Consider the following 115343-nt stretch of genomic DNA (forward strand, 5'->3'; position numbering starts at 1 on the left):
AGAAGCTAGAAGCTAGAAGCATGGTGTCAGAATGACATAACAAACAAAGAAAAATCCGGGAGCATATCCCGGATTTTTTGGTTTCGCTGTTTGTATATCAAGAACTCAAAGCCGCAGCTTATGACCCTGTAACTGGTGCTAGGCTGCTGACGTTTTAAAGTACTTCACCAGATCCAACAAGTTTTCCGCTTCAACCAGCAGGTTCTCGCTCGCGGCGGTTGTTTCTTCCACTAGACCTGCATTTTGCTGCGTCATGTTGTCCATTTCGGTCACAGCGCGGTTTATTTCTTCAATGCCGAGTGATTGTTCTCGTGTCGCTGTGCTCATGTTAGAGAGCATCCCAGAGACTTCTTTGATGGCTTCAACAATGTTCACTAAATTATCGCCAGACTCGCGCACCAGATGTGTGCCGTCTTTAATTTTGCTGACACTCGCATTGATCAGTTCTTTTATTTCTACCGACGCCTTAGCACTGCGTTGAGCGAGGTTTCTCACCTCCCCTGCAACCACTGCGAATCCGCGGCCTTGCTCGCCAGCACGCGCAGCTTCTACCGCCGCATTCAGAGCCAACAAGTTCGTCTGAAAGGCAATTTCGTTGATCACGCCGATGATGTCAGAGATCTGTTTGCTCGAATTCTCGATTTCTGCCATCGCATCCACCGCTTCTAACACCACTTTTCCACCGCGCTCCGCTTTGGTGGTTGCGTCTGCAGACAAGGTATTCGCCGTCACTGCGGTATCGGCATTGAGCCTGACGGTCGATGTCATTTCCTGCATGCTGGCAGAGGTTTCTTCAAGACTGGTCGCTTGCGATTCGGTGCGGTCACTCAAATCTGTTGTGCCCGTTTTAATCTCTCTTGCTGCCGCACTTACCGAAACAGACAGACGGGTAATATCACTCACCAACTCGTTTAAACGGTGCATGGTTGAATTGAGCGCATTGCGGACAGGCTCGAACTCTTCATCAAGGGTTTCTTCGATCGAATGCCTCAAATCCCCCTTCGAGAGTTTTAATAAACACTCACTGATCAGGGCAACCGCGCGTTTTTTCGCGGTAATGTCCGTGGCATATTTGACGACTTTAAATGGGTTGCCGTTGATATCAGCGATCGGGTTATACGAGGCTTGTATCCACACTTCGCGGCCTCCTTTCCCGAAACGCTTAAACTCCGCACTTTCAAATTCACCGCGATTGAGTTTCTCCCAAAACGCTTTGTATTCCGCACTGCCACTGTATTCAGGATCGACAAACATGGAATGGTGTCGCCCTTGCACTTCTCTGCTCGTGTATCCCATCGCATTCAGGAAATTGTCATTAGCGGTTCTGATCGTGCCATCCATATTGAATTCAATCACGGCCTGAGACTTACCAATGGCGTCAATTTGTCCTTCAAAGTTCGCATTGCGGTTTTTTTCTTCCGTTATATCCGTGGCAAACTTCACCACTTTGAACGGATTACCCGACGCATTAAATATTGGGTTATAAGAGGCTTGAATCCACACATCACGCCCTGCTTTCCCCACGCGCAAAAACTCGCCAGATTGATATTTCCCTTCCGCGAGGTGTCGCCAAAAACGTTTATATTCCGGACTTGAGCAATGGTTGTCTGATACGAATATGCTGTGATGCTTGCCCTCAATGTCTTCCAGTTCATACCCCATCGTATCGAGGAAGTTTTCGTTCGCCGTTAAGATATTGCCTTCAAGGTCAAATTCAATCACCGCCTGTGATTTATGGATCGCATCAATTTGACCTTCAAAATTGGCCGTAAGCATTTTTTGTTCAGATATATCAGACGCGAATTTGACGACTTTAAAAGGCTTACCTGAATCATCAAAAATCGGATTGTAGGAGGCTTGGATCCAGACTTCTTTCCCGCCTTTGCCTAAGCGTTTGTATTGCGCGCTCTGGTGTTTCCCTTTCGCAAGGTTCTCCCAAAACACCTTATATTCCCGACTTTTGGCAAAGAGTGAGTCAACGAAAATTGAATGGTGTTTCCCTTCTATTTCGTCAAGTGAGTACCCCATGACGGACAGGAAGTTGTCATTCGCAAAGAGGATATGACCGGAAGTATCGAACTCAATGACGGCTTGACTGCGGTTTATGGCATCAAGTTGTCCCTGTACATTCAGTGCACGTATCTTATGCTTCGTGATGTCTGAGGCAAATTTCACCACTTTCACCACATTGCCTTCAGCATTATAAACAGGGTTGTAAGATGCTTGGATCCACACAAGCTTTCCGTCATTCCCCACACGCTTAAACTCCGCCGTTTGCGATTTTCCACGCCCCAGTTGTGCCCAGAATGTTTTGTATTCTTGGGTACTGGCATACTCAGGCTCCACAAACATAGCGTGACTTTTCCCTTGGATATCAGACAGGTTGTACCCCATTACCCCTAAGAAATTGTCGTTTGCAGTGAGTATTTTACCTGTGGGATCAAACTCAATAACTGCGAGAGATTTGTCCAATGCTGCCATCTTCGCATTCGCATCTTCGCTGGCCTCATCGCGAGTACCTATCATGTTGCTCAATGCGCGCCATAAAGCGGTCAGTGTGGATGTTCGCATTTTCTAGACTCCTGTTCCGAATACATGAATATTAGTAGAGTTCTTGCGGATAACAGGGGCGATTTGGCGATAAGTTCCGCCATTTGAGAGGTCAAAACAGTACATGGATTTGTCATGTGAAACACGACAATGAAAAAAGCCAGTATCACCGTCTGGCAACACTGGCTTCAATAGAGAAAGTGCGGGAATTAAATCAAACCAAGCTCGCGTAAACGCTCCATCAGATAGCTGTCTGCGGTATGACGCTCTGACAACACCACTTCAGGTTTTGGGTGTAAAAACAATGGCAGAGAAATGCGGGATTTTGACATGTCAGCCCCTTCAGGGTTCACCACGCGATGTGTCGTTGAAGGGAAGTAGCCACCAGAGGCTTCTTGCAGCATGTCGCCAATATTGATGATCAAGTTACCAAAATCACAAGGCACATCCAGCCAATCACCTTCTTTTGATAACACTTGCAGCCCCGGCTCGTTTGCCGACGGCAAAATGGTCAACAAATTGATGTCTTCATGTGCCGCAGCACGGATAGCATCGACGTCTTCTTCGCCGCTCATTGGTGGGTAGTGAAGAACGCGAAGCAGGGTTTTATCACTGCCATCGACCATGCTCGACAATGACTGTGAATAGTTTGCGGCGACATTCTCAGGGGAATGTTGCTCAACCCAGCCCAGTAACTGCAAAGCCACTTTGTTCGCTTCCGCGTAGTAGTTATCCAGTTCAGCTTTTAGCGCGTCAGGGCATTGGCCCCAAGGGTAATAGTGGAAGAATTCTTTGATGTCTCTCTTCTTGTGGCCTTTCGCGACCTCTGACACCTTGGCAGAGAAAAATCCATCTTGGGTCTTTGGGTTAAAGGTAAAATCGCCCTTGTCATCGCTATCAAAAAAGCCTTGCCAGTTTGCATAGACAGATGACACCAAGTCTTGGCTGATTGGGTGGTTTTTCAGAACGCCAAAGCCGGTGTTTCGAAGTGATTCTACAAATCGTTCTGCCGCGTCTGCCGCGTTAAAATCTACTGCTTCCAGTTTCATGGTGACTCACTTTCTCTTGGTTTCGTTATTGTTATGTCTTCCCAGTGGTGCCTATTAAGCCTCAGCTGCTTAGGATCGGTTGACCTATGTGGTCAACACATGTTGAGCAGCACCAACGAGGGAATTGCTGTGAATTCTAGCAATGGATCGGAAGACAACAAACCTTATAAAGAGGAAACGTGCTCTGTATTAAGTAACCACAGGGAAAGGCGCTGATTGAATTGTTCAGGAGCTTCGAGCGGTGCGAGGTGATGCGCCCCGGTAAGACAATCCATTTCACCCTCAGGGTAAATGTAGGCGAGTACCTTCTTCGCACCGACGGGCGTGTAATCATGTTCTGCAGAGAGAATAAAAATCGGACACCGTACAGCGGCTAACTTGCCCGTCACACTCCAATTGACGACGGCATTGAACGCCGCAATATAGCTTTCCCTGTCGTTACGCGACCAACGGGCTACTGCCTTTTCTCGTGCCTCTTCCAGCCCTTTACCTGGCAACAATTGCTTGGCCATTAGCTTGGCAATGTTTTCTACAGAGACGTAGGCCAATAGAAATCGTCGAGATAACAACATCCACCATTCATTCCATCGACGGGGTTTGCACTCAGCAAGGGCATTCACCACAGCTAAACGCGCCACTTTTTGCGGGTGATGAATAGCAAGCTCAAGACCAACCATTCCCCCCATAGAAATACCAATGACGATCGCTTGATCTACCTCAAGTTCATCAAGCAAGGCATGAATGATCCTTGCGCAATACGGCAAACTAAAGGTATGAATATCGCCATTTGATTCACCGTGTAACGGAAAATCAGGGGCGATCACGTCGAAATTAGATTTGAACGCATCGATCTGCGCTTGCCAATCACGATGGCTTGACCCTAGTCCATGAAGAAGTAGAAGCGTAGGGCCATTTCCCTCGCGTTGATAATGGATGGTCGTGTTTGCACACTGACAAGTTGGCATTGAAAGTTATCCCTTTACCGTCGCGTTGATATTATCGATACGGCGCGATAAATCCGAACAGTCTCAACAAGCTCTGGTCTACCCCGCTACAACAGTAAAAGAGACCGAGCTTTACAGTGTAAAAGCTCATCAACCTGCTTTTTTCAACGACAACTGTTCAGCGTGGAGCGCGTCCCACTCTTCCCTCAGTACGCCATATCGCAACGAATCATAGTATTCGCCCTGATAGAAGCGCACTTTCCGCATCCGCCCTTCTTCACTCATTCCAAGCGCCTTGGCACATTTCATCATGCGTGGATTGCCCGACCATGTTGTTAAACCGATTCTGGCAACGTCATGGTGTTCAAACAGGTAAGATATCCATAAAGTGAGTGCTTTGCGCCCAAGTTGTTTCCCCCAGTGCTGGGAAGTAAACAAGGTGATCCCCACTTCTAGCCAGCGGGTTGATTGATCTTCCCAGTAACAGGAAAGGTAACCAATGGCTTCGCCGTGGTAATCAACCACCATGGCAGTTTCGCCTTCCTTTAACCGCCTAAAAAGACGACGGCCAAATTGGAATCGCGATTGGTATTCGAGAGGGATATACGGGGCGTCGTGCGCTTTCCATTCGTTATGGATATAGATGTATTGCCACAGAAGATCTTTTTCATTTCTCCGCGCCGGTCGCAAGCAAATATCGTCTAGCGTCAACATAACAATCCTTTGTCATCGCCGCTGTATCGCGGTCTGTTTTCTTTACGTTATAGCAGGTGTTCGCTCTTCGCCAACAGGATTCATGACAATAGCATCAAGAGTTTCGCCTTCGTCAAACTCCCGTGAAAATGCGTGCTGATAAGGCGTCAAGATGCGCCGAAAAAACCGGGGGCACGCGCCTTTCTCTCAACATCTCCACTAAGACGTTCTAGACACAATAAAAAGTGGACTTTAGCGGGGTCTTTCCTAACCTTGAGGCAAGGCGCTCAAAAGATTGCGCTTACGACATGCTCTAGGGGAATTGACGCTATGTCTCTGACATCACAGCAAATTGCACTCATCACAAACAGTTTTAACCAAGTCGAACCCATCGCGTTGAAAGCGGCGGACATTTTCTATGACACCTTGTTTTCCTACGATCCAAGCTTGAAACGCTTGTTCAGAGGCGACATGAAACAACAAGGTCGAAAGTTAATGGCAATGTTGCATGCCGCGGTTAACAGTTTGGACACACCTGACAAGCTTGTGCCTGTTTTGCAAGAATTGGCCAAACGGCATGTGGCGTATGGGGCGAAGAAATCCCATTTCACGCCAGTGTGTAATGCGTTGCTGAATACGTTGAAACTCGGACTGGGCGATGCATTTACGCCAGAGGTACGTGCAGCTTGGGTTGCGTTGCTTCATTTCGTGGCTGATACCATGAAAGAAGAAATGCCAGCTTAGGCTTATACCTCGACCTCGACCGAATTAAGCGTCTGTCACCCAACCCCATCCATAAAAAAACGGACGCGAGAGAGGCGTCCGTTTTTTAGGTTTCATGACGTCAATAAAGCCTGAAGCTAGATCTTCACTTCTATCGGACCACTGAACGCATTCACCGCAGGCGCTTCGCCTTTGAATTTCTCGTATTCGACGAGACAGGTATAGGCACTGCACGCTTGCGCCAGTTCAGACGTACCGACATCCAGCGTCACCGTGTTGGGATCGCCGTACGTATCGATCGCGCCTATTTCCGATCCCGTCGGGCCATACCAAGCACCTTCTTGAATGCGGATCACACCCGGAGGGTAACTGTCTGACACCACAGCACCTGCGATCAACTGTCCACGATCGTTGTATACACGGATCAAGTCGCCATCTTTGATCCCTTTAGCTTTCGCATCCGCAGGGTTGATGTAAGCAGGCTCACGCCCCTGCACTGCGTATGTTTCACGCATCGCGGGAGATTCACACATCTGGGAGTGCAAACGCTTGTCTGGGTGACACGATTGCAGCCAGAACGGGAACTTGTCGGAACCCGGCCCACCGTGTGAGCGCTCGGCTTTTTCAAACCACATGGGGTGCTCTTGGCAGTATTCATACCCATAGCTACCGATTTTACGGCTGGTGATTTCAATAAAGCCCGAAGGCGTACCGAGCGGGTTCAATTCTGGATCTTCACGGAAAGCCGCATGACGAACAAATGTACTGCCCTCACCAAAGCTCACATAACCGTCTTTCCAGAAAGTCGCGAAATCTGGCATTGGGAACTTGCCTTTGTTCGCTTCGGCACAGTCATTGTAGAGTTTTTCCACCCACTGCATGTCGTTCATGTCTTGGGCGAACTCTTTGTCTTTACCCACACCAAAGCGCTGTGTCAGCCCTTTGAAGATGTCAAAGTCCGTGCGAGATTGATAGAGCGGATCCACCAGCTTGTGCATGGCGAGCACGCCCGTGGCGGAATACGCACCGTACAAATCGATATCATCACGCTCAAACTGGGTACAGGCTGGCAATACAATGTCTGAGAAACGGCATGTTGCGGTCCACGCAAAGTCGATCGTCACTGCCGTTTCAATATTGTGATACGCCTTTTTCATCCGGTTATGATCTTGGTGGTGATGCCACGGGTTGTTCCCGCTGACCACCACCATTTTGATCGGCGGCAGCTTCACCTTGTTGCCGTTGTAATTGATCTCTTTGCCCGGCTCTTCAATGGATTCAATCCAACGCGCCACAGGAATGGTGCTTGAGAAGCCTTTAAAATCATTGTTGTCATGAAGTGGTGTCATGCCAGGGTCGAGGTTACGCGGGAAGCCCCCCGGTCCAGCAGCGCCAGTTGCAGGCTCGCCAATACCGCTGTAGTGGTGCGCATAAGACACGCCACCGCCAGGTAAGCCGATGCCACCCAACATGCTTGCGATCACCGCGCCCATCCAATACGGCTGCTCACCATGCTGCTGACGTTGTACACACCAACCAAACATGATTTGGGTGCGATCGCTGGCAAGCATGCGCGCAAAATCGCGAATACCGTCGGCTGAAATGCCACAGATGTCTGCGGCCCACTCAGGTGTTTTCTCGACCTTATCTTTGGTTTGTCCCATGACATAACCAATGAAATCGTCGAAGCCTAAGCAGTACACATCAAGGAAATTCTTGTCATACAGCTTTTCTGTGTACAGCGTATGCGCAATCGCCAACATGAATGGCACGTCGGTTTGCGGGTTGATGTATTGGTGTTCACAACCCAAGTACTTCTGCGTTTTGCTCGCAACAGGATCTACGCAAATAACGCGCGTTTCCCCTTTCGCGACTTTGTCTTTGAGTTGCGCGAAGTAGTCATACACATCGTGGGTTGGGCACTGCCAGCCGACCTGCGCATTTTTCACCGGATCGTTTGCCCAAATAATGATTTGCTTGGCATTCTCCAGCACCAATGGCCATGAGGTTTGCTGCGCGTAAACCTCGGTAGAGCCAAGAACATACGGCAAGATAGTTTGGCCAGCACCGGTGGAGTAGTCCCCAATTTTCTTCACGAAGTAGCCGTGCATCGCCAATGCACGTTGCATGTGCGTGGTACAGCTTTGGAACTGTCCGGTTTGACGCCAGCCCGTTTGCCCCGCCAATAAACCCGATGGTCCATAGGTTTTCTGTACGCGTTCAAGCTCGGCATAGAAGAGATCGAGGGCTTGATCCCACGTAACACGAACAAAGCGGTTATCGCCACGTGTGGTATTCCAGCCTTCGCTGCGTTTTAGCCAGTCCAAGCGCACCATGGGATAACGCACACGGGAGGGGTTATATATCAGCCCTTTGATGCCATCGATCATTTGACTTGGATTTTTGTCATGGCTAAACGGCACGATTTCTGCCACTTCACCACCCACAACGCGGGCACGGAATGCGCCCCAATGTGAGCCTGTTGTGCGCCAGACACCGTCCAGCAATTCTGAACTGGCTTTGGCATCGGTAGAAACAAGTAAACTCGGACCAATCACTGCCGTCGCACTGACGGACAGCATGCCTTTGAGGAACTTGCGTCGGTTCATCTTCATTCGGCTATCCCTCTTAGTGCTCAACAAACGTGCTGGAGTGTTTTTGTAGGTACTTGAGTACCAACGATTGTGTGGCTTGGTCGAAATTCACAAAGCCCATCATGCCGTCAAACATACCCGGCCACGTATTGGCATCAAAGTGTGCTTCATCTGGCTGGGTGTGACACAAGCTACAGTTGGTTTGATACGCTTGTTTTGCTTCTGTCCATACAGGATCGATGTTGTCGAGGAAGTCAGCTTTCTTCGCCCAAAGATCGACTTCAACACGTTGCCACGTCAGGCCTGTCAGCTCGTCTTCTTTGGTTTCAAAGGTTCTGATATCGGTATCACTTTGCGCCACAACTTTCGACAAGGCTGCCGATGGAATATTGAGACCAAAGTCTTCATAAATCACGCGGCCAAAGCCTTTCAGTTTACGCCAGCCCGTCAAGGAAACCCTGACAGCCGCGTCAGTATCTTCAAGCACAGTGACCATGGAAGCAGGCTCTAGCACACCACCGTCATCTTTCAGTTCTTGATCAACATAAAGCTCTAGGAAGTTCACGCTGTAGATCGGCTTGTCTTTTTTGTAGCTGGTGCTGTGAGACATGGAAATGAGTTTGCCCAGCATGCCGCCCGTGGAATCCATTTCAGCAGGAAGTTCGTGTGCAATCCCTTTGTGACAGTCGATACAGCTTTGGTCGCGCTCTGCCGCTTGTGCCATTTGCAAACGGGCAGCAGGACGCATGTTTTCAATCTGCATGCTTTCATATTTATGGCAGGTTTTACATTCGGCAGAACCATTCGCGGTGAATCGCGCCCATTCGTGCTGTGCGAGCTCTAGACGTTTATCGAGGAATTTTTCACGCGTACCAATCATGCCGAAAATCTGCGCATACACTTCCTTACTCGCCTGCATTTTCCGCGCAATTTTATCTGTCCAGTTATGAGGAACGTGGCAATCGGGACAGGTTGCTCGCACACCCGAGGTGTTTGACCAATGCACAGTGTGCTGGAGTTCTGGATATACGTTGTCACGCATAGAGTGACAACTGATACAAAACTTCTCGGTGTTGGTGACTTCTAATGCGGTGTTAAAGCCGCCCCAAAAAATCACCCCGGCAATGAACCCACCAAGGGTTAGGGTGCCAAGACTGATTTTGGTTGCTGGGCGTTTTAACGTCGCCCAAAGTTTTAGTACAAATTCTTTCATGGTTGTCTGCTCTTCATCATTTCTCAGGAGGTGTCACTCGTGTTAGCCGTGCCCTGGGGGGCCGAAAAAGAACACCTGACTCATCCAAATGGCGAAGCCATAACCACCGATTAGCATCACGCTCAAAATAGGGAATAGGAAGACGGCAATAAAGAAAAATGCACGCCATTCATAACTCCGCTTTTCGGGTTCTTGAACGATATCTGATTCATGTTGATCCATGACGTTGTCCCTCTATCTCGGTATCAATGACCGAGTCGCTTCCAGAATTAAAATTATGTTCAACACTAGTCTAGAAGACGGTACGCAAAAACGTGTCTCTTTATTGATGCAGATAGGAATGTAAAGTCATTGATAACAGTACGGTACGTGTTGGGGCGGGATGCAGTGAATTAGCGGGAAATGTAAGAATGGGGACAAGGTGTCCCCATGTCTAATTTTACTGACCCGTTGATACTTTGAGGACTGCGGCTAACTCGTCCAGCAGCTTCTGTGTATCATCAGAGAGGCGGTTAATCTCGTTGGTGGATTCCGATGAACGAGACGCCAATTGCCTCACTTCATCTGCCACCACAGCGAACCCTCGCCCATGCTCACCTGCACGTGCTGCTTCTATCGCCGCATTCAATGCCAGTAAGTTGGTTTGCTCTGAAATACCGTCGATCACTTTTGCGATGTTGGAAATCTCTGAACTCGAGTTTGCTACGCCATCCATGATTTCACTCATGCCTTCGCGCTGCTGCACTTGTGCAGTGACATCTTTAACAAACGCCGTGTACAAGGTTTTGCCACCCACCTCGACTTTAGACAATGACAACAAGCCGTAAGCAAGCTTGCCATCTTTGCGGTGTACCGGTACTTCGCGGCTGGATCCGACAATCTTATCTTGCCCTGTCGTTCGGTTCGCATTCACATAGTTATCGTGATTGGATTGGATCTCTGGTGGTACCAGCATTTTGATGTTTTGACCCACCACTTCAGAAGGATCGTAACCCCACAGTTTCTCCGCGGCCGGATTGAAGAAGGTCACGATGTTGTTTTCATCAATGGTGACAACCGCATCAAGCGCTTGTGAAAGGGTTTGTGTGATCGCTTCTTGCGCCATGCGTTGCTCGGTAATATCACGCACGAACGCGGTGTAACCGATGTTGCCGCCAATATCCACTTTTGACAGTGAGAAATTGACCCAAATACGTGATTTGTCTTTACGTTGCATTTCCAACTCACGGGCAGAGCCCACGATCTTGTTGTTGCTTGTCCGGCGGTTCGCATTCACGAAATTATCGTGATTAGATTGAAACTCATCGGGCACCAGCATTCGAACGTTATTGCCAACCACTTCATCGCTGTTGAAACCCCAAAGCTCTTCGGCCGCAGGGTTGAAAAAAGTCACGTTGTTGTCAGGATCAATACTGACCACAGCATCGATCGCTTGTCGAAGCACTTGTTCATTCTCTTCTCGCGCCAAACGCTCTTGAGTAATGTCTCGTGCAAACGCCGTATAACCCACTTCATCACCCACCTCGATACGAGAAAGTGATAAATTCGCCCACAGCTTTTTGCCATCTTTTCGCTCAAGCTCTACATCACGACTGGTGCCAACAATTACATCAACGCGCGAGTCACGGTTGGTGTTTACGTAGCTGTCGTGAACAGAGCGAATTTCTTTGGGAACAAGCATTTTGACGTTTTGTCCAATCACCTCTTCCTTGCTGTAACCCCATAATTCAACTGCCGCATCGTTCATATATGTCACGCAGTTTTTACCATCAATGGACACAACGGCATTTACCGATTGGGACACCATTTGCTCAGAGCGCTCACGCGCGAGCACTTCTGCGGTTACGTCGCGAATGAAGGCAGACCAACCACTCCCACCAGCAACATCAACTTTGTCGAGGGTTAAATCGCACCAAATTTTTTTGTTCGCATGATTTTGAAGTTGTGTGCGCGTGGTGCCTTCCTGCAAAGAGCCAAGCTGCAATGTGCTGATATCTTGTCCAATTTTGTCCTTTGCAGAGCCGCCAAAAAAACGTTCCGCAGAGGCATTCATGTAGTAAATTCGATTTTTCTTGTCGGTATAAACAATCGCGTCGGATGCTTTATCCAGAATTTGCTTGCTCACGCCATTTTTTTTGCTTCCAAACAATCCCATATCTCTAGACCTGCAATGAGTAAAAGGAACACTTATGTCATCATCGTGACATTTGTATAAATAGTAGACAGGGATTTTAAGACCAACAAATATGATTTCTTAAAGAGATAGATAGGTAATAGATGAAGACATAACGTTCAAAATGGCGCATCAACGGAAGAAAGCGCGATCCAGCGTTAATTTCGTCTTTGATTGAGGTTTATGAACGCATTTTGAGTATGCAATGACATTTACACTGTAAACACTTGCCGACAATTTAGCACCCTGCGCAGCAAGCACAAGGTTGGGATTGAGCAAGAGTTCAAGACTCCTTTTTGGCAGTCATAATGTCTCCATAAGAGCCCATCAAGCACTTGGCCTTCTGTCGCTCTTACCCTCATAACAAATCCGAGTTAAAGGAAAAGTCGTCATCATGAAATCATTCATCCTTCGGGTTTCGCAAGGTCCGCGAGCAACCTACCCTCGCCGATAAGCCATCTACGGTAAAACTGCCTTGTAAGACTTCAACCTCGTGCAGAAACTCTCCGTGCATGTTAGAGAGTCATGGGCATTCACTGAGTCTTATCGTTGCCTCTCCGACCCGTTTGCTATCTAAGTCGAACACAGAATACCTCACTGATATATACTCACGAAAATGGGTTTTAAACTCCCTACAAACATCGTTCAATACACTATCTCTATCAAATTCATACTTCTCACCTTCCCTGAAAACATCATTGAACGTATAAAGGTATTCAAGCACCAAGTACTCACCGACAATATCAAACCAAGTAAGCTCTTCATCAAAGATAAACGGTAGCGTTTTTCTGGTTTCATCAGCGATATAAAATATTAACTTTTGTTGCTTGAGCTTCTCTATGAACTCTTCGAAGTGAACGTTAAATGACGCGTCATAAAGTTCCCCATTAATCGCTGCCAACTTGTTTAGCTTCTCTTCCGCATTATCGATATCCTGTAAGCCAGCAATACACCTATCAACAGATATTTTATCTTCTTTTGATATACTCTTATCTCCGCTAGCACGTTCAATGAAATCAGTGTTAAAAATTGGTGCACAGATTTGAGACATCAAGTTTTCAGCAAGTATTTGCATCTCTTCTTTGCTGAAAATTCTACGGTAAGTATTTGCTGTTCTCTCGCGAAAGGAGTCTGAAAAGGTACTGTTAACAAAGTCTTCAATCACTGGTAGAAACTTTTATCATCTTCTTCCTCAAAGATTTTATTTGCCCAGATTTCTATTGATAGCGGTATGTTTTGGTTAACACTTCTGTCCACAAACTGCCGATAAACATCCTTTTCTTCAGCGACTGCTGTCCATGACAGAAACACAATAGCAACACCAATCCAGGCTCTCATTTTCATCGGCACATCCTTGCGCGTGGGGTTATTGGGGAAAGTCTTGTGGACCCACGTTATCAGCGGCTCAGACATAAAGCTATGACAGTGACCATCTCGCCTTTTTTAATTGGTCACTGAAAACCAGCATCACATTCATGAAAAGGCTTTGCAGAGATGTTCATCTCATCCACACGCTAGCACTGTGGAGCTTTACAGTGAGGCCAGAAAAGCCATAAAGGAGTAACTGAACACTATCCGCCGAGGTCGGTTTGATGACGGTCGCGACCTGACTGTATTGCGGCATAGGTTTGGCTCAACGCGCCCGCGTGATACGAATATCACCAATGGTAAAGGTATGATGTTCTCTCTGTCGTGTGCATTGCACTGTTGGCCGCAAGCGAAAAGAGTTCAGTGGTGAGAGTCAGAGTTCAAGTGTTCATGCCCGCGCGGTAGCGCGGGCAATATTAGAGGAGGTTAGATGAAAAGGTTCAGTTTGATATACACATCTCAGGTACAGGCCATGACACCACTTTTCTGTCCACGCCAGCGGAGTAGCCAACGCCTTTTTGGTCTGAAGTAACGTGTGAAACCCAGCCATTATGGACTTCCTGAGTCACGTAAATCGTCGAGAGGTCTTTGGTAATGAAGGCAATATGCCCATCAACGGTACCAATAGCCAAACATTCATCCACTTGACCGAATGACTCCACGCTAACCTGAAGAGGCAATGCCTTGATGAAGTTTCCACGCTCATCCAGTTGCACTAACTTATTGCCTTTCATAAAAATAGCGATGTCATCATGAAACTTCATGGCTCCAACAACCTTCTCACTCCTGTCGGTCATTGCAACATATCCATCAGACAGGATAACGCCATCGTCTAAGTCGATGACCTTATGGTTATTGCCATCCTGTTGTAAGATGTGTAGAAACTCTTTGGATTCAGAGAGAGCATGGTGAACCCGAAAGCCTCGCAACAATATCGGTATTTCTTTTGTCAGCTTAAAGCTCGGTAATTTGTAAATACGTACCGGACTACCTCTGGAGAAATTAATCATCGTGTTATCAAAAAAATGCCACTCAGTGTAATAGGCTGATGTCCGGCCATCATCCTCTGTAAGAAACGTGTATTCTTCATTTTTCTTAATGAAGTTAAAAACAAATTTGTTTTTGTTGTCACCAAATATGCTAATTACTTCATCGTTCTTTTCGTCCTTGATAAAAATAGAAAAATCATCTAAATCTCTACTTTCTAAAAGCTCTAGAGCTGATGACAACACGAGGAGTTGGTCATAACCCTTGAAGTCATGAGCCGCATAGACACCATCGTCAGCCCCCAACAAGTAAGCGATGCCAGCGGCCAATTTCTTTTCCTCTTTGACATCGAGTGTCAAAGGCACCTGTTCGAACTTGTTGGACGAACAAGCAGACAGTAAAAAGACAGACATAACCAAAAAGACAAATCGGAAACTTTTCATTTCATATCCTTATCTAATGAAACTATCCATAGGTGAGGTAATACGACTTCAACGCTAAGAAGTCCTGTTGTCACTCTCATAGAACCTCACTATCAAATCGCAATGAAGCTCAGTAACCAACTCCTCCCTGACATTCAGCGACAGAGAGTTCATCGGTCAGAGTGATGGCTGAAAGGAGGCTTTTTTCTAGATTTAAGTGCTCTTGGAACACATATTAACTTGGCATATTTATGAACTCACAGGGTATGCAAAGTCTAAATGGGGTAATGTCGGTTAGAAAAATTTCATTCAATGAAATCAGCTAGTACAAGACACTTCAATTTCTTGGCAAACAGCCGAAAATACAAAATCAGCAGAGCCTGCATGGAACCTGTATATCGGAAAACTAAGGTCTTTTAACGCATTCGCCCCCTTTTCCCAAAGTACTTCACTTTGTTCGAGTTCATCCATCGAATGAATGAACTCGACACTAAAATCAAGGCACATCCATGGCGGTTCGTCGGTGAAGTCAGGTTTATAACTCATAGATAGAAGACCTATGAGTATCAGACTTTCAGTCTTATCAGGGTACCAACTGAACCCTATCTCGACGGTATTGGTTTCGATGTTAATCGCTACCTGATAAACACTAGAACGCTTGAATCGCTCTACATCAAAATTCATATGCTTTACCTAACTACCTAACATAGACATGATGGGTACTCCCCAGCCCCATAACTCCCCCTCAAGGGAGTTGTGCGCGCGTAATAGGCTAAACCGCACCTGGTACACTACGAACATCAAGATATCTCTTTCCTTGATAGTCCATTGTGTTAAATACACCTAACAACTCTAGACCTTTTGTCCCACCGAATCGCCTCATAAAGCCCTGCAACTCTTGTTGGTTATCATGCATGAACACGCCTATATTAGTGGGCTTATCACACAACGGGATATTTATGAGGGCGAACTTGTCATAACCATATTGAGCAGCAATCTTTGCCGCTCGATAGACATACTGAGAAACGGTGTGGGCTAACATTTCGTCGCTGTCGGGTTTCCCAATCATTTCCAGTTCTTTATTCAAAGACCCTGGTGTTTTATTGAAGCATTGGTCTATTGAGTCGCTCTCTGACGTGCTGGCACAACCAACAACAACTGATACCAATCCAACCAAAATCAAGCGATACACACCCATAGTTACTCCATTATGTCACGATAACAGGCATCTCCCAGCCCGAAGGTTCAGCTTAAGAGATTAACAGATGGTGTGCAAAGTAGGCGCCTCGTGGCGATTTAAATAAGTTTGGCTTGGCATACTTGAAGGAGGATATTCCCTTAAATATTAGACGATTAAGAATGTGTGACATTTACACTGTAAACCGAAAGTCCACATAATAAACCACCAACATGGTGCACTCTTGCGCTACGCTATGATAGTTAACTTGCTATGAAATAAAGAAAAACCATGAAACTAAGTGCATCGCCCATTCTCTACCACATTTACGTTAGGAGTTTTTTCGACAGCAATGGCGACGGCGTTGGCGATCTTGATGGTATTCGGGAAAAGCTGGACTATTTTGCGTGGCTCAATGTTGATGGAATCTTGTTATCACCCATTTTTGAATCGCCATTGAGCGATTTCGGGTATGACATTACCAACCTCAGTGCGATCAACCCTGAATACGGCGACATGTCGACATTCAAGGCGCTGGTGGAAGAAGCCGAGGCACGCGGCATTGCGGTCTTTATTGATTTCGTGGCGAATCACACTTCGAGTAAACATCCTTGGTTCTTAGACAGCGCGAGCAGCAAAACCAGCGAAAAAGCCGACTGGTACATTTGGTCGCCCGCACGGGCAGACGGTACACCGCCAAACAACTGGCTCACCATTTTCGGAGAATCAGCATGGCGTTGGCACCCAACACGTGGTGAATATTACTTGCACAACACCCTCAGTAATCAGCCCGACTTAAACTACCGCAACCCCCATGTTGTTCGCCAGTTGATGAAAGATGTGCGCTTTTGGCTCGATACTGGCGTTGCGGGGCTTCGCCTTGATTCCGTGAATCTGTTTTTGCACGACGATAAGCTGCGTAACAATCCGCCTCGCCACTTGGGTTGGCAAGATGAAGCCAGAAGCGATCCTTACCGCTATCAAAGTCAGCGGTACAACATCAGCCGCCCTGAAAACATTCATTTGCTTAAACAATTACGGGTGATTGCGGATGGGTATGATGAGAAAAAATGGCTGCTTGGATCGTTAAGTGACCCCTCTCCGTATGCAGTGATTGATCGGTACACCAGTGAAGGCGATGCCCTTGATGCTGCCAATATTTTTGAATCCCTCAGCCTTTGCCAAAATGTGCATCAAGTCGGTGAGCAATTCACTGCGTTTTTCAATGCTGTACACCCGGGGCTAGGTTGTTGGGGGTTGGGAAATCATGATATCGCACGTACAGTTTCGCGCTGGCAGCATGCGAACAATCAACCTGCCGCAGCGAAAATGCTGCTGACCTTACTTTGCTCACTGCAAGGTGTGATCAGCATTTATCAAGGCGAAGAGTTAGGCTTGCCCGAGGCACATGTTTCCCCGTCAGATCGTAAAGATTTATTCGGTCAGCAAGTCATTGCCAACTATGTGGGGCGAGATGGATGCCGCACACCCCTCCCTTGGAAAGAAAATGCCCCCTTCTTTGGGTTCAGCTCTCAGTCACCATGGCTGCCCATTGATGACGAACATAAAGCCTTTTCAATTGATGCGCAGCAGCAAGACCCGCAATCAACGCTTAACTTCACCCGCGACATGTTGGCATGGCGACAGCAGCAACCTGCATTGCGAGAAGGCAGTTGCCGCATGCTGGCATTCAACGAAGCACTCATGGTGTTTGAACGCCACCACGCATCACAAACCTTGGTGATTGCCATCAACGGCTCAAACCAAGAGGCCACGATCCGCCTTAATTTACCGAGTCCCGCGAAAACACTGCCACTTCCTCACATGCAGGTTTCCCCGCCAACACAAAATGAAGCATTACACCTCGCACCTTGGCAAGTCTGGGTAGGTGAGCTTTACAGCAACTAGTTGTTTATTCAAACACATTGTTCAATAGGAAACCCCATCCTAAGGGCCTACTAATTTAGCGAAAGCTCATTGTTGAACACACAAAAAGAAGAACAAACAACCATACTGTTATCACCAAGCACCCTATAAACCTTACAAGCTTGGACACTGGAAGTTATGTCATTCAAAGGAGCTAAAAATGACAGATCCCGTCGTGTTTGATAACAAACCCACAAAAGTCGACCTCGAAAAAGGCAAAGAGTATTACTACTGCCGCTGCGGTAAATCAGCCTCTCAACCCTACTGCGATGGTTCTCATGCAGGAACAGGAATCACCCCTCTTGCTTACAAAGCGGAGAAAGATGGTGAAGCGTATTTTTGTGCCTGTAAGCACTCTGCCAACATGCCGTTTTGCGATGGCACCCATACGCGCTATACCGCAGAAGACGTTGGTAAACCGGCGCCAGAAGTGATCGTTACCGACGCCGCAGCGCAACCTGCGGCGAAAGCGACCAAAGAAGAACCGAACGTCGAGCTTATCCACCAGCTTGCAAAAGATGGTCTTACCAAATTTGGTCATCACGGTCCTATGACGTCGATGGGTGTGCCGCGCTATCAATTGCCTGAATGGGATCAAATCCAGATCATGGTGGCGCAAATGGCCGCGAAGCCGCTGTTGGATGACGCGGTCGTCGGCACAGAATTGGTGATCGGCCCGAACGCGAAAAAGCCGCTGACCTTAAAAACGCCACTGTTTGTGTCTGACATGAGCTTTGGCGCGCTGTCTGAAGAAGCCAAAGTCGCGTTGGCGAAAGGCGCTGAATTGGCAGGCACAGGCATTTGTTCCGGTGAGGGCGGCATGCTGCCAGAAGAACAAGCTGCGAATAGCCGCTATTTCTATGAGCTTGCCAGTGCGGAGTTTGGCTACAACAAGGACTTGATGAAAAAAGTCCAAGCTTTCCACTTTAAAGGCGGCCAAGGCGCAAAAACCGGCACAGGCGGTCACCTCCCCGGCATCAAAAACAAAGGGAAAATCTCTCAAGTGCGCGGCATCGCCGAAGGCACCGACGCAATTTCACCTTCGACATTTACGGACATGAAAACCGCGGCGGATTTCGCGCGCTTTGCGGATGACGTAAGAAAAGAAAGTGGCGGCATTCCGATTGGGTTCAAACTCAGTGCTAACCATGTTGAGCGTGACATGGCGTTCGCTCTGGAAGCGGGTGCAGACTACATCATCCTTGATGGCCGTGGCGGCGGTACGGGCGCTGCGCCAGTGATGTTCCGCGATCACATCAGTGTCCCCACCATTCCTGCGTTAGCACGTGCTCGTCACTTCCTTGATTCGCAAGGTGTAAACGGCGTGACGCTAATCATCACGGGTGGTTTGCGTGTGCCGAGTGACTTTGTAAAAGCCTTGGCATTGGGTGCAGACGGTATTGCGTTGTCCAACAGTGCAATGCAAGCCATTGGTTGTGTGGGTGCGCGTATGTGTAATTCCAACATGTGTCCATCAGGCATTGCTACGCAAGACCCAGAGCTTCGCAAACGCATGAATGTTGATGTAGGCGCTGAGCGTTTACAGAACTTCTTCAACGCTTCTACGCATTTGATGCAAGTCATGGCAAGGGCGTGTGGGCACGATCATCTCGGTAAGTTCGTGATTGATGATCTGGCAACGTTCCATAAAGACATGGCAGAACTCACTGGGATCCCATATTCCGGTGTGGGCCCACGATCGTGGTAATGTGCAAACTTTAAGCAAAAAAGGCAGGGATCATCCCTGCCTTTTTCGTTTATGGATCATTGCGTTAGTCACCTAGCCACTTGATCCTGCGGCTTTGCTCACTAAACACGCAATGAACGTTTAATCTCCCCCCACCACCAATGACGGTTTGGTTTCACCGACCACTGAACGTGGGTAGGCTTGACCATCTTTATCGAACAGATGGCAGTAATCCGCAGGGAACTCAATACAGCGTTTATCACCCGCTTTGATGGTGGTTTGCCCTTCCACGCGAATAACCACTGGCTCGTTGCTCTGCGGCGTGCTGAAGTACATCAGGCATTCATTACCCAACTGCTCCACCACACTCAGTTCAACGCCGCCTTCTTTGATCGCATCCTTTTCGCCAAACTGAATGTGTTCAGGGCGAATACCGATCACTGCTGGGTCGCCAACCTTGGCATTGCGCGTATCTGCCGATACCACGATTTCTTGCCCACGGTGAATTTGCACCCGTGTCGTGATTTCGCCAGTTTCCACGATATCGGCCGTCAAAAAATTCATTTTTGGTGAACCGATAAAGCCCGCAACAAAGGTATTTGCAGGGTGGTTGTAGAGCTCAAGCGGCGAGCCCACTTGTTCTACGCGGCCCGCATCAAGCACCACGATCTTGGTTGCAAGAGTCATGGCTTCCACTTGATCGTGCGTCACGTAGATCATGGTTGCACCTAAGCGCTCGTGAAGACGCGCGATTTCCATCCGCATTTGCACACGCAAAGAAGCATCCAAATTCGACAATGGCTCATCAAACAAGAAGACTTTTGGCTCACGCACAATCGCACGGCCAATGGCTACACGTTGACGCTGACCGCCTGACAACTCTTTCGGTTTACGCTCAAGCAAAGGCTCTAGTTGCAGCGCTTTCGCCACGCCCATCACTTTGTCTTTCACCGCATTGGCGTCAGTTTTTGCCAATTGCAGGCCAAACGCCATGTTCTCGTAAACCGTCATGTGCGGGTACAGCGCGTAGGACTGGAACACCATGCCGATGCCGCGCTCAGGCGGTGGCAAGTCGTTACACACTTCACCATCAATGCTCAACACACCTTCAGTGATGTCTTCCAAGCCTGCAATCAAACGAAGAAGCGTTGATTTACCGCAACCAGATGGCCCAACAAACACCACGAAGTCGCCTTTGTTGATGTGCAAATCAACATCTTTGGTGACGTGGACTTTGCCGAACTTCTTATTCACTTTGTTTAAAACTACCTCAGCCATACTGCATCCTTACCCGGTTGAATCTGTTGCAAATGCCGCCTGATAGGGCGGAGCGCTAACCTTCTCGTTGCCAAGGTCGAAGGTAAAACCATGCCCATCCAAGGCGCGCCAAGTGCCTTTCGGGAGCGATACCGTCATCGGCGCATCAGACAAATTAAGCACCACCAGCACGCGCGCGTTGTTCGTCGATTGCGTATCGGTGCGGACAAATTGCAGCCCTTGATCATTGGCCTTCACATCACTGATGTCGCCGTGTACCAACGCAGGGTGCTGTTTCCGCCAACGCAGGAATGTGCGGTAGTGGGCCAGCATGCTGTCGCTCAATGTTTCTTGCGCGTCCACCGAGAGCGGCACATGGCGATCATCAACCGGCAACCAAGGCTGCACATGGCTAAAGCCTGCGTTTTCAGAGCCAGCCACCCAAGGAATCGGCGTGCGGCATCCATCACGGCCTTTGTATTCCGGCCAGAAAGGGATGCCATACGGGTCTTGGATCTTCTCAAACGGGATCTCTGCTTCCGGCAAACCAAGCTCTTCCCCTTGATACAAACACACACTGCCGCGCAATGAGGTCAGCAAGGCGAGCAGCACTTTGCCATAAGCATGCTGATCCGCTTCGTTTTCACCCCAACGGGTAATGGCGCGCACCACGTCGTGGTTAGACAGCGCCCAACACGGCCACCCATCACCAATCGCAGCCTCAATGTTCTCAATCACCGAGGCCAAGTAAGCCGGTGTGCGGTGAACATTAAGCAGGTCGAAGGTGTACGCCATGTGCAGTTTGTCGTTGCCGCTCGTGTATTCCGCCATCAATGCCAGAGGGTTGTCGTCACCGATCTCGCCGACGGTCGTGATGTCGTCATATTGGTCGAGCAATTGACGCAGCTTTTTCAGGAACGACAAGTTTTCAGGCTGTGAAATGTCGTATTGGTGACGCTGCATGGAGTAAGGGTTGGTACCCGGTACACCCAAAGATTTGGTGTCTCCTTCTGACAGCGGCGGGTTATCGCGTAACAAGCGATCGTGGGTGTAGAAATTCACCGTATCGAGTCGATAACCATCCACGCCCAAATCGAGCCAGAACTTCACCGTTTCCAGCAAGTGTTCAACCACTTCAGGGTTATGGAAATTCAGATCTGGCTGGCTGACCAAGAAGTTATGAAGGTAATATTGCTGGCGGCGGCTTTCCCACTGCCATGCACAACCGCCAAAGATAGATAACCAGTTGTTTGGCGGCGTGCCATCCGGCTTAGGATCTGCCCAGACGTACCAATCCGCTTTCGGGTTATCTTTGCTTTGGCTACTTTCTTGGAACCACGCGTGTTCGTCTGAGGTATGACTCAACACTTGGTCGATCATCACTTTCAAGCCAAGCTCGTGCGCCACCTTGATCAGCGTTCTGAAATCATCCAAAGATCCAAACAACGGATCCACGTCGCAGTAGTCAGAAACGTCATAACCAAAATCTTTCATGGGCGAACGGAAAAACGGCGATAGCCAGATCGCATCCGCCCCAAGTGCCGCGACATACGGAAGTTGCTGGGTTATCCCCGGCAAATCCCCGATGCCATCTTGGTTAGCATCGCTAAAGCTGCGTGGGTAAATTTGATAAATGACTGCCCCGCGCCACCAAGGCAATAGTTGATCTTTCATATTGTATTTATCCCTTAACTGCGCCTGCGGTGAGGCCAGATACAATGCGTCGTTGGAACACCAACACCATAACGATGAGTGGAACGGTCACGATAACGGACGCAGCCATGATGGTGCCCCACGGCAATTCGTACTGACCCGCTCCCGAAATAAGCGCGATAGCAACAGGCACGGTGCGCTGTTCGTTGGTGAGTGTGAAGGTGAGCGCGAACAAGAATTCGTTCCACGCTGCGATAAATGCCAACAGGCCCGTTGTGACCAATGCAGGCCACAACAGCGGCATCAAGACTTTGACGATGATTTGCCATGGCGTCGCACCATCAACAATGGCGGCCTCTTCAAGTTCAAGCGGCAATTGCTGCATGAAGGTTGTCAGCACCCACACAGTGAACGGCAAGGTGAATATCATGTAAGCCAGTGCCAACCCCGGCATGGAGTTATACAACCCCATCGCACGGATAAGCTCAAACAAGCCCGACAAAACCGCCACCTGCGGGAACATCGACACCCCAAGGATGGTCATCAACACGATGTTTCGACCACGGAAGCGAATGCGGCCCAGCGCGTAAGACGCCGTCACGCCCAGCAACAATGAAATTGCCACCACGACGGTAGACACCATGACGGAGTTCAGGAGGTTTCGCCCAAACGTGCCGCCAGAGAAGACGCTGGCGTAGTTCGCCCAGTCAAACACAGACGGAAAGTATTCCACTTCAAACAAGGCAGATCCTGACTTGAACGAGGTGACAATGGCGTAATAGAACGGGAAAACGGAGAACAGCACGATGGCTGCAACCAAGAGATAAAACCCGACTTGCCAATACCATTTCTTCGACATATTAGGATCCCTCATTCATGCTTTTGCGCCCAACGTATAAATACGCGATGGTGCACAGTGCAACGATTAGGAAGAGAAGTGTTGAGGCCGCGGAGCCGTAACCCACGTCTTGGAAATCCACCAAATTTTGCCGTGCATAAATCGACATCGACATGGTTTGTTCGTTGGACGGTGTGAGCACGTAAATCAAATCAAACACCCGCAACGCATCCAAGGCACGGAATACCACAGCTACCATCACGGCAGGCATGATGAGTGGCAACGTGACTTTGAAGAACACTTTGAGCGGATGAATGCCATCAATTTTCGCAGCTTCGTAGCAGTCAGACGGCAGCATTTGCAGGGCGGCGAGAATAAGCAACGCCATGAATGGCGTGGTTTTCCACACATCGACGGCAATCACCACGTTCAGTGAGAGATCACTGTCTGCTGTCCAAGCCAGCGGCGCGGCGATCAAGCCAAAGGTCATGAGAAAGTCGTTCACGATCCCGAATTGATCGTGAAGCATCCAGCCCCACATTTTGGCGGAGACGATGGTCGGGATCGCCCACGGCACCAAGACCGCCGCACGCACCAACCCTTGCCCTTTGAACTTGGTGTTCAGTACAAGCGCAACAATGATGCCCAACATGGTCTCTAAGCTGACGGAGACAATGGCAAAATAGAGCGTGTTCCAGACGGCTTGCCACCACGTCGGATCAACCAAGATGCCGTAAAATTCGCCGTCTTCGTAGATGAGGTAGTTATCAAAGCCAATAAACTCAGTAACGCCGCTGCCATCCAAGGTCGCATTGGTCAAACTGAACCAAAACGTCCTTAGCAATGGCCAACCTGCCACCATGGCAAGCGTAATGAGCATTGGCGTTAGAAACCACCAGGCGGCGCGTACGCGTTTTCGCGTGAGTGCGCTGGTCTGTTCCATAGAATGTCCTTTTGAATAGCGCCATCAAACGCTCAGCGCGTCTGATGGCTATAACAAAGAATTACCAACGACCGCCACGGCTAATGCGTTTCAGATCTTTTTGTAATTTGGTCAATGCCGCATCTGCATCAGTACGCCCTGACAACACGCCGTGTGTGGCGTTCCAGAATGCATTAGAGACTTGGTTGTACTTCGCGCCCGTTGCAGACGACGGACGTGGTGTGCCGTTTGCAAAGGTGGTGTACAAGCTGCCAAAGAAAGGCACAGCGGTAAGGACGTCTTCGTCTTGGTAAAGCGCTTCAATGGTTGGGTTATAAGAACCGACGATTGCACGGCGCTTTTGCTCTTCAAAAGAGGTGAGGTAATTAACGAGGCTTGCAGCCACGTCAGGGTTTTCAGAGTATTTGGATACCGCCAACTGCCAACCACCCAAGGTGCCCGCATGGCTGCCGTCTTCACCGCCTTTTGGCAGTGCAACAACGCCAATCTTGCCTTTCACAGGTGAATCTTCGCTGTTACCCAAAGACCATGCATACGGCCAGTTACGCATGAACACGGCATTCCCCGTTTGGAAAACCCCACGCGCTTCTTCTTCGCCGTAGTTCAGTACGCCTGGAGGGGAAATGGTATCGACCCAACCCGCCGCCGTGGTCAGCGCTTGTTTGGCGCTGTCGTTGTTAATGGTAATTTTGCCCTTTTCATCAACAATGGTGCCACCGTTGTAGGACGCAACCCACTCAAGGGCATCACAGGTTAAACCTTCATAGGCGCGGCCTTGCCAAACAAAGCCCCACATTTTGTCGTTGCCTGCTTCGCGTTCACCATTCATCACCTTTTCAGCGGTTGTCGTCAGTTGCTCCCACGTGACAGGTGGCGCTTCGTCGTATTTCTCAAGCAGGTCAGACCGGTAATACAGTACGCCAGCATCGGTAAACCAAGGCATTGCAACAAAGCGATCTCTCACTGTGTTGTTCGCCACAATGGCTGGGAAATGGGCATCTTGCGCACCGTTGGTGTATTCAGTCAGATCGATAAAATGATTACCGAGAATACCGGGCCAAATCACATCAATTTGGAAGACGTCGATGTCATTCGCACCCGCAGCAAGAAGCTGCTGATACAGTGCAAGACGTTCAGTTGTTGAATTGGGGGTGGTGACGATTTTGGCCGTGTGGCCTGTTTCCTTTTCCCATGCAGCAATGCCTTGTTGACACAGCTCAAGCTCTTGCCCAACTGCACCACATGAGATAGAAATCGTTTCCGCTTGCGCGCTAAAGCTCAAAAGAGTTGAAGCAACAACAGCTCCGAAGATCGAACGTTTCATGGATAACTCCCTGTCGCGTCATCCCGGCGTTACCCTTTCTTTTCCGCTTGCCAACGAGAAGATGGTACTTCCAGCTCTGTCATTTTGTCTGGTAAAGCACAGTCGTCTTGGCGGAGAGCAAAGTCTGGGTAGGGTTTTCGACCGATCAACCACCCGACCGGAACGGACGAGTATAAGGGGTTATCTAGCAGAACACGTTGCGCATTCGTGGTGTCATCTGGGATCTGAAACAAAATGCCCTGATCGGCAATTTTGAGCACTTGATGCCAGCTGTCGTACCCGTGCTGACGCGCAACAAACTCCAACGCCTGCATGTGAGAACACTGCAAGATACGTTTTTGTTGTTTAGCTAACCGCTTGAAGTTTTTTATGTCAGCGGCTGACGGGATCATGGATGCCACAGTGTTCCTTAAGGATCATTGACCGGTGAAAATACGCACGCAGCGGCCCACTCACAGCACACATCCCTTCCGGGGTGACAACCAAATTCTTGAATTTTTAGGGGTGGTAGATATTGCGTGCGCTTTGCCACGTGGGCGGCAAGTCGATATCTGCGACTCAAGCTAAAACGCTATCACCGCGTTAACATATTTGCAATATACCGATGAGAGCTGGATCACTCGCTTAAAAATTAATTTATCAGTAGTGATTTCGAATCAAATTTGAACAGCTATTTAGGCAGGATTCCTAAACGACAGGCAAAAAAAACGAGCCGGAGTAGGCTCGTGAAAGGGTTAGCAAAATTTGCATCGGGTGGGAGCCCGGATGCCAATAGGACAAAGGTATCTATTCGCTAATAATCCTAGTTGGCAGGCCCCGCGCCGATGTCAGCGTTTTGTCAACGCTTGGTCATTTTATCTCACCCTTTTGTCTTAGCCTCCGGCAGCCACTTCATCCAAAACGGCTAACACGGTGCCATCTAAATGGCCATCAAATACCTGACGACATACCTTACGGCGTACCGCCAAGCCTGAGATTAAGCGCTCAATCGACAAATGCCCCGCTTCGTTCTGGCTGTTGTAAAACTCGATCGTACGACTCAGCGTTTCGTATGACATGATTTCACCATCCACACGTAACCAATCCAATTTGTCCATGTAGCTTTGACATTCTTCGGTGATTGTCGCCGCAGGGTGCCCTGTCATGGCCGACAACGCGGTAATACTGCGTTGCATCGCCTCTGGCGAGGTGTATTTTGACAAGGTGATTGTCAGTTCATCTGCATTGATTTCAACCAAATGCTTACGCAGCTTAACGCGGCGTCCCAAGCGCCCTCCCCGCTTCTCTTTACGCTGAATCGGTTCGAATTCACCGTCAATGATCTCGGAAAGCTGATCAAGGTCTTGCTTTGGCATGATCTCATTGCGAAGAGGGTTTGGCATGGTGGGTGCCAAGGATCGTTTCCCTTCGTTATACGTTTTGGCACGAGAAAAACGGATCACCTCATCGACATTACATTTGATGTCCAAACGGTAATCTGGGTGCTTCTTGTCGTTGTCGAGTTGGTACACCGTTAAGTGGTAACCCCACAAGTTAACTGCAAACACATCTTCGGTTTGGGTTTCCTTTTTGGCCAGTTTTCGCAGCTCTCTGATCAAATCACTCGAAAAACGTCGCCATTCGATGTTTCTAGCCATTTTCTGGTTTAGGTCGCTCAATGTCATGGAATCTTCCAATCGACGCGACAGGCGGCTTCTGAAGAGGCTGTAGAGCTGGAATACCAAGGTATGCTGGCGCAAGATCTCTGGTGGGAACAAGAAAAAGTAATCTCGCGTCATCAATTCTTCGAAAAATGACGGCTCCCAGACCAGGATGTACAAATTAGGCTTAATGCGAATTTCGCCATCTTCACCTTCACGCGGCGCTTCTTCAGACGCAGTGATGGTGCGGGCAATAAAGCGAAAACGATCACTTTTAAAGCCTTCAGGCATATTTTCACTCAACCAGCGTCCGGTCAGTTCATGAAGCTGGAAGTCAGTAAATTCGATGCGATCGATGCTCTCACGGATTGAATCACGTGCAGGCCCGCTGTCCTTCTTGCCGCGTAGTGACAGAATGTCCGTGATATAGACTGGCGTCTTATTCCCAACTTTCTGTGTTTGTAGCTCGTAGTTTGGCAAATGATGATCATGGTACTGCACGGTCAACGTAAACAACGCAAATAAGGTCATCAGATCATCAACCGTCATGATCGATTTTGACGATCGCGTTTCAATGATCGCTTTGGTGCCACTGATCGCCACCATCGACTTTTGGTAACTCTTTTTCGTTCTTGGCGGTGCCAGTGCTTGGTCGATGATCCCAGCCCAGCTGGTTGGCGCGATCACAATGTGATCTTTCTCATCTTGCATCGATGGCGGTATACCTAAACCATGCTCGCTAAGCAGTTGCTTGTTGACGTGATTCTGCGCCAGCGCTTTCGAACGCTTTTGCTTTTCCATCACTTTGGTTCTTTCAGATTGCAGGCCTGCTGAGCCTAGCACTGAGATCAACTGGCTTGGGTTCACAAAACGGTGCAACATGGTTTTGCCCGCCAATCCCTCTTCGAATCTCACACCTTGCTGTGTAAACAAACCAATTTGTACCGCGGCTCTCAAGCGTTGTTGAATGGCAGCGCGTGTTAATTGGCCTTCTGTTGCCTCAACAAGCTCAGTGGTAGAAACCACGCCGTCTTTTGAAGCAAAGCCTCTCAGTGAGATAAGATTAAGCAGTTCAAGAATACTTTTGGTTACACCACGGAAATGCTCGTATTGGGGTAACCAATCGATCAATTGCGCGTGTACTTCGAAAAGGTGACCATCCTTGTGTGATCGTGGTGCGGGGATCAGTATTTTTTCCGAGGGACTTGAGGCCATCGTGCCACAGCTCCTTGTTAAGCCTGTAGAGTTATCAGAATACATGTGGCCGTAATTGAGCCATCTTTCCGAGAAGATTAATAGAAAAAAAATAAGAAAGAAAGATCTTTTTTATTGTTCCCTTTTAACTGATCTTTTTGATTAAGTATGATCTTACTGATTATATGATCTTATGATCTGGCCGTTCATAAGTCTGTAAGTGACTGATAGTAAAAAGGTAAAAATAGAGCACGATCGAAAGCATGATCATGGTGTGCTTGGAAAGATGATCATTAAACACTTGAAAGCATGATCATTAGAAGCGTGAAACGATGATCATCAGGATATCGAAAACGTGATCATCGAACCTCCTAAAGCATGATCATGGCAATTACACATGTTATCCACAAGCCAAAATAATAACTTTGCGCTCCCCTGCCCTTCATGATGTATTTATCCGTTATTTGGCCTTGGAAAAATGATCAAGAGAACGTCTTTTTGACCATGTTTCCGCCTTTACGGCTCAATATTCCAGCGACACTGATGGCGGCTGGTGGATGATGAGAATCCATTTACACAAATTGAAACGACAACTAACGTATTTTAGACGGGAGACAATATGTGTCCGATGCCCGAAACAATGATCAAGTGAGTGTCTTTGTATTTCAATATTGTCATATGAATACGAGTTCGTGCTTCATGTTTGCCTTCTTTTCATTGAGTTAAGCCCATAGATCCAGTATTGAAAAGGCATGCACCGTAATTTGGTCGGTACTTCATATCGTTCCGGTGTGTTTTATCCTTTCTATTTCACTGCCATTCCCCTTGATCATTCATTCGGAGGAATACGATCTTTATGTGTTCGTTCACGTTGAAATTTTGGGCACATCAACGCCTTGATCATTTATCCATAACTCACATTTAGGCTAGGAAAGATGATCAAGGAACAGTGAGGAGCGATTCGCAATGTAAATACTCGAAACCGCCTCTCTCTTGATCATCGTTGCGGAAACATGATCAAGTAAAGCGTCAAAATAGGCCTGTTCGCCCTCTTTCAGTATGACTTTTTCATGTTATCCGATTTTTACTGACGATTTTCAGCATGATCGATAGTTGAATCGACAACGTCCGTAATTTAGCGCATTGTTATCACTGTTCCGTAGAAAGATCGGCATTTGACCTGTAATATTGGTTTACATTGTAAAAAGGTGACGCTGTAACACTTTAAATCTATGATTTTTCGCCATGACAAAGTCACATTATTTTGTCGAATTTTTTCAAGGTTTTGTCATAAAGTGAGCGCCTTCTTACTTTTTATGCAGCACGTTCAGCTTTTTATTGTGCGTTACGTAAAGTGCTGTACAATTCAGTTAATTCTCTTTTATGGCGAAAAGAAAAATGAATAGGGAAAAGACGATACAAAATCTGCAGTCCATTGCAGAGCAAACCAAGCAGGTTCAAGCCGACCGCATTGAGATCGTGATGGAAGAACGTCATGATCAACTGTTCCCACCAATGTCAAAAGCACTGATGGAAACACGTTCAGGGTTAACTCGTCGTAAGTTGGATGAAGCAATTAGCCGCATGGAAGAAGCGGGTCATCAGTTTACGAAAAACAATGCAAACCATTACTCTATTACCTTAGATGAAGCACACCAAATTATGGAAGCGGCGAAAATGCCCGCTTTTCATCAGGGTAAAGGTGCAGGCCATAAGCCTTGGGTTATCAATATCCAGAACCAAAAAGGCGGCACGGGTAAATCCATGAGCGCGGTTCATTTGGCTGCTTGCATGGCATTGAACCTTGAAAAACGCTACCGAATTTGCCTGATTGACCTTGATCCACAGGGTTCTTTACGTCTTTTCCTTAACCCTATGATCAGTGTTAACGAGCAAGAGGGCATTTACTCGGCGGTGGATGTGATGTTGGAAAATACACCACAAGACGCCGATAGAGAGTTCATGATGAAGAATGTTCTCTTGCCGACCCAATACCCTAATTTGAAAACGATTGCTGCCTTCCCTGAAGACGCAATGTTTAACGCTGAAGCATGGCAAAACTTGGCGACTAATGGTTCGCTGGATGTGGTTCAGTTGTTGAAAGAGAAAGTGATCGACACGATTGCTGACGAATTCGACATCATCATGATCGATACGGGCCCACACATCGATCCATTGGTTTGGAATGCGATGTATGCGTCGAATGCCTTAATTATTCCTTGTGCAGCTAAGCGTTTGGACTGGGCATCTACCGTGAATTTCTTCCAGCATTTGCCGACGGTTTATGAAATGTTCCCCGAAGATTGGCCGGGTCTCGAGTTTGTTCGCTTGATGCCGACCATGTTTGAGGACGACAATAAGAAGCAAGTATCTGTACTCACAGAGATGAACTATCTGTTGAGTGACCAAGTGATGATGGCCACCATTCCTCGTAGCCGTGCATTTGAAACGTGTGCTGACACCTACAGCACAGTGTTTGATTTGACCGCGCAAGACTTTGAGGGCGGCAAAAAAACCTTATCTACCGCACAAGAAGCGGTTCACCGTGCAGGGCTGGAGCTAGAACGCGTGCTTCACAGCCATTGGTCGCAGCGAAATCAGGAGTGATAAATGGCGATTAAAACTTCAGAACTGAACGCGCGTTTGTTTGGCAAAGCGGACAAGCGACGTGCAACCACCGTGCAAGAAGCGCAAAAAGCGGCTTCTGAAAAAGCTGCGGTGATTGAGCTTTCTGTTGCTGGTGAAGCGACGGTTGAATTTGAACTCGTGCGTGTGGCAGCAGGGGAGGTGGTTTCTCGCACCTCTGTGTTTGCAGAGAATGCCCGTGAACAATCGTTTCTAAACGAACTCGCGTTATCCGATATTTTGGTGACGTTGAAGGACCGCGGTCAGCAATACCCTGCGGTTGGTCGTTGGTTAGACGGTAACAAGATTGAAGTGCTCGACGGTAGTCGCCGTCGCATGTCGTGTATTTTGGCGAAACAAGATTTTCTTGTTTACGTCGCCAGGGACATTAATAGCAAGCACGCAAAATTCTTGTCCGATGTCGCGAACGCACATAAGCCTTTATCACTGTTTGAACGTGGTAAAGAGATGCAAGCCATGCTTGACCGCGGCGATGTGCTCGATCAAAAAGAGCTGGCGAAAGTATGCCAATGCAGCGAAGCATTGGTAAGTGGCGCGCTAAAGGCGGCGTCTTTACCACTGCCGGTACTTCAAGCTTACCCAAGTGTTGCTGAACTTGGCCGACCAACGATCGTGAAACTTCACCGTTTGTTCTTCTCGCTAAGTCATGATGAGCAATCACAGCTTCTTGCAAAACTTGGCGAAGCGCCACTTTGGCAAACTGTTGATGCTCACGGCGTTAGCCGCATTACGCGTGAAGTGACCATTATTATTGAAGATTGGCGTGAGTCACTGAAACCGTCAGTGAAGAAAGAATCGCCTGCGACTGACCTGATTAAAGGCCGTGTTAGCTATCGCCGTAAAGGTGATGCCTTGTCTATCAATCTTAAAAAGATGAGCGATGATGACGCACAAGCCATTCTTGATTTTATTGAATCTCGACTTGGCTAAACGCAAAATCTGAATCAAACAAAACGTGCCTGATGGCACGTTTTTTTTTGCTTGTCTCTTGGATACGGTATGATGAAAAGGTAGATGACAACCTTGGCCATAACCGTGACTCCAAACGATTTTATCCAATTGCTTCAAGATGCCGCCGTAAAACGCGTGGTTCGATTTCCTGTTTTTGTTGCTGGCGATGAGGTAACAGTTTCTGGCTTTTTGGCGTTGGCGCCACCGTCATTGATTGTCAGTGATGTATTGCCTGGCGCCACACCTTGGCGTCAAGTCAAACGCCTATTGGGACAGGAAACTCACTCCCTTGCGCTCGATATCCGCCAAGGTTTCGATGTCGAAAAGCTCTGTGCCATTGCTGGATGTGTCAAAGGCGGTGAGTTGGTTTACTTCCTCGTTGGTGGGGAGGTGAGCGAGCGTCGTTTTTACCAACGCTTTAGCACTTTTTATCACCATGCCGATGCGGCCTACTTTAGCCAACATGGCGGCATGAACCTACCTCAGTCGATATCCTCCTCTCAACATGTTCCTGAATACAGCTCATCGTTCACGTCATCTGGCATGACGCAAGATCAGCAATGTGCTGTCGATGCCATCAAACAGGTTCTTAAAGGACACCGTCGCCGTCCTGCGCTCATCGTTGCAGACCGTGGTCGTGGCAAGTCTTCTGCAATGGGCATTGCGGCAGGACAAATTTTGTCGTCCGACATTAAAACGGTATTGGTGACGTCGCCTTCTATTGCTAATGCAGAAACCCTGTTTCAACACGCGCTTGTTGACGGTGATTGTGAGAGGACCAATAAATATCTGGTGACTTACAGTAATGGCAGCCAACTGAAGTTTGTCGCACCCGATGTTTTGCTTCAAGACAAACCAATGTGCGATTTGCTGTTGGTTGATGAAGCTGCAGCGATACCGGTTCCTATGCTCAACCAAATGTTGACGAGCTACAGTCGCATCGCTTTTTCCACGACTGAACATGGTTATGAGGGCACGGGCAGAGCATTTAGCCTCCGTTTTAGAAGCCTTCTAAACGATAAAGCGAAAGGGTGGAAGGAAGTATCTTTGCACCAACCTGTTAGGTGGGCGCAAGACGACCCGTTAGAGCGTTGGTTGTTCGATGCTTTCTTGTTTGATGCGGAGCCTCTTTATCCCGATAACATCGATGAGATAACGGTGCGCATTGTAGACAGAGATGCGTTGCTTAAAGACGAATCGACGCTGAGGCAATTGTTTAGCATTTTGGTGACGGCACACTATCAAACATCGCCGAACGATTTACTGCAGTTGCTTGATGATGAATCCCTCACTGTGTTTGGCGCGTTTGCACATGGCATGTTAGTCGGTGCTTTGCTTGCACAGAAAGAAGGAGGGTTTGATGGAGCGCTGGCGTCGGATGTTGTTGCTGGCAAACGCAGACTTCGTGGTCATTTGTTAGCGCAAAGTTTGGCGTCTCATACCGGTACGGTGGATGCGTTAACGTCAGTACTCATTCGCGTTTCTCGCATTGCCGTATTACCGTTATTTCAGCGAAATGGCATTGGTACCTTGTTGTTGAAATCCGCAGAGACCTATGCAGCTCGCGATGGTGTTGGTGTCATGGGAACCAGCTTTGGTGTGACACCTTCTCTTTGGCAGTTTTGGTCATCACAAGGCTATATACCTGCACGTTTAGGTATTCAGCGCGATGCGGCAAGCGGCACGCATTCGCTTCAATTGATTAAGACGCTTTCTTCTGCGCCAACGTGGTTTGACGATATTCAGGCACTGTGCTCTTCTAACTTCTATGCTCAACTATCAGAACAATTCAGCCAGCTTGACCCATATCTTTCTGCTTTGTTGCTCAATGCTATGACCGAACCTGCAACATTGTCCGAGGCGCAAAATAGACAGGTTGCATTGTTTGCGTCTGGCGCGCTCGGCTATGATTTGGTTACGGGCAGTTTGTCGCAATGGCTTGTTTCTTGGCTATCTCGCCAAACAAAGACTATTTCGCTCGAAGACAAAGGCTGCCAGTTGATGGTTGCGCGAGTCCTGCATCGACAGTCTTGGGATGTCATTGCAAATGAATTTGGGTATCAAGGACGTAAAGACACGGAACTGGCGATGCGACAGTGGGTCGCAATACACCATTAGACAAATAGGGATGAACAATGAAACTCGTTGCGGACACGCATACACATACGTTAGCAAGTGGGCACGCGTACAGTACAGTCATCGAAAATGCCAAGGCAGCGAAAGATGCTGGACTTACGTATTTATGTGTCACTGACCATGCTTCGACAATGCCTGGCGCTCCTCACTTTTGGCACTTTGTGAATCAACGCGTGATCCCAGACGTTTTAAGCGACGTGCGAATCATCAGAGGTACAGAAGCAAACATACTCAATGAGCACGGTGAGCTTGATATGCCGACGTATGTTTACGGGAACTTGGAATGGGTGAACGCCAGCTTGCACGAGCCTGTCTTCCGTCCATCCTCTAAAGCCGCGCATACCTCAGCGATGATCGGCGCAATCAAAACCGGTCTGATAGACGCGATTGCTCATCCTGGTAATCCTTCTTTCCCCATCGATATGGAAGCGGTTATCAAAACTGCTGCTGCGCATGGCGTGGCGCTCGAACTTAATAATTCTTCACTGAATGGGTCGCGAAAGGGGAGTGAGCCCAACTGTTTGGAAATCGCCGAAATTGCCAGAGATTGTGGCGCATTCATCTCAACTGGATCGGATGCACATTTTGCTTCCGATATTGGACGACTTGATGATGTTGCTAACATCATCAAAACAGTCGGCTTGCGAGAGTCCCAAGTTGTTACCAGTCAGTCGTCGATATTTGAAGAGTATCTGGAAAAGCGTCAGTCCATTCGCAAACGCAGGGTGTCGGAGCTTCTCGCGGGCTAATCGATTTACACTGTAAAGTAGGCAATCGGCACTGAAATTTAAAACGCACATATTTGATAAATCTGAATGTTATGCCATCTTGTGGAGGGGGCGTAAGCATCTAACATTCAATACAATATTGGAAATAGTATAAGCATATACTTAAATTTTGCTGCTTAGTGGGCTGTCTTGGCAGTAGTCGTTGGGAGGCAGTATGGCGGAAGAATTCGAAAAGCTTTGTGATGCCCTGATCAGTGAATCGGGCGGGGAAGAAAACTGTAAACGTTTTCAAGAAAGGATTGAGTTAGGCAACGGTGGAATACTTGCTCGTTTACATGTTCATCCGTATCTAGATGTTGATCATGAAGATGATGACTTTGGGCATAAGGTCATTATTCGAGATGTAAGCAGAAGTGGTATTGGGCTGTTGTGCCATGATGAGTTAACGTTGGATTCTCTATGCATGTTGCATGTCGTTAATCTGACACCAGTGCAAGGCACGCTTATTTATCGTAAAGAAGAAGCTGACGGCCAGCATCGATATGGCTTTAGCCTTGATGAATGGCTGTCTGAAGAGAATCACCAACGTTTGTCTGTATAACCTTTCTCATTCTTCTCTTCTTTAAGACACTGATTTTAATAGCGCAGTATTTTTACTGCGTTACTTTTCTCTAAACGAAGTTCAATTAATCCGAGGGTGAGTGCGGCATATTAAGTAAAACTCTCTATAATTCATTTATATGACGTAGTGTCTTTATTGAGATTTTAGTCAGTAATTTAATGCGATCTGTATCCAACTTGAGCCGACTACTAGGCATGAGACGGCATTTATATATGTAGAATGTAAGTGTGATATTGGTTCGTATTTTTAATGATCTATTTTAGGGGATTACATGCTGCAACAGCTTTTGCGGCTGTCCAATGATGGTCGCAGGGTTTATATGACCGTCATTCCAAAGGCAGACGAAAATACACCCCGGATTGAAAAGAAGCACATTGTTGAATGGTTGATCGACCAAAAGGTCGCGAGCTTTTTTCGTTTTGAAGAAACCATTGTGAAGGTGCTAGACAAAATCAATGCGTCTAATGACGAATGGAAAGGTGAGCCTGATGACGTTGTTATTGCCGAGAGACGCGATGCGTCGGTAACCGCACGTTTTGACGAGCAGAAAATGACGGCCTTCCTCCGTGTGAATGGCGCGTGTGGTGGTAACCCTATTAAAGGAAGTGATTTGCTTGCCTCGTTAAAGGAAGCACAAATTGTTCGCGGTGTGAAAAAGCAAACACTTCAAAAACTTCTCACAGCCTCGGCGCGCCTTAAGCCTGGCGAATATCTTGAAGCGCCTATCGCGGCAGGTAAATGGCCGATTCCCGGCGAAGATTCAAAATTAGCTTTCCTTGTACAAGACAGTAAAGCGCGTATTTTGCGTCCGCAAGAGCGTGAAGATGGCACGGTAGATATGCGTGACCTTGGTAAGATGGTCACGGTTCAAGAAGGGCAACCTCTTGCTAAACGCATTCCGCCGACAAAGGGCATCGAAGGCTTCCGTGTAGACGGGAAAGTCCTACCGACAACGCCGGGTAAAGATATTCCATTGCGCCTTTTCCCTGGCAGTGATTTCAGCAGTAACGACGAGAACATCGTTGTGGCGACAACGTCTGGGATGCCCATTTTGCATCCCGAAGGTGTTGAGGTGGATAACGCGTTGTGTATGAAATCGGTCACTGTGGCTACTGGCCACGTCGATTTCGAAGGCAGCGTGGTGATCAATGGTGACGTGAATGCCGGTATGCGGGTGAGCGCCACAGGTTCGATTACCGTAGGTGGTGTTGTGGAAACTGCGTTTCTAGAGGCCGGCGGTGACATTATTATTCACAACGGTATCTTGGGTAAGCAGCTTCAGGGTGATCAAGAAATCACAACGAGAATGCGGGCCAAAGGGTCTGTCATCGTTAAGTTTGCCCAGTATGCACACATTGAAGCTGAGGGTGACATCATCATCAGCCAACATGCGATGCACTGTACAACACGCACCAACAGTAACCTCCTTATCTGCGACCAAACGAAAAGAACGGGCACGTTAACGGGGGGCAATCACGTTGCGCGCTGTGGTGTGAAAGTCGTTACTTTGGGGGCGACGTCTGGCGTGGTAACACGTGTTCATGCATTCACTGGTTTAGAAGCCATGATGATAGACACTATTCAACTGGGTAAAGAGTTGGAGAGCGAGCATGAGCAACTGATGAAGGTGAAGGACGCTGAGATGAAGTTGCTTCAGCAGCCTGCAAATAAACGCCCTGAGGCGTTGATAGAGCGCCTTGCATGGACTAAAACGCATCACTTTGAACGTATCGCTGAGATCAAAGCCAAGATGGACTCCTCGTCATCAGAATTAAACACCTTGTACCGCAGCCACACGATTGATGTATTGAAGCACTGTTTCCCTGGTGTTTATTGCCAGATTGGTGAATCGACTTTACCTGTTACCTCTGAACTCGGTGCTTGTCGTCTTGTGACGAACGGGAAGGAAGTTTACCCAGAACCGTTGTAACGCTTTCCTTTGCATTTCTTCTTTATGGCATGGCTTTCTCCTTAACTCAGGCCTTTACAGTGTAAATAGGGTGGCGCTTGTATTCTTAGTTATGCGCCTGACAGAAACAAAAAAAAGCACCCTCGGGTGCTTTTTTTGTTTCTGTAGGTTTTTGCTACTTTTTCAATTGGCTATTAGCTCGCTTTTTGCACCTTGCCTTCTTTCAGCGCTTGAAGCACAGCGAGCTTAGGACCGTCTGCGACAATACTGCCTTGTTCAACCACAATAATGCGGTCAACGATATCAAGCATGCCCGTCTTGTGCGTATTCAGAATCAGTGTTTCATCGCGACGCATTGAAGCAAGTTGCTGCTTAATGTACTGCTCAGAACGGTTATCCATCGCACTGGTGGGTTCATCCATCAATAGCACGGGTGGACGGCCTAACATGGCACGCGCGATGGCAATGGCTTGTCGTTGACCGCCGGACAACTGATTGCCCCCCTCACCGACTTGACGTTCCAACCCTGCGGGATCGCGTTGTGTAAATGTGGTGACACCAGAACGGTTTGCCGCATCCAAAATATCTCGGTCATCAGCCAGAGGACGGCCTAGGGTGATGTTATCCCTGATAGAACCAAAGAACAGTGTTGGATCCTGCGGGACACAGCCTATATTACGTCGTATATCGATATTGTGGATTTGGGTGATGTCGGTCTCATCGATGCGTACAGAACCCGCTGTAGGCCGATACAGGCCCATTAACAGACGACTTAATGTGGTTTTGCCCGAGCCGATGCGGCCAATGATTGCGACCTTTTCTCCCGGAAGAATGGTCAGCGAGATATCGCGTAGCGCAGAAACGTCTGTATTCGGATAACTGAAGTTAACACGATCAAATTCAATTTTACCGCGCATCACAGGACGGTGAATATAACGACGACCATCTTCTTGTTCTGATGGCATGTTCATCAGTTGGTCAATGATGGCCATGGCTGATTTGGCTTGGTTGTAACGTGTCGACAGCAAGGAAAGTTGAACAAGAGGGCCGACAGCACGGGAGCTCAACATTGATGCTGCAATCAAACCACCCATGGTGAGATCACCATTGGCAATCAAGTACACACCAAACACGATCATCGCGACAGAAACAAACTGTTGAATGAAGCCGGCGGCGTTTTGCACCGAATCCGTAAGGCGACGTGTTTTAATGCCCCAGTTTGACATGTGGGCGACCGCTTCTTCCCAACGGTATTGGAACTGGCTTTCTGCACCAAACAATTTGATGGTTTCAAGACCCGCCAAGCTCTCAATTAAGTTAGCGTTCTTTTGAGAAGACAAACGAGAGCCTTCTTCGATGGTATGGCGCAGTGGTTTTTGAATTATCATCGCGTGAATGACCAAGCAAGCCACGGCGACAATAGGAACAATGACCAACGGCCCAGCAACGATCCAGATGATAAACAGAAAGAAGAAAGCAAACGGCAAATCAATCAGAGCTGATACGGATGCGGACGTGAAAAAATCCCGTATCGATTCGAATTCTTGCATATGCCGTGCAAAGGCACCAACAGATGGCGGCCTCGCTTCCATGCGTATCCCCATGACTTTCTGGAAGATGCGCGAGGAGATCAGTAAGTCTGATTTCTTACCTGAGATATCAATAAAGTAACTTCGGAGCAGTTTGAGTATTAAGTCAAAGATGAAAATGACGAAAATACCGCTCGCGAGCACCCAAAGGGAATCGAAGGCGAGGTTGGGTACCACCTTGTCATACACGATCCGCGAGAACAGTGGCGTCGCGATGGCAAAGGCATTAATGAACACCGAGGCGAGCATGACATCACGGTAAATTGAACGTGATTCCCACAAGGTGCTCCAGAACCAGTGACCGCTGCGCTCTTTCAGCATCTCCGGCGAACGCTCGTCGTAACGGAATTGCTTCTTCAACAAGAAAACCCGTCCGAGGTAATCCTCTTTCAGGTCTTCGATTTTCACCACGTTGGTGATTGTGTCGGTATGCGGTGTGACGACTTCAGCTTCGCCTGTTTCATGACTAATGCTGAGAAGTACACAGGCTTCATTGCCTTTGAGTAGCATGATGCAAGGGCAAAGAAGCAGAGAGAGTTCACTGATATCCATTCTTGCTTCTTTGGCGATAATACCTGCCCTTTCCGCTGCACGAGGGAAGAGGAAAGGGGAGAGGTAGCCGTCAGAAATCGGCAACCCGGATACCAAGGCATCCGGCGAGTTTGATTGACCGAAATAACGGCTTACGTAGACCAGAGATTGCAATAGTGGATCTTTAACCATGATGCTCTACTTTTTTCTCGAAGATGAACCCTTGGAAACCGTTAACAAAGAGTTCTGACAGTTTATTTAGCTGTGCTTCGGTTTCGACACGTGTGGCGATTGTCGTGATATTCAAATTGTGTGCCGTACGGCATATTGAGGCTAGCACATGGGTTTGTGCTTCGTCGTCTAAGTTGCTTGTATATGCGAAATCGATCTTCACGTATGAAGGCTTGAATTTGTTCAAGTAATCCAGCGATTGGAAGTTTCTACCGTAGTTATCGACGCCGAAACCGAAGTTAAATCGGTGCGCTTGTTCTGTCAGTAGACCTACATGATCTGGGTAACGTACAAACACACTTTCTGGGATTTCAAAGAACAAGCGCCCGGCGAGTCCACGGTTTTTCTGCATCACTGAGGTTAACCAGCGAATGAAAGACGCATCCGTGACACTGTTCTGGGTCAGGTTGATGGCAATAGGGCCCATTTCTGGGTCATCCGTGAGCTTGCCAATCATGTGGGAAACCACATATCGGTCAAACGATTCGCCGAGTTCCAGTTGTTCAACAGCCCCGAGGAAGTGCGCCGCACCAAAATATTCATCACCACGTTCAATGGCAGAGAACACCTCTTGGTGGAGAACGGACTTATCGCTACTAGATGCGGGCTGAAGCTTAAACACAAACCAGTCGTGTGCAATGGCATCCAAAATAAGCGATTTCCATTGTTGTCTGCCCATGGATGAGTCATTGGCGGCTTGGTCTAGCATCGAAATAGGATGATTAGGGTCGTTGCGCGCTTGCGTTAACGCGTTGTCAGCTTGCGCAAGCAGCACGCTGGCATCGCGGTTACCTGCGCCATTCACGACTAAACCAATGGCGACTTTTGGCGGGCTAATGCCCATTGGGTCTTGTTGCATGTCAGTCACGATGGCCAACAAGCTCTCACCTATCATGCGCATGTCTTCGTTCGTACCGTTAGGCGCGAGGATGACAAACTCATCTTTGGAGATACGAGAGGCTGTGTAATCTGCATCGGTGATCGTGGTGTTAAGCTTCTTCGCGAACTGACTGACCAAACTGTCACCTTGTTCAAAACCTTGGTTTTGATAGGTATCTGTGATCAAATCGACTTTCGCCATGACCAAACCACCCACTGCCGATTCTGCCAACCATGATTTCAATTGGCCGACGAAGAAACTGCGGTTACCCAAACCGGATACGGCATCACGATAGGCGTGTTCGCGAAGGCGATCAGCTTCTTTGGCTTGTTGCTCAAAGTAGTCTTCAAGCTGCTTGCTCATCTGGTTGATGGCCTTAACAACGGTTTTCAACTCAGACGTTGGAGGCAAAGGAATGGGCTCGCCGAACTTGTTCCGCGCGATGTCTTTCGCTCTGCTGGTGATCAACGCAAGCGGGCGTAAAGAGCGGCTAAGTTGCAAGCCAATGATGAACATGGCGATCGCAAATAAAATACCGATCCACACGCCCAATTGAATCGTGGCGCTCCACATTTCCTTGTATGCAAAGCCAGGGTGAGACACCACCACCACTTCTGCTAGTTGCAGCCACCCGCTGGTGAATGTGCGTTCTTCAGTGATCACAGGGAAGAGGTCGAGACCAATATACCAATCGGGAACACCTTCAACCGTTACTGGGTATTGGCGAATAATTTCACTGCCATCAGACAGCATTCTTAAGCGAACTTCTTGGTAGAAGCCGCCATCAAAAAGGGCATTAATGACGGATTCCGTCGCAACCTTATCGTCTGATTCAAGATAGGGCGCTAACGCAAGACCCATTGAGTTGATCGTATTGTTTACCTCAGCAGTTTGCTGAGTCAGCAGGAAGTTACGTGTCGTGTTCAATTCAATCCCTGTGACCGCGATGATCAACAGAAAGAAAATTGCCAACATCCATGTAAACAGTTGCCGGTAGAGAGTCATAGAGATTTACCCATCATAGTTTTTGATCGGCCTTTTAAGCTTCACTGTGCCCATTCGCGCTCTGAGATCGTTCCACAACCCTAAGCGTGAAGACTTCCCAGCCAGTTCACCTTTACCGCGTTCTTTCATAAGCCAAAGCCTGCTACCGTTGAAGCTGTAGACAGGCAGGAGGTCACGTCGTTTTGATGCCAGTTTGATTTCAGGATCGATATTGTCGAGAAGCACTGGCTCTGAAGATGCGGTTGGGTAGTAGGCAACAACCATGTGAAATTGATTAAGTTTGATGGCTTTAACATAAACCAATCGCAATTTCTTATCGTCGATGCCTAGCTCGCGTAATGTGAAGTACTTCGCGATGCTGAAGTCTTCACAATCACCCGCCGCACTGCCTAAAAACTCAAGCGGCGTAGCCCAGTAGTCCTTCTTGCCCCATAGATCGATATCGTTAACAAAGTAGAGCTGATTAAAAAAGCTGTTTACAGCAGCGAGTTTTTGCCGCTCGGAGAGGTTGCTAGACTCCTCAACCACATTTCTCCAAGCGGTAACACGCTTCCCAGCTCTTTCTCCGTAAAATGCTGATACTTTATTCACCCACTGAGCATCAGTGCCAGTGAGTGCAAATGTAACGATCGATGGCAACAAGAACAGTAGAAACAGTGTTGCCCTTTTTTGCATTAGGCGACCTCAATAACTATTGTTCCCGTCGGGTAAAGATGGTCCATGCTTCTTCAATGTCTCCTTTGAATCCTTTGACACGACCAACAACACGACGATTCACCAATTGAGGTGTTTCCGTTTTATCGGTCAGTATCAAATCCTCTTCACCCAATCCAACGAGAGTGAGACGATCGGCATCAATGCCTCTTTGTTCCAATTGCGCTTTGACTGCTTTAGCACGTTGGACAGACAAGTTTTGGTTGTAGTCGTTGGCGCCAGGAGAACTTGTATGTCCTTGAAGTTCAAGAGAGGTTTCAGGATAGAGCTTAAGGAATTCAGCCATTTTGTCCAGTTCTTCGCTATAAGCAGGTGCTACATTTGACGAGTCGTTTGCAAACTGAATCCTGAGAGAATTATCACTTTCAATTAAAAGGTATGTTGGGCACCCATCATTATCGATAACAGCACTGGCTTCTGTTCCATCGCACAAATCACGTGCGTTGATTACACCATCACTATCATCATCCAGTAAATCTGAGCGCTGCTCGGCTAAGGCAGGAGGCTCGGCAGACAGCGAACAGCCACCCACCGATACGAGAAGACCGAGTAACAAGAGATGTTTCATTTTTAACCCTCACCATTTATTACAGGTTCGAGCCATTCTTGAGGTACGTCCACGCGAAGTGCATCTAATAGCGAGCCTGTACTGTTCAGTACTCGGTACTTTGCGGTGATATTCGCGTAATGAGCATCTAGATACGAACGACGTGCCTCGAACAGCTCATTTTCAGTGTTTAGCAAGTCGAGCAGTGTGCGGCGGCCGATACGAAATTGCTTTTCATAAGCAATAACCGTTTCAGATGCAGCATCAACGTGCTCTGCTAAGTAGATTTTTTGCTGTTCCGTCAGCTGATATGCACTCCAGGATAAGCGAGTGCTCTCTTCCAATAATCGATAGGCATTATCAAAAATGTCTTTCGATTTATTGAGTTGGTATGCGCTCCTGCGAACATCGGCAGTGTCAGAACCACCGCTGTAGAGGTTGACGCGTAATCGAAGCATGGCGCTAAATTCGTCGACTTGTTCTTCTACACCACCTGCATCGTCGCTCCAGTTTTGGCTGGCTTCAAACGATAGGGTTGGGTAGAAGTTACCTTTGTTTAGTCGGTACTGTGCACGGGCGGCATCAATGTCATAGGTTGCGAGCTTTATCACAGGGTTGAGTTCGATGGCGCGTTCTAAGGCTGCGTCACGTGTTGTCGGCAGTGAAAGCTCATCAACCTCTGGGTCCGTTGGATTAACTGGCTCTGCACCTACCACACGATAAAATTCAGATTCTGCATCTTCTAGGTTGCTGCGGGCTGCCAACATATTAGTAAAGGCGCGTGCAACACGCGCTTCCACTTGTGACAAATCCGCGGTCGAACCAATGCCGGATTCAGCGCGACGTTTGATATCGCCTAAAATCTTTTCGTGCACTTCGACGTTTGCTTCTGACAAGGATAGCAATTGTGCGGCCTTTAGCACGGCAACATAGACTTCAGTAACACGTAATGTCTTGTCTTGCGCGTCTGACAGCAATTGGAATCGCTGTGCTTCGGCTTCGAATTCAGAGCGCTCAATGTTGTTGCTGGTTGTGCCATCCCAAATAAGCTGAGTAAGGCTCAATGTGGCATCTTTGCGGTTAAAGCTCTTCTCACCGCTGGCTTCGGTTGTGCTGTTATTGACGTATTCGTATCCAAAACCTGCACTCAGGTCTACTGCTGGAAGGTAGCCGCCTTGTGCGGATTCAATGTCTTCACGAGAGCTCATAAAATCATTGAATGCACTTTTCAATTCGGGGTCTGTCGCTATGGTCGTCGCGACAGCTTGCTCGACAGAAAAAGCCCACGTCGGCGCAGCGATGGCGCTGACTGTTGTTACAACAATCCATTTTTTCCAGTTCAAAATACGTCTCCCATCAATGGGTTGGCAATACATTCCCAAAAAGTGTTCTATTCGCGCAATGCAGATTTCTGCGCTTGTAATATTGGTTTTAATAGGTAGTCCAACACGCTGCGCTTCCCTGTAATGATGTCGGCAGAAGCCGTCATACCTGGAATTATAGGAAGCTCTGATCCATCCCCGAGGTTGTTAGATTCGGTTCTGATTTTTACGAGGTAAAAGCTGTTTCCTTCTTCATCTTGAATGGTGTCGGCGCTGATGGTTTCTAAAATGCCATTTAGGCCGCCGTACACTGTGAAGTCGTACGCACTGAATTTTATGATGGCGTCGAGCCCTGGGCGAAGAAAGGCAATGTCTTGCGGGGCGATCTTCGCCTCAATCAATAAGTTGTCTTCGCTAGGAACGATTTCGACGAGATCCATACCGGGTTGGATAACACCCCCCACAGTATTTACGTGCAGTTTTTTGATGGTGCCATCGACAGGGCTAAGTACCACGGTACGTTCAACCCGGTCTTCCAAAGTGACACGAGTTTCCGTCATGGCGAGCAGTTTATCTTCGATATCGTTTAGGCGTTCTTGCTGTTCGGCGCGGAACTTCAACGCTACATCGATGTGTTTGAAGACAAATTCCTGCAAAGAGGAGGTCAGTGAAGGCAGAGACAGCTCTGCTGAAGAAAGCTCACGTTTGGTGTCGTTCACTTGTCGTTGCAGTTTGAGCAAATCGATTTGCGGTACAACGCCTTCATCGGCGAGAGGTTTGGTGATGTTGTATTCTTCTCGCGCGTAGTTGTAACTCAGTTTTAGGTTCTGCACGCGCGCTTTCACCTCGATCACTTCTTGTTCTTTCTGACGGATCTGTTGAGATGTTACTGATAATTGGTTTTCCAGGTTGTTGAGTTTTTCTTTGTAAGCGGCACGTTGACGAGACACAACGGTGCGGTGCTCTTTAATGAAATCAGCTTCAAAGATGAGTTCGCTTCGAAAGAGTGTGACGCTTTGCTTCCAGTCGCGTGTTTGTACTTCTGGATTCACAACCACGGAGTCGGTCAGCGCCTTCAGCGTGACTGCATCGCCTTGCAAACTTGTTAGCTCTTGCACACGTTCGCGAAAGTCAGATCGGAACATGGTGTCATCGATCAACAGAAGCTGTTGATCCTTTGTGACAATGTCGCCTTCGCGGATCAACAGTTCTTTTACCAATCCGCCTTCAAGATTCTGCACTACTTGCAGTTGTGAAGAAGGAATAACCTTGCCCTGACCCACGGTCACTTTGTCTAATTCTGCATAGGATGCCCACACTGCGGTCACGACGAGAAACGCAATAATGACCCAAAGCAAAACGCGTGCACTTTTGGGTGTTGAAAGTAAAAGCGCGGCGGTTTTGTCGTCTATATAATCCAAATGTTCACTGGCCGGCAGTGTTAATGCAGATTTATCTTTTTTTCTCATTGTTTTGCCAACTATAAAATCTTCGAAACACTTTTACTAAGCGTAGTTTAAGTAGCGGATATTCTCTAATCGCGGACAGTGTACAGATGATGACCCAAGTCCATGATCTCAGTGGTAAGAATGTTGAGAATCAGTAAGATGCGAGAGCTGACGGGGGGTTAGACGAAGGGGGGCCTAGAGACTAGGCCTTAAAATTCTCTTTATCGAGACCATATTTCTTCAGTTTTTCGTATAGCGTTTTGCGTGCAAGCCCCAGTTCTGACTGAATTTCCTTCAATCTTCCGCTGTGTCGATTGAGTGCATCGCTTAGGATTGCGCGCTCTACTTTTTGTATTCTTTCTACCAATGTGTCGTGTTCTTTTTCCTGCAAACTGACATCAGACAGCATGGCTTGCTGTTCCCCCATCAAGACCCAACGCTCTGCAAAATTTCGTAGTTCTGTGATATTGCCTTGCCATTGGTGCTGCGTCAGTGAGGCTTTGTGTTCGTCTTTAAGACTTGGCGGCGCGATGCCAAAGCGAGACGCTGTGGTTCGAAAAAAGTTCTGGCATAAGGTAATCACATCCTCTCCGCGTTCGCGCAGAGGTGAAAAGGGCACGGAGACCGCTGAGAGAATGGTATACAGGCTGAGATCGAACATGCCCTGTTGGACACTATTGGTCAGATCGACGCGGGTAGATGCCATGATCCTCGGCCGCGGTGACGTGTTATCGCTTGTCATGATGTTCGCCAACCGAGCTTGAACATGGCGAGGAAGGGCTTCAATGCCATCCAAAAACAGGGTGCCTGTCCCCGCAGCAGCGAGTTTGCTGTTTTTATAGAAAGGATGCGTTGAAAAGCCAGTTTGCTCAGGACCAAACAATTCAAGTTCCAACAGGGCCTCGGGAACCTGTCGGCATTTCACTGCGACAAAGGGTTCGTCCTGTCGGGTGCCTTGGTCGTGCATAAAACGTGCAGCCAGTTCTTTGCCTGTACCTCGTTCGCCTTGCATCAAGAGATCGCAATCCAGATCTTTCAGATGGAATAGCGAGCGGCGCAGTTGCTTAATTTGTTCCGAGTTACCCAAAATACGCGGACCAGGTGCACTGTGTGTTTCCAATTCTCGTTTGAGCTCTCGGTTCTCCAGCACGAGTTGGCGTTTATCAATGCCACGACGAATAACGTCTAGGAGATGGTCGGTTGAGAAGGGCTTTTCGAGAAAATCATACGCGCCATCGCGCATGGCAGAGACGGCCGTAGAGATATCCCCGTGTCCGGTTAGCATGACGACAGAGAGCTCAGCATCAATCTGTAAGGCATGCTTTAGAAACGTCAACCCACTCATTTTCGGCATGTTGATATCGGAAATGATGACGCCTTCAAACGTGTTGGTTAGGGCATCGAGTGCTTCAGGGGCTGAGGCAAATGCACGCGCTAAATAGCCTTCGATGTCGAGCGTCTGTTGAAGCGAGTCACGGATCGAACGTTCGTCATCAATGATCCAAACTTCATGCGTCATGGGATGTTTCTCCGTCTTGAAGGCGTTTTAAGCTGACGATCAATTCTGCACCGCCGTCTGTGTGGTCTTCCGCTCGCAATCGACCATCAAATGCTTCAATGATACGGCGGCAAATGGTTAGGCCCAATCCCAGCCCGTCTTTCTTCGTGGTATAGAAAGGCGAGAAAATGTGTTTCTTGGTGTCGTTATCCATACCGGGGCCGTTATCCCAGACATGCACATCCACCCAATCCAAATGCGTAGAGACTGTGATGCCTATCGCGGGGCTGTCTGAGTGGCGGACGGCATGCGTGGCGTTACTGAGCAGATTCAGGATGACTTGTTCAAGTTGAACGGGGTCAGCATTCACCATGATCCCACTTTCAGGAATGGCACAATCGATGTGGATCCCCTTCTTGTTGAAACTGGCTTCGGAAAGCATCAACGAAGCATTAATCACATCGTCCAGTGCGGCAAGGCGTCGGCTTTCTTCTCCTTGCTTGCGAGCAAACACTTTAAAGCGCGCGATAATGTCAGCCACCAAGCCGATCAATTCGTGAATTGAGGTCAGGTTCTTTTGCACATCTTGATAACGTTCGCGATCCATCAATTTGATGCTGTTTTCGGTATACGTGCGCATCGCCGCGAGTGGTTGGTTTATTTCGTGGTTAATGCTGGCAGAAAGCTCGCCGAGCATCGCCAGTTTGGCTGCTTGAATTAACTCAGATTCGGTTTGCCTTAACGCACGTTGGGTGTCTTCGTATTGCGTAATACTGTCGCGCAACGCAGTGTTGGTTTCTTCAAGGCTTGATGTACGTGCTGCCACTTTTTGTTCGAGATCGTCGTTGAGTTGGGCAAGTTTGCGTTGGGTTTTGACAGTTTGTAACCACGCCGTCATGACCAGCACCAGCAAACCATAGAAAGTGGCAAAAAGCAGTGCCGATTGCACCACCATTGGCCAAAGTTTGCTGATAGGAACAAAACCATAGATACGCCAGCCCGCGCTGCCAAGTTCGGTATTGGCCACCAATACACGCTCTCGGCCTGTTGCCGACAAGCCTAAGGATAAACTGCTCAAGGGTTTCAGTGTCTCGAGTTCTTGGTATTCCGTCAGGCTATTCAATGCGCTGTCGCCGTAACGGCGTGAATCGCGAATCGCGTTTTTTTGGTTGTCGGTGAGTTTGGCGAGAGATTGGTAGAGCCAATCATTACGCGAACTGTAGAACACGACGCCAAGCGGATCGGCAATCAAATAGTCGAATTGCTGCTGATCCCAGATTCTATCGATGATGGAGAGATCGACTTTCAGCACTAACACGCCGACGATCTGGTCGTGATCCCAAATAGGGTAAGAGAAGTAATACCCTCGTTTATCGGATACCACACCCAGCGCGTAATATTGGCCTTTTTCCCCTTCCATGGCTTGATGGAAATAGGGGCGATAATTGTAGTTGTGCCCAACAAAGGTGGTGTTGGAATCAAAGTTACTGGCGGCGAGTGTTAAGCCGTTCTTGTCCATAAGATAAAGCACATCGCTATTAAGTCGATTGTTCCAGCTTTTCAGGATGGCGTTGGTTTGGGAGAGTAAACGTTCGCTTTTGGGCACGCGTAACACGCGTTTTAAGCGAGGATCGGCAGACAATACAACGGGGATTTCACTATAGCGTGCAAGCTCGGCAGAGAGCTTCTCATGAAGCTGATAGACATCATTTTGGATGTCGTTGGTGTATCGCTTCTCTACCGAAAAATAGGTAAATGCGGCAACGGCTGCGGTGAGGACGAAGCCCATCACGGAAACCGCGGCTAAAAATTGAATTCGGCGCATATCTTCCTTGATGTGTGAAGGGCGCGAGGCGAAGAAATTCACTTGAGAAATGCCGCCGCCCGCCGCAAAATGGCAAAAACCTTAATTGGAGCAATACATGGATTTGTTTGATATTCGAAGAGAATATAACCAAGGTGGATTGAGACGCAAAGACCTGCCTGAAAACCCTATTCAATTCTTTGAGCACTGGCTCAAACAAGCCATTGATGCCAAATTACCAGACCCAACGGCAATGACAGTGGCGACCGTGGATGAAACAGGCCAGCCTTTTCAGCGCATCGTGTTGTTGAAGCATGTCGATGACGGTGGCTTTGTGTTTTATACCAACCTTGGCAGTCGCAAAGCGAAACAGCTTGTAGACAACGCGAAGATCAGTCTGCATTTCCCATGGCATCCCCTTGAGCGTCAGGTACATATCACTGGCGAAGCGGTCAAGCTGAGTAAAATGGAAGTGATGAAGTATTTCTTATCACGACCAAAAGAGAGCCAGCTTGCTGCGTGGGCGAGTCGCCAAAGTGAACGTATTTCTGCGCGATCAGCGCTGGAAAGCAAATACATGGAATTGAAGCAACAATTCGATAAAGGCGAAGTCCCGGTGCCAACGTTTTGGGGCGGCTTTCGCGTGAAGCCTGAGTCGTTCGAATTCTGGCAAGGCGGCGAACACCGTTTGCATGATCGCTTTATCTACCAAGGTGAAGAAAAAGGCCAATGGGATATCGAGCGCTTAGCGCCGTAGCTTTTATCGTCGTCATTGCTGTCGCGACTATTCCCTCTTGTTGCCACAGGTCTTGATGGGAAGTGCTGAGTGACAGGAACCAACAAAAAAGCAGCCAATGGCTGCTTTTTTTATCGCTAACGATCTGTGCTGCATTTTGCTGCTTGTGAATTTGGCTTGAGACGCCGTATTTTTCGCTTACGCAGACAGCACCACACTGAGTTGGTGTCTTAGAAGGCTTGATGGGATGGCAGAACCCACGCCCAGTTCTAGCGCTTTGTCCATCAAGTCTGTTTTGGTTTTAACGCCAAGCTTCAAGCGAAGGTTCGCAAAGTGGTTCTCAATGGTTTTCACTGAAACACCTAATGCATTGGCGATAAATTGTGGCTTCTTGCCATACATATGAAGAAACAAAACCTCAGATTCTCTGGGCGAAAGTGGGGTGTGTGGCTTGGTTTCTTTTCCAATGGTGAGGTCTTTTTTCGAAGAACCAATGGCACGGCAAATCCATTGTCCTACTTCAAGCGCTGCAAACTCATTGATGGCTTGGCCATGAAAAATGACGCCGATGAGTTCACCGCTTTCGCTATACCACGGCATCTTTGTGAAAATATGCGCATGCCACTCTCCATCGGGGTAAGGATGAATATTGAGCACCTGCATGTTCTTACCGCTGGACATCACTGTTTGGTCTTGCTGCTGAAAAACTTCAGCGCAAGCAGTCAAAGGCGCGGGCATGTCGAAGTTGGTTTTACCAATTAAATCGTGGTGGCTAGATACGCCAACCAGATCAACATAATTCTGATTCACATAGACGAAATTGGAGTTGATGTCTTTGCATCCCCAACAACCTGGGAGTTGCTCAAAAAGAGAACATACGGGCGGGGGAGCCTTGGGTGTGCTATTCATAAAATGATTAATAAAGGAAATAACTGACAGTGTATTGTAACGTCAATATGGTTTGCATGGAATGTATCACAAATTGGGCGTTACAAAGGGAAAAAAACCGGCTCGTAGGAGCCGGTAAAGACAAGATTTTGCTCTAAAAGAGCGAATTCCTGTACGACGTGTAGAAGAGGTCATCCACATCCATGGCACGAGGGTTGTAACCATTAGCGTAGATGTTTCACCGAGGTAAATTCAGTGATTAAACAGCAACATACTGCAATATGCGCTGTTCGTTAAGTACTATACATAGCTGCCAGAAAGTCGGACAGGGGGGGAATGCACTAATTTGCATGTAACTGATAATATTGTTTTTATTATAGAGAGAGATCGCGTTTTAGATTCTCTTCCCCTGATGATGTATTGATAAGAATACAGACAAAAGAAAACCCGCTTCAAGAGCGGGTTTTAGTAAAACGTATTTCTGTAGAGCTCGAACTAAATATTTCGCACAACACGGAAACCGACATAGTTTGCACTGAGATCAGATTTCAACTCTAAGCGTTCCGCGACGCGCGCGCTGCTTGGAGAGAAACTCCATGCACCACCACGTGCAACTGGCGTTTGATTGCCAGCCCATTCCCAAACGTTACCCGCTGTGTCATAGATGCCAAATGGATTTGCTGGGAAGCTTGCTACCGGCGATGTGCTTTTGTTTGACCACATAGTGCCACTCCAACCGGTGTTTGCGTTGCCTACACCAATGTCGTTGCCCCACCAAAAATCTGACTCGCTACCTGCGCGTGCGGCGACTTCCCACTGCACTTCAGAAGGCAGGGTGTAATTGAAACCCGTTTGGGTGCTTAGCCATTTTGAATACATGTTGGCATCATCACGAGTGATGCAAACAACAGGGGAGTTATCCGCCTGATCAAAACCTGGCTTACGCCAGCTGTGGTTTAGCAGTTGTTTCGGTTCGCCGTTATCCAGCGCCGTACAACCTTGGCCCTCTTCTGCTTCTGTGACATACCCCGTCGCAGCGACAAACTCTCCAAATTGCTTCACTGTGACTGGCGTTGCAGCGATAGAGAAAGGTTGGTCTACAACTACAGGCTGTTTGGCTTCAAAGCCAACGCGGTACTGACCCGCACCAATGACGACCATTTGTGGTGCCTGTCGATTGTTAGAGAGTTTGTCAGCGAATTGCTTTCCCGGTTTAGGACGGTTCTCCTGTTCTCTTAGGCTTGCCCATACAACGGAATCTTTGTTCATGAACATCTGGCGGCTGTAAGGTTCGAAACCTGATTTTTCAACCGTGAGCTGATGTTGACCCGCTGGCAGCATGATCTCAACAGGCGTTGAACCGTACGTCACACCGTTGATGGTCACGTTGTCTTCGTAGCGGTTCGAACGGATCTTTACATTAACCCAGCGCTTAGCCTGTTGTTTAGGGGATGATTTGGCCGTCGTGAACGATTTCTCAACACAATAACGTTCAGCAAAATCGAGAAGCTTACACGCTGCATTTTCGTCTGGTTGGCTCTTCATTTCTGCCTGAAGGCGAGTAATGTAGCGGTTGTCACCACTGAAGCCACTGTCGACGACATTGCTGTTCATGACATGGATATTGAATGAAACACGGTTCGCATTGAGTTTTGCCGTGGTTGATTCCGTCACTTTGTCGAGCACGTGTGATTGGAACGTATTAACGGCCTTTTGCATGGTCAGGGTTTTACCCTGGTTTGAACACGCAGCCAGCGTCATCGATTCGCTACACGTAATGGTGTGTACGACTTCAATAGAATCTGAGAACGTAAGTTCCTGACGAAGACGTTTAACGCGTGCTTCTTTTTTCGCTTCTTGGAGATTTTCCATTGCGCTGACGAGCAATTGTTTCTGACGATTTTCGCCTTCCACAATACGCTGTTGTTCCGCAACGGCTTGTTCATTTTGAAGCGTGGATTTTTGATTATCTTTCACCGCTTGCCAAGCCGATTGATAATCGTCTTTGTACTGGGTGAGGTCTGTATCAGGATTTTCAATAAGACGGCGGAATTGTTCATCCAAACGCTCTTGAGCCAGTGTGCGTCGTTTCTCTAATTCCATTGCTTTATTCGCTAACGTTTCACGTTCAGCCAATAATGCGTCCAATTTGTCTCTTTGCGTTTGAAGGTTTTCAGCGTGATTGCCAATTTCACTTCTTTTATCTGCAAGCTTCTGTTCCAGAGCGACAACCGGATCATCCGTTGCGGCTGTGGTGTCATTGGCAAGTGCATGACTACTAAGAAGTATCGGTGTTAACGCGAAAGCTAACGCAGCTATGCGATTACTTTTCATATGTCCCTTGCTTATTCTCAGAATTCCAATAGAAAAGCGTTGTCCCAAATAACTAGATTAACACGTAAATGCCAAATGGCCTTTTCATGATACTAATAATTTGATGCTTATCGTTATTATTCAAACTCGTTATTTTGATAAGTTACTCAATTATTTTAGCTCATCTCTTTTTATCGATGTAAATAACGTTTAAGCATGAGAGTGATGCAAAGAAAATAGCAATTATTTGACGTTAATTATTATATAACGACATATTATTGACGCTTTATATGTTTTCAATCGAGACGTGAAAACATTAATGCGTACCCGCAGAAGCGGTAAGAATTCCTGCTGTTTACGTATTTTCTTCTTCGTTTTACGTCGGCGGTAAAACCCATATTGGGGATGGATCAAGGCGGTTTTTATACACCGTCTTGGCTTACACCTTGCATTTTTATTGCCCTGTGGGCGTTTAAGGGTGTTTTTCCTGATCGCTATGACGATCCTTTTTCCCGGAACGATGATCAGGGAATGATCCTGCCGTCAAATGCTCGGAAAGATGATCAAGCGCTATCAAATGGTGTAAATCGACGTGGTAGACATTATTTTTCAATTAAAACATGGTGTTAATGTGATTCTCATTGCGAGGTTCGATGGGTTTTCTTACGACCGCGTCGAGTTTTAGCCATCAGACGTTGAGATCTTGCACAATTTTGATATCAAAATGACGTTGGCCGTAGTTTGGCCTACTCTTGATCATGTTTCCGAGGTTATTTTACTTCGCGATATCTTATTCGCGTGGCAAAATGCCTTCCTTCATTTCGTTGTTTGACACTAGTCGTTGTATGGCATCAGAGTTTACACATTCACAAGTTATTGCCTTACCTAATCATCCGTCGCTGCATGCGCACGATTACCGTCAGGTTGTGATTGGGTTACAAGGGCAGACTGAGTTTGAGCTATCAGGTCGTGGTAGCTTGGTTGGCCCTGGCCAAGGATGTTTGGTGTCTGAAGCGGAACTGCATGCCTTTTCTGGTATCGGTCAAAATGAAATTCTTGTCATTAACTTGCCAGAATCTGTGTTACTTGGTGAGTCTTCAATGAAGCAAAAAGTGGAAGCGCTCTTTGAGCGAGATGTTTACTTTCAGCTGGACGCGCAAGCACAAACCTTAGTAAAAGCCCTCACTGGCGAAATGATCGCTAACCCGCACGATGTGATTTTAGGTCGTGCATGCGCGGACACTTTATTGTGCGTGATGGAACGTCATTTCAGGGATCAAGTCGCTCCCCGTCGCCAAGGCCATCGACTGAATATGGACATTATCGATCTGTACATTCGTCAGCACATCAGCAGAAAAATCAGCGTTGCCCAGATGGCGGGCTCAGTGTTTCTTGCGGAAAGCCAATTCCACCAGCTCTTCAAAGCGCAAGTTGGCGTTACACCTCACCAATATGTGCTGAAAAAACGCTTCGAGCTCGCGCTAGAGCTATTGAGCACCAGCCAGCTAAACCTTGCCCAAATCTCCGACAGTTGTGGTTTCTCTAGCCAGAGCGGATTCACCTCTGCATTTTCGCGTCATTTTGGGGTGTCACCTTCTCGGTATCGCCACGATCATTGATCGGTCTTTTCGCCCTCATTAACACCATGCCCCCCCTGCGCTTAACGCAACGCGCTCCTTCTGTAACTGCTTCATTTTATTTCACAATACATTAACCACACTTCGTCTTTACGACTGTCTACTCTTCGTCAAACACACCGACGTAACCTTCAGAAAGTCGCTTTTTGCTATGGGTTTCACGCCATTTTCGATTAGCCCTTCTCTCCAAAATGCGGATAAATCGGGTTAATTTCTGCATTTTCAGACGGTGTGGAAATAAATCATTAAAACAATTGTTTTGTGCGTAGGAAGTTAGGGTTCTCTGTTTGTTAATCATCGGAGTTTTTTGCAATAATGCCGCAGGATTTTGAAAGACTCTCCGGCATATCGTCCATAGAATCGGTCGCTAATCTAACATGTATGTAACATATGCCGCTAATTTGCCGGGTAAGAGAAGAGGAATCTGCTTATGTTCAAAGCGACCGATGTATTGGTGCCAAGCCTGCTTGAGCAACCGAAAGCATCCCTTTGGCAACACATTTCAAGCCAGTACTGTGTAGACGAAAGTCAGGCACTTGAAGCATTGATCCCATTAGCGACGCCATCAGAATCTGAACGTGCTGCAACTGAAAAGCATGCGGCGGATTTGATTGCGCGTGTACGTGCCGATAAAAAAGCCGTGCAGATGATTGATGCTCTGTTGCTGGAGTACAGCCTAGATACCCGCGAAGGCATTTTGTTGATGTGTTTGGCTGAAGCGCTGATGCGTATCCCTGATGCAAAAACGGCGGATGCCTTCATTCGTGACCGTTTGGGCGTTGCAGATTGGAAAGCGCACCTCAAAAACTCTAACTCACTCTTCGTGAATGCTTCGACGTGGGGACTGATGCTCACAGGCAAAGTCGTGAACGTGGATGAACGCGAAGAAAGTCGCCCGACTGCGGTGCTTAACCGTTTGGTGAACAAGTTCTCTGAGCCTGTGATTCGCCAAGCCATGCACCAAGCCATGAAGATCATGGGGCATCAGTTTGTGCTGGGTCGCGACATTGATGAAGCACTAGAAAATGGCAAGAAACCGCGCGAAAGCGGCTTCACCTATTCGTTCGACATGCTGGGCGAGGCGGCGCTGACCAAAGCGGACGCGAAAAAATACTTTAACGACTACATCGAAGCGATTGAAACCGTGGGACAGAACTTATCTGTTGGCTCCGGGCCTGCGCCTTCGGTGTCTATCAAGCTTTCTGCATTACACCCACGCTATGAGGTTGCTAACGAAGAACGTGTCATGACGGAAATGTTTGATACAGTCTTGACGTTGCTCAAGCGTGCACGTGAATTGAACGTGGCGATCACCATTGACGCTGAAGAAGCGGATCGTTTGGAACTGTCGCTCAAACTGTTCGAGAAGCTTTTCACACACCCAGACATGAAAGGCTGGGGGTTGCTTGGTCTTGTGATTCAAGCCTATTCAAAACGCGCGTTGCCCGTACTGGTATGGTTAGCAGCATTGGCCAAAGAGCATGCTACCGTTGTGCCGATGCGCTTGGTAAAAGGCGCGTACTGGGACAGTGAAATCAAATTGTCGCAGCAAAACGGTCTGCCGGGCTATCCGGTCTATACCCGTAAAGAAGGCACCGATGTTGCCTATCTTGCGTGTGCTCGTTTTCTGTTATCAAAACATGTTGAGGGGCTGATTTACCCACAATTTGCCAGTCACAACGCCCAAACCATTTCTGCCATCTACGCCATGGCGCAACACGACACTTACGAATTCCAACGCCTGCATGGCATGGGTGATTCGCTTTACTACCACGCGAAAGAGATGTTTGAGCACCCTGTGCGCATCTACGCACCCGTGGGCAATCACAAAGATTTGCTGCCGTATTTGGTGCGTCGTCTGCTTGAAAACGGCGCGAACAGTTCGTTTGTTCATCGCCTTGTGGATGCACGATGTCCGATCGCGGATTTGACCAAACACCCTGTCGACATCTTGTTGTCACGCCCAACGCTCCACAACACCAATATCCCGCTGCCTGATGCGATTTTTGGCGATGATCGTCCGAACTCGAAAGGCGTTGCGATTGATATTGAAAGTGAATGGGAAACGTACAATCAATCGGTACAAGCTTTCATGGAATCCCATTGGAAAGCGGGTCCTATCGTCAATGGCGACCGCCGTATCGGTGAAGAACACCGTATTGTTGCACCTTACGATCACCGCCTCGATGTTGGCACCATCAACTGGTCTACAGAAAGCGATGTAGACGCGGCACTGCAAGCGGCACATGACAGTGTGGACGCTTGGCAAGCAGTGTCTGCCAAAGAACGGGGTAAGTACCTACTATCGCTGGCTGACAAACTTGAAGAGAACATGGGTGAGTTGGTGGCACTGTGTCACCGTGAAGCGGGTAAAACCATTCACGACAGCATTGATGAAGTGCGTGAAGCCGTCGACTTTTTGCGTTTCTATCCGCTAGACGCTGACACCATGATGGCGGAAGCAAAAACCTTCCCACGTTTTGACGGTGAAAATGTCACCCTGACGCGCACGGGACGTGGTGTTTTTACCTGTATTAGCCCGTGGAACTTTCCATTGGCCATTTTCATCGGTCAAATCTCAGCGGCGCTGGTCACGGGTAACACGGTTGTTGCGAAACCTGCGGAGCAAACGTCACTGATTGCCTTCCGTACCATCGAGTTGCTGCTAGACACTGGGATCCCAAAAGGGGTAATTCACCTTCTTCCGGGCTCTGGCGCGACAGTTGGCGCGAAAATCACGGGCGATCCACGCATCGCGGGCGTGGCGTTTACTGGCTCAACGCCGACCGCACAGCGCATTAACCAAACCTTGGCTGCACGAGACAGCTTGCCCGTGCCATTCATTGCGGAAACGGGTGGCCAGAACGCGATGATCGTAGACAGTACAGCGCTACCAGAGCAGGTGGTGCGTGATGTTCTGCGTTCTGCCTTTGCATCTGCAGGCCAACGCTGTTCGGCACTGCGTGTGCTTTACGTACAAAACGACGTGGCTGACCGCGTGTTGGAATTGGTGAAAGGTGCCATGGCGGAAATGAGCGTGGGCTTGCCGTATTTGCACTCAACAGATGTAGGTCCTGTGATTGATGAAGCCGCACAAGCGAAGCTGCAAAATCACATCAACCAATTGTTTAAAGAAGGGCGTTTTATCGCCAAGGTGCCAATGGCGAGCGATACCCGCGTCGGCACCTTCATCACGCCTGTGGCGTTCGAAATCGACAATATTTCCCAGCTTGACCAAGAGCACTTTGGCCCGATCCTTCATGTGATCCGCTTTAAGGCCGACGAGCTCGATGCCGTGATTGATGACATCAACCATTCAGGCTTTGGTCTCACCCTTGGCGTTCACAGCCGTAACGAAAGCACCTACCGCCATATTGATGCACGTGCGCGCGTCGGTAACTGCTACATCAACCGCGATCAGGTGGGTGCGGTGGTGGGTGTTCAACCGTTTGGTGGACAAGGTCTCTCGGGGACAGGTCCGAAAGCGGGTGGTCCGCACTATTTGTACCGTTTTACTCAAGAACAACTGCAATTCGCTAATGGCAATTCCGTCGCTAACAAGGAGGTAACGGCATGATCTTCAATCACGGTAATCATCAAATGACGCAGGTTGAGCGTGTTGCTTCTCAGTGCGTGGCGGTGTGGGAAGAATGGAACGGCGCAGGGGTTGAAGGTCGTCAGGCGGTGTTGTCTTCGTGGGCAGATATCGTGGCGGCACGAGGCGGCGAGTTTAGTGCTGCTGCAAGCATGATCCGCTATCAAGTGAAACAAGCAGGCGAGGTACTTGCGCCCGTTCACATGATGCCGGGGCCGACAGGTGAAACGAACGAACTGTACATCACAGGGCGCGGGCTGTTTTTGGTGACGGGCGATGAAAGTTTGTCTGCTGTGTCATTAGCCGGTCAGCTCTCTGCGTCTTTAGTGGCAGGTAACGCTGTATTGGTTGTTGTGCCTTCTGCGCTCAACGACACCGCAGATGCCCTGTTGTCTGATCTTGTAAAAGCCAGCGCCCCAAGCCGCTTGGCTCAGCGATTGGATGAAAAGGCGCTTAATGATGTGATTGAAACTGCACCGTTGAAAGGCGTTGCAGCCGTTGCTGAAGCCGATGTGCTGGTGGCAATGAACCGAAAATTGGCAGAAAGAGACGGTGTGTTGGTGCAATTTGTCGCGGAAAGCGATGGCATTCACCTACCACTTCTCGCTTCGCCAGCGTACCAACTTCGCTTTATTACGGAGCGAACGAGAACCATCAACATCACTGCAGTGGGTGGTAATGCCACACTTCTGGAACTCGGCAGTGGTGAACATTAAAACAATCCGGATATGAGCACCGAGAACGGTGCTCAGTTTTTTTTTGAGGGAAAATGAATGATTGAAAATAGCTTTGCTATCAGTGCCACGTTTATCGTGTATTTGGTGCTGATGCTAGGTATTGGTGTTTATGCTTACAAGCGAACCGCCAGTTCTGAAGATTACTTTTTGGGCGGACGTTCTTTAGGCCCTTGGCCTGCTGCAATCTCAGCAGGTGCATCTGATATGAGTGGTTGGCTGCTCCTGGGTTTGCCGGGTTATGCGTATGCGGCCGGTATTGAATCGCTTTGGCTAGCAGCAGGTTTGTTAGCGGGTACTTACTTAAACTGGTTGGTCTGTGCAAAAAGGCTTCGTACATTCAGCATCGAAGTGGATAACGCGCTGACCTTGCCTGAATTCTTGTCACGTCGTTTTGACGACAAGTCAAAAGCACTGCAAACGATTTCAGCCTTTTTCATTTTGCTTTTCTTCCTTTTCTATACCAGTTCAGGTTTGGTTGCAGGCGGTAAATTGTTTGAAGCTGTGTTCGGTTTGGATTACAGCACCGCTGTTATTATCGGCACCGTGTGTGTGGTGTCTTACACCCTATTCGGCGGTTTCCTTGCCGTATCTTGGACAGATTTGGTGCAAGGTTTGTTGATGGCAGCGGCGCTGATGATCGTGCCTATTGCGACCATGGAAGGCTCGTTTTCTGATGTTTCTCTGGCATTGGAAGCGAAAAACCCTGAATTACTGACACTTTGGAATGACGCGAAAGGCGAGCCTTTGTCTGCGATTGCGATCATTTCGCTGGTGGCCTGGGGCTTAGGTTACTTTGGTCAGCCTCATATCTTGGCGCGTTTTAAAGCAACCCGCAGCAACAAAGACATCACCACTGCTCGTCGCATCGCTGTGTGCTGGAGTGCTGTCTCTATGGCAGGCGCAGTGATGATCGGTTTGGTGGGTATTTTGTATGTTGATACCCATTTAGGCGACGAATTGGCGGATGGCGAAACCATTTTCATGATTCTGGTTAACGCGGCGTTCCACCCGATCATCGCTGGTATTTTGCTGGCGGCAATTTTGGCGGCGGTAATGAGCACGGCGGATTCGCAATTGTTGGTGTCTTCTTCTGCGTTGGCAGAAGACTTCTACAAGCAGGTTTTCCGTCCTGATGCATCGACAAGCGAAGTGGTGATGGTTGGCCGTGTGGCAGTTATTGGCATTTCGATTATGGCGCTCATGCTGGCGATGAACCCTGACAGTAGCGTACTTGGCCTTGTGTCTTACGCGTGGGCAGGTTTTGGTGCGGCATTTGGCCCAGCATTGCTTTTGAGCCTGTTCTGGAAAGACATGAACCGCAATGGCGCATTGGCCGGTGTGTTGGTGGGTGGCATTACCGTCGTGGTTTGGAAACAGCTGACAGGCGGCATTTTCGATATCTACGAAATTGTCCCTGGCTTCATCTTGGCGGGTGTTTCTATCATCCTAGTGAGTAAGCTGACAGGCGGTGCGAGCGAACACGTGATGTCGCAGTTTGATGATTACGAGCAGAGCCTAAAAACACTGCCGTAAACGCGAAATCAGCACTGTTGAATGCACAGAACAGAAATAACACAGAAAACAAAAGGGACGCCATGGCGTCCCTTTTTTATTCTCAATGAACGCGATAGCGCCTGCTACATCCATCCGTTAGACAGTGGAAGCCGCTTCATCAAGGCGAACAGTTCCGGCATCGATGACACAGATAGCACCAATGGGTGATCGATGTTCGCTTTGTTGCCCGTGTTGAAGTAAATCGTGCGTATGCCTGCATTGATGCCAGCTTGGACGCCGATGCTTGTGTCATCGACAAATAAACACTGTTCGAGAGGCGTTGCCATGTTCATGGCTGAATAATGGATAAGATCGGGCGAAGGTTTCCAGCTATTCGTATCAAATGCGCTGAACAATCGTCCAATAAAGTGCGGCAGTAAGCCTGTCATTTCCAGTGTCAATTTCATCTTGCTGACTGGGCCGTTTGATGCGACACACACATCCACGCCTTCATCTTCAAGCATGTTCAATAAGTCAGGCACACCTTCTATGGGTTTTAGATGGTGTTCGAACAAGGCCGCACTCTTTTCACGGTAGAGTGGCTCTAGCTCATCGAGGGATATGGACAGGTGGTGACGTTCGCAAGTTTGCAGCAACACATCAGCCAATTTTCCGCCTTGGAAATTGTCCATACATTCTTGTAAATCAAGCACAACACCATAGTGTGCAAATACCTCAACGATCGCCATTTGGCTAAGCACTTCGCTGTCCACAAGCGTACCGTCGCAATCGAAGATCACGCAGGAAAGGGGAGCATCGTAGTCAAAGGCATTCATTTGCGTTCAGCTAACCTCATTAGCGGAGTGGGATACTGTAATCCTTAACCTGACTAGCAATTACAACAACGGGGCATTTGGCAATTTGCTATCTAAGTCTTACCATCTTCCCATTAGGAACGAAAAAACCGATCTCAGATCGAGTTTTATCAAAAGTGAAACAAAGGGTTAGCGCACAAGGAGTGGCAAATGTATCAACATACGTGGAAGACAGGCGATAACGCGCTGTTGTCAGTAGGAAAAGTGGTGTGCATTGGGCGCAACTATGCAGAACATGCGAAGGAGTTGAACAACCCTATCCCCGATGAACCCGTGCTATTTTTGAAGCCGTCGACGGCGTTGGTCAGTGCCGATGTCCCTTTGCTACTTCGTGCACCGTTAGCCCCTATTCACTATGAAGCAGAGTTGTCGATTCTCATCGGAAAAACGTTAACGAATGCCACCGTTGAACAAGCGGATGATGCCATTGCGGGGATTGGTGTCGCCCTCGATTTAACACGTCGAGAAGCGCAGAGTGAATTAAAAGCCAAAGGGTTACCGTGGGAATTGGCAAAAGCATTTGATGGTAGCTGCGTGCAAAGTCCCTTTGTGCCGTATCAGCATGATCTGGCTGCCACAGAGTATGGGTTAGACATTAATGGGGAGGCGCGTCAGCGCGGGAACACAGCGTTGATGATCACGCCCGTACTGACATTGCTCAGCCATGTGAGTCAGTATTTCACCTTACTGCCGGGTGACATCGTGTTAACGGGGACGCCGAAAGGTGTTGGTCAGCTCAATGGTGGTGATGAGCTGACCTTAACGCTATCTGGTGACGTGTTGGCGCAATGCCGCTGTGAAACGTCTGCGTAGATCGCCAGTCGTGCACGCGCGCGTATTCGTGAGACGTTTTAACCGTGCGAGCGGAACAGATACGGGAACAACGCTTTCTTCTCGTCGTTCGACAGAGAACATACGCGATCGATATTGATGTCAGGAATGGCATCGGCATCGCCGCCGTAATACTTCAGTGCCTTCTCAATACTGGCTTCTCGGATCAGGTGAAACACCGGATACGGGGAGCGGTTGGTTAGGTTGCTTTCATCGTCAGGCTCTACATCCGCAAAGCAGTAATAGGGGTGGAAGCTCGCGATCTGATAAATTCCGCGCCAGCCAAATTGCTCGATGATCAAGTCTGCCACATCCAAAAACTGGTTGTAGTCATCAAAGTCCTGAAAGTAATTCGGTGTCACGAGCAAGGTGGTTTCAAGATCGGCCACGTCGCTGCTTTCCAGCAGATTTAGTTCTGTCAGTAAGGTCTCCATGACCGCTTCATCAGTGTTTCCTTCACACACTTCGATTTTGATCTGCTTATTACGCTGTGGTTTTGCGGCGAAAGGGCAAAGATTCAAGCCGATGACGACCTTTTCGAGCCATTCTGTGGTTTGCGCTTCTACATCTTGAAGAGAAACAGTGTGTGTGGATGTCATGGGTAAATCCTGAATTGTTGAGACGGAGTATATTAACGGCGGAACTTAGGAAACCCAACGATTACGTCGCGTTTATTCTTCGTTTATTTTCAGGTAGCGAAGAGGCTGTTTTTCATGGAAATACCCCCAATGCTTCTCCACGTAGAACCATGTTGGTTGAAAATCATTCGCATTTCTCTTGAACAACGCCATATGATCTTTTAAAGTGTATTTAAAATGCATCTTTAAAAGGAAACTCATTATGACAACACAAATGATGTCAAACAATCCTCAAGATATTGATTTTAAGAGAGTGACGCAGGTTGGTGGTGTGTTGATGTTTTTGTCAGCGCTGATGATGATTGGCTCTCTGCTGGTGAGTTTTCCCTATGCAGATGCGTTCTCCATTACCCATCAAACCATTGCACATATTATGACCATCGTATTGGCGGGGGTGTTTAAAGTAGGGTATGTCACCTATATCGTTGGCAGGTATGAGCGAAAATTGCCGTGTTAAGTGAGGCGTTAGCAGGGAACTTAGCGAGGGGTCGCGCCCTTCATGAAGACAGGAGGTTCTCCATGAAAGGCGCGAAATTCGGTATTACTGAACGTCAGTGGGTGCTTTCCACGCCTTGGTTCCCCAAAGCGGCACCGTAGACAGGCTGTGTTTATGGCTGCCCTGTGTTTCTTTGGTTGAGTAAGACAAATACATCAGTGTTTGGTTTTTCGAATCGAAAATACGGCGAATCTTCATTGATTTGAACAAGATACTTTTCGATGCAGTGAACACCACTTCACCCGATTTAGAGCGGTCAACGTTCGCGATCATTTCATCAGTAATTTCACCAGTCTGACGGCATGAAATGCCCATGTCAGAAGGGTCTGAAAAATCTAAGTCAGCTTTCACATGACTGATGTGGCATGTAACCCCAGGCACTTCAGGGTCGTTGAAAATTTGAATCTTGATGTCTTTGGTGGTGAACAAGCCCAAGCTTACGTCACCCACTTCATCGTCGGAACAAGCCGAGACAGTCAAAGCGATAACGGTAGCCGCAAAAACAGGGCGCGCATAAGTTTTGAATGAATCAATCATTGAGCGTGGCAACATAACCTTAAAAACCTATCGAAATGAAGTAACAATGCACTGTAACAGTGGAAGGCCTAGGTTGTCATATCTCTTTCAATTTTCACAATGATTCGACAAAAACCGTCCATTAGACAAACCATCCACTAGGCAAACTAAGACTGCACGGTGAAAGCGGGAGTCACCAAAAGATGGGTGAGTAAGCGAAATATTCTGGTGATATGCGTACCAAGGCGAAGTACCTCTGCATACCGCGAATTGAGGGAACAGAGAGAATAGAAGCTAAAAACGCACACCTGTGTGGTCAAGCGTGCGTTATACAAAGAGTGAAAGAGTGAGCGGATGCACTCAGTCGAATTGCGCGTCACCTGGACGACGATCAAGTGTTTCAGGCTCAAACGTAATGATCACGTCATACGCATCACAATAGCTGGCGGTGAGACTGTACTTCTCACGTGATGCCGCAATCTTGCGCTCGGCGATACGTCGTTTGTCTGGTCCGTTTCGGGTTGAGCTAAAAATACGCTGTTGCGTAAAGAGTTCCTGAGTGAATTTTTGCTTACAAATGGATTCGTTTCGTTCCGTGACGACTTCCCCAAGCTCAGTTTTCTCTGCTGAGGCCATTCCCGGAAGAAGCGCAATGCCAAATAATATCGATTTTACAAGGAGGTAGCGCATAATCTTGACCTAGCGTAGTGACCGTATGTTTAAAGATAGTCTACGGTTTGCTGCCTCTCAACTGAGACTGTGCTCTCATCGTCGAACCCGTTCAATTTTTGAGAAGGTCACGAAACTGCTCACAAAGTCAGCGTTGGTTAACATTCCTGCGAAAAGAGGGGTGATGACAGAAAAAGTAGGCGTTATCTTCATGTCTTTCAGGGAATGACAACGACACAACTTATGCAAAAACAGGTTAATAGTTCGTATTTACAGCTTTTCATGCGCGAGTCGAGCACGGCAGCCTTGCTCGATATTGAACAACTTCCTGACATGTCTGATGTCGACGCCATTGCGTTGTTTGACTGGATGTCTGGAAAGCGCCCTTTCACTCATCAAGAAGTTAGCGGACAACGTTGGATAAAATCCTGCAGTGCAGGGTACGTCACCGAATTGTTCCTACACCACGATGGCACCCTCGAAGAATTCACGCTCTTTAATCGTTTACCGACCAAAGGGTCGTGGAAGCTTGAACAAGGTGTGCTTGATCTCGACATCACCAAAGGCGATAACACGTATCGAAGCCGAGTGATTGCCAACAAATCTGTGAACATTCACTCCGCGATTGAGTATAAAAATGGCGAGCTGCATGCCTATCTCAAAATCGCTCACGTTGTTCCGGTAGCAAAAAGCGCATAGCAGAACAGCCCGTACCAATCTAAAAGCCCGCCTGTGCGGGCTTTTTTGTTTTTGAAACGAGAGAACCCCATGCCAAGTAACTTGAACCCTGCATCTTCAGGTTACTTGAGTATATCTAACAACGCGTTTTCTCTTACTCATCAAAAGTGAATGTGATGTTGAGCTATAAATGTAAGTAAGCAATGAAGAAAAGGGTCGAATGTCGGGTCATTGTGCTTGCCGCTTCGAAAAAGTGGTTTGAAGAGACGTTGAGAGGATCAAGGACATGCGATTACCAATACCCACATGGGCTATTGTGGCAACAGGTTTAGTGCTCAATGTGGCCGCAGCACTGATGACAAACTTTGTGATTGATGATTTAGGCGAGAAAGCCACCGCCGTGGCTGAACGCCAAACCAACAACAATCAACTCATTCAGCTCAGTTGGCAACAAGCAGACGCCTTAGAGCGACGTAGAGAAGCGATCTTGGTCGTCCTCGCGTTAACCCCTGCAGAGATCCCTGTGTCCGAGTCAGTGGCTGTCACGTTGCTAGATGCCTTCACCGACATGAATGACACCCCGCTCACCCGCGTCAACATGCCATCAATCATGACAAGAATTAATGACCAGCAGGATCTACTAAGAAACAAGATAGACACGCTATATTTGGATAACCTCCAAATGGCGGAAAACCAGTACGAATTCAATCGCAAGATCTCAGCGTATCGAAATCTCGCATTATTCCTCCAAGTCTTTGGCCTTGCACTCATCATGGCAAGAGACCTCAATAGAAAACAGGATTGAACAATCGGTAATCAGTGTCTTTAATCGTGATAATTCAAATAGTTTATGGAGCTGGTTTTCATAAATAAATAAGAATAAATAACTGGATATTTTTAAAAATATAGCGCCTAACTCCACCCATGTTTTGTTCTAATAGTGATCGATTTTGTGGCCCCTTTGCCACTGTTTTGATTGCGATTTTTAGGGTGAGAGAGAAATGAAAGGCGCTTCCCGCGTTCGTAGTGTCGTGGCTGACATGTTTGCCATGGTAGTGTTTTGTTTTGTGACTGGCATGATGATCGAGATTTTCGTGTCAGGTATGACGTTTGAACAGTCGTTAGCATCGCGTCTGCTGTCTATTCCCGTCAACATTCTGATTGCGTGGCCTTATGGCGTTTTTCGTGACAGCGTGATCAAATTTGCACAGCGTCATTTCACCTCTCGCTTAACGAAGCGCGTGGCTGATTTCTTCGCCTACGTAACCTTTCAATCGCCTGTTTACGCGGCGATCTTGCTGACCGTTGGCGCAGATCCAAGTCAGATTCTGACTGCTGTTGCCAGTAACGCTTTGCTGTCGGGTGTGCTTGGTATGTTCTACGGAGTATTCCTTGAGCGCTGTCGCCGCTTGTTCCGCGTGCCTGCGCCAATGCAGGTTGATGCATCCATGAATGCACAAATGAACGCATGATGTGAAGGGCGTAGACCCAAAACAACACCAAACGAGAAGGGTGCCCAATGGGTGCCCTTTTTTGTTTGGATTGTTACAAGGCGCAATAAAAGGCGATTTTTGCCGATGAAAATACCTGCCAAAAACATCCTTACGCTGCTTGAGCATGTCAGTCATGTGCCGCTTATAACGTGTTAAATCTGAGAAGAGCTTTGCGTTTGATGAGATCAAAAAAGGCCCCGTTGCCGGGGCCGATAGGTCGCTGATTTAACCTAAAACTTGTATTGAATACCTACACCGCCAGCCACTTCTGAGCTTGATACTCGGCCTGATGTTTCGTAGTGGAATGTACCTGAAACACTGATCTTTTCATTGAACCCATAGGCACCACCAATCGCTAGTGCTTCTTTGTTGCCCGAGAAGCCCATACCTGCGCCAATCGCAAATTCTCCCTCGGTGACAAATGGACGCGCATTGGTTACCGCATGCATACCCGCTCGAACACCATCCATATGCTCTTCCATCTCAGCAAAGCGTTGGTTCATTTGTTGCTGCAGATCTGCAATAAGATCTCTTTCTGATGGCGCTGTGACACCGTATGACGGATCTGCAGGTTCATCGCGGTTTGGTGTGTCCGCTTCTGGTGTATAGCCAAAATCAGGATCTGTTGGCTCTTGACGATCAGGGGTTGTATCAGGGGTTGGGCGATCTGGTGACGTGTCTGGTGTTGGACGGTCAACGGTTGGACCACCGCGGTTCGGCGTGTCAGCTTCTGGTGTGTAACCGAAGTCTGGGTCCGTTGGCTCTGGGCGATCAGGGGTCATATCACCAGATGTATAACGCGTTAATGTTTCAGTGCCGATGTTGTTGGCAGTTGATGCATTAACGTGCATTGAATTTGCCATGACACCCGTTGAAAAAAGCGTGGTGAGTGATAGTGCGATAATTGTCTTTTTCATAAAAATAAGCTCTCTAGTAAATTAAAATCAGCGAGAGCATCCATGCTTGAGTGCGTAACTCGTTGTGATTCCTTATCCTTGCCGACAAGTCTACGGAGAGATGAAAAGGTGATCTAAATAGCTGTTCTTATGCTGGTGATAACACTGGCTTATCACGCAAGTGTGATAGTGATTGTTTCTCTACATAAGGTAGGGAGGGTTGGAGACACGTAACATTTCGATATTGGAAAGATGGCCAGCAATCAATGCCTGAACAAGACTCGGGGGAATTTAGGGAGGAATTATTGATGGCAACATGAGTATGTTGGGCACCTTCGTAATACCGAGTAAATGTGCAACTAATGCTTGTCGTGAGAGATGGCCATAAACCAAGAAATTACTTTCTCGACGCGTTTTGGTTCGCTGCCTGGATTCAGTTTTACAATGTAAATGTCGTTGAACAATGGCTTCGAGTCATGAGCGTTAACATGCCACTCGTTCATTTGGCCACTGTCGATGTATTGCTGGATGCAGTGCCGAGGGAAAATGGAGATGCCTAGGCCACCCAGAACCATCAAGATAGCGCCTTCAATGCTGTTGATACGACCGGCGAAATGGACGGAAAGGTCATTGATTGAATCGAGTTGGGGGAAGAAATGCTGACGCCAATAATTGAAATACACCCCCATGCCTGGGTATTCGATGTAATTGTAATTGAGTATGTTTTCTGAATCTAAGTCAGACACATTGATGACCGGCGCTCCCACCATGACATATTCTTCCTGACAGAATTCGTAGTATTTCAGGCGTGGGTGATCCACTTTCTCGGTGACGAAGCCAAAATCGACCTGCCCGGATAACACCTTCTCAAATACCTGTTTGTTGTGCGTGAGCGTGAGATCTATTTCGAGCTCGGGGTAGTTGAGGCGACGTTCTAATAGCATGGGAAAGTGCGGAGACAGCAAACAAGAAGGGGGCATGGCGTAGGAGACGGTGCCTTCGATCTGGTGATAGTCGTTCTTCACTTCCAAAGAAAAATCGCTGTTTAAATCTTCGAGGTTTTTGATGTGTTGCAGCAGCTTCTTGCCCGCATCTGTGATGATGGGGCACTTGGGTGTGCGGACAAACAACTCATAGCCCACCTGCTCTTCCAAGCTTTTGATGTGTTTGCTGATATTGGCTTGTGTCATGGCGGCAATGTCAGCGGCATCGTTAAAACTGCGTGATTCAGCCACTGCTTTAAACGCTCTAAACAGCTTCGGGTCCAAATGCATCATGGTAATACCGCCTTTTCTTTAGTTTAAGAACGTTACCTAACTTACCTTTTGGATTTGCAATGGGTTCAATGAATTGATCTCTAAGGCAAAGCTGTTATTTAACATGTCATCAAGCTCTTGATTTTCATCACGAATGGTTTGGGTAATATCTACTTTTCGATCGCCAATATCACTTAGAATTCGAATACCGTTAATAAAGCCATTTTTTAGGTTGCCATATTCTATTTGAACCGAAGTGAATGACTTAACCGTAAATGTTTTTGTTTCTGATACTTGTGGTCTTTCTTCACTATCACTTCCCAAAAGAAAAGTGACAATAATGCACCACTCTGTGTTGTTTATAATCGTTTTTTTGAACATTGTACCCCCTATCAATTCGTTTTAGCAGGGAGGTTAATGTTCATCCTATTAATCTTAAATTGAAAATCTAATTTGTTATAAGGGCTATAACAAAGTCGACTTGTTACTTTTACTTATGCTCACCATACTCAAGCATACACTGTTATGTCGGGTTGATGATCACCATGAGCAATAAAATAACGCCAGATGGAATTCGCGTATGGCAAGGTTATCGCAATGAGTTGTACCGTAACGATATTAATGGTTTTTTGGAAAAGCTTGGAAATATATTTATTCCCGTCACGGTACAATTGATGACCCCAATGGGATTACATATGTACTATCCGTCCATTGTTCCGCATTCTGTGTCACCCCGCTCCCGTGTCTTGCCTGATGAAGTGGCCTTGGTCGGCTATCCTTCCCAAGATGTTTATACAGCAGCCAGCAGAGGTTCCGTTGCGGGGCGATCTTACGGTGCGCTTCATAGTACCGTCTTCAATTTTTCCGCGTCAGATATTCCTGCAAGCACGTCTGAATTTCCTGTTCGTTATCAAGGCAGTGCCTCTTTTGATTGGAATGTTCCATTGTATTTTTCTGGGCAAGCGATTGATTGGAAGGGTTTAAATGTAGGGGTGATGATGTGGGAGTGGGCAGAAGGAGAGAGCCATCTCAGTGCGACAGCGTTACTTGGCTTGTGTGCCGACACAATAAAAAATGACGCGAACACCGTTGAAATTATCACCGTGCTTCAGCATCAATATGGGGTGCTCTGGTTTGCCGCGAGCGCGTCTGAATTCCCACAAGAGATTGTTCACCTGTTGACGCGAACGCAAAGCACATTGGTGTTGAAAACGTTTCATCACCTCACTCACGTTGCCCCACTTTTTTGCGAAAAAGATCTGGGAATAAACGTCACTTCTGGTCAAGCGCTTGATGTTCGCTTATCGCAATAATTATTTTTCAACATGTAATAAAAATACGATCGTTTTATTTTTATTGAATGCCGTTTTTAATGTTGTTGCATATTAATTCTGGCTTTGATAATGAGAGATTGTAAAAGGTAAATACGAAACCCTTTCTAAATTTCTTTAATACTATGATGAATAGGAGTTAATGATGAGTGAAAGCACTCTGGTTGATGTGAAGGTATTGCCTGACACTAACGTTATATTGAATGTGTTGTCCGAGGTTCATCCCCCCACTTTTTGTGATAACGCCATTGCTAGTGCCAGTATTGATATCAATGGGCAGTCGTTTTCAATATTTATTCAAGAGGATGCAGTCAGCCTTACTCTCTGTAAAAGCTATGATGCTTCCTCCGGTGCCTATTTTGTCGATGACAAGACGATCACGCTGGAGCACCCCGTTGAAACGTTAAAAGGCTTTTATTTTGGCGGCCAACCTTGGCTTATCTGCTATCACTCAGACTCTGAATACGCGCAATGTTACCGCATCAATACGACAGAATTGACCTTGGAGAAAAGTGTTACAACGCGTGTGGGGACAGGTTTTACGACTATTACCCCGCTTTATTATCGTAATGATGTGTTTTTCGTTGCCTACAACAAAAACACTGGCGCGGTGGCGAAGTATCAAATGATGTCGCCGGCTTATTCACCGCTTTATTGTCAGGTGAGTTGGTCTGCTACCTGGGCGCAAGGCTGGACGCGGTTTGCTTTCTTTCGTTTAGGGGGAGAGAACTTCTTCATTAAAACCAACGAAAAATACAACAAGGTGAACATCGATCACTTCATGGACAGCATCGATCTGGGTTCTCACCCCGTGCTGAATGAATCGGCGACGCCACTCATGTTGGGATTGTCGGATGTGCAGACCTTCTATGACACCAATAATACCCCGTATTTCTACACCTATCAGCCCGATGGAGGCATGACCTTTAATCGCTTTGATGGTGATTGTAACGGTTGGAAAGTGGCGCTTACTTGCCAGCAAGCGGCAAACAGTTCATTGCGTCATACCGTTCAACTGCCTGATAGAACGCTTATCTTGCTGTGCCAAAACTCATAGGGAGAGTTCATTATGTCTCGTTACACCGATGCCCATACTACTCCTCTTATCGATCCTCTTCTTACACCCCGCCTGTCCCAGAAGCCGCCTTCTGCTTGCGCTGACATACCCTTACCTGTGGTGAACTGGCAAGCGATTGATCAAACTGCACCAACACGGCTTGACGGCGACCTCAACGCAAATGCTGTACCTAATGCTGACCTGATCCTTGTCACTTGGACATCGGCCGAATGGTCCGCGCTAGATCATGTCATGCTGAACAGTTCCACGCCGCGCGCGTCTGACGATATTGCATGGCGTCAGAAATGGTTTAGCTATTTCAACGACGACACGGTTAACACGTACAGTGAAGATTCAACCAACGACCCGCTGTTCCATTTTCAACTGGTCGGGATCAGCAATACGCTCGGCGAGCAACAACGGGTGTTGTTGGTAAAATCACAGGTGCATCTGGCGCATCCGCCTTGGATTGCGGGTTTAGAATCCATGCTCGATACGCTGTTCGCACGCACTGGCGCGAAACGTATTGTGTCAACAGGTACGGCGGGTGGTGGCGCTATCACTGACATGTTAGGTGCTGCCATCGTGACGAACATGGCACAGATTAATTTAGAGAAGCCAGAAAATGACACCTGTGGGTATAACCATCAAACGTTTCGCTGTGAAACCTGGTTTCCTTCTGAGGATTTATACCAGTTAACGCAGCAATCCTTGATGTTTGCGATGGACCAAGTCTGGAATGCCGCGACCATTGCCGACGCCATTGAGGAACTGAATCAAGGTCAGAATGAAGGCGCGGGTGAAACGCCAGAGGCGAGCAACGCAAGCGCATCGAATGACACCTACCACTATGCGGATTTGATCAACGCCCCGCTTTCTCCTGACAATCTCACCCAAGCACACATCAAAGTGGCAAAGGATCAACCCCTGCTGACCACGGATTTTTACTACATTGAAGAAACCGAACGCAGCAGCCCATATTGTTTTCTGGAAATGGACGATGCGGTGATTGCCCATCAAGCAGAAAATGCGGGCCTTGAGTATGCCTTTATCCGTAATGTCTCTGACCCTATCGTGACGACGCACACTGCCTCGGGAGCGCCTATTCCTGAATCAGTACGCGGTAATTGGTCGGGGATTGTTTACAGCCGTTGTGGGTTTTACAGCAGCTTTAACAGCGTTCTAATGAGTTGGGCAGCGATTGCAGGTTCTCACTAACACCGTACTTTCATCTCGCCTAAAACAACCACGCCACTTGAATTGAATAGGATTCAAGTGGCACGGTTTGGCTTGTCGCATAGACGTTTAGGCTAGGGATACTTTGCCAGTTTACCTGCGATTTTGCTGGCTTTGCCTGAAAGCAAACAGTGATCGGCATTGTTGGGAATCGGGTCAGTCACCACTTTCGCGCCGATTTTGTTGAGCCCAGCGACAGTGGAAACGCAATACTGGCCGTAGCCACCGATGCCAGTAAGATACGCGCCGTAGTTAGCTTTATCACTGGTCACTGTGGTGCAGTTAACACTCAGTCCCGAAATGGTGTCGCCGTCACCAGCAACGTGCACGCCACTCCCGTTTTTAAACGCGGTTGCGCTGCATTTGCCTGCGCGGATCACTAACCCGGTTTTTAATGTCGCGCCCAAAAGCGCATCGTCGGCTGATACGGATGACCCGGTTTGGCCGTTACAGCCCAAAATAGAAAGAATGAGAGTGGGGATGAGGGCTTTTATCAGCATTGAACGGTTAATGTATATCATCTTATTGTTCTCCTAATGCATTCGCCGAAGCGGCATTCGCTTTATCATTCAGCTTTTGTAACTCAGCGAATCCGTCAACGGCTTTACTTAATTGAGGCTGACTTGCGGGATGCAAACTGATTGATGCGCGGCATCGAGGACAACTAAACGCGCGACCAGCCAATAACAAGTTCAGATCAAAATGAATACTCACGTGGCAATCTGGACACGGTATTTGATTTCGCATGGCAATGTTCCTTAGAAAATAGCCCAGTAAAATAAAATTGGTTGCTAATGTTATTTATTAAACTGGGCGATATTATTTTTATATAATGAAATGTAAGAATAGATTTTAATAGATACCTTTAGACCTATTTACTATGAGTCATCAGCTTTCTTTGATGAACCGATTGTAATTGGACTAATACTGTTAGAGAAGGCTTGAATAATTGTGGTGACACCTTGAGGTAAAGGTAATTGTCCCGCACCAACACTCACCGTATATTTCGCGTTATTACTTTTTTGATAGGTGGATTTCTGGCTAGACGCCGATTGACTGTCATGGCTAATACTGCCTTTCACTTCAACTGACCACCAACCTTCACCCAGTTTAGCGTCGAAACTTCCTTGCTCACTGGTACTGCTTGAGGAGGATTGAGAAGATTCATCAGAGTAACTGGATTTCACTTCCATTTCGAAATCAACTTGTACCGTTTCTACACCCAGCGAATTCAATGGAATAATCGTAAGTAGTGGTACATCAAATTGTGTGGTGACTTGGTCGATACCCACATCCGGTTTTTCACCATCTTTGGCATCCCCTTCTGAAATAACCCCTCGGGTAATTTGCATCGTCACCATGATAGGGGTGAGTGAGGTTTTATCTTTCGTATCCGAGCTTTTGTTAAAGCAAGTATCTAACATGAATTTAGTCTGGGTGACGGCCATCATACTGTTGGCTTGCGCCGCTGCATTCAGCGGGCCGCCAATCAATGAACGCATAGGAAGGCCGGCAAACTGTTGGGCCATCGAGACTAAGGCTGGGCCATTGCTTACATCTGGCATAATATTGCTCCTGATTGTAGGTTAGGTTTTCGGGGTTAACGCCAGCAAAAATCCACTATCCAGGGATCTGTGCTCTGAGTGCTCGGTCATAGCCTTCAATGAGTTTTTTCAGGCCTTCTGGTGGATCATCGGCATGAATCACTATTTCTAATTCAGCCAATGAAGGGGATGATTTATCTGCATTAAATAACCCGCCTTTCTTCGTGCTCGGAAAGGCGATCTCTAATGAGTTATCTTCTTTTACACCCACTTCTAATTCTGTTTTAAATCTCACTTCGCTAATTCTTGGCGCAGTGACGGGAACAATAGTGAGAAGAGGAACATCGACACCCATTGTTTTAATGCCATCCGATGTTTCAAAAGGATATTCAATCGTCACATATTTAGGGCGATATAATGTTCGGTTATCATTTTGAACTGAATTAGGCTGTCCACTTCCTTGCAGATTGCTCTCTTCGTTTGGGATCTGATCAAAAAAACGCTGAAACAATTCTTGGTTCTGGTCTTGTAATTTTTGATTTGCGTTAGCCACACTCAAATGAACGACAGAGACTAACGAATCTAAATTGATCATGATTTCACCCTTTTGTTTCCTGTTCGATATGATGAAATTATTAGGGAGGCGTATTTAATACACAAATCGGATATGGAATATGAGGTATAACAGCTTGGAAAAAATGCGGTAATAAATACTAGGAGGAATGTATAAAGTGAAAATGTTGAAATGGCAGGATGATTTTTTATTCATTGTGAAGCGTTATGTTGCATGAAAAATATGCTGTTCATAGACGCAGTGATACAGAAAGGGTTTTCATTCGTTGATGGCTATTAATGTCATCAAGGTGCGCGAAGAAGATAAGGCGCCTCCGTAAAAGATGGCACCTTCATGTCGTGATTACGCGCTATTTATCTGACCATACAGCAAATTCGTTGCCACTTGGCTCCACGAAATGGAAGCGTCTGCCGCCAGGGAAATCGAAGATGGCTTGCACAATTTTTCCGCCAGTTTGGCGAACATTGATTTCAGTTTGTTCTAGGGAGTCGCTATAAAACACAATCAATGCGCCACCTTTACTTGGTTCTGAATGCATGTCTGCGCGGTAGAAGCCGCCATCAAGACCCACATCAGAAAAGGCGGTGTAATCTGGACCATAGTCAGTGAAAGTCCAGCCAAAGGCTTCAGAGAAAAAGGATTTGGTGGCGAGTAAATCGCGGGCTGGAAATTCAACGTAATTGATCTTGCCGTGTTGATGCATCAGTGCACTCCGGTGATATGGTCAATGCGGTGGGTCCAACTACCCGAACTGACAACCGCAATGCCTCTGCTAATTGACGGAATCTATCTTAATGGAACGCGCGCTATTTCATTGAGATCAAAGGCGCTTTCTAAAAAAATACACCTGTGAAAAGTGCGGGTAAACCTTCATCACGTGAAATCAATCGAAGCTGTCCGTGATACAGCAGCAAGTTGCAGTCGGAACTGGGAATGAAGGTAAAGAAAACCAGTGATATAACAACATTCTAGCAACACGTAGACGCAAGAGTGCCCGTCAGGCACTCGCTAACGTGTCTGTTTAACGGACATTCTCACTTTTGTCTCATCGTTCCTCACTGAAAGACGGGCTAGGTGACTGACGTTTGTGAGGCGTGTTTCTTGCGGTAGGCAAGGGGGCTTAATCCGTTAATTCTTCGAAAATGACGGCTGAAATTCGCGAGGTTGTGAAAGCCAACAGTTTGGCTGATGTCGGCGATGGTATCGCTTGTATCACTTAACAGCACGCAGGCGCGCTGGATACGCACACGGTTTACAAAATCCGTGAATCGATGACCTGATGACTGATGAAAAAAACGTGAGAAATAGGATTCGGTCATGCCGAGCTTGTCAGCCAACGTTTTGAGGCGTATCGGCTGTTGGTAGTTCTGCATCACGTAGTCGACGACTTCGTTTATTCTGCTTTGTACTGTGCCGGGTTCTTTGACTTCTGAGGCTGGCATGTTGGAAAGCAAACGGGTGTTGCGCTTGCTGAGGTAGTCAATAAAAGAGAGGAAATGAACCAATCTGGTCACTCCTTCGCTTTCCCTGACTTTTTGGAAGCATTCGACGGCATTGTCGAAAGGCACATCGAGGAATTCTATCCCCATTTTTGCTTGTTCTAATAAGCGGCCAAACTGAGCGAGCTCAGGAAAGGATTTGGCCGCTGTATAAAACAAATCTGGCTTGAACAAGATCACCATGTCGCGCAATTCGTGGGTTTCACCAGGCTTTAGCGTGCTCTCCCAATTGTGAGGGAGCCAAGGGCCAACAAGGGTAAGTTGGCCGGGGGAAAATGGCCCTAAGTGATTACCTATCATGGCTTTGCCATTCGTTTTCACGATCAGGTGGAGTTCATACTGTTCATGCACATGCCAGTGAATACTATGATGAGGCACACCGTGTTCTTTGTAATACACGGACTCGTCGTTGATTTGGATGAACTCCCATACGGGATCTTTGGTGTTCGGCTCTGCCATTAAATGCTCCTCTTGAAGGGGGCTATACCTGATAGGTTTTTAACCATATGTTGGTGCAAGTGCCGTAAACAACGCCGTAAACTTAGTGTGTTTCTCAGCGTATAGTTGATGCCTTTTGGCATTGGGTGTGAACGTTTTTTCTATTGCGGGAGAGGGGCACACCGTGTCAATAGAGTGCGTGGTGTGGCTCAAAATCGCAAGTCGCGCCGCCCCCAATGCAGGCCCCGTTTCTGCGCCGTCGTATTTGTGAATAACAAGATTCAACACGTCTGCGAGCATTTGTAGCCAATAATCGTTTTTCACACCGCCACCGATTGCACCCAATGAGGACAAATGCGTGTTGGCATTTTCAAGCGCGAGTAAGCAGTCTCTAAAGCTGAAGGCTATCCCTTCTAGTATTGCTTGTGTCATGTGATTTCGCGATGTGTGCGCCGTTAATCCTTCAAAACTGCCTGTTGCAAACGGGTTGTTGTGCGGGGTGCGCTCGCCATTGAGATAGGGCATGAAAAACACAGGACGATGCAGATCATCTGCGGCTTCTGCTTCGCCAAGCAATTGCTCGATGGACATGGACGTGATGGATGAGAACCATAGCAACGGACTCGCGCCATTGAGCAAACAGGCCATATGGCACCAACGATCAGGCAAAGCATGCGCAAAAGCATGAATGTAGCCTTGAGGGTTCGCACTGTGCTGCGCTTTGGCGACAAAAATTTGCCCCGATGTACCAAGAGAAAGAAAGGCATCGCCTTCATTGACCGCGCCAATACCAATACCGCCAGCAGAGGCATCACCCGCACCGCCTGCAACAATGACGTTGGTAGACAGCATCAAGCGCTTGGCTATGTCAGGCAGCAGTGAGCCACTGATTTGGTTGCCTTCGATGAGGGTTGGCATGTGGTCACGCGTGAGGTGGCAAGCGCTGAGCAGGTCATCATCCCAATCGCGTGCTGCTTCATTTAGCCACAAGGTGCCTGCGGCATCGCTGACATCGGTGCAACACGCTCCTGTGAGCATCAAGCGCACGTAATCTTTCGGCAAGATGATCTTGTCGATACGCGCGAAGATATCTGGCTCGTTATCATGCAACCACAGTAGCTTGGGTGCAGTAAAACCTGGCATGGCAGGAACGCCTGCGCGATAGCCAATGTCTGGACATAGACGGTTGAGATCTGCACTTTCTTTATGGGCGCGGCCGTCGTTCCATAAAATGGCGGGGTAAACCGGCTCTTGGTTGCTATCAAGGCAAACTGCCCCGTGCATTTGACCGGATAATCCTATGGCAGCGACATGCTGCCATAGGATTTCATTGCGCTCACGGAGTGCGTCGAAACAGGAGAGCGTACCGTGCCACCAAATAGAAGGGTTTTGCTCATTCCACAATGCCTGGGGAGAGTCCGTGCCGTAAGACGCCGAGCAACTGTCCAGCACTGTGCCATCGCCGCTCACCAGTAACACTTTGACGGCGGAGGTGCCGATATCAATACCCAGATACGTGTTCATGAGCTAGCTCATCACATTGCCACCGTCGACGTTGTACGTCTGGGCGGTAATGTAGTCGGAAAGGGGAGAGGCAAGGAACAATGCCATGCCCGCGATGTCATTAGGAACACCCATGCGACCTAAAGGCACTTCTTCGCCAACGAGTGTTTTTTTCTCCCCAAGAGGGCGGTTTTCGTATTTAGCGAACAGGGCATCCACGCTGTCCCACATTGGGGTATCTACAACGCCAGGGGAAATCCCGTTAACTGTGATGCCATGTTCTGCCAGTGCGAGTGCGGCGGATTGGGTGTAACTGATCACTGCAGCTTTTGTGGCGCAATAATGCGCGACCAATGCTTCTCCACGACGCCCCGCTTGTGACGCCATATTGATGATTTTTCCGCCGTTACCTATTTCAATCATGGCCTTCGCGACATCTTGCATCAAAAAGAACATGGCTTTGACGTTCACCGAAAATGCGAGATCAAATTCTTCCTCAGAAGCATCCAATATCGGTGCCATGTTAAATATAGCGGCGTTGTTGAACAGCACATCAATGCTGCCGAACTGGGTCAGAGTTGAGGAAACCAAACGTCGGCGTGTGTCAGGATCCGTGATGTCTCCATGTTGGTATGTCACTTTATCGCCAAATTTATCAATAAGGGCGGACACGCCAACCGACGGCTCAATAGGAAGGTCGGCAATCACACATTTTGCGCCGCTGGCGAGATAGGCATAGGCGACGGCAAGCCCAATGCCACCATTCGCGCCCGTCAGTAACGCGATTTTGCCTTGCAATGTAGGTTTGCCATGAAGCTCTAGTGACATTGTCATCAGTATTGCTCCTGATATGCGTCCATTGTGATGGCGATTTGTCTTTTTAAAGATTCACCAAATTCTGGGTATTGTTTGTTCAGACCTTGCCAAATATCAGGATCACTTAAAAACGCACCCACGGGATCTTGTTGGTGCATCCACATTTCGGCTGTTGATAGGTAAGGGTCTTTGTAGCTAAACACTAAGCGGCCCGTGATCTTTAGCGACAAGAAACAATACCAGTGCGCAATCAATATGATTGCGGATATCGGAAAGTGTCCACGGTCGAGGCTTAGCTTGAGCGTGGGCAAAATAAACTGCGGAAACTTGCTGATACTGTCCATCGCGATGCGCTCAATGGAATCCGCGATATACCCATTGCTGAAACGAGAGATAATAATTTGGCGATAGGATTCCAAATCAAAAGGGCGATCGTCTATCGTCGGGATAACGTCTTTTTGATGGTAGGCCTTTAGCCACCCATTGAGTTCGTCATCATGAATATTTTGGTCGAACGTCTGGTAACCTCGCAACGCCCCGACGTAAGACAGCATAAAATGCCCGCCGTTTAGGATTCGGATTTTGGCTTCTTCAAAGGCATGAACATTCTTCGTGAAAGTCACTCCCACGGCATCGAGCGCTGGGAAGGCGTTCGCCAATTTGTGTTCAATGACCCACTGCTCGAAATCCTCTCCTAGAATAGGGCATGCATCCTCTTCACCGCGTTGTTGTTGGATCTCGTGAGACAAGCTTGCTGGCGGCACAGGGGTGATCCTGTCAACCATGGAACACGGGAAGGTGACATTGACGTCCATCCACTGTTTGAGGTCTGAGAGTTGCGCTGCTTCGGCAAATTGACCGAATGCCTTTGCGAGGCGATGACCATTGTCACGCAGGTTATCGCAGGTCGCGACGGTGATTGCACCGTTGGCCATGCTCTGGCGTGCTAACAGAGCCAATGCAAGGAAACCAAACAAGGTTTTTGGTTGACCGCTTTGTTGTTTTATCACCGTGATATCGTTTGCCACCTCTGGGTGTGACAGGTTGACGTCGTCGGTATCGGTCAGGTAGTACCCGCCTTCCGTCACGGTGATGGTTAACGCTTTTACATTGTCGTCGTTAAAGATGCGCCCGATCACTGAAGGGTCTGCAGACGCGTCTTCCACACGGTCGATGCTGCTGATTTTGATGTATTCAGCATCACCATTTGGCGCAATACGTTTAAAGTGGTATTGGCCATTTTGAGCGCGTAGCGCATCTGGAATAGCCCGCGTCTCTTCGCGTAAATTCACGTCTGTGTAATACCAACGCTCGCTTTCTGGCAGCGTGTCGTTGAGCAACTGAAGGTAATAAGCTTGATGGCCTCGGTGAAACGCACCAATGCCAAAGTGAACGAGACGCTTGTGGTCAGACATGGCTCACCTCACCGTAAATATTGGACGCTTGTTCTGCGTTGTCGAACAAATACACGCGCTGTGTATCTAGCTTCACGCCGACGGTCTCTCGTAATTCTGGTGTGTATTTAGGATCGGCCCGCACAACGACAGTGTTCCCACTGAGGGTGCGGATATACGTGAGGGTTTCACTGCCCAATTGTTCGATTACCTCCACATCGCCTTTCAAATCGCCATCTTCAGGGTCACAGAAAGAGAGGGATTCCGGGCGGAAACCGATAGACGCCGAGGCGGTTGCACGCTCATCAAACATCGCGGCTGGTAGCGCTGTGCGTGCATCTTCGTTGAAGGTGATCTCCAATCTCTCGCCGGATGCAGCCACATTGTTCACGGGCAGCACGTTCATTTTTGGCGTACCGATAAAGGTGGCGACAAATTGATTGGCGGGCTGGTGGTAGAGCTCGAGCGGTGTGCCGATTTGTGCCACTTCACCTTGGCTCATGATCACGACCTTGTCTGCCAGCGTCATGGCTTCGATTTGGTCATGGGTGACATAAATCATCGTGCTTTCAAGTTCTTGGTGCAGGCGTGAAAGCTCGATACGCATTTCCACGCGCAGTGCGGCATCAAGGTTTGAGAGGGGCTCATCAAACAGGAACACTTTCGGGTTACGAACAATCGCACGACCAATGGCAACACGCTGGCGTTGACCGCCTGATAAGGCTTTTGGCTTACGATCTAAAAGCGCATCCAGTTTGAGTGCTTTCGATACCTTGGTGACCTTTTGTTCAATTTCGTCTTGTGGGCGTTTCGCCAATTTGAGGGCGAAAGACATGTTGTCTTTCACCGACATGTGGGGGTAAAGCGCATAGCTTTGGAACACCATTGCCACGTCGCGTTTTGATGGGTGAGTTTCAATGATGGACTCACCGTCCAATTGAATGTCGCCTTCAGAAGACGACTCTAAGCCTGCAATCGTGCGAAGTAAGGTCGATTTGCCACAACCTGACGGGCCAACAAAGACGACGAATTCGCCTTTTTTAATCTCAAAATCAATGTCCTTGAGCGCAAGAACGTCACCGTACTTCTTATATAAATGTTTGACTTGTAAGTAGCTCATTTAACAGCCCCAAAGGTTAATCCCTGAACCAGTTGTTTCTGACAGAACCAACCAAGAATGATAATAGGCGCACACGCCAGCGTGGATGCGGCTGACAGTTTTGCCCAGAACAAGCCTTCCGGACTTGAGTAAGTTGAAATCATCGTCGCGAGCGTGCCCGCATTGGCAGAGGTCAGGTTGATTGACCAAAATGCTTCATTCCAGCTCAGTACAATCGAGAGCAGCGCGGTGGATGCGATGCCACCGAGAGATAACGGGATCAGCACGTGTCGGATTTCCCCTAACGTGTCAGCGCCATCAAGACGCACAGCTTCTAGGATGTCACGCGGGATATCTTTGAAGTAAGAGAACAGCATCCACACCACAATCGGCAGATTGATCAGCGTGTAAATGATGGTCAGCGCAAACGTGGTATCGAGTAACCCCGTCTTTTGGCAAAGCACATAAATGGGCACCAACACCCCAACCGCAGGCAGCATTTTGGTGGACAGCATCCACAGCAGCATATCTTTCGTGCGTTTCGCGGGGTAAAACGCCATGGAGTAGGCCGCAGGAATCGCAATGATCAGCGCCAATATGGTTGAGCCAAACGCGGTGATCACAGAGTTTGTCGCAAACTTCAGGTAATCACTGCGCTCTTGCACAATACCGAAGTTCTCCACGGTCGGTTCGAAGATAAAGCTTGGCGGCACGGAAATCGCCTGTTGTTCTGTTTTGAACGCGGTGATCAGCATCATCAAAATGGGAAAGAACACAATCAGTGCAATGGCCCAGCAAATGATGGGACGCAACCAGCCAGTTTGATCGATAAGTGAAACGTCTTTAGCCATGATGCCTCCCTATGCCACTAAGTTTTTTCCGATCGCACGTATCAAAAAGAACGCGACGATGTTGGCGAGAATGACGGCAATTAAGCCACCGGCGGAAGCCACACCCACATCGAATTGCATTAACGCTTGCGCAAAGATGAGGAAAGCCAAGTTGGTCGATTCGTAGCCCGGGCCACCGCCCGTGGTCACAAAAATTTCTGCAAAGATGGACAGCATGAAGATGGTCTCAATCATCATCACCACCGCAATAGGGCGCGCCAAATGGGGCAGGGTGAGATAACGGAACACTTGCCATCCGGTTGCGCCATCCAGCAGCGCGGCTTCTTTTTGTTCGTGGTCCATCGATTGCAATGACGTGATGAATATCAGTAAGGCAAAGGGCATCCATTGCCAACTCACCATGGTAATGATCGAGCCAAGCGGGAAGGCCGTGAGCCAATCTATGGGCTCTAACCCCACGCTTTCCCAAAGCGCTGCCAGTACGCCATAAACGGGGTGCATCATCATGTTTTTCCAGATTAAGGCGTTAACCGTCGGCATGATGAAAAAAGGGGAAATCAGCAAAACGCGTGCGATGCCGCGGCCAAAAAATGGCTTGTCTAATGCGATAGCAATCAGCAATGCACCAATCACAGTGACAACCAACACCATGCCGACGAGGGTCAGTGTGTTAATCAATGCGGGCCAAAACGCGTCGTCGGTGTAGAAGAACTCAAAGTTCATCGACCCGATAAAATCATTCTCTCCGGGATACAGCAGGTTATATCTGATGGTTGAAAAATAGATCGTCATGGAGAGAGGAACGATCATCCAGAGCAGCAAGCTGACAAAGGAGGGAGCAACCAACAGTCGAGGCAACCATTTTTGCATGAGCGACTACCAAATAGCGGAAGATAAGAAGCCGGACAGCGCACTGTCCGGCAAGAGGGATTTACTTGTAGTAGCCTGATTTACGCATTTCACGGTCGGCAGACTTGTTCGCACTTTGCAGTGCTTTTTCTACCGTTGTTTTGCCCGCCAGTGCAGAGGAAAGCTGCTGTCCTGTGGCAATACCAATGGCTTGGAACTCAGGGATGGCAGCAAACTGAACGCCAATGTAAGGGCTTGGGTTCTGTGTGCTGTTGCTTGGGTCAGCAGAGTTGATGGCGGCAAGTTCTGCTTCTGCAAATGATGCTGCATCAAGGAACGCTTGTGTTTCGTAGGTAGATTGACGAGTACCTGTCGGTACGCTTGCCCAACCGTTATTTTCGGCAACCAGTTGGATGTACTCTTTTGACGTTGCCCATTTCACGAACTTCTCAGCCGCTTCCGCATTTTTCGTTGCAGATGGAACAGCGAGAGCCCATGCCCAAAGCCAGTTTGCACCGCGGTCAGTGACTGCCACTGGTGACTGTGCGAACGCCACTTTGTCGTGAACTTTGCTTTGTTTAGGGTCTGTGATGAAGGATGCGGCGATCGTTGCATCAATCCACATGCCACATTTGCCTTCGTTAAACAGAGCGAGAATTTCATTGAAGCTGTTTGAGCTTGAACCTGGAGGACCGTAGCTGCTGAGAAGGTCAACATAGAAGCTAACAGCGTGGTTCCACTCCGGTGAGTTCAGCTGTGGTTTCCAATCTGCGTCAAACCATTGCGCGCCAAACGAGTTAGCCATGGTGGTCACGAACGCCGTGTTGTCACCCCAACCTGGCTTACCGCGTAAACAAATGCCGTAAACGCCGTTATCTGGATCATGAATGGCCGCTGCAACATCGCGAATGTGGCCCCATGTGGCGCGATCTGGCACTGTCATGCCGGCTTTGTCTACAAGGTCTTTGCGGTACATGACCATGGAGCTTTCACCGTAAAAAGGTACCGCGAAAAGTTTGCCGTCCACGGATAAACCCGCACGCATTGCTGGCAGCAAATCGTCGGCATCATACGCCGCGTCGGTTTTGATTTCGTTCAACCAACCTTTTTGGCCCCAAATTGGGGTTTCATACATACCAATCGTCATGACATCGAATTGGCCGCCTTTGGTGGCGATGTCAGTGGTTACACGTTGGCGAAGAACTCCTTCCTCTAGGGTCACCCAATTGAGTTTGATGTCAGGGTTTTGCTTTTCAAATACTTCGCTAAACTTCTGCATTTCGATCATGTGACCGTTGTTGACCGTGGCAATGGTCAATTCTGTCGCCGCATGGGCGGACATGGAGAGGGCGGTACAGCATGCAGCAAAGGCAGTTAACGTTTTCCTTGTAGACAGCATTTTTAGTTCCTCATGGTTAGAAGATGCTCATTAGGGGTAATTAACATCTGTGCAACAATGAAAGTACAAAAAAAGGCAAGAGTGAAGAAAAGCGGTGTAGAAAAGTACTTTTCTTCATGAGGAATGATGATTTTTTTACTTCATGTGAAGTGTGGAGTTTGAAAAGTTAGGCGATGTTTGGTGTGAGCTGCCTGCTTAAGAATACAGTGATTTTTTGGCTGAACGCCCTTCTTAACGTGTCCTCACGCTGGACAATCGCTTTTTCTCGTATGAAGAACGCTGGCCTGCAGCCAAAAACCATGGTCATCATTGAATTGCCACGATTCTGTCATGCCACTGTCACCAAAAATCGAAAAAGTAGCGACCCTCAACGGAAGTTAACGGAGTAACCTCATGCGTACACAACACGCTCTACTATTTTCATTGCTGGCGGTGTCTGTCAGCGCGGGTGTTCATGCTGCTGATGCGGCGTCGTTTCATCGTATAAGTGCATTTTCTACGGCAAACAATATTCCTCCTCATCTTGAGAAAACGCATGAAAGTTCTGCAGAAATCATTGCCGCAAGTGAAGATGGCAACACACTTGTGTATTCGGATAGCCCGCTGAAAGGCGTTGGGATTGTCGACATTACCAACCCGAAAAAACCGCAAGGTAAGGGTTTCATTACCTTTGACGGCGAACCGACATCCATCGATGTTGTGGGCAACACCTTTGTTACCGCTATCAACACCTCTGAAAGCTATACCCAACCGTCGGGCTACCTTGCCCAGCGTGATATAAACAGCACGCAATCACTCGCGACATGTGATTTGGGCGGGCAGCCTGATTCCGTTGCCGTGGCAAAAGACGGCAGCTTTGTGGCCGTGGCGATCGAAAACGAGCGCGATGAAGACTTAAACGACGGTGTGTTGCCGCAATTCCCTGCGGGGCATTTGTCGTTAGTGCCATTGAAAAACGGCGTGCTGGATTGTGACAACCTAACGCGTGTGGCAATGACTGGGCTATCGGACATTGCACCGAACGATCCAGAGCCTGAGTTTGTTGACATAAACAGCCTTGGCGAAGTGGTGGTAACGCTGCAAGAGAACAACCATATCGTGCTGGTGGACGGCATAAAAGGCGAAGTGATGGCTGACTTCAGTGCAGGCGCAGTAGACCTCACGAATGTGGATCTAGACGAAGAGCGCGCACTGACATTCTCTGGTACTAAATTGGCGGTAAAACGCGAACCGGATGCGGTGAAATGGCTCGACGATCAACGCTTTGTTACCGCCAATGAAGGGGATTACGAAGGTGGGTCTCGCGGCTTTACGATCTTCGACAAGCGCGGCAAAGTGTTGTTTGAATCCGGCCTTGATTTTGAATACCGCGTGGCATTGGCGGGGCACTACCCAGAAAAACGCTCAGGCAACAAAGGCGCAGAGCCTGAAGGCTTGGAAGTCGCGACCTATAACGATCAGCGCTACATCTTCGTGATGTCAGAGCGTGGCTCTGTGGTGGGCGTTTATCGCGATACAGGCGCAGCACCTGAATTTGTTCAGCTGCTGCCATCGGGCATTTCACCAGAATCTGCGGCGGCGATGCCAAGCCGCGGTTTGCTCGCCACGGCGAACGAGAAAGATTTGATTGAAGATGGCGGCGCGCGTGCGCACGTCATGGTTTATGAAATCAGCAATGAAGCACCTGCTTATCCGCAGATTGAATCTGTGATGGTAGACGGCAAGCCTATCGGCTGGGGCGCGTTGTCGGGTTTGGTGGCAGATCCAAACCATGCAAATAATGCAAACACGCTTTATGCGGTGAACGACAGTTTCTACAAAGCGCAGCCTTCAATCTTTGTGATTGATGCAGCCTCGACGCCAGCAAAAATCACCAAACGCATTCCTGTCATGAACAACGGTAAACCTGCTAAAAAGCTCGATCTTGAAGGCATCACAACAGATGGAAAAGGCGGCTTTTGGCTCGCCTCTGAAGGGCGCACTGACAAAAGCATCGCCCATGCGCTCTACCGTACTGATGCAAACGGCAACATCGTTGAAACGGTGAATTTCCCTGCTGAGTTAATGGCCGTTGAAAAACGCTATGGCGCGGAAGGCATTACCCGTGTTGGCGATAATCTCTGGATTGCGATTCAACGTGCCTGGAAAGATGACCCAGAAAACACCGTGAAACTGGTGCAATACAACACCAAAACAGGAGAGTGGGGCGCAGTGCGTTACCCTACCGATGCAGCTGCGACGGGCTGGGTGGGCTTATCTGAAATCACCGCTCATGAAGGCGCGCTTTACATCATCGAACGCGATAACCAGATTGGCGAGGCGGCGAAAGTGAAGCAGCTTACCCGTGTAATCTTGGCAGATGCGCAACCCGCACCGCTTGGTGGTGAATTGCCAACGGTGCGCAAGAAAGTGGTTTACGACTTCTTGCCGGATCTGAAAGCGCAAGGCGGTTACGTTACCGACAAGATTGAAGGCTTTGCCATCACGAAAGACGGTCGTGCATTTGCTGTAACAGATAACGACGGTGTGGATGACAGCAGCGGCGAGACCTTTTTCTTTGCCCTTAAGAAAGAGGGCAAGGTGCTAGATTTCGCCTCGATGCGTCCTTAACCCTTATTCACTCGCCACGCATGCCGTGTGTGGCGAGATAAAAATTTGTCTGTTCGTTTTTCATGTCTGGGACAGACAAAAAACGCCAGCGTTAGCTGGCGTTTCCCTTTTTGACCTACCCATAATGTCACTTTATGCAGGCTGGAATTATGGCGAAATCGGCGTGAATTGACTCATCAACCGCCATGACGATGACGCATAATTTGTGGTGAGGGCAGAGCCTTGATTCACCCAGTAATGCTCTCGGTTAAACATCGCAGTTGGGTGATATTTCGGCAGTGTTGAGGCCAAAGGATACTGTCGACCAAAGCCGCTTTTTTGGGTCGCTTCAAGCACATATTCTTTGCCTTTGTAAAACATGACGACCCATGCGTGACCACCACCATCGTAATCGCCAATGACGACGCGCGCGTCATACCCCAATTCAATCAGCCAATCTGCCAATAAAATCGCGTGATCCTCACAATCCCCCGACGGATAGAAATACGACTGCTTGCTTGATTGCCAGACTTCCATGTTCCCCTTGTATTGCTCGTGGTCATACTGATATTTCTTTTTACGGGCAATGGTCAACATGGGAATGAGCGGGTTATCTACCTTGAAAGGCAGGTAGCCTTCGAGGTAACTGTGCGTCAGGTGAAAGTCGCCGTTGATGTCCGGTGCAAGCGACGTGAATTCACCGATGCCTCGTTCACTGAAGCTGTAAATCGCGTACTTTCCTTTGAGCTCATTTTTCCATTTCTGAATTTGGTATTGGGTGATGTACCGATTGTTCGGGATGACCTTTAGCTCGCCTCTGCCACCAGAAAACGCCACCTCTTTCTCGGTTAACGTGTTCTGCGATTTAGCCATCAACTGCTTGGTTTCATCACTGATCGCATCTTTCTTCTCTTGCAGAAACCCAGAGAGAATAATCAGTCCGGCGACGAGGGGAAGCACTTTCACCATACCCATGGTTTAAGAGCGAAACCCGAAAGCAACAATCACGGCGACAAAGATCAAAATGGTGGAGGCGAAAATGGCGACAGCCACATTGCCTTTTTTCATTTCTTCTTCGATATTCACGCTTTTCAGCAGCTTTTTGTCGACCCACAGCAAGGCGTAAACGCCAACGAGCAGAGAAATGATGGTGTAAATCAGGTTGATGGAAAGGTTAAGTACAGAGGCGATGAAAAATTCGCTACCCATGTTGTGATGCTCCTTGCGACATGTCGTTGTTCTGTTCCCAATGACGTTGCACAACGTTCCTCGTTGTGTGGCCAATATGAGAGTCGGTAATCAAGTTGTTTGGGTATCAAGCGTAACGGTTTCGTCGTGGAGAGACGAATTTCACCGTCGAGCTTGAGAATAGCGTCAAATCATCAAGGGTAGCGGTGAGCAAAATTGTGAATACCGTCTTTGATTTAATCGCATCGCATGGAATGGTTTGGTGGCGACGTGTTGGGATAGTAAAAGTGTTTGAGTATTAACAGTCGTAGACGTAGTGCCAAAGTTCGAGGTGATTGCCATTCACCAACGTGCCGTTTCTTTCTTTGTGGCGAAACACAAACCCCGCTTTTTCGAGCACACGCTGAGAGGCGTAATTTTCTTTGGTGACTTTGGCAAGTACATAAGGCGTAGCCAGCTGATGTCTGCTGATATCAAGCAGTGCCGCCACTGCCTGTGTCGCGATACCTTTGCCAACATGCGCTTTGCAAACGCGATAGCCGATTTCGACAAAATCAGGGCGGATCGTATGAATGTTCGCACGCGCAACAATCGCTGTGCCCTGATAAATCACATACATTAAATGCGACTCGTCGCCTTGGGTCTGTACGAGCTTTTGCGTTGCTGACACGAGCCCAACACGGTCGAAATAGCGCGTTGGCCGAGGGGGAATATGTTGTTCAAACCACCCTTTATTGCGGCGTTCAAAATCCAATAGCGCATCGCAATCTTTCATGGAAAGAGGTGAAAGGGTGATGGGGTGCATCTGACGATTCCGTTGTACGTTTGAAGACGTGCTTTTTACATTGTAAATCGCGCAGTTAAGACGATCGAGCGCCCCTAGGTTCATTCATCTTTGGCGACGTGCCGTTTCAATGAGTGAGTGCGCAGATGAGCGTTTTTTACCTCAAACACCATGGTTGTTGCGCTAGAAAAACCGATGATGGGCTTGAGAAACGCAAAGTGTTCAACCTTGGTGGCGAGGAACCCTTTGGACTCATACAATTTTTTTGCGCGTGGATTACTGTCGATTACATCAAGGCGCACGGTGTCGAAACCCTTGTCAGCGGCGTGTTGAATAATGGCATCAAGCAGGGCGGATCCCGCGCCGAACCCACGATGATTCGCATTCACCGCGATGCCATCCATCACCAATTCTTTTGGTTTTGCTTTACGTTCAAACAGGCTGAGAATGAGGCATGCCCATAACCCGCGAAGCGTTCCTAGAAGACGAATCAAGCCATCGGCATCCATACCGCCTGTCAGCGACCCTTCTGGTGTTTGAAAACCCGCAATACCAATGATGCGATCGTCACGACGTACTACATACGAAAAGTCGGGTTGAAAGCTCTCTGCCAGCATCTCCATACGTTTCGTTTTGTCTGAAATGGCAACGGTGAATTTTGCACCAAACGCTTCTTCATACAAAACCGCGACGTCATTGGCTTCTGACATAAACCAGCCGCGTTCGATATCAATCTGTGTGTTGGTTTTTTCCACGTTTTATCCCTAGGCATGTCGCTGCGTCGCGTGGGCAGCGTGGCTTCGCATCATGCGTTCAAACTACCACGTTTGTCTGAAAATGACAGACCGCTGCCAACCTTACAAAAATGTATAGTTCAGGAAAACTCCTCGCAAGATGACTTGAGTAAAGTGAACACATCGACAGGGACATCACCTTGTCTGGTTAATACCAATAACGAGGAAACCACCATGAAAAAGTCATCTGTTTTTAAGCCTGCTGCAATGTCCACCCTACTTGGTATGAGCGCCTTGATGGCAATGGGAACAGCGTATGCCGGCGACGACGCACCAAAATCCATGACGGAAGATTCTGTCTCTCTGCTGCAAGCGATTGAGTTGGCAAAAACCAACACAGGCGGCATCCCAATGGAAGCTGAGCGTGATGTCGAAATGGGTCAATCTTTCTATGAGATTGAACTGGCGGGTAAAAATGGCGAATCTTTCTACACAGTGATTAACAGCAACACTGGCGAAGTGATTTTGAACAGCAACAACCGCCGCAAGCATGGTGATGATCACCACGACAGCGACGACCAGCTTGAAAATGCGCTCTGGTTATCTGGGCTGAATAGCGGCCAATACCAATCGCTAGAAGACGTGGTCAAGCAAGCGGAAGCCGAGCTAAGTGGCAAAGCGTACAGCGTTGAAATTGACGAGCACCGCGGCAACTACGTGTATGAAGTGAAACTGGTGACAGCGAACGGTCGCACGGTAGAAACTGAAATTGATGCAATGACGGTGGCGAAGTAATCATCGGTTATTTGAGTAATGACTGACTATTCAAGTCAATAAAATGGGGTGTTATTTCCAACACCCCGCTAAGGAGAAGACCATGAGTGAATCAAATATGTATTCGAATATGTGGGAACGTGCAAAGGACCTTTCGAAAAATGTGCGTGAAAATGGATTGCAAGCTTTAGGTGGTGTTGTTGCTTTCTCTCTGTTTTTTATGATGGGACTGGTTACACTAGGTGCATGTTTATTTGCAGGTATTGCCGCCATTATTATGATGAAGTGGCAACAACGCAAAGCCGCGCAAAATGATGTCGCGAACCCGACTGACGAAAGCGCACCAAATGATCCAATCGTTGCGGCGTAAGCCGCAGCGTTTTTTTAGAAGAGAGAACCGACATGCGCGTGTTACTGGTTGAAGACGATGTCAGTCTGAGCAGTTTTGTGGAAAAAGGCCTGCGAGAAGCGGGCCATCAGGTCGAGATTGCCGACGACGGCAAGTACGCGTTGACACTTTGCATGACGGAACAATTTGACGTGGCGATCGTTGATCGCATGCTGCCTGGCCTTGATGGCTTGTCGTTAGTGAAGGCGCTAAGAGCTGCGCAAATTGGTACACCTATTTTGTTTCTTACCTCCCTCGGCGGTGTTGATGATCGCGTGGAAGGGTTAGAAGCGGGGGGCGATGATTATCTCACCAAGCCCTTTGCATTCTCTGAATTGATTGCCCGCGTGACGGCGCTTTCTCGCCGAGCAGTGCTGACCTCCACCGAAACGAAACCTGAATTGTCGTTTGGTGACTTGGTGTTGAATTTGTTTGAGCACACCGCCACAAGACAAGGGCAACATCTCGATTTACAGCCTAAGGAATTTCGTATTCTTGAGCTCTTTTTGCGCCACCCTGGCCGTGTGATTACGCGTACCATGTTACTAGAGCATGTGTGGGACATTCATTTCGACCCACAAACCAGCGTGGTAGAAACGCACATCAGCCGCCTTCGAAACAAAGTAGAAAAGCCGTTCGGCGATTCGTTGATCCAAACCGTTCGTGGCGCGGGCTACAAACTTGAGCACCGCACCAGTGAGGGCACCAAATGAAGCAATTGCTGAGAGACGCATGGCAGCACAAGTTCTCGATGCATCACATGCTGAACCATCTCCCTACCAAATTGAAAAGCTCGGCCATTCAGCAAGGCATCATGTTTGGCCTTGTGTCCGTTTTTAGCCTTGTTCTCATGGCGACCGTCACCATTCTTTATGTTGATTACGAGCTGAGCAAACAGAACCGAGAAATCGTCAAAGAATCCAAACAACTCGCCATTGGCATTGAGCACCGTATTGATGAAGATCCCATCGAAGATGATGAGATTCTTGCGGTGTTAACGTCGGGCTTCATTCTGGCGGGTGTCTTGGTGTCCATTTTCACCACCGCGATCGTCATCGGCATGAGCCGCTTGAGTCAACAGCGCATCTCGCGCATTGAGCGGGTACTCAGCGCCGCGGCAGAAGGGGATCTTTCCGCCAGAACCGGTGAAGTCCACACCTATAACGACTTGGCGCGCATCTCCGTGTCTGTCGATGAGATGCTGTCTCGCCTTGAAGGCTCTGTGGCAGCCATGAGTGACATTTCTTCCAACATCGCCCATGAACTCAAAACCCCGATTACCCGCCTTCGCCATAACCTACTGACGCTTCGTCAGGATGTGGATGATTCAGAAAACGGCATGGACGAAAACCAAATTGCCGAACTCGATCAGGCGCTGGTGGATTCACAACGCTTAGCGTCTATTTTTGATGCCTTGCTGCGCATCACCCAGATTGAGTCTGGCGCACGACGCAGCCGATTTACTGACACGGATTTAACGCAAATCGTCGATACGGTGGCAGAAATTTATGTCGATGTTGCCGAAGATGCCGAGATGCAACTGGTGGTAGAAAAACCGTCGCAACCCTTGATGATTCAAGGCGACCGAGAGTTGCTGATTCAACAAGTTGCTAACTTGATTGAAAACGCCCTGAGGTATTGCCCTGCGGGCAGCAAAATCACATTAAGCTGTGGTTTGGATGCGGTAAATAACGACGTGTGGTTGCGCGTGGAAGATAACGGCCCCGGCATTCCAGAGGCGGAAATGGAACGTGTGTTTGAGCGACTATATCGCGTAGACAAAAGCCGCACTGATGGCGGCTTAGGGCTTGGGCTCTCTTTGGCAAAGGCCGTTGCAGGGCTGCACCACGGGACGATCAGCTTGCATCACGCGTCACCCGGTTTAGGTGTGAAAGTGACCATGCCAGCGGCGTAGCGAAGACACACTACCCATCAAAAGAAACGCCCCAGCATTGTCTGGGGCGTTTTTCGTTCTTTTTTGCACTCACTAAATCGTCATGAAATGGAGAGATATTACATAAGCTGTGACTAGTTTATTAGTCAAAAGCAATACCTATTCCATCAGATATTTCTATCAACTTGGTCTAATTCATCTGATTGTTTGATGGATTGAGCCATGCGACCTTAGCGATGCTCTTCAATGTCTATCAACAGGAAAAACGATGAAATTTCAAAACACCAAAGAGGGCTATGGCTTTATCGCCATCGCGCTTCACTGGATAGTTGCTCTTGGATTCTTGGGTGCCTATGTCGCTGTGTATTACCGTCATTGGTTCAGCGAGGGTGAGTTCAGTATGACCGAGCTCAACTCAAACATGGTTTCACTCTATCTACACATGTCTTTTGGCATTTCTATTGCGGTGTTTGTCGTGTTACGCATTCTGTGGAAAATAGCCAATAAAGCCCCCGAAGACGTCCCTGGGGGAAGCCGACTAGAGCATAGTGCCGCCCACGGCATGCACTGGGCACTGTATTTGGCGATGATAGTAATGCCTCTCACGGGCTACATGGGTACAAAGCTAGACACTAACTTTTTCTTTTTATTTGATATTCCTAAATTTAATGACACTGCTTTGTACTCAATCATCGTTGAACAGTGGCTGGCAACAACTTGGGAGCAGTTTGAATCGGTTGTGGATGCGATTCATAAATTTTCTGGTGCTTACCTTGTGTGGTTGCTTATTGTCATGCATGCAGGTGCGGCGGTCTTTCACCACGTAGTGAGAAAAGATGCGGTACTAAAACGCATGGCGCCGTGGGTGAAATAACGCGTGCTCCACATAACGCGGACAAGCAAAGAAAAACGCCCCAACCAAGGTTGGGGCGTTTTTGTTTAAATCTTCCCTTCTTTAAAATCTTTCTGGAAGTAGAGCACTTTCTGCAAGTAACGGCGTGCTTCCCCTTTCGGGTGTTGAGTTGTCAGCGCGTCGTACACTTGTTTCGGTGATTTGCGGTTTAGCTCCACCATCGCGCGTTTGCGATCCGAATGGAAGGTGGCCAATACACCGCCCGTGCCACCGTTATACGCCGAAATCATGCTGAAATGGCGAGACGATGGATTGGTCACTTCGCGCAGGTAACGGGTTTTCAGAATGTGTAAATACGCCGCGCCAGTGTCGATGTTGTTCGCGGGATCAAACAGGTACTCTTTGGTCGGGATCCCCGGTTTTTTCTTCACCAAGTTGAACACGTCGGCACCCGCCGTTTTAGGAATCACCTGCATCAATCCATACGCACCAGCATGGCTTACCGCATAAGGGTTAAAGCTGCTTTCGGTTTTGATCACCGCGTAAATCAGATCTTCAGGAATGTTGTAGCGTTTCGCGGCATCACGCACGATGTGCGCGTATTGGTATTCACGCTGCTCAAGGTGGTCTTTCACCATGTCGATTTGCACGTAATACGCCGTGCCTTTCTTGATGGCTTTAGATTGCAGCTTGTTATCAATCAAATGGTCGGCAAAACGGTTCGCGCGCCATTCCCATTCAATCGCTTTACCGTCTTGATCGACCACTTGCCCAAGGAAGAAAGGCTTACCTTTTAGGGCGATATTTTTGTCGCTGAACAAGTCGTCGTATTTCGCATCAGCAGGCATCAATAAGGTCTGAACAATGGCCTTTTGCAGTTTCTCTTTTGGCTGATGCTGGGAGATGGTGGACACATAAATTTTACCGGCATCAAAATCGATGTGCGCACGCGTCGCATACCCATCAAGGTATTTCACATAACGGTGCTTGCCCGATTCCACATACTCATCTTCGCCCCACTCTTTCTTGGCTTCTTTCGCCAAATACGAAAACAGCGCCGCAATCGCTTTTTGGTCTTTGTCTGGCGAGGTGGTGGTGATCGGAGGCTGTGGGGTTGAGCAATCGCACGGTGGTGTTTCCGGCGCGGACGAACAAGCAGACAAAAGGACTGCTGAAAGCAAAACGAGCGCTTTTCTTGTCATCGGAGTTGAATACTTCTTATAGGAATAGGAGGCTTGGATAGTCGCAATCGTCAAGGCAAAAACGTTGCGAAAACCCAGCAAATAATCAATGTCTGGATGCTATTCTCAGCGCGGGAAAATGCAACGTTTTTCGTTGTTTTTCGTTGTTTTTCTTAGGGTAAATGCGGAATCCGTTTCCTTTTTTAGTGTGCCGGTGAGGGATTGAGCAATTGGGGGCAAGGAGGGGAGGCGAATGGGTTGAAAAACAGGTTAAGCATTAGACGTTTTGGATTTAACACTATGGGTATAATGCGTAGTGGGGCGATTGAAACAGGCTAGAAACCAGCTCGTTTATGCTCCTTATTTATTCAAGACTATTCCTCACCAAGTGCATTCTAAAAAATTATATTATTAAAACTAATTACTTTTTAGTCATCCATTCGTAAGGTGAATTTGGCTTTTGTCTTACTGATTACTCAATAACCAAGTAAGTTTTCCATGCGATCAAAGTCAAAAATTGAATCATTAAATGTATAGTATAATTGCTCCGCGAAATTTAGATATTATTAATATCGGGTTTTAATTATTAAAAAACTATCCTTAAGTATCTTTTTCCTTATTGAATTTTTTAAATTAATTTATTTCGCATTATGAGAAATATGTGCAGAGGTAACCCTGAATGAATCATGAAAATCCCCTGTTGTACATTAAAATATAATTAGAAAAAGGTTACTATGAACTTTAAAGGTTTAGACCTATCAAAGCTTGCTACTCCTGAAGTAGACTTAACTAAACTAAAAAACCGTTTATCATCAGGAAATGCTGTACTAATTACTGGTGCTGGTTTCTCATTAGATTGTGAAAATATCAGCGGTGGCAAGCCTCCATTAGCTTCCGAGTTATCAGAAAAATTATGTGAAACTTTTGGTTTGGAATCAACAACTGATTTGAAATATACATCAGATATATGTTTGAAGTACGGGGACGCAGAGGACGTGCTTGAAGTTCTTAGGCAAAATTTCAACCTCGTTTCTCCTTCTGAAGCTAATGTAAACATTTGTAGCATTCCTTGGCGAAGAATATACACTACAAATTATGACAATAGCGTAGAGCTTTCTTACCTGAAAAATAAAAAGAGAATAGAATCTCTTTCTTTAATGGATAAGCCAAACGATTATATTAAGAATGATGCGCAAATTTGTATCCACTTAAATGGTTCAATTCAAAACGCAGTAGCAAAAGACTTAGACTACAAAATAAGGCTATCTGATTCATCATATTTATCAGCAGATTTTTTCCTTAACTCAAAATGGAGAACTATTTTTAATAGAGACTTGGAGAATAGCGCTGCTATTATTTTTGTTGGTTATTCCTTATATGACTTTGATTTGGAAAAAATCCTTAATGATCGTCCGCATTTAGCTGGGAAAACTTACTTTATTGTACATGATGGAGCTAAACATCAATTAACTTATAAGTTATCTAATTATGGTTATGTTTCAAAAATAGGTACAGAAGGATTTGGAAAGCTAGTGACTGAGGTTGTAGTGGATACATCTGATACTTCATTACCAGAGTGTTTTACTAAACGTATTCCTATTGAAATAGATAGTAGCCTAAATGATATCCAGACACAATCAATGCTTCTCTATGGGAAATATGAAAATCAAGATATTGATACTATCGTTAGAAAAGCATTCCAAGTCCCTTATATGTTTGAGCGGAAAAGCATTACCTACATATGTGACTCATTAATATCAAAGAAGAATGTTTTTGTTCAGAGTGATTTAGGTAATGGTAAGTCTGTGCTTCTCAATCAAGTTGCCTCAACCTTATCATTATATGGATATAATGTTTGGGAAATGACTAATTTTGACGGTATGCCCTGTAAGGATCTTGATATATTTACAAAAGGCGGTGAGCATATATTAATTATCGACGACGCAATTAATCAGGATGAATTTTTCGAGTATTACACATCAATCTCTCCAAATAATATAACATTTCTACTATCTAATCGTTCTTCAAACTCATTAAAGTGTATAAGTATACTTAATGAAAATAACATTGATATTAAAATGTTATCATTAGATATTCTTGTCGAATCAGAAATAGAGCAATTAGTAACTATACTTGAAGATCAAAACCTATGGAAACAGTATACAGGATGGAAAAGAAAGAGAAAAATTGAGCTAATAAAAGGAAATTACGGTGGGCAACTTTCAAATGTATTATTAGACTTACTTAAAAGTCCAGATATTAAGGAGCGTATTACCTATTTACTTGAAGAGATTACATCTAAAGAACGATACAAAAAAACTCTTTTCTCTATAGCATTATGTGACATATTTAACATTAGAAAAGAGTTAGGGAATATTAGTGATATTGCAGGTAATGAAGATATATTCACTGCTGGGTTTCAAAGAACAAAAGCTTTCGCCACACTATTTTCAGTAGGTGGAGATAATACTATTAAAACAAAATCAAGCATTTTAAGTCTATTTATAGTAAATAGTATTTTTAGTGATGGGTATATAGTTGAAAACTGTTTGGAAATGATGGAGAGAATTGATGGTAGTGATGATGCTCACCTAGAAAAACTACATGCAAAGTTAAAGACATTTGGAAATATTGAAAAACTAATTCCTCAGAAACAGAACTCACTTAATAACTATTTTGTAGAGCTTAAAAGGAAGTGTACTTGGTTAAGATATCACCCACATTATTGGGTGCAATATGCAATGTGTAGACTTAGCTTTGGTGATACTTTCTCTGCTCAGGGACACTTAAATTCTGCTTATGAATTCGCTGCACAACGAGCTAGTAGTACATATGATTATCACACTGAGAATATAGATACACAGCAGGCTAGGCTATATTTAATGGAAGCGTGTGACAGCTATTTACATCCTAAAGATATTGCGGAAAAATTTGAAAAAAGCCATGCGTTATTACTAAAAATTGCTAATGATAACCATAAGTTCAGACAGGTTTTAAAATATGAGAAGTTTTACGCGGAATCATATGGAAAGTTATCTCCTGGTAAGAAAGCGATGTTTGAGCATGCTTGTAAAAAGATGTTAGAAGATGCTTTAAAAGCAATTGATTCTTCCATTCAGACTGATAGGGTTAATTTCATTCATACTTCTATTAAAATGCTTAGAACTATCATAGCTGAAATATCCGCACCTCGTTGCGAAATGGTATAGTCAACTATGCTTTTCTTCGAATGTTTATGAAACCGAGTTTCTCTTTTTAGGAGTGACTTAGTAGAGTTTTACTCCTCAAATACTATTGGCTGCGTCAGCAGCCAAAGCTCACTCAGTGAACAGCTATTAGATCGATTTTCTCAATCCCAACTTATTCGAAGTAAGCACTCTCGCATATAAAGTTTGACACGGAATTGTCCAAAATTTAGCTAGCCAATATCCTACACACCTGCGATCGGCTATAGCTGGTCGCTTCTGCGATTTCTCTCAGGCTGAGTCCTTTCTCTCTAAAGCTTTTCACTTTCTGGTGCCGTTCGGCGTCGGCTCGTTTTCCCTTGTATTTGCCGTTGGCCTTGGCGGTTTCGATGCCCTGGCGCTGGCGTTCTCTTCGGGTTTCGTAGTCCTTTCCGGCCATCGCCGCCATCAGCTCTATCAGCATGTTGTTTATCGCATCGAGCACGGCTTTGATGATGGGGTCATTGTGGGTGAGGGCGTTGTTGTCGAGCGCCTGCCAGCTGGTTGGTACATCCATGCTGACAATGCGTATGCCTTTTTCCTCAATCATGCGCTTGAGCTGTTTCCAGTCGTGGTCGTTAAGGCGTGTCAGGCGGTCGATTTGTTCAACGAGCAGGATATCGCTTTCTTGGGTGTCGGTGAGCAGGCGGTTGAGCTCTGGGCGGTCAAGTTGGGCGCCGCTGATGTTTTCGATGTAGTAACTGGCAATGCGTTGGCCATGCTCTTGGGTGAACTGGTCGAGGGCGGCTTTTGCCCGCTCGGCATTTTGTTCATCGGTCGAGGCGCGAAGGTAAGCGCGAATAAACATGGTTTGTCTCCCTGAAGTTGGCCAGCGTCGCATTTAGGTGGTCGCAATAAGGAGTGTCGCATTTAAGTGGTCACATTGCCAGTTTTTGTATCAGGGTAGGGTGGTCGCGTTGGGGTATACACAAAAGAATAATACATATCATGCGCTCACCACTTTCTTGTTAACGTAGATATTTAGAGGTGTTAGCAGGAAAAAATCCGTCAATCAGTCGGTACTCTTTCTATGTCTAAACAAAGAAGGAGACAAAAATGAATGAAATTTTCGAGCCTTTGCGTGAAGCATTCTCATTGCTTAAAGTTTTGATGGAGGTTGAGTTGCTTCGTCGGTGTCTGAAATCAAAACTGAAGTAGTGAGAGTGGGCCATTTGGTGGTTAAACCAAATGGCCCATATCATTCAATATGTCCTGCTAGTTCAATGACCTTTTTCAAGTCTTCCCAAAGCCAGTATTTTCTGGTCGTTGTTTGTTCTGCGTTTTGTTTAGCATCATTTAAGGTATTAAAAAAATTGCGTCTTACATCTGAGCAGTTTGTCGTCTGAACTTCTTGTTTGTACGAGATATATGTGGGCAAAACGTGCGTTTGAGTCCAGTCCCCATATGGGTCTCTAATATTCTCAAGGCTTTTAACTACATACCTCATGGAACCTTTCACTAGATCATTGATCGTTAGGTCATCTTCGATTGAAAAATTATTAGGTGGTATTTCATGAGCACACTGGTGCTTTGTTCTCTCACTGAATGCTCTATATCCTTTATCTTGCTCAATAAGCCCGATAATCAGTGCGCAGATATTCACATAGTGTTTTCCGGGCTTATCCGGATTTGAGGCGTTGATATGTGCGAGGCATGATTTTACCTTTGCCCATAGCTGGTCTAGGTCCCTAATCTTTAAATCATAACCCTTTGCTATATCTGCCATTGTGCGTCGAATCAGGTCAATTTCGCTGGTTACATGGCCATATATTGGAAACAAGTGAATATTGTCAAACGATATGATTTCTAGATGCTTGGTTTCTATGTACTTATGAATATCGGGTGCTGGAAGTGCAGCTTGTCTATTGAAGAAGCGTTTCAGGTATTGTTTTGAGTCAAAGTCAATACCATATACGGCTTTTATCGAACAACTAAGCTGTTCAGTATCATTACCAATTACGAAGACGAAATTTTTCGTTGTGAAAAAGTGCTTTATTATTTCTAGCATTTCGATCGCATAGCTTGGTCGGCATCGGTCAAGTTCGTCTACGAGAACGATGACTGGAAGCTTTGCGTCGTAGTTCTGCTCTAAAACTTCAGCTAAAACGCTTAGTTTCTCTCTGATGTTGGCGATAGCTTCTACTTGGTTTGAGTAGTGGTCTTTCAAATTGTCGACATAGTTATCTTGGTCACCCTCAACAAATGTCTTTATCCCTTCCATGCCAATGCCTGCATCGCCCAGTAGTTTGTGGCTAATGAATCCCGCACTAGCGACTGCAGTTCCTTTTAGTGCTCTACCCACGAATGACTTCACCGCAGTCATGGTTTCATCATTGCCAATACCATCATTTAGTGCTTCGAGCTGGTTCAGCAACTCACTAGCAACAACAGTAAGTGGGTCTTTTGAAAAGTCACTTTCCCAAGCATCAATGTAGACAACGGGGTGCTTTTGGGTTTGTAAATGAGTGTACAAACGTTTGAGAAACTCTGTCTTACCTGTTCCCCAAGCTCCATTGAGATTAAGGACAAAACCATCAAGCTCTCCGTTAAGGTAGTTTGCTAAAAACTCACCATATTGCTTTCTGTCTAGCTTGCAGTTATCGAATGTGTAGTCTTGCATCCAACTGCCATATTTGGCGTTTTTATAGGCTTGGTTACTCATGTGAGGCTCTTGGTATTATTTAATATGGTGGCTTGTTTATCTTCGAACTTTACCTTCAAATCAATAGCTTTCTTGTGGTTTTGGGGTTAAGGCACCCTTCGGGCAACCATGCTCAATTTCACACGTCTCTCCGGCGGTCGTTCCTCCCTTGTATCGCCGGTTCAACCAAGCCTAACCGCACTTCGCAACGTCTTGGCCCATTCGGGTCACGATCAGGGCCAGTCAAAGCAGAGCAGATCAAAAGCTTTCACCGTCTGCGCCTAAGTGCTGCTAAGGCGCAGCCGGCGAGCAACGTATCTCCGTTGCATCACTCAGGCTCTACAACGATGAGGGGGCTGTTACCGTTCCAGGCAGAAGTCATGGATGAAGGGCTTTACCGTCTTCACGAACGGTTACGGGCGATTAATCCGAATGTTCAGCAAGTAGTGTGGGCGCTGAATGTGGCGCTTAATCAGCACGGCTGGGCCATTCGCACGGTCGAAGATCTGGAATGTTTTATGGATGCGGCGGAAGCGTGGGGGCAAGAAAATGACTGATTCAGAATATTACCGCACCATCGCGAAAACCATTCTTGGCCAACTTGGCGGAAACCGCTTTATGACTATGACGGGGGCGAGGCAGTTTGTTGCGCTGGATTCGCCAGGGCTGCAGTTTGATTTGCCTGCGCGGTTTGCGAAAGGGGGCATTAATCGCATTCGGGTGGTGTTGGATCCGTCCGATATTTATACCGTTACGGCGTTTAAGCTGTGCCGCCAGTCGTTTGAATGTCCTGAGTTGGGCAGTCAGCCGGGGGTGTATTGCGATATGTTAGAAGGGGTGTTCAGTGAGCTAACGGGCCTGAATACTAGGCTTTAAGAAGCGAAATAGTGAACAGACATAGCTTTGAAAGCTATGTCTGTTGTTTTTAAAAATTGGTCTTACTCGTCATCATCATATTCATCTTGGATGCGTTTTTTTTCACAGCTATCGCAAACTTCGCCTGTGATGCCAGATATACCATTCTCTCCAGTAAAGTAGAGCGTACAATAACATTCAGCACACTGAATTTGATTGCTACTCATATTGCTCTCCCTCTGCTAACTTGCCGACTCGTTGCGCTTTTCGTTTTTATGTATGTTTTCTGCAAGTTGTTTGCTTCGGTTCCCATGAACCTGAGAGTTCTGTTTGTTCACACCTGAACTGCCTTTGTTCGCATTTCGTATATTGGATTGGTTGTATTGTGGCTTGATGTTGCTCATAACGATGTCCTTTCTTTTGTTTGGGTTCAGTCATATTCTGCTTTTAACAAACTCATAAAAAAGGGACATTTCGCTGAAATATGTTGGATGAGTTTACGAACGCGGGATTGTTGTTTAACCAACTCCCTAAATTGCTGCTCACATCTACCAAAGCAGTTAAGTCTGAATCTGACTTATTGGTGAAGATGGCGAGAGTGACAAGGCAGGATAAAAGTATTACCCATGACCACCAGTTCTTTCGCAACTTCAGAAAAGAAGGTTTTAATTCGGAGTCATTTTCCCAATATTTCGGGACAGAATGGCAGGGAAATATTGAGCATTTCAGTGAAGGAGTAAATCCGGAACATGCCTATGCTTGGTTTCAAGTTAAGACCACGATTGCTGGATTTAAAAATGGTTTTGGTAGTGCCGGCGAACTCAAATATTTCTGGCCATTTATTGATGCGCATACTGAGGTTGAGTATCAATTTATCAAAGAAAATTATGGCTCAGAAGATTTAAGCAACATGTCTTCGTATCTCAAGGAGTGGTTGCTAGTTGAAAGAATAAACCTATCTGAGCCGTCGTTGGAAGAGGGCGCTACATATGCCATTTATATGGTTATGTACTGGAGTGCGTTGTACGAGCTTTTTCTCGAAGTTGAGATGGGAAGCGATGACTATTCTAAACTTAGCAAATGTCTGCCAGTCAATAGAGTAAAGGAACCAAATATTATTTTTTCCCCATCGGTTGAAGTTTATCTCACCAATGTGAAAAAGGGATGGGCAAAGGATCGATACCACAAAGACGATATCAAATGGACGGAACTCTATGGTGATATTGCTCGTGCTCAGTTGGGAGACCCGAACATACTCGAAAACCCCGTTAAAAGTGATTCACTTGAATTGATTAAACCCGACACCTCCAACATAAAAAAACGTTTTGATCGTTGGCGTCAAGGTGGACTCATATCCATCGAAGAACTTCGGAAAAACATTGTTATATTACGAGTTCCTTACTCTGATTCTGAGGGAGTGCTAACCTTAGAAACCATTTGGTTTATAAACTTGTTTACCAATATCCAAACTGAGTTGTTTAAAGCCGGAGTATCTTCTCAAGAAATAGCTGATACATTCGCGAAATACCCTGATTTTAAAGGGCTAGTTAAAGATCGTTTTGAGCGTTTCAAGGAAACAGGTGTGTTATCCAGTTAGTCGTCTAAGTGCTCAAAACTTCCCCTGTCAGAAAACCTAGCTCTTGCTTGTGAGACGAAAAACGCTAGAATAAATTCTGTGTATATAAACAGTATGGAATATGAACATTATCCCTATGTTTGCCAGTGCCGGTATCACTGGTTTTGAATCGCCAGCCAGCGATTACCGTCAATTGCCTTTGAGCTTGGCTGAGCTGCTGGTTGAGCATCCAAGCGCGACTTTTATTGGTAAAGCGTCGGGTGAGTCTATGCAAGGTGTGGGGATTTTCGACGGCGATATCTTGGTTGTTGATCGTCACGTTACCGCCAGAGATGGCGATGTGATTGTAGCGAACTTAAACGGCGAGTTTATCTGCAAGCTGCTTGATGTCCCTCGTCGACTTCTGGAAAATAGGGGGACAGACACTCTAAGAAAACCCTATTCTCAGCGCCAAAAAATGCAACGTTTTTCGTTGTTTTTCTTAGGGTAAATGCGGATATGGGGTTAGCTCTCCTATTTGTTTGACATGTAAACTTTCAAAAGGCCTGTGAGTGCGGTAATCACTCCAGTAATGGCCAAAAGAAATTCGATGATTTCTGTCATACGGGTTCCTTTTAATTAAAGCTCCGCATAAAATGCGGGGCTTTTTTTTATTTAATATCATGATCTTGAGTGGTTTTCTCTCCCTCCCAATGTGATGATTAAACGATCACGATGGGACAAATACATTGATTTAGATCATAGCCAAATGGGACGCGTTTTTTATCTATTCGATTAGTGCGGATAAGCTTCAATATTTGAGAAAAGCATGTAAAAAGATGCAACGTAAAACGCAAATTTATCAGCACCCTTCGGACAACTATGCTTTATTTCACACGTCTCTCCAGCGGTTTAACTAAGCCAAACCGCGCTTCGCAACGTCTTTGTTCATTGGGGGCACTATAAGGGCTGGATTGGCAAGGGCGCAGATCAAAAGTGCGTTCACCTGCTATCAGATATAGCCTCCGTAACTAACTCCTCGGCCTTATTCTCCCTCCTCCTCCAACGTATCAACCACATGTCGCGCAATCGGAAAGCATGACGTGGCGGCGGGTGAGGGGGCGTTGCACACCACGAGGGCGCGTTTTGTTTGGTGGAATAAGAAATCATCTACCAAGTCGCCGTTTTGATATACCGCTTGGGCGCGAATGCCTGACGGGTAGGTGTTTAGGTCATCGTTGGTCAGTGACGGGCAGTATTTTTGCACTTCTTTCAAATAGCCTGATTTCCACAACCCATTGCGAAGCTCTTTCATGGCAGATAGGAAGTTTCGGCGGATCACGTTATAAAAACCCGGGAAGCCGAGCATGTCCATGGTGTCTGGCATGTTGAACGATGTGCGGTCGTAGCCTTCGCGGGCGAAGCTCAATACGGCGTTAGGGCCGACGGTGACAGAACCATCGATCATCTTGGTGAGGTGAACGCCAAGAAACGGCAATGCAGGATCAGGAATGGGGTAAATCAGGCTGTTGATGATGGTGTTGTGCTGGGGCGCTAACTGGAAGTAATCACCGCGAAACGGAATGATTTGGAAGTCCGGTGTTTCACCCAGCAAGCGCACAATGCGGTCTGACATCACGCCGCAGCACGCAACAATGCGATCGGCGTGAAAGGTATGATCCCCCGCGACAGCGGTGATGCCTTCCTCGGTTTCTTTCAAATAACTGACTGAGCTATCGAGGTGAACCTGCCCGCCATTGTCTTCGATGAGTTGATGTAGCTTCTGGCAGATTTCGCGATAGCTCACAATGCCCGTTGAGGGTACAAAGATCGCACCTACGCCTTTCACATTGGGTTCGCGTTTCTGCAGTTCATTGGCATCCAACACCTCAAACGCCAAGCCGTTTTGTTCCGCGCGAGTGATTAGTGCCTGCATGCGCGTTAATTCTATGTCGTTGGTGGCAACGAGCAGTTTTCCGCATTCTTCGAACGCGATGCCATGTTGCTGGCAGAAGGCCTTGATGGCGATGTTGCCTTCGGTGCAAAACGTGGCTTTTAAGCTGCCCGGTGTGTAGTAAACACCAGCATGGATCACGCCGCTATTTCGGCCTGTTTGGTGACTTGCAACGGCAGGTTCTTTATCCACCACGACGACACGTTTATCAGGGTGACGTTGTTGAAGTTCATTTGCGACGCTGAGCCCTACAATGCCCGCGCCAACAATCAAATAGTCACAACTGATCATGGTGTCGTCCTGTTTTTTGTTTCAAGTGGAATGCTGAACCTAGATTGAAAGCCAAAACGAGGCTGAGTGAAAGGTGTCTGTTTTCAGGGTGTGATACACGGCGACAAAGGAAAAGGAAGCGCGTCTATCCTGCGGATTTTCGGTGGGAGGAAACATAACCTTGCGGGTTGAGCAGTCCCGCTTTGGATGACGAGATCATACGAGACAGGGGCACGGGTTCGCCAAACACAAAGCCTTGGGTGTAATGAATACCCATTTCCTGCACCAGATTTAAGTCAGCGTTTTTATTGACCCGCTGCGCGACTGTAATGGCATTGAGTGACTCACTAATGTGTTTGATTGATTCAACGATTTTCTTGTCTACGTGGCTTGAGCGCATGAGCGAAATCATGTCCCCATCAATTTTCACCATGCTGATATCAAATTTCCTCAAATAGCTAAATGACGCCATTTCAGAGCCAAAGTTGTCCACGGCAATGTGACAGCCGATTTTACGAAACGTCGCCACAGTGTTGATGGCTTTGATGACATCTTTCATCAAAGTGCTTTCTTCAATTTCTATGCATAACTGCCTAGCGGGCAACGCACTGCGTTTGATTTGCCCGACGATATCGTTGATGAAGGTGTCATCATAGAAGGCGGTTTCAGACAGGTTGATGGCGACAAACAGTTGGCAATCTTTCAATGCGACAGCTTGTGTCACCAAGACTTCGTTAAACACCCAGCGTTCAATGTCATTCAAACGACCTGCCGGTTCCGCAGAATCTATAAAGGATTTCGGAGCAAGCAGTTCGCCTTCCTCGGTGATCATTCTTACCAGCACTTCATGCCATGTGGTGAGTCCATTGTGGTTTGGCACAATCGGCATACAGAGCAAACTGAATGAGGAGGATGAAATGGCGGAATCAAGGCGATCGAACAGGGCGTTTTGTCCAGATTCGGCGTCTGCACCAACGAGTTCGCTGTAATTTGAAATCCGAATGTTGTCAGACGTCGATGCGCTTTCTAGCGCAAATTCTGCTTCATGAATGATGTGATAAGGCGCGATATCTGACGCATTGGCAGACGTTAAACCAACAACGCATGACACATATAAGGCATTGTCTTTGTTGTTAGAAGGGGTGGTTTGATAATGCAATTGCTCGATTCTTTCTGTTACATCTTTCAAAAAATCATGTGCTTTGGTTTTCGGGCACCCTCTGAGCAAAATGGCGAAATCATCGTCGCTGATTTTAGCCAGAAGATCGTTTTGTCTAGCGGCCGCGCGAAGGGTTAAGCCGACGGATTTCAGTATTTGGTTTTTGGCTGGGCGACTCGCATGTCGCTCTATTTCGTCAAGACCCGTTATTCGAAGAACAGCGAGCGTATGATCCCCGCGTTGAAGCATTTGTTCTTCCGCATGATTGTGAAGGGCAAGCTCTAACCCTTGTCGGTTCATCAAGCCTGTTACGTAATCATGGGTGGCGCTGAAATTTGGCAATGTCGCATTGTTTGCTGCATTTTCTTGCTTACGTAAGGTGAGAACCCAACCGACCAGTTTGAGACTCGGGCGAGCGAGTGAAGGCGAGGAAAGCGAAGAAATCGTTGTTTGTATGGCGCAAGGCGATGGCTCGGATAGGGGCGCGATCGTTAACGTCAGTGACGGGCTTGATATCGAGCCAAGATGCAACGTGAAATGCTTGTGTGCTTGGGCTGTTGCAAGCGAGATGGAGGCTTGTTCCAGCAAGGCATTGAAGGGCGTTTCGGCATCATCGGTGTACCAGGTGATGCATTTTTCAATGTTCACACCAATCACATCGCTGTGAAGGCGAGACAATTGGCGGGCGCGCTCGTTAATAAAAGTGACTCGGTGGGCTGCGTCGAGCGTGATGATGCCATCTTCCATCGTGTGCAAGGTTAAGCTCAACCTGTCTTTTTCAGTGCGCAATGTGTGGTTGAGTGTCATGACATCTGAAATGTCTGTGTTTAAACCAACGATACGAGGTTGCCCCTGATCGTCGAGAACACGGCTGCCAGAGGCATAAATATGCTTAATCTGTCCGTCTTTTAATGCGATTCGAAACGTGGTGGACACTGTTCTGTTGCTCGCGGCATCCACTTCGCTGTCGGCTTGCGACTGTGATTGATTGGGTAGGATTTTATTGAACGCGGCGATATCGTCTGGGAGGACGTGTTCGCGCCACCAAGGCAAGGACACCAACTCAGCATCTTGGCATGCGTAAAGGTCACGCATGCATGCATCCCAAATCAGTTTTCCAGTGTTCGGGCAATATTCCCACACCCCGAAATTCCCCACGCTGGTGGCTAAATCGGCGCGTTCGGCGACATGTTTGATGTTCTCTAGTGCCTCGCGTTCGGCGGTAATATCCGCGATGGTGCCGAGCACACGTTTTTTTGTTCCACTGTCTTCTTCATCTTGCAATGGCTGACAACAATCGCGTACCCAGCGATAGCATTGGTTGTCATCCAGCAGGCGGTATTCCAGTGTGACACTCGAGGTACCAACGTTGGCGATGGCATGTTGGTATTCATGCAGATCATCAGGGTGAATACGCGCCATCCATTCGTATAAGCGGTGAACCGCGCCCATTGATATCCCTATGATAGGGAGCGAGTTGTCCGAAAAGTGCAGGTACTTTGTGTGACATTCCAACTCGTAGATGGCCAATTTATTGAAACTGAGCGCAAACTGAAACTTCTTCGCCCAAAGTTGCCGTTCGGCTTCTAATCGGCGGTGTTTATCGATGTCCTGCACTTGGAAAATGAAGTGGATAACGTCGTTGCTCCACGCTTCTCTCACCGCAGACACCGCGATTCTTGCCCAGCATACATCTTTGTTTTTTCGTAAGAAGCGTAGCTCCATGTGGAAGTCGTCGATATTCGCACTCGCGAGCTCCGAGACCTTTTCATCGATGAGGGTTTTGTCTGCAGGGAACATGAGTTGCTTGAATGGCCTCACATCGAGTTCTGTCTCACTGAAACCCGAAAACTCCGTAAAGCTGCGGTTGGCGTTCAGTATTTTTCCATCGGGAGACACGATCACCATGCCGATCACTGAGGCTTGCATGGCATTACTAAAAAGCGAGGCCTTTTCGTCGCTTTGCATTTGTATTTGTCTCACGTTGGCAGATTTTACGGCCAGTGCCATACCAAGCAACATGGCACCAGCAATGGGGATGAGAAGCTCAATCGTACCAATGTCCGTTGTACCTGCTGTGATAATGAACGAGTGCTTAACGAGCAGAAAGTCGAGCACCAACGAGACAAAAAAGGTGGTGGTAAAAGCAGGAAGCCTATCGAGTATTGCCCCTGTCAGCATGAGAATGACCGCGATAGCGATGAAGGGAAAGTGGATTTCCGTGATCAGCCAACCACTGAACATGACGGCGGCGACAATGAGCAACACAGCGCGAGGGTTCATCGCCACCGTGGGGCTTAATTGAGGCCGTTTGAGCAACACATAGGTCATAGGGGTAATCGCGAGAAAACCAATGACATCGCCGAGATACCACGCTGTCGCTAATGTATTGAAGGGCACTGCCAACGCCAAATGCAAGGTGTACCCGCCTAAGAATGCCCCTGTTAATGGGGTAAGCAGAACGGTTAGACCGATAAAGTACCGAAAGGCGCGTTGCGTAAAGAAAGGGTCGCCGCGTGTTGTCGCGAAAGAAAGCGAGATCATTCCTACGGTGATGGTAGCGGTATTGGCAGCTGACAAAAACAGGCTTTGGAGAATGTCATCCCCCCACAATAAATTGGCGCTCAAAATCGCCATGAACGCAGCACAGATAAGTGAGAATCGTTGAGAGGTTGGCGCAAGCGTGATGACGGCAATGGCAAATCCATTGGCAAACCAGATAAAAGCAGCACTGTCAGGTTGGCGCAATAGATAGATCGCGAAAAGGGAAGAAAGTAGGCAACCCAAAAACACCAGAGTAAGACGGCTTATCAGGGCATTTTCCGGGAACAAGTCTTTGGCGTTCTGTGGTGTGTTGGACATACCCAATTCTTTTGGTTGGCGCTGTCGCCATGAAAAACACATCAACGCATTACCATGAGCACTGCTTACACATCGAAATATCGGTTTTTAACGATGCGCCAATAATCAAAACGCTCCACTCATGGAGTGAAGCGCGGTAATGGTGATACGGCTAATTACATGTAAAGTCTAGCTCAAGTCTCAAAGATGAGGCGCGTAATCCGCCGGGCATGGTTATTTGGGGAAGATGTGTTTGGTGCAAGAAGCGAGTGACTAGCCGTTCAACCTAACTGGCAGGGGTTGAACTGGCAAGGGTGTAGCAAAGCGCTCAGGAGACGGATGAGTAAGGGGCGGGTTGCTTACAATTCTGTGTATTTTTTTGTACTGCCGTAGCATTTATCGACAGGGTATTTTGCTCTGTTGTGGGCAATTTTCTCATCGCAAGCTGCAATCAAATCAACGCCACAGCGATCAGCAATCCGCAATAAATACAGTTGAACATCGGCAAGTTCATGCTCTAGTGCTTGGCGCTTTTCTGCCGGAAAATTTTCCGCTTGTTCGGGTGTGAGCCATTGAAACAACTCAGCCAGTTCGCCCACTTCGCCGCTTAACGCCATCACCAGATTTTTAGGGTTATGGAATTGTTCCCAATTACGTTCTTTCGCAAATTCCGCCATGTCAGATTGAAGGCGCTCAATGGGGTTAGTTGTGATGTCTTTCATTGTTTAACCGTCGAAATACTGATTGAGACACACAGTGTGGCACGTCTTAAAGACGGAGAGAACCGTTTACCTCGCATGTGATTTACACCCTCTAAAACCTAGCGTCTCAAGTCACTTGGGTAGACGGGCTTTATTTCATATTGCTGATGGAATTCAGGGTGTTGAAAATCTAGTGCGTGGCACATGATTCTGACGTTTCATGTCCCATTTTTGTGATTTCTCATACTTTCACAAAAATATGAAAGGGTTTCCTGTTATTACCTGTCTATTCTCTTAGTTGTGAATGAGATATAGGCAGTTATTTTGAACGAAACGACAGCAACCTTGCTTACGTATTCCCCACTTACGCTCTTCTTTGCGGTTATTTTGCTGTCTTACTTATTAGAAGACTTAGCGATAATTTCTGCCGCTGTTGCCGCCTCTCAAGAAGTCATGTCATTGCCGCTCGCACTATTGGCCATTTTTGTAGGCATCGCCACGGGCGATCTCGGGCTCTATGGCTTAGGGCTCTGGGCCAGAAAATGGCGGGCGCTAAGAGGATTTCTGCTCACCAAACAAAGTGTTCGTTTCCTTCGAAGAAAATTAAGAACGCATGCTTTTGGCAACATTTTCCTTATCCGATTCATTCCCGGTCTCCGATTCGTTGGCTTCTGTTTAAGTGGCTTTTTCAGGGTTGGATTGCGTCCCTTCTTAATGGCTGTTATTGCCGCTACCGCTATATGGACCGCATTGATTTTTACCGCGGTCTATCAGCTTGGAGAAATTGAATGGATCAATCGCAATGTGAGTTGGGGATTGATTCCACTTGCCCTCATCGCCCTGTTTGTCGTGAATCGGGTGGCGGGCAGAAAGCTCAAGGAGAAAACAGTTTGCACAGATTAAAACTGGTTGACGAAAAAACATCGCCAGCGTTACCAGTGAACCATGGTATGCCGACTCTCGATACTGACGGCAAACCGCTCTCGATGTTCGAATTTTGGCCCGCATGGTTTTTCTACACACCTGTTGTGGTGCAGTGGCTTTGGTACGGCATCAAATACCGCAGTTTCAGTTTACCGCTGGCGGCGAACCCGGGCATTGAGCTCAGTGGCATGGTGGGCGAATCCAAAGACGCCATCTTGTCGCTCGCGGGCGAAAAGGCAAAACCTTGGGTGTTGCCCTACGTGATGTGGGAAAAGAACGATGCGTCGCCTGAAACTCAAGCACATCAAGCCATGTCGTTACTTCAAAAAGAAGGACTGGGCTTTCCTGTTGTCGCAAAGCCTGATTTGGGGTGTCGAGGCGCAGGCGTTCGGTTAGTTGAAAACCGAGGCGAGTTGGAAGAATACATGCGTTTGTTCCCTAACGGGGCACGATTAATGCTGCAACAAAAAGCACCATATAACGCAGAAGCTGGCGTGTTTTATGTCCGTTACCCCGGTGAGAAACGCGGCCGTATTTTCTCACTGACATTGAAGTACAACCCGTTTGTAACGGGAGATGGCAAACGCAATTTAGCGCAATTGATTGATGACGATCCGCGTGCTGGGCAACTGAGCCATCTTTACCACGCAAGGCATGAAGACAAACTGGATTTGGTGCTGGCCGATGGCGAAACGTTCCGCCTTGCGTTTGCAGGCAGCCACAGTCGTGGCGCGATATTCCGTAACGGCAATGCTTACATCACGGATGCGCTGGTGGATCGATTAGATGAAATTTTTAACGATTTCCCCGGTTATCACTTTGGACGATTGGATCTTAAGTTCAAAGACATCGAGAGCCTGATGGAAGGTAACGATTTTGTGATGCTAGAAGCCAATGGCGCAAGCAGTGAAGCTGCTCATATCTGGGATCGCGGTGCCACGCTGAAAGATGCGTTTTCCACGTTGTTAGCGCAGTACCGAATGTTATTTGAAATTGGAAACAAGCAGCGCGCATTGGGACACAAAGTCCCGACATTGATGGAACTCTATCGCGCATGGCGTAAAGAGAAAGCGCTGGTACAAGATTACCCATCTACAGATTGATGAGCACGCAGCCAGACAAGGGCTAAGCCAACACAACTCAAAGCATGATCTGAGAACAAACGATCTGAAAATAACAATGATAACGATGATACGAACGAGAGAATTGATGAAACCTAAGGGGAATGCATGTTAGCCAAGGAAGCAACTTCGACGCATGACGATCACACCTTACCTGCTGAGGTTGAGGGAAATTTCGATGTTGCAAAGCAAGCCCAAAATTTACTGTCTTTGATGAATGATGAGCAATATCAGTTTGTGGCTGCACCTTATTTGCAAAGTTCGATTGGTCAGCACATGCGACATATTTTGGATGTGTACCGTGCCTTGATGGCGTGGCCAGACAACGATTTTATTGATTATGACGCCCGTCGTCGGGCGCACCCTGTGGAAACCGATTTCACGATCGCGCAAGCAGAATGGCAAGTAATCATTGAATGGTTAGCCGGCGTGACGCCGACATCAATCAACATGGCGTTGCGTGTTAACGGTGAAGTCAGCCTGACGCACCATGCGCCGTCCGTAACGGCATCAACACTTGGCCGTGAGTTGGCTTTTGTGGCAAGTCATGCCGTGCACCATTTCGCGCTTATTCGCGTGAGTTTGAGTGCGCAGGGCATTGAAACCGACGCGAGCTTCGGCTTGGCACCTGCCACTGCGACGTTCTGTCGCGAGGGGAACTGATGTGTACCGTTAGTTGGTTATTGAACGACAAAGGCTATGAAGTGTTTTTTAATCGCGACGAGCAAAAAGGCCGTGCGATTGCAAAACCGCCTCAGCATTTCGTGAGTAACGACGTGCAGTTTGCCATGCCTGTTGATCCTGACGGTGGCGGCACTTGGATCGCCATGAATAACCAAGGGCTGTCTTTGTGTTTGTTGAACTTCTACCAAGGCGACATTCCTGATCGGCCTTTGATCAGCCGTGGTTTGTTGGTGAAAAGGCTCGCCCCGTCTGCATGTGTGGCAGATGTTGTGGTTGTGTTGAATGACCTACATTTAGGCTCCTATGCGCCCTTCACCTTGTTAGTGTTCGCTCCCGATCTGTCTGCCACCCAAGGGCATGTGATCGCGTTTCAATGGGACGGTCATGTACTGACTCAGCGCCCAAGCAAGGAACCCATGATTTCATCATCAGTGGCGTATGAAGAAGTGATGCTTGCCCGTCAAAATGCCTACAAATCCATCATGACGGAACCGCGTACCATGGAAAAGGCGTGGGCGTTTCATCGCAGTCATGTGCCTGAAGCGGGCTACAAGTCCGTGTGTATGCATAGAGAAGATGCCAACACCGTGAGCTTTACGCACGTAAAAGTGACCGAGCATGATATGCAGATGGCCTATGTCGATGGCGCACCATGCAAAGAAGGGTCTGCTGTCACAGCACATCTGCAAAAAAATGCACCTCGATTGAAATTGGTCGCGAGTGAAAAAGTGTGAAAGAACCGAAGGTTTCCTCGGTCTTATAGTTAGCGTTCAATTTTTCTTAAAGGAGCACACAAATGTCTCGTTTACTTCTTCTTATTTCATTGTTTTTTAGTTCATTCGCGATGGCGTCTGACGACATTTATACCGGCTTCTTTAGCAATAAAGCCGTGAGCGGGTATGACACCGTCTCGTTCCATGATGGTAATCCTGTAGAAGGGAAATCATCATTCAAAACCGAATATAAAGGGGCAGATTGGCTGTTTTCGAGCCAAGCTAATTTAGACAAGTTTTTGGCTGACCCTGATAAATATGCACCGCAGTATGGGGGCTATTGTGCTTGGGCTATCGCTGAAAAAGACGATTTAGCGCCGGGTGACCCTGACCACTGGAAAGTGGTAGACGGTAAGTTGTACCTAAACTACGACGACGATATCCAGAACAAATGGAATGCGGACATTCCGGGTTTCATTGAACTGGGTGATGACAACTGGGCGAAGCGTTAATCGCTTAATACTGTGTGCACGATAACAGCATGACCTGATCGTTACCGTGCATGGCTTCATTTTTTACATTTATCCCTACGTCGACACTAAGAAATCGATGAGGGTGAAAAAAGGGAATCTATATCATGAAACGTTTTTTACTTCTGATGTCGTTGCTGTTTTCTTCAACGACATTTGCAGCACAAGAAATTTACACCGGCCTTTTTAACAACGATGCGGTCAGTGGATATGACGCCGTGTCTTTTTGGGAAGGTGGCCCGATTGAAGGGAAATCAGAGTTTGAAACGGAATATCGTGGCGCAGATTGGAAGTTCGCGAGTCAAGAAAACCTCAACAAGTTTCTTGCTGATCCTGAGAAGTATGCACCGCAGTATGGCGGTCATTGTGCATGGGCAATTGCAGCCAATGACGGTTTAGCGCCGGGTGATCCGACCTATTGGAAAATCGTGGATAACAAGCTGTACCTTAACTATGACAAAAAAGTGTCAGATACATGGCACACCGATATTCCAGGCTTCATCGTGAAAGGTGACGAGAACTGGGAAAAACGCAAATAAGCGCTGATTATTCAGCGTAAAAATTAATAACTCACAGACCGAGGATCTGCAGCGCTCCACCTTACTCGGTCTTTGTGAAAAAAAAGAATAAGTGGGAGAACCCATGACGACAACCAGCCCCTTTTTGTTGCCGAGAAAGAGCCCATTTGGCGTTGTTGAGAAGACGCTAGAGTCCATTACAGGGCTTCGTACCCTCGACAAGTATTACCGCAAACGTCCCGATGAACTCGATACTGATGCCTTCCTCACATACACACTGGATGTATTGGGGATTGATTATTTTGCTTCTCCTTCTGACATTGAACACGTTCCCGCATCAGGCACGACCGTTGTTGTTGCTAATCACCCATTGGGTGGAGTGGAAGGTGTCATTCTAGCTAAACTGCTGCGACACGTGCGCAGTGACGTAAAAGTGTTGGCAAACCACTATCTTAAACGCATTCCTGAATTGAGCGATTTGTTCATTGGTGTGGATGTGTTTGAAGGTGAAAACGCACGACGTGCAAACATGCGCGCGCTTCGTGAAGCGCACCAACATCTCAGTGATGGCGGTTTGTTGCTCGTTTTCCCTGCTGGCGAAGTATCAACGTTTGATGAAAATGGCTTACTGCGCGACAAAACGTGGAGCCGCTCTGTGGGTGCCATGGTAAGAAAGCACAAAGCTGCTGCGTTACCTGTTTTCATCGGCGGTCGAAACAGCCGTAAATTCTACCGCGCGGGGGGGATTCACCCACTGTTGCGCACGGCATTGCTAGGCCGTGAATTGCTCAATAAACGCGGACAGTCTATTCCTATTTCGATCGGCGAGCCGATCGCATGGAAAGAAAGCAGAGGCTTTGAATCTGATGATTCCCTCGTCAATTATCTGCGCTTAAATACCTATCTATTGAGCCGCGAGAAGGCGTTAACCTCGCCGCAGCAAGAAACTGCGGGCGAAGCGATTGCCCTTGAAGCTAATGGCGATGTGTTGCAAGCGGAAATCGATGCTTTACC

At 47.5% G+C, this 115343-nt stretch carries 102 protein-coding genes and 1 pseudogene (1 of these 103 only partly in view); 40 read left to right on the plus strand and 63 right to left on the minus strand.

Translation table 11 applies throughout. From position 1 onward, the window contains the following. Positions 1-138: 138 nt before the first annotated feature. From BCT27_RS26055 to BCT27_RS03565, 5 genes and pseudogenes are all read right to left on the minus strand, one after another. A complete protein-coding gene (locus BCT27_RS26055; protein ID WP_479684315.1) occupies positions 139-924 on the minus strand; it encodes a methyl-accepting chemotaxis protein in 786 nt (261 codons plus the stop codon). 123 nt (positions 925-1047) lie between these two features. After that, positions 1048-2571 (minus strand): annotated as a pseudogene (locus tag BCT27_RS26060) (PAS domain-containing protein); the annotation flags it as partial. A gap of 188 nt (positions 2572-2759) precedes the next feature. Continuing rightward, positions 2760-3599 (minus strand): 2OG-Fe(II) oxygenase family protein, encoded by an 840-nt coding sequence (locus BCT27_RS03555; protein ID WP_102395057.1) that lies wholly within the window; start codon positions 3597-3599, stop codon positions 2760-2762. A gap of 164 nt (positions 3600-3763) precedes the next feature. After that, positions 3764-4564, minus strand: a complete 801-nt coding sequence (locus BCT27_RS03560; protein ID WP_102395058.1) for an alpha/beta fold hydrolase — start codon at positions 4562-4564, stop codon at positions 3764-3766. 129 nt (positions 4565-4693) lie between these two features. Beyond that, positions 4694-5257, minus strand: a complete 564-nt coding sequence (locus BCT27_RS03565) for a GNAT family N-acetyltransferase (protein WP_017016139.1) — start codon at positions 5255-5257, stop codon at positions 4694-4696. Between the two features lie 309 nt (positions 5258-5566). Here BCT27_RS03565 and BCT27_RS03570 point away from each other — a divergent pair, with 309 nt between their 5' ends. After that, positions 5567-5980 (plus strand): globin family protein, encoded by a 414-nt coding sequence (locus tag BCT27_RS03570; protein ID WP_102310601.1) that lies wholly within the window; start codon positions 5567-5569, stop codon positions 5978-5980. Between the two features lie 116 nt (positions 5981-6096). On the opposite strand, the gene torA is transcribed toward BCT27_RS03570, so the two are convergent. The 9 genes from torA to BCT27_RS03615 all read right to left on the minus strand — a co-directional run bounded on the left by torA (position 6097) and on the right by BCT27_RS03615 (position 15914). After that, complete coding sequence (gene torA / locus BCT27_RS03575) at positions 6097-8574, minus strand: trimethylamine-N-oxide reductase TorA (protein ID WP_102318075.1); 2478 nt, start codon at positions 8572-8574, stop codon at positions 6097-6099. A gap of 13 nt (positions 8575-8587) precedes the next feature. Beyond that, positions 8588-9766, minus strand: coding sequence for a pentaheme c-type cytochrome TorC (gene torC / locus BCT27_RS03580; protein WP_102318076.1), 1179 nt, complete (start codon positions 9764-9766; stop codon positions 8588-8590). A 42-nt stretch (positions 9767-9808) separates the two neighbouring features. Continuing rightward, positions 9809-9988, minus strand: a complete 180-nt coding sequence (gene torE / locus BCT27_RS03585; RefSeq protein ID WP_017011711.1) for a trimethylamine N-oxide reductase system protein TorE — start codon at positions 9986-9988, stop codon at positions 9809-9811. Positions 9989-10205: 217 nt separating this feature from the next. Then, positions 10206-11921, minus strand: coding sequence for a PAS domain S-box protein (locus BCT27_RS03590; protein ID WP_102395059.1), 1716 nt, complete (start codon positions 11919-11921; stop codon positions 10206-10208). A gap of 541 nt (positions 11922-12462) precedes the next feature. Then, positions 12463-13104: a hypothetical protein gene (locus BCT27_RS03595; RefSeq protein ID WP_102395060.1), complete on the minus strand. Its 642-nt coding sequence runs from the start codon at positions 13102-13104 to the stop codon at positions 12463-12465. Beyond that, a complete protein-coding gene (locus BCT27_RS03600; RefSeq protein WP_102395061.1) occupies positions 13101-13283 on the minus strand; it encodes a hypothetical protein in 183 nt (60 codons plus the stop codon). The genes BCT27_RS03595 and BCT27_RS03600 overlap by 4 nt, the downstream gene beginning before the upstream one ends. 464 nt (positions 13284-13747) lie before the next feature. After that, positions 13748-14737, minus strand: a complete 990-nt coding sequence (locus BCT27_RS03605; protein WP_102395062.1) for a hypothetical protein — start codon at positions 14735-14737, stop codon at positions 13748-13750. 297 nt (positions 14738-15034) lie between these two features. Further along, positions 15035-15400, minus strand: a complete 366-nt coding sequence (locus tag BCT27_RS03610) for a hypothetical protein (RefSeq protein ID WP_102395063.1) — start codon at positions 15398-15400, stop codon at positions 15035-15037. Between the two features lie 88 nt (positions 15401-15488). Further along, on the minus strand, positions 15489-15914 hold the full coding sequence (locus BCT27_RS03615; protein WP_102395064.1) for a hypothetical protein: 426 nt from the start codon (positions 15912-15914) through the stop codon (positions 15489-15491). A 270-nt stretch (positions 15915-16184) separates the two neighbouring features. On the opposite strand from BCT27_RS03615, the gene BCT27_RS03620 reads away from it, so the two are divergent. Continuing rightward, the gene (locus BCT27_RS03620) at positions 16185-17801 is read left to right on the plus strand and encodes an alpha-amylase family glycosyl hydrolase (RefSeq protein ID WP_102318078.1); all 1617 of its coding nucleotides are present in this window, start codon (positions 16185-16187) and stop codon (positions 17799-17801) included. A 178-nt stretch (positions 17802-17979) separates the two neighbouring features. After that, complete coding sequence (locus BCT27_RS03625; RefSeq protein WP_102395065.1) at positions 17980-19527, plus strand: glutamate synthase-related protein; 1548 nt, start codon at positions 17980-17982, stop codon at positions 19525-19527. A 120-nt stretch (positions 19528-19647) separates the two neighbouring features. Here BCT27_RS03625 and BCT27_RS03630 read toward each other — a convergent pair whose 3' ends face one another. From BCT27_RS03630 to BCT27_RS03660, 7 genes are all read right to left on the minus strand, one after another. Further along, positions 19648-20784, minus strand: a complete 1137-nt coding sequence (locus tag BCT27_RS03630; RefSeq protein WP_102390774.1) for an ABC transporter ATP-binding protein — start codon at positions 20782-20784, stop codon at positions 19648-19650. 9 nt (positions 20785-20793) lie between these two features. Then, on the minus strand, positions 20794-22437 hold the full coding sequence (locus BCT27_RS03635; protein ID WP_102395066.1) for an alpha-glucosidase: 1644 nt from the start codon (positions 22435-22437) through the stop codon (positions 20794-20796). Positions 22438-22444: 7 nt separating this feature from the next. Next, entirely contained in the window at positions 22445-23275 is an 831-nt protein-coding gene (locus BCT27_RS03640; RefSeq protein WP_102395067.1) for a carbohydrate ABC transporter permease, read from the minus strand. Position 23276: 1 nt separating this feature from the next. Next, positions 23277-24197, minus strand: a complete 921-nt coding sequence (locus BCT27_RS03645; protein WP_017016754.1) for a carbohydrate ABC transporter permease — start codon at positions 24195-24197, stop codon at positions 23277-23279. Positions 24198-24258: 61 nt separating this feature from the next. Continuing rightward, complete coding sequence (locus tag BCT27_RS03650) at positions 24259-25521, minus strand: ABC transporter substrate-binding protein (RefSeq protein ID WP_102318083.1); 1263 nt, start codon at positions 25519-25521, stop codon at positions 24259-24261. Between the two features lie 29 nt (positions 25522-25550). Further along, on the minus strand, positions 25551-25913 hold the full coding sequence (locus BCT27_RS03655) for a hypothetical protein (RefSeq protein WP_017017393.1): 363 nt from the start codon (positions 25911-25913) through the stop codon (positions 25551-25553). A 480-nt stretch (positions 25914-26393) separates the two neighbouring features. After that, positions 26394-28376 (minus strand): replication initiator protein RctB domain-containing protein, encoded by a 1983-nt coding sequence (locus BCT27_RS03660; protein WP_102318084.1) that lies wholly within the window; start codon positions 28374-28376, stop codon positions 26394-26396. A 1377-nt stretch (positions 28377-29753) separates the two neighbouring features. Here BCT27_RS03660 and BCT27_RS03665 point away from each other — a divergent pair. From BCT27_RS03665 to BCT27_RS03690, 6 genes are all read left to right on the plus strand, one after another. After that, positions 29754-30962, plus strand: a complete 1209-nt coding sequence (locus BCT27_RS03665) for an AAA family ATPase (protein ID WP_102318085.1) — start codon at positions 29754-29756, stop codon at positions 30960-30962. A gap of 3 nt (positions 30963-30965) precedes the next feature. Continuing rightward, entirely contained in the window at positions 30966-31931 is a 966-nt protein-coding gene (locus tag BCT27_RS03670; RefSeq protein WP_102395068.1) for a ParB/RepB/Spo0J family partition protein, read from the plus strand. Between the two features lie 84 nt (positions 31932-32015). Further along, the gene (locus BCT27_RS03675; RefSeq protein ID WP_102395069.1) at positions 32016-34070 is read left to right on the plus strand and encodes a tRNA(Met) cytidine acetyltransferase TmcA; all 2055 of its coding nucleotides are present in this window, start codon (positions 32016-32018) and stop codon (positions 34068-34070) included. 17 nt (positions 34071-34087) lie between these two features. Further along, on the plus strand, positions 34088-34837 hold the full coding sequence (locus BCT27_RS03680; protein ID WP_102318087.1) for a phosphatase: 750 nt from the start codon (positions 34088-34090) through the stop codon (positions 34835-34837). 193 nt (positions 34838-35030) lie between these two features. After that, positions 35031-35417 (plus strand): PilZ domain-containing protein, encoded by a 387-nt coding sequence (locus BCT27_RS03685; protein WP_102318088.1) that lies wholly within the window; start codon positions 35031-35033, stop codon positions 35415-35417. Positions 35418-35709: 292 nt separating this feature from the next. Then, positions 35710-37368, plus strand: coding sequence for a DUF342 domain-containing protein (locus BCT27_RS03690; protein WP_017017389.1), 1659 nt, complete (start codon positions 35710-35712; stop codon positions 37366-37368). Positions 37369-37541: 173 nt separating this feature from the next. Here BCT27_RS03690 and BCT27_RS03695 read toward each other — a convergent pair whose 3' ends face one another. The 8 genes from BCT27_RS03695 to BCT27_RS03730 all read right to left on the minus strand — a co-directional run bounded on the left by BCT27_RS03695 (position 37542) and on the right by BCT27_RS03730 (position 48937). Beyond that, positions 37542-39659, minus strand: coding sequence for a type I secretion system permease/ATPase (locus BCT27_RS03695; protein ID WP_102390769.1), 2118 nt, complete (start codon positions 39657-39659; stop codon positions 37542-37544). After that, positions 39652-41583 carry a bifunctional diguanylate cyclase/phosphodiesterase gene (locus BCT27_RS03700; protein ID WP_102318090.1) on the minus strand — a complete coding sequence of 644 codons (1932 nt, stop codon included), beginning with the start codon at positions 41581-41583 and terminating at the stop codon, positions 39652-39654. The genes BCT27_RS03695 and BCT27_RS03700 overlap by 8 nt, the downstream gene beginning before the upstream one ends. Positions 41584-41589: 6 nt before the next feature. Beyond that, positions 41590-42258, minus strand: coding sequence for a transglutaminase-like cysteine peptidase (locus BCT27_RS03705; RefSeq protein WP_102318091.1), 669 nt, complete (start codon positions 42256-42258; stop codon positions 41590-41592). A gap of 16 nt (positions 42259-42274) precedes the next feature. After that, on the minus strand, positions 42275-42865 hold the full coding sequence (locus BCT27_RS03710; protein WP_102318092.1) for an OmpA family protein: 591 nt from the start codon (positions 42863-42865) through the stop codon (positions 42275-42277). A gap of 2 nt (positions 42866-42867) precedes the next feature. Beyond that, positions 42868-44187 (minus strand): TolC family outer membrane protein, encoded by a 1320-nt coding sequence (locus tag BCT27_RS03715; protein WP_102318093.1) that lies wholly within the window; start codon positions 44185-44187, stop codon positions 42868-42870. Positions 44188-44234: 47 nt separating this feature from the next. Continuing rightward, positions 44235-45635 (minus strand): HlyD family type I secretion periplasmic adaptor subunit, encoded by a 1401-nt coding sequence (locus tag BCT27_RS03720; RefSeq protein WP_102259893.1) that lies wholly within the window; start codon positions 45633-45635, stop codon positions 44235-44237. A gap of 181 nt (positions 45636-45816) precedes the next feature. After that, the gene (locus BCT27_RS03725) at positions 45817-47133 is read right to left on the minus strand and encodes a sigma-54-dependent transcriptional regulator (protein WP_102318094.1); all 1317 of its coding nucleotides are present in this window, start codon (positions 47131-47133) and stop codon (positions 45817-45819) included. Then, the gene (locus BCT27_RS03730; RefSeq protein ID WP_102318095.1) at positions 47123-48937 is read right to left on the minus strand and encodes a sensor histidine kinase; all 1815 of its coding nucleotides are present in this window, start codon (positions 48935-48937) and stop codon (positions 47123-47125) included. The genes BCT27_RS03725 and BCT27_RS03730 overlap by 11 nt, the downstream gene beginning before the upstream one ends. Before the next feature lie 97 nt (positions 48938-49034). Between BCT27_RS03730 and pdxH the strand changes: the two genes are divergently transcribed. Continuing rightward, entirely contained in the window at positions 49035-49673 is a 639-nt protein-coding gene (gene pdxH, locus BCT27_RS03735) for a pyridoxamine 5'-phosphate oxidase (protein WP_017011731.1), read from the plus strand. 177 nt (positions 49674-49850) lie between these two features. Here pdxH and BCT27_RS03740 read toward each other — a convergent pair whose 3' ends face one another. Beyond that, positions 49851-50561 carry a helix-turn-helix transcriptional regulator gene (locus BCT27_RS03740; protein WP_102318097.1) on the minus strand — a complete coding sequence of 237 codons (711 nt, stop codon included), beginning with the start codon at positions 50559-50561 and terminating at the stop codon, positions 49851-49853. A gap of 474 nt (positions 50562-51035) precedes the next feature. Continuing rightward, positions 51036-52874 (minus strand): SUMF1/EgtB/PvdO family nonheme iron enzyme, encoded by a 1839-nt coding sequence (locus BCT27_RS03745; RefSeq protein ID WP_102318098.1) that lies wholly within the window; start codon positions 52872-52874, stop codon positions 51036-51038. Between the two features lie 824 nt (positions 52875-53698). On the opposite strand from BCT27_RS03745, the gene BCT27_RS03750 reads away from it, so the two are divergent. From BCT27_RS03750 to putP, 4 genes are all read left to right on the plus strand, one after another. Further along, positions 53699-54472 (plus strand): helix-turn-helix domain-containing protein, encoded by a 774-nt coding sequence (locus BCT27_RS03750; RefSeq protein WP_102395155.1) that lies wholly within the window; start codon positions 53699-53701, stop codon positions 54470-54472. Between the two features lie 448 nt (positions 54473-54920). Continuing rightward, positions 54921-58067 carry a bifunctional proline dehydrogenase/L-glutamate gamma-semialdehyde dehydrogenase PutA gene (gene putA, locus BCT27_RS03755; protein ID WP_102395070.1) on the plus strand — a complete coding sequence of 1049 codons (3147 nt, stop codon included), beginning with the start codon at positions 54921-54923 and terminating at the stop codon, positions 58065-58067. Next, positions 58064-58801: a delta 1-pyrroline-5-carboxylate dehydrogenase gene (locus BCT27_RS03760; protein WP_102390764.1), complete on the plus strand. Its 738-nt coding sequence runs from the start codon at positions 58064-58066 to the stop codon at positions 58799-58801. The genes putA and BCT27_RS03760 overlap by 4 nt, the downstream gene beginning before the upstream one ends. 57 nt (positions 58802-58858) lie before the next feature. Beyond that, positions 58859-60355 carry a sodium/proline symporter PutP gene (putP, locus tag BCT27_RS03765; RefSeq protein ID WP_102395071.1) on the plus strand — a complete coding sequence of 499 codons (1497 nt, stop codon included), beginning with the start codon at positions 58859-58861 and terminating at the stop codon, positions 60353-60355. A 104-nt stretch (positions 60356-60459) separates the two neighbouring features. Here the strand turns inward: putP and yieH are convergent, their stop codons facing one another. Beyond that, complete coding sequence (gene yieH, locus BCT27_RS03770; protein WP_102395072.1) at positions 60460-61152, minus strand: 6-phosphogluconate phosphatase; 693 nt, start codon at positions 61150-61152, stop codon at positions 60460-60462. 189 nt (positions 61153-61341) lie between these two features. Here yieH and BCT27_RS03775 point away from each other — a divergent pair, with 189 nt between their 5' ends. Then, positions 61342-62004, plus strand: a complete 663-nt coding sequence (locus tag BCT27_RS03775) for a fumarylacetoacetate hydrolase family protein (RefSeq protein WP_102395073.1) — start codon at positions 61342-61344, stop codon at positions 62002-62004. A 38-nt stretch (positions 62005-62042) separates the two neighbouring features. Here the strand turns inward: BCT27_RS03775 and BCT27_RS03780 are convergent, their stop codons facing one another. Continuing rightward, entirely contained in the window at positions 62043-62621 is a 579-nt protein-coding gene (locus BCT27_RS03780; protein ID WP_102395074.1) for a DUF1415 domain-containing protein, read from the minus strand. A gap of 241 nt (positions 62622-62862) precedes the next feature. Between BCT27_RS03780 and BCT27_RS03785 the strand changes: the two genes are divergently transcribed. Further along, complete coding sequence (locus BCT27_RS03785; RefSeq protein ID WP_102395075.1) at positions 62863-63117, plus strand: hypothetical protein; 255 nt, start codon at positions 62863-62865, stop codon at positions 63115-63117. A gap of 84 nt (positions 63118-63201) precedes the next feature. Here BCT27_RS03785 and BCT27_RS03790 read toward each other — a convergent pair whose 3' ends face one another. Together BCT27_RS03790 and BCT27_RS03795 are read right to left on the minus strand one after the other, a co-directional pair. Further along, the gene (locus BCT27_RS03790) at positions 63202-63693 is read right to left on the minus strand and encodes a CreA family protein (protein ID WP_413454199.1); all 492 of its coding nucleotides are present in this window, start codon (positions 63691-63693) and stop codon (positions 63202-63204) included. A gap of 339 nt (positions 63694-64032) precedes the next feature. Continuing rightward, positions 64033-64362 (minus strand): hypothetical protein, encoded by a 330-nt coding sequence (locus BCT27_RS03795; RefSeq protein WP_102318106.1) that lies wholly within the window; start codon positions 64360-64362, stop codon positions 64033-64035. Positions 64363-64584: 222 nt separating this feature from the next. On the opposite strand from BCT27_RS03795, the gene BCT27_RS03805 reads away from it, so the two are divergent. From BCT27_RS03805 to BCT27_RS03815, 3 genes are all read left to right on the plus strand, one after another. After that, positions 64585-65040, plus strand: coding sequence for a hypothetical protein (locus BCT27_RS03805; protein WP_102395076.1), 456 nt, complete (start codon positions 64585-64587; stop codon positions 65038-65040). A gap of 265 nt (positions 65041-65305) precedes the next feature. Beyond that, positions 65306-65824 (plus strand): hypothetical protein, encoded by a 519-nt coding sequence (locus tag BCT27_RS03810; RefSeq protein WP_102318108.1) that lies wholly within the window; start codon positions 65306-65308, stop codon positions 65822-65824. Positions 65825-66020: 196 nt separating this feature from the next. Further along, positions 66021-66491 (plus strand): L-alanine exporter AlaE, encoded by a 471-nt coding sequence (locus BCT27_RS03815; RefSeq protein ID WP_026024649.1) that lies wholly within the window; start codon positions 66021-66023, stop codon positions 66489-66491. Positions 66492-66742: 251 nt separating this feature from the next. On the opposite strand, the gene BCT27_RS03820 is transcribed toward BCT27_RS03815, so the two are convergent. From BCT27_RS03820 to BCT27_RS03830, 3 genes are all read right to left on the minus strand, one after another. Continuing rightward, complete coding sequence (locus tag BCT27_RS03820; protein ID WP_102395077.1) at positions 66743-67429, minus strand: YadA C-terminal domain-containing protein; 687 nt, start codon at positions 67427-67429, stop codon at positions 66743-66745. A 338-nt stretch (positions 67430-67767) separates the two neighbouring features. After that, positions 67768-68685: a LysR family transcriptional regulator gene (locus BCT27_RS03825; RefSeq protein ID WP_102395078.1), complete on the minus strand. Its 918-nt coding sequence runs from the start codon at positions 68683-68685 to the stop codon at positions 67768-67770. A gap of 36 nt (positions 68686-68721) precedes the next feature. Continuing rightward, the gene (locus BCT27_RS03830) at positions 68722-69045 is read right to left on the minus strand and encodes a hypothetical protein (RefSeq protein WP_102318111.1); all 324 of its coding nucleotides are present in this window, start codon (positions 69043-69045) and stop codon (positions 68722-68724) included. A 164-nt stretch (positions 69046-69209) separates the two neighbouring features. On the opposite strand from BCT27_RS03830, the gene BCT27_RS03835 reads away from it, so the two are divergent. The 3 genes from BCT27_RS03835 to BCT27_RS03845 all read left to right on the plus strand — a co-directional run bounded on the left by BCT27_RS03835 (position 69210) and on the right by BCT27_RS03845 (position 72270). Beyond that, a complete protein-coding gene (locus BCT27_RS03835; protein ID WP_133153370.1) occupies positions 69210-69977 on the plus strand; it encodes a hypothetical protein in 768 nt (255 codons plus the stop codon). A gap of 163 nt (positions 69978-70140) precedes the next feature. Then, positions 70141-71052 carry a hypothetical protein gene (locus BCT27_RS03840; RefSeq protein ID WP_102395080.1) on the plus strand — a complete coding sequence of 304 codons (912 nt, stop codon included), beginning with the start codon at positions 70141-70143 and terminating at the stop codon, positions 71050-71052. Between the two features lie 12 nt (positions 71053-71064). Next, entirely contained in the window at positions 71065-72270 is a 1206-nt protein-coding gene (locus BCT27_RS03845) for a hypothetical protein (protein WP_102395081.1), read from the plus strand. A gap of 92 nt (positions 72271-72362) precedes the next feature. Here the strand turns inward: BCT27_RS03845 and BCT27_RS03850 are convergent, their stop codons facing one another. From BCT27_RS03850 to BCT27_RS03910, 13 genes are all read right to left on the minus strand, one after another. Then, positions 72363-72809, minus strand: coding sequence for a hypothetical protein (locus BCT27_RS03850; RefSeq protein WP_102395082.1), 447 nt, complete (start codon positions 72807-72809; stop codon positions 72363-72365). 1 nt (position 72810) lies between these two features. Then, positions 72811-73035, minus strand: a complete 225-nt coding sequence (locus BCT27_RS03855; protein ID WP_102259879.1) for a hypothetical protein — start codon at positions 73033-73035, stop codon at positions 72811-72813. Between the two features lie 131 nt (positions 73036-73166). Further along, complete coding sequence (locus BCT27_RS03860) at positions 73167-73853, minus strand: DUF2589 domain-containing protein (RefSeq protein WP_102259878.1); 687 nt, start codon at positions 73851-73853, stop codon at positions 73167-73169. 55 nt (positions 73854-73908) lie between these two features. Beyond that, positions 73909-74427, minus strand: a complete 519-nt coding sequence (locus BCT27_RS03865) for a DUF2589 domain-containing protein (RefSeq protein WP_102395083.1) — start codon at positions 74425-74427, stop codon at positions 73909-73911. Positions 74428-74755: 328 nt separating this feature from the next. Next, positions 74756-75109 carry a VOC family protein gene (locus tag BCT27_RS03870; protein ID WP_017015119.1) on the minus strand — a complete coding sequence of 118 codons (354 nt, stop codon included), beginning with the start codon at positions 75107-75109 and terminating at the stop codon, positions 74756-74758. 367 nt (positions 75110-75476) lie between these two features. Then, complete coding sequence (locus BCT27_RS03875) at positions 75477-76364, minus strand: helix-turn-helix domain-containing protein (protein WP_017010887.1); 888 nt, start codon at positions 76362-76364, stop codon at positions 75477-75479. A 39-nt stretch (positions 76365-76403) separates the two neighbouring features. Continuing rightward, a complete protein-coding gene (xylB, locus tag BCT27_RS03880) occupies positions 76404-77867 on the minus strand; it encodes a xylulokinase (RefSeq protein ID WP_102395084.1) in 1464 nt (487 codons plus the stop codon). 3 nt (positions 77868-77870) lie between these two features. Beyond that, the gene (locus BCT27_RS03885) at positions 77871-78680 is read right to left on the minus strand and encodes an L-iditol 2-dehydrogenase (protein WP_102395085.1); all 810 of its coding nucleotides are present in this window, start codon (positions 78678-78680) and stop codon (positions 77871-77873) included. Then, a complete protein-coding gene (locus BCT27_RS03890; protein WP_102318120.1) occupies positions 78680-80077 on the minus strand; it encodes a mannitol dehydrogenase family protein in 1398 nt (465 codons plus the stop codon). Before BCT27_RS03890 ends, BCT27_RS03885 begins: the two co-directional genes overlap by 1 nt. Beyond that, positions 80070-81176 (minus strand): ABC transporter ATP-binding protein, encoded by a 1107-nt coding sequence (locus BCT27_RS03895; RefSeq protein WP_102395086.1) that lies wholly within the window; start codon positions 81174-81176, stop codon positions 80070-80072. Before BCT27_RS03895 ends, BCT27_RS03890 begins: the two co-directional genes overlap by 8 nt. Beyond that, complete coding sequence (locus tag BCT27_RS03900; RefSeq protein ID WP_017010892.1) at positions 81173-82006, minus strand: carbohydrate ABC transporter permease; 834 nt, start codon at positions 82004-82006, stop codon at positions 81173-81175. Before BCT27_RS03900 ends, BCT27_RS03895 begins: the two co-directional genes overlap by 4 nt. Before the next feature lie 9 nt (positions 82007-82015). Continuing rightward, entirely contained in the window at positions 82016-82876 is an 861-nt protein-coding gene (locus BCT27_RS03905) for a carbohydrate ABC transporter permease (protein WP_017010893.1), read from the minus strand. Positions 82877-82937: 61 nt separating this feature from the next. Beyond that, entirely contained in the window at positions 82938-84254 is a 1317-nt protein-coding gene (locus BCT27_RS03910; RefSeq protein ID WP_017010894.1) for an ABC transporter substrate-binding protein, read from the minus strand. A 393-nt stretch (positions 84255-84647) separates the two neighbouring features. Between BCT27_RS03910 and BCT27_RS03920 the strand changes: the two genes are divergently transcribed. Beyond that, positions 84648-86864, plus strand: a complete 2217-nt coding sequence (locus BCT27_RS03920) for an esterase-like activity of phytase family protein (protein WP_102395088.1) — start codon at positions 84648-84650, stop codon at positions 86862-86864. Positions 86865-87011: 147 nt separating this feature from the next. Here BCT27_RS03920 and BCT27_RS03925 read toward each other — a convergent pair whose 3' ends face one another. The 4 genes from BCT27_RS03925 to BCT27_RS03940 form a co-directional block, all read right to left on the minus strand. Continuing rightward, positions 87012-87818: a transglutaminase-like domain-containing protein gene (locus BCT27_RS03925; protein ID WP_017010896.1), complete on the minus strand. Its 807-nt coding sequence runs from the start codon at positions 87816-87818 to the stop codon at positions 87012-87014. A 3-nt stretch (positions 87819-87821) separates the two neighbouring features. Further along, on the minus strand, positions 87822-88052 hold the full coding sequence (locus BCT27_RS03930; protein ID WP_017010897.1) for a DUF350 domain-containing protein: 231 nt from the start codon (positions 88050-88052) through the stop codon (positions 87822-87824). A gap of 277 nt (positions 88053-88329) precedes the next feature. Next, a complete protein-coding gene (locus BCT27_RS03935; protein ID WP_102395089.1) occupies positions 88330-88836 on the minus strand; it encodes a GNAT family N-acetyltransferase in 507 nt (168 codons plus the stop codon). A gap of 80 nt (positions 88837-88916) precedes the next feature. After that, complete coding sequence (locus BCT27_RS03940) at positions 88917-89570, minus strand: GNAT family N-acetyltransferase (protein ID WP_102395090.1); 654 nt, start codon at positions 89568-89570, stop codon at positions 88917-88919. Positions 89571-89783: 213 nt separating this feature from the next. Between BCT27_RS03940 and BCT27_RS03945 the strand changes: the two genes are divergently transcribed. From BCT27_RS03945 to BCT27_RS03965, 5 genes are all read left to right on the plus strand, one after another. Beyond that, on the plus strand, positions 89784-90344 hold the full coding sequence (locus BCT27_RS03945) for a PepSY domain-containing protein (RefSeq protein WP_102395156.1): 561 nt from the start codon (positions 89784-89786) through the stop codon (positions 90342-90344). Positions 90345-90426: 82 nt separating this feature from the next. Further along, positions 90427-90693, plus strand: coding sequence for a hypothetical protein (locus tag BCT27_RS03950; protein ID WP_102395091.1), 267 nt, complete (start codon positions 90427-90429; stop codon positions 90691-90693). A 32-nt stretch (positions 90694-90725) separates the two neighbouring features. Beyond that, the gene (locus BCT27_RS03955; RefSeq protein WP_102318127.1) at positions 90726-91424 is read left to right on the plus strand and encodes a response regulator transcription factor; all 699 of its coding nucleotides are present in this window, start codon (positions 90726-90728) and stop codon (positions 91422-91424) included. Then, a complete protein-coding gene (locus tag BCT27_RS03960; protein WP_102395092.1) occupies positions 91421-92626 on the plus strand; it encodes a sensor histidine kinase in 1206 nt (401 codons plus the stop codon). The genes BCT27_RS03955 and BCT27_RS03960 overlap by 4 nt, the downstream gene beginning before the upstream one ends. Before the next feature lie 247 nt (positions 92627-92873). Next, on the plus strand, positions 92874-93479 hold the full coding sequence (locus BCT27_RS03965; RefSeq protein ID WP_102318129.1) for a cytochrome b: 606 nt from the start codon (positions 92874-92876) through the stop codon (positions 93477-93479). A gap of 65 nt (positions 93480-93544) precedes the next feature. Here the strand turns inward: BCT27_RS03965 and mltC are convergent, their stop codons facing one another. Beyond that, complete coding sequence (gene mltC / locus BCT27_RS03970; RefSeq protein WP_102395093.1) at positions 93545-94660, minus strand: membrane-bound lytic murein transglycosylase MltC; 1116 nt, start codon at positions 94658-94660, stop codon at positions 93545-93547. Between the two features lie 713 nt (positions 94661-95373). Here mltC and BCT27_RS03975 point away from each other — a divergent pair. Further along, entirely contained in the window at positions 95374-97848 is a 2475-nt protein-coding gene (locus BCT27_RS03975) for an SIR2 family protein (protein WP_102395094.1), read from the plus strand. 205 nt (positions 97849-98053) lie between these two features. On the opposite strand, the gene BCT27_RS03980 is transcribed toward BCT27_RS03975, so the two are convergent. Together BCT27_RS03980 and BCT27_RS03985 are read right to left on the minus strand one after the other, a co-directional pair. Beyond that, positions 98054-98671, minus strand: a complete 618-nt coding sequence (locus BCT27_RS03980) for a recombinase family protein (protein WP_102395095.1) — start codon at positions 98669-98671, stop codon at positions 98054-98056. A gap of 390 nt (positions 98672-99061) precedes the next feature. Continuing rightward, complete coding sequence (locus BCT27_RS03985) at positions 99062-100525, minus strand: KAP family P-loop NTPase fold protein (RefSeq protein WP_198597502.1); 1464 nt, start codon at positions 100523-100525, stop codon at positions 99062-99064. A gap of 326 nt (positions 100526-100851) precedes the next feature. Here BCT27_RS03985 and BCT27_RS25460 point away from each other — a divergent pair, with 326 nt between their 5' ends. Further along, a complete protein-coding gene (locus BCT27_RS25460; RefSeq protein ID WP_157939231.1) occupies positions 100852-101061 on the plus strand; it encodes a hypothetical protein in 210 nt (69 codons plus the stop codon). Next, a complete protein-coding gene (locus tag BCT27_RS03990; RefSeq protein WP_102395096.1) occupies positions 101054-101380 on the plus strand; it encodes a hypothetical protein in 327 nt (108 codons plus the stop codon). Before BCT27_RS25460 ends, BCT27_RS03990 begins: the two co-directional genes overlap by 8 nt. A gap of 62 nt (positions 101381-101442) precedes the next feature. Here BCT27_RS03990 and BCT27_RS25585 read toward each other — a convergent pair whose 3' ends face one another. Both BCT27_RS25585 and BCT27_RS25590 read right to left on the minus strand, forming a co-directional pair. Then, positions 101443-101586, minus strand: a complete 144-nt coding sequence (locus BCT27_RS25585) for a hypothetical protein (protein WP_198597503.1) — start codon at positions 101584-101586, stop codon at positions 101443-101445. Positions 101587-101601: 15 nt separating this feature from the next. Further along, on the minus strand, positions 101602-101763 hold the full coding sequence (locus BCT27_RS25590; RefSeq protein WP_198597504.1) for a hypothetical protein: 162 nt from the start codon (positions 101761-101763) through the stop codon (positions 101602-101604). Positions 101764-101843: 80 nt separating this feature from the next. Here BCT27_RS25590 and BCT27_RS03995 point away from each other — a divergent pair, with 80 nt between their 5' ends. Continuing rightward, positions 101844-102956 carry a hypothetical protein gene (locus BCT27_RS03995; RefSeq protein ID WP_102395097.1) on the plus strand — a complete coding sequence of 371 codons (1113 nt, stop codon included), beginning with the start codon at positions 101844-101846 and terminating at the stop codon, positions 102954-102956. 100 nt (positions 102957-103056) lie between these two features. Then, a complete protein-coding gene (locus BCT27_RS04000; protein ID WP_241908496.1) occupies positions 103057-103425 on the plus strand; it encodes a S24 family peptidase in 369 nt (122 codons plus the stop codon). 534 nt (positions 103426-103959) lie between these two features. On the opposite strand, the gene lhgO is transcribed toward BCT27_RS04000, so the two are convergent. From lhgO to BCT27_RS04015, 3 genes are all read right to left on the minus strand, one after another. Then, positions 103960-105159: an L-2-hydroxyglutarate oxidase gene (gene lhgO, locus BCT27_RS04005; RefSeq protein WP_102395098.1), complete on the minus strand. Its 1200-nt coding sequence runs from the start codon at positions 105157-105159 to the stop codon at positions 103960-103962. Positions 105160-105283: 124 nt separating this feature from the next. Then, positions 105284-109159 carry an EAL domain-containing protein gene (locus tag BCT27_RS04010; RefSeq protein WP_198597505.1) on the minus strand — a complete coding sequence of 1292 codons (3876 nt, stop codon included), beginning with the start codon at positions 109157-109159 and terminating at the stop codon, positions 105284-105286. A gap of 338 nt (positions 109160-109497) precedes the next feature. Continuing rightward, positions 109498-109860 (minus strand): nucleotide pyrophosphohydrolase, encoded by a 363-nt coding sequence (locus BCT27_RS04015; protein WP_017010468.1) that lies wholly within the window; start codon positions 109858-109860, stop codon positions 109498-109500. 303 nt (positions 109861-110163) lie between these two features. Between BCT27_RS04015 and BCT27_RS04020 the strand changes: the two genes are divergently transcribed. The 7 genes from BCT27_RS04020 to BCT27_RS04050 all read left to right on the plus strand — a co-directional run. Further along, a complete protein-coding gene (locus tag BCT27_RS04020) occupies positions 110164-110742 on the plus strand; it encodes a DedA family protein (RefSeq protein WP_102319233.1) in 579 nt (192 codons plus the stop codon). Between the two features lie 47 nt (positions 110743-110789). Beyond that, positions 110790-111866 (plus strand): ATP-grasp domain-containing protein, encoded by a 1077-nt coding sequence (locus BCT27_RS04025; protein WP_198597510.1) that lies wholly within the window; start codon positions 110790-110792, stop codon positions 111864-111866. Positions 111867-111992: 126 nt separating this feature from the next. Then, a complete protein-coding gene (locus BCT27_RS04030; RefSeq protein WP_102319232.1) occupies positions 111993-112547 on the plus strand; it encodes a DinB family protein in 555 nt (184 codons plus the stop codon). After that, positions 112547-113302, plus strand: coding sequence for an NRDE family protein (locus tag BCT27_RS04035; RefSeq protein WP_102395101.1), 756 nt, complete (start codon positions 112547-112549; stop codon positions 113300-113302). The genes BCT27_RS04030 and BCT27_RS04035 overlap by 1 nt, the downstream gene beginning before the upstream one ends. Before the next feature lie 62 nt (positions 113303-113364). Then, positions 113365-113793 (plus strand): YHS domain-containing (seleno)protein, encoded by a 429-nt coding sequence (locus BCT27_RS04040; protein ID WP_102319230.1) that lies wholly within the window; start codon positions 113365-113367, stop codon positions 113791-113793. Between the two features lie 125 nt (positions 113794-113918). Beyond that, a complete protein-coding gene (locus BCT27_RS04045; protein WP_102395102.1) occupies positions 113919-114350 on the plus strand; it encodes a YHS domain-containing (seleno)protein in 432 nt (143 codons plus the stop codon). A 103-nt stretch (positions 114351-114453) separates the two neighbouring features. Beyond that, positions 114454-115343, plus strand: the 5' portion of a protein-coding gene (locus BCT27_RS04050; protein ID WP_102395103.1) for a lysophospholipid acyltransferase family protein. Its footprint extends 898 nt past the window's final position; the window shows 890 of its 1788 coding nt (coding positions 1-890); it begins with the start codon at positions 114454-114456; its stop codon lies off the right edge, out of view.

It is taken from the genome of Enterovibrio norvegicus (assembly GCF_002876705.1).
GTDB lineage: Bacteria > Pseudomonadota > Gammaproteobacteria > Enterobacterales > Vibrionaceae > Enterovibrio > Enterovibrio norvegicus_B.

Excerpts from the sequence above, each read along its gene's own strand:
- BCT27_RS03960 (WP_102395092.1), top strand. The coding sequence starts at position 91,421 with ATGAAGCAATTGCTGAGAGACGCATGGCAGCACAAGTTCTCGATGCAT.
- BCT27_RS26055 (WP_479684315.1), bottom strand. The coding sequence starts at position 924 with ATGCACCGTTTAAACGAGTTGGTGAGTGATATTACCCGTCTGTCTGTT.
- putA (WP_102395070.1), top strand. The coding sequence starts at position 54,921 with ATGTTCAAAGCGACCGATGTATTGGTGCCAAGCCTGCTTGAGCAACCG.
- BCT27_RS03625 (WP_102395065.1), top strand. The coding sequence starts at position 17,980 with ATGACAGATCCCGTCGTGTTTGATAACAAACCCACAAAAGTCGACCTC.
- mltC (WP_102395093.1), bottom strand. The coding sequence starts at position 94,660 with ATGACAAGAAAAGCGCTCGTTTTGCTTTCAGCAGTCCTTTTGTCTGCT.
- BCT27_RS03825 (WP_102395078.1), bottom strand. The coding sequence starts at position 68,685 with ATGATGCATTTGGACCCGAAGCTGTTTAGAGCGTTTAAAGCAGTGGCT.
- BCT27_RS03840 (WP_102395080.1), top strand. The coding sequence starts at position 70,141 with ATGAGTGAAAGCACTCTGGTTGATGTGAAGGTATTGCCTGACACTAAC.
- BCT27_RS03945 (WP_102395156.1), top strand. The coding sequence starts at position 89,784 with ATGAAAAAGTCATCTGTTTTTAAGCCTGCTGCAATGTCCACCCTACTT.
- BCT27_RS03720 (WP_102259893.1), bottom strand. The coding sequence starts at position 45,635 with ATGAGAAAAAAAGATAAATCTGCATTAACACTGCCGGCCAGTGAACAT.
- BCT27_RS03810 (WP_102318108.1), top strand. The coding sequence starts at position 65,306 with ATGCGATTACCAATACCCACATGGGCTATTGTGGCAACAGGTTTAGTG.
- BCT27_RS03990 (WP_102395096.1), top strand. The coding sequence starts at position 101,054 with ATGACTGATTCAGAATATTACCGCACCATCGCGAAAACCATTCTTGGC.
- pdxH (WP_017011731.1), top strand. The coding sequence starts at position 49,035 with ATGGATTTGTTTGATATTCGAAGAGAATATAACCAAGGTGGATTGAGA.
- BCT27_RS03830 (WP_102318111.1), bottom strand. The coding sequence starts at position 69,045 with ATGTTCAAAAAAACGATTATAAACAACACAGAGTGGTGCATTATTGTC.
- BCT27_RS03730 (WP_102318095.1), bottom strand. The coding sequence starts at position 48,937 with ATGCGCCGAATTCAATTTTTAGCCGCGGTTTCCGTGATGGGCTTCGTC.
- BCT27_RS04030 (WP_102319232.1), top strand. The coding sequence starts at position 111,993 with ATGTTAGCCAAGGAAGCAACTTCGACGCATGACGATCACACCTTACCT.
- BCT27_RS04025 (WP_198597510.1), top strand. The coding sequence starts at position 110,790 with ATGCCGACTCTCGATACTGACGGCAAACCGCTCTCGATGTTCGAATTT.
- BCT27_RS25590 (WP_198597504.1), bottom strand. The coding sequence starts at position 101,763 with ATGAGCAACATCAAGCCACAATACAACCAATCCAATATACGAAATGCG.
- BCT27_RS03815 (WP_026024649.1), top strand. The coding sequence starts at position 66,021 with ATGAAAGGCGCTTCCCGCGTTCGTAGTGTCGTGGCTGACATGTTTGCC.
- BCT27_RS03855 (WP_102259879.1), bottom strand. The coding sequence starts at position 73,035 with ATGCGAAATCAAATACCGTGTCCAGATTGCCACGTGAGTATTCATTTT.
- BCT27_RS03740 (WP_102318097.1), bottom strand. The coding sequence starts at position 50,561 with ATGAATAGCACACCCAAGGCTCCCCCGCCCGTATGTTCTCTTTTTGAG.
- BCT27_RS03605 (WP_102395062.1), bottom strand. The coding sequence starts at position 14,737 with ATGAAAAGTTTCCGATTTGTCTTTTTGGTTATGTCTGTCTTTTTACTG.
- BCT27_RS03600 (WP_102395061.1), bottom strand. The coding sequence starts at position 13,283 with ATGAAAATGAGAGCCTGGATTGGTGTTGCTATTGTGTTTCTGTCATGG.
- BCT27_RS03555 (WP_102395057.1), bottom strand. The coding sequence starts at position 3,599 with ATGAAACTGGAAGCAGTAGATTTTAACGCGGCAGACGCGGCAGAACGA.
- BCT27_RS03705 (WP_102318091.1), bottom strand. The coding sequence starts at position 42,258 with ATGCAAAAAAGGGCAACACTGTTTCTACTGTTCTTGTTGCCATCGATC.
- torC (WP_102318076.1), bottom strand. The coding sequence starts at position 9,766 with ATGAAAGAATTTGTACTAAAACTTTGGGCGACGTTAAAACGCCCAGCA.
- BCT27_RS03950 (WP_102395091.1), top strand. The coding sequence starts at position 90,427 with ATGAGTGAATCAAATATGTATTCGAATATGTGGGAACGTGCAAAGGAC.
- BCT27_RS03700 (WP_102318090.1), bottom strand. The coding sequence starts at position 41,583 with ATGACTCTCTACCGGCAACTGTTTACATGGATGTTGGCAATTTTCTTT.
- BCT27_RS03805 (WP_102395076.1), top strand. The coding sequence starts at position 64,585 with ATGCAAAAACAGGTTAATAGTTCGTATTTACAGCTTTTCATGCGCGAG.
- BCT27_RS03865 (WP_102395083.1), bottom strand. The coding sequence starts at position 74,427 with ATGATCAATTTAGATTCGTTAGTCTCTGTCGTTCATTTGAGTGTGGCT.
- BCT27_RS03845 (WP_102395081.1), top strand. The coding sequence starts at position 71,065 with ATGTCTCGTTACACCGATGCCCATACTACTCCTCTTATCGATCCTCTT.
- BCT27_RS03965 (WP_102318129.1), top strand. The coding sequence starts at position 92,874 with ATGAAATTTCAAAACACCAAAGAGGGCTATGGCTTTATCGCCATCGCG.
- BCT27_RS03635 (WP_102395066.1), bottom strand. The coding sequence starts at position 22,437 with ATGAAAGATCAACTATTGCCTTGGTGGCGCGGGGCAGTCATTTATCAA.
- BCT27_RS03675 (WP_102395069.1), top strand. The coding sequence starts at position 32,016 with ATGACAACCTTGGCCATAACCGTGACTCCAAACGATTTTATCCAATTG.
- BCT27_RS03620 (WP_102318078.1), top strand. The coding sequence starts at position 16,185 with ATGAAACTAAGTGCATCGCCCATTCTCTACCACATTTACGTTAGGAGT.
- BCT27_RS03710 (WP_102318092.1), bottom strand. The coding sequence starts at position 42,865 with ATGAAACATCTCTTGTTACTCGGTCTTCTCGTATCGGTGGGTGGCTGT.
- BCT27_RS25585 (WP_198597503.1), bottom strand. The coding sequence starts at position 101,586 with ATGAGTAGCAATCAAATTCAGTGTGCTGAATGTTATTGTACGCTCTAC.
- BCT27_RS03895 (WP_102395086.1), bottom strand. The coding sequence starts at position 81,176 with ATGAGCTACTTACAAGTCAAACATTTATATAAGAAGTACGGTGACGTT.
- BCT27_RS25460 (WP_157939231.1), top strand. The coding sequence starts at position 100,852 with ATGAGGGGGCTGTTACCGTTCCAGGCAGAAGTCATGGATGAAGGGCTT.
- BCT27_RS03610 (WP_102395063.1), bottom strand. The coding sequence starts at position 15,400 with ATGAATTTTGATGTAGAGCGATTCAAGCGTTCTAGTGTTTATCAGGTA.
- BCT27_RS03935 (WP_102395089.1), bottom strand. The coding sequence starts at position 88,836 with ATGCACCCCATCACCCTTTCACCTCTTTCCATGAAAGATTGCGATGCG.
- BCT27_RS03690 (WP_017017389.1), top strand. The coding sequence starts at position 35,710 with ATGCTGCAACAGCTTTTGCGGCTGTCCAATGATGGTCGCAGGGTTTAT.
- BCT27_RS03975 (WP_102395094.1), top strand. The coding sequence starts at position 95,374 with ATGAACTTTAAAGGTTTAGACCTATCAAAGCTTGCTACTCCTGAAGTA.
- BCT27_RS03875 (WP_017010887.1), bottom strand. The coding sequence starts at position 76,364 with ATGGCAGAGCCGAACACCAAAGATCCCGTATGGGAGTTCATCCAAATC.
- BCT27_RS03645 (WP_017016754.1), bottom strand. The coding sequence starts at position 24,197 with ATGGAACAGACCAGCGCACTCACGCGAAAACGCGTACGCGCCGCCTGG.
- BCT27_RS03930 (WP_017010897.1), bottom strand. The coding sequence starts at position 88,052 with ATGGGTAGCGAATTTTTCATCGCCTCTGTACTTAACCTTTCCATCAAC.
- BCT27_RS04000 (WP_241908496.1), top strand. The coding sequence starts at position 103,057 with ATGAACATTATCCCTATGTTTGCCAGTGCCGGTATCACTGGTTTTGAA.
- BCT27_RS03910 (WP_017010894.1), bottom strand. The coding sequence starts at position 84,254 with ATGCTGTCTACAAGGAAAACGTTAACTGCCTTTGCTGCATGCTGTACC.
- putP (WP_102395071.1), top strand. The coding sequence starts at position 58,859 with ATGATTGAAAATAGCTTTGCTATCAGTGCCACGTTTATCGTGTATTTG.
- BCT27_RS03820 (WP_102395077.1), bottom strand. The coding sequence starts at position 67,429 with ATGAAAAAGACAATTATCGCACTATCACTCACCACGCTTTTTTCAACG.
- BCT27_RS03750 (WP_102395155.1), top strand. The coding sequence starts at position 53,699 with ATGGCATCAGAGTTTACACATTCACAAGTTATTGCCTTACCTAATCAT.
- BCT27_RS03650 (WP_102318083.1), bottom strand. The coding sequence starts at position 25,521 with ATGAAACGTTCGATCTTCGGAGCTGTTGTTGCTTCAACTCTTTTGAGC.
- BCT27_RS03850 (WP_102395082.1), bottom strand. The coding sequence starts at position 72,809 with ATGATATACATTAACCGTTCAATGCTGATAAAAGCCCTCATCCCCACT.
- BCT27_RS04010 (WP_198597505.1), bottom strand. The coding sequence starts at position 109,159 with ATGTCCAACACACCACAGAACGCCAAAGACTTGTTCCCGGAAAATGCC.
- BCT27_RS03665 (WP_102318085.1), top strand. The coding sequence starts at position 29,754 with ATGAATAGGGAAAAGACGATACAAAATCTGCAGTCCATTGCAGAGCAA.
- BCT27_RS03670 (WP_102395068.1), top strand. The coding sequence starts at position 30,966 with ATGGCGATTAAAACTTCAGAACTGAACGCGCGTTTGTTTGGCAAAGCG.
- BCT27_RS03860 (WP_102259878.1), bottom strand. The coding sequence starts at position 73,853 with ATGCCAGATGTAAGCAATGGCCCAGCCTTAGTCTCGATGGCCCAACAG.
- BCT27_RS03760 (WP_102390764.1), top strand. The coding sequence starts at position 58,064 with ATGATCTTCAATCACGGTAATCATCAAATGACGCAGGTTGAGCGTGTT.
- BCT27_RS03795 (WP_102318106.1), bottom strand. The coding sequence starts at position 64,362 with ATGCGCTACCTCCTTGTAAAATCGATATTATTTGGCATTGCGCTTCTT.
- BCT27_RS03780 (WP_102395074.1), bottom strand. The coding sequence starts at position 62,621 with ATGACATCCACACACACTGTTTCTCTTCAAGATGTAGAAGCGCAAACC.
- BCT27_RS03955 (WP_102318127.1), top strand. The coding sequence starts at position 90,726 with ATGCGCGTGTTACTGGTTGAAGACGATGTCAGTCTGAGCAGTTTTGTG.
- BCT27_RS03985 (WP_198597502.1), bottom strand. The coding sequence starts at position 100,525 with ATGAGTAACCAAGCCTATAAAAACGCCAAATATGGCAGTTGGATGCAA.
- torA (WP_102318075.1), bottom strand. The coding sequence starts at position 8,574 with ATGAAGATGAACCGACGCAAGTTCCTCAAAGGCATGCTGTCCGTCAGT.
- xylB (WP_102395084.1), bottom strand. The coding sequence starts at position 77,867 with ATGAACACGTATCTGGGTATTGATATCGGCACCTCCGCCGTCAAAGTG.
- BCT27_RS03885 (WP_102395085.1), bottom strand. The coding sequence starts at position 78,680 with ATGACAATGTCACTAGAGCTTCATGGCAAACCTACATTGCAAGGCAAA.
- BCT27_RS03905 (WP_017010893.1), bottom strand. The coding sequence starts at position 82,876 with ATGCAAAAATGGTTGCCTCGACTGTTGGTTGCTCCCTCCTTTGTCAGC.
- BCT27_RS03900 (WP_017010892.1), bottom strand. The coding sequence starts at position 82,006 with ATGGCTAAAGACGTTTCACTTATCGATCAAACTGGCTGGTTGCGTCCC.
- BCT27_RS03685 (WP_102318088.1), top strand. The coding sequence starts at position 35,031 with ATGGCGGAAGAATTCGAAAAGCTTTGTGATGCCCTGATCAGTGAATCG.
- BCT27_RS04015 (WP_017010468.1), bottom strand. The coding sequence starts at position 109,860 with ATGAAAGACATCACAACTAACCCCATTGAGCGCCTTCAATCTGACATG.
- BCT27_RS03655 (WP_017017393.1), bottom strand. The coding sequence starts at position 25,913 with ATGATCCCGTCAGCCGCTGACATAAAAAACTTCAAGCGGTTAGCTAAA.
- BCT27_RS03890 (WP_102318120.1), bottom strand. The coding sequence starts at position 80,077 with ATGTCTGACCACAAGCGTCTCGTTCACTTTGGCATTGGTGCGTTTCAC.
- BCT27_RS03680 (WP_102318087.1), top strand. The coding sequence starts at position 34,088 with ATGAAACTCGTTGCGGACACGCATACACATACGTTAGCAAGTGGGCAC.
- yieH (WP_102395072.1), bottom strand. The coding sequence starts at position 61,152 with ATGAATGCCTTTGACTACGATGCTCCCCTTTCCTGCGTGATCTTCGAT.
- BCT27_RS03630 (WP_102390774.1), bottom strand. The coding sequence starts at position 20,784 with ATGGCTGAGGTAGTTTTAAACAAAGTGAATAAGAAGTTCGGCAAAGTC.
- BCT27_RS03615 (WP_102395064.1), bottom strand. The coding sequence starts at position 15,914 with ATGGGTGTGTATCGCTTGATTTTGGTTGGATTGGTATCAGTTGTTGTT.
- torE (WP_017011711.1), bottom strand. The coding sequence starts at position 9,988 with ATGGATCAACATGAATCAGATATCGTTCAAGAACCCGAAAAGCGGAGT.
- BCT27_RS03995 (WP_102395097.1), top strand. The coding sequence starts at position 101,844 with ATGTTGGATGAGTTTACGAACGCGGGATTGTTGTTTAACCAACTCCCT.
- BCT27_RS03790 (WP_413454199.1), bottom strand. The coding sequence starts at position 63,693 with ATGATTGATTCATTCAAAACTTATGCGCGCCCTGTTTTTGCGGCTACC.
- BCT27_RS03590 (WP_102395059.1), bottom strand. The coding sequence starts at position 11,921 with ATGGGATTGTTTGGAAGCAAAAAAAATGGCGTGAGCAAGCAAATTCTG.
- BCT27_RS03565 (WP_017016139.1), bottom strand. The coding sequence starts at position 5,257 with ATGTTGACGCTAGACGATATTTGCTTGCGACCGGCGCGGAGAAATGAA.
- BCT27_RS03785 (WP_102395075.1), top strand. The coding sequence starts at position 62,863 with ATGACAACACAAATGATGTCAAACAATCCTCAAGATATTGATTTTAAG.
- BCT27_RS03775 (WP_102395073.1), top strand. The coding sequence starts at position 61,342 with ATGTATCAACATACGTGGAAGACAGGCGATAACGCGCTGTTGTCAGTA.
- lhgO (WP_102395098.1), bottom strand. The coding sequence starts at position 105,159 with ATGATCAGTTGTGACTATTTGATTGTTGGCGCGGGCATTGTAGGGCTC.
- BCT27_RS03695 (WP_102390769.1), bottom strand. The coding sequence starts at position 39,659 with ATGGTTAAAGATCCACTATTGCAATCTCTGGTCTACGTAAGCCGTTAT.
- BCT27_RS03835 (WP_133153370.1), top strand. The coding sequence starts at position 69,210 with ATGAGCAATAAAATAACGCCAGATGGAATTCGCGTATGGCAAGGTTAT.
- BCT27_RS03980 (WP_102395095.1), bottom strand. The coding sequence starts at position 98,671 with ATGTTTATTCGCGCTTACCTTCGCGCCTCGACCGATGAACAAAATGCC.
- BCT27_RS03870 (WP_017015119.1), bottom strand. The coding sequence starts at position 75,109 with ATGCATCAACACGGCAAGATCAATTACGTTGAATTTCCAGCCCGCGAT.
- BCT27_RS03925 (WP_017010896.1), bottom strand. The coding sequence starts at position 87,818 with ATGGGTATGGTGAAAGTGCTTCCCCTCGTCGCCGGACTGATTATTCTC.
- BCT27_RS03640 (WP_102395067.1), bottom strand. The coding sequence starts at position 23,275 with ATGTCGAAGAAATGGTATTGGCAAGTCGGGTTTTATCTCTTGGTTGCA.
- BCT27_RS03660 (WP_102318084.1), bottom strand. The coding sequence starts at position 28,376 with ATGGCCTCAAGTCCCTCGGAAAAAATACTGATCCCCGCACCACGATCA.
- BCT27_RS04045 (WP_102395102.1), top strand. The coding sequence starts at position 113,919 with ATGAAACGTTTTTTACTTCTGATGTCGTTGCTGTTTTCTTCAACGACA.
- BCT27_RS03725 (WP_102318094.1), bottom strand. The coding sequence starts at position 47,133 with ATGACGCATGAAGTTTGGATCATTGATGACGAACGTTCGATCCGTGAC.
- BCT27_RS04035 (WP_102395101.1), top strand. The coding sequence starts at position 112,547 with ATGTGTACCGTTAGTTGGTTATTGAACGACAAAGGCTATGAAGTGTTT.
- BCT27_RS03560 (WP_102395058.1), bottom strand. The coding sequence starts at position 4,564 with ATGCCAACTTGTCAGTGTGCAAACACGACCATCCATTATCAACGCGAG.
- BCT27_RS03745 (WP_102318098.1), bottom strand. The coding sequence starts at position 52,874 with ATGAAAAGTAATCGCATAGCTGCGTTAGCTTTCGCGTTAACACCGATA.
- BCT27_RS03920 (WP_102395088.1), top strand. The coding sequence starts at position 84,648 with ATGCGTACACAACACGCTCTACTATTTTCATTGCTGGCGGTGTCTGTC.
- BCT27_RS03570 (WP_102310601.1), top strand. The coding sequence starts at position 5,567 with ATGTCTCTGACATCACAGCAAATTGCACTCATCACAAACAGTTTTAAC.
- BCT27_RS04040 (WP_102319230.1), top strand. The coding sequence starts at position 113,365 with ATGTCTCGTTTACTTCTTCTTATTTCATTGTTTTTTAGTTCATTCGCG.